Raw genomic sequence first — 115,343 nt, 5'->3', positions numbered from 1 at the left:
AATGAGACTGGCCTAATCATCGAAATCGAAGTGATACCCAATTTTGAACTAGAAACATTAATCTTATCCTACGGCGAGCAAACGAAAGTATTATCTCCAGAAAGCTTCAGAAACAAAATCAAGCACCGTGCGGATGCAATGATGAAGAATTATTTGGATACATCTAATTCATAAACAAACATTTCTAGTGTAGCGAATCTATCCTAGTTTGGATTATCATAGTGAATCAACTCTCGCTTTATAAGATAAAAGCAAGGTAATAACCTTGCTTTTAAAATAATGTAAGCTGACCGGGATAGGATCTACAATGTTGACTTACGTTCTCTAGACGGCCGTACCGTATTCTAGTATAAGATCTAACAAAAACAGGCCTATGGCCACTACATGTTGCACAATTTTTCATCGCGTAAAATTTTAGATTATTAAATAATCTTAATTCTCTAAATCTCCACGAGTCCTGTACGCTACTAAGATAAGTATTTTCTGAGCCTTTTAAAAATTACTTTAAAACTAAAACCGCTTTATATGTATCTACTAAGTGAAAAACGGACATATCTAATAGTGGCTCATACATAAAAGAGTTGACATGGATATTCTCAGGTGTCATTAAGTTTACTCTACCAATAATACCGAGGTTAGAACTATCTGGATATTTCTGCTGATATGCTGCTGTCAATTTTCTAGTTTGGTTATAATCAAGAATCTTTAAATCTAGATCAGGCAATTTGGATATCATGTATCGCTCAGCTCTAAGCCTAGACGCAATTGCCAAAATAATTTTATTCTCCAAATTTATTTGGTCAATACTACCCTCTTTAATAATACTATTAGCAACCTCAAATATAAAATCTTGGATTTTCGCACTTTCTTCAAAAGGGATCTCTGTCTCTGCGACTTTACTAAATCTATTCTTATATAGAGTTAGTAAGTCGCTTACTAAAATCTTATCGGAATTCTCTTTAAAATGCAGGCAACTAGTCAATTTATCATAATCATCACACTTATTCGAATCAGTATAATCGATTATATTTCTAACAAATGTAATTAAGCTGATAAACACCTTAGGATTGTCTATATTCTTGAGATAAGTCTTAAAAACATCATTCATATATAATCCATCTTTTAGAAATATATTCCTCTGATCGTCTCCAATTGCCATTGACGATTGCCTGTACAAATTTAGACGAGAGGATATTGTCCTATAAAAATCAAAGTTATGAGTAAGAATCAAAATCTTAAAAGTGTTTGACAAATGCAATTCATTAATGTATTCAATAATGGCATACTTGTTTTTGTAATCAAAAGAATCGGCCACATCGTCAAAAACTAAAAGTTGCTCAACAGCACTACTTTTCCTCGATTCTATTTCAAATAAAAATTGTAGAATGAAATACGCTCTCCGTTCCCCTCGGCTTAATATATTTAAAAGATCTTCTTTTCTTTTATTTACAGCTAATGGTTCGGTGCCATCCGAATAGAGGAAATCTAAACTTGCAGTTTGCTGTTTTAAAACTATATCATCATGATTCGTTAATACCACTTTAAAAGGAACATAGAAACGATTATTGAATTTATCGATAATTTGTGTCCATAACGCTGACTCCTTCTTAGCTTCCTCAACAATTTTCTCTAATTCAGACTTTTTAGATAAATAGAAATCGATTAAGCTCTTTGTTTCGGATTCTAACTCACTCAAAAAACTAACCCACACCTTTTCCTTGAAAGCGTCATAATCTTTTAATTCTACAAGCAATAAATTCTCTTTCTCGATGACTTTCTTGAAGGCTCTGAGCTCAACATTTGATGCTATAGCCTTATCGACTTTCTCGAAAGAAGCCTTTAATTTAACATCATTTACAATTCTTTCGATTTCCTGCTTAACGACGTCTTGCAACTGTTGGAAATTGAAAATTTCGGTATCATCCTCCAATACAAACTTATGCCCAGCATCAAAAAAAGAATTGTCCTCTATTGATTTTAACAATTCATTAGCTTGATAGGTTCCAAAGGACTTACCATCTGCTTCTTTGAAAAACTTAGAGTTTGCTAACAAGACCTTGTAATCTGACATATATTTGTCTAATACAGCAGTATTCTTATCCAAAAACTTTTTGACGTTTTCCTTTCTATCGAAAATATCATTATACCTGAAGTTATATTTACCAATTGTACTCGCGCCATTTCGAAATGCACGTTCTACTACATCAAAGAAAGTGTCTTTATGATTCTCTGAAAATGTTTCCATTATCTCCTTTTCACAATCGTAACTTTGAGACACAGCCTTTAGTTTTTTTATAAACTCTGTCTTTTGGAGCTCTAGTTCCGAATAAACAGTATCGTATTTTTGTTTAAGTTCTTTACTTGCAATAAATGAACTTATTTTACTGGATCCATCTATTCCGTCATTCTCAGCATTGATCACCAAAATACTTTCAGGTAAAATCTGCTCACCGTCAACCAATATATCATATCTAGATGTTCTAATTTCATACACTCTATCCCGAGGCATATTTTTTTTATCATCTTTAGCTATCGAGTCAAATGTTTTGGCAAAAGAAGTTTTCATTGTGCCATTTGGTGCATATATAAGGAAAGTGTTCGTCTGCTTATCTGCAAACTTAAATTCATGTTGGAATTTACCAATTCCAAAGCAGTACTCAAGATCTATTGAAAGTGTATTCATAGTTAGTTTTTATTTTTCCTCGTTATTACCTATCGTATTTAAATTTGACGTTTTTATTTATGTAACTATTCAACCCCTGTCCGGTGCTAGCTAACTTTTTCATAGCATCTACGTGGGTGCGACCTGCTTTTCTGTAGCTATAAGTATAAATTTTAGCAGTTCCTCTAAATTGAACACTGATAAATTCGGATCCAATCGCGTAAGCTAACACAGCAGAATCTCCTCCTAAGTTTCGATATCTTTCCATTTTTTATTTATTTAAACATCGTTAATAATTTTTTACTTATCCCAAAACCTCCACCTTACTCTTTCCGCTCTGCTGTTTACTCACCATAATCTGTACGGGAATCCGTTCCGTCATTTCCTGTACATGCGAAATGACCCCCACTTTGCGCCCCTGATTGTGCAGCCTTTCTAAGGCATCCATAGCGATATTGAGTGTCGTAGGGTCTAACGAACCAAAGCCTTCGTCGATAAATAAGGATTCTACTTTCATTCGGCTTGATGATAAAGAAGCGAGACCTAATGCCAAGGCAAGCGATACCAAAAATGATTCTCCACCTGAAAGCGAATAGACGGTACGTACTTCATCGCCCATATCCTGGTCGACGACCTGTAGACCAAGTGTTGTCGGAATACGTTCTATCTTGTATCGATTGGCCAATACTTGGAGGTGAATATTTGCATAGCCGAGCAAAACATCAAGCGTATATTCCTGCGCAATTTGCCGGAACTTCTTGCCATCGGCTGAACCTATGATTTCATTAAGCTTGCCCCAGCGTTCTGATATGATTGTCTGCGCAGCTATGCTTTTTAATAATTCGCCAATGCGTTCTTTATTGGATTTATCTTGCTGCAGTTTAAATCCAATTTCGCCCTTAGTCTGTTTCTTTTGCTCTGCATCTGTTCTTGTGGCGACGATCAATGCATTGAGTTCATCCAACGGTCGCTCGGATAAACTTTTTTGTCTATGCGTTGCCAGTTGATGCGTTCGTTCGTTGACGATGGATGTACCCTTCGTTACCTCCTCTTCTATTATCTGTAACGCAGTACGCTCGGTTTCGATCCAGTCGCTTGGTAATGAAAGTAGATCGTGGAGCGTATCCATAGTTAATGATAAGCTATGCTGTAGGTTATAACTATCAAGCCAGTTTTGCATTTTTTTAATCGCAACTGTGGTATCTGTTTCCAATACTTCTATTGCAGCAATTAATTCTTCCTGTTGTGTAAGGGCTTTAGTAATATCTATGCTTAATAGTTGTTGTACTTTTTTTAAGTCCTCGAGCTGCTGCTGAGCTGCTGTTATAGCTTGCTTTAATTGTACCTCGATATCCTCTGCGCTTTGGCCACGGAAAATAGCCTGGCGCTGGTTTTCTAACTCCTTATAGCTTTTATTCTGTAGGGTGTGCACCGCCTGTTTGTCGGAGCTTTCGCTTATCAGCTTTTTGGCCTGACTTTCCAGTTCATGGAGCGTTGCCGCCAGAATTCCGTGTTGGTGGTTGTTTTCTTCCAGCTTATCGGTATTCTCTTTCCATCTGGTCGCGAATGTATTGATGCGATCTAAGAATGGTGCTGGTGCACTCTTCCAATTCTCCATCCAATCCGGGGAATTGAAATAAGGACTAAGCAATTCTTCTACTTTTAGAATTGCGACGCGTGCATTTTCCCGTTGTATAGTTTGGTTCTGGTGCTGTTGGTGATAAAGGGCCAAGGCTGCCACCGTGTCTTTTAGTTGTCCGCTACAGCCATCGATAGACTCCTTCAAGTGGTCGAGTTCGGCTTTAATAGACTCCAACGCTATTTTTTGATTGTTATAAGACTGAATTTGCGTCTGTAAATTTCTTTGCGTTGTTTTAAGCGATTCGAGTTTTTCGTCGATCCATTGTGCTTTTATATCATTGCTTATATCCACACTTTCTTTTCCGACAGTGCTGCTTTCCCATTGTTGCACACTACCATGTAGTACGGACTTTTTCGTACTGATTTCCTCACTTTGCTCGTGAATGGTGAGCTGTAAGCTTTGACATTCCTGCTCCAATGCATTGTGTTGGCGATAACTATTAAGATAGGTTTGCTCATTTTCTAAATGAGTCGCTTCAAGCGTCGCTAATACATTGTTCAACTGCGGATTGTGCAGCGCGTAAGGATGATCCTCACTACCGCATACCGGACAGGGTTCATGGTCAACAAGTGTAGCTCTCAGCGCTTCTACATTTTCAGAAGCTGACAAACGTGCTTTGTGTAGCAGTTGTGCAGATGTCTCTTTCTGTATCTTTTCACTGGCGAGCTGTTGGCTAAGCGCTTGCATTCTTTCGGCCTTAGCCTTATAATCCGTCTGGTCTTTTAACTGCTTCTGCGTTAATCGCTCATAGCCTTCCATCTCGTGATAAAGCAACTGCCAGCGGGCCCGACCTTGTATAACCTCTTCTACAGCCCGATCGGTTTCTTCCTTTTCTTTACTAAGGGATTCGATAGCGACAAGCGATAATCCAATGGATTGCGCATCGTATGTCTTTTTGAGATCGTCCCATTCTTGCCTTTGCTTACCGAGTAAAGTTTCAAGCTCTCCCTTTTCCGTTTCCGCTTTAGTAATTTTTTGCTGTAATCCTGCAAGTTCGTTGACGGCGGACTGCAGCGCTTCCAAAAGCTTATGGGCATCCTGTAGCTTTGAGAGAATGATCTCTTTGTTTTCAGCAATGGGCCGGCGATCTATATTTTCTGCTTTCCATGCTTCAAGCTTCTCTATCTCAAGCAAAAGTTTAGTCAGGGCTGCTTGTTTATCCTCGACTACTTGTTGGTGTTGGCTGCTTTTCAACGAAGCTACATCTGCATCTTCTTTGGCTTTTACCAATTGATCTCTTTTTTCTAAAAGGAGGGTATCAAGTCGTCTAGCTTCGGCCAATAACGGAGCTGCATCATTAAACGCATTATTTTTTGCTTTTAGATCTGTTTCCAACGTTAGGAATTGGGCGTCTAATGCTAACTTTTGACCATCAAGCTGGGCTATGGATTCTTTTAGTGTCGTGAGAGTGGCTTTCTTATCTCCCTGCTGTTGTTGTGCATGTTTAAGGGCGTCTGACCAGCTTCTTGTTTTTTGGGCTTGCTCCGTATGAAATAGCTTTTGTTTCCGGTCGCTGGCATTCTCTTTTGCTTCTACAGCTTGCTGTAAAAGAATATGGGCGCTATGCTGTGCTGTGTGTAACTTCGCAAGCTCCTCATGCCAGTTGATTTCTGTTGTGAGGTCTTCTATTTCTTTTTCCTTTATCTTGATATCTGCCTCTAGCTGTAATCTTTCCTCATGCAGAGATTGGGTTTCTTCTTCGGTAAGAATTACGATGCCTTCTTTTCGGAAATTAAGGTCACGAAGTTGCTGCTCTTCAAGTTTATAGTTATCGTATATCCTTTTCGATATTTCGGAATAGATATGTGTACCGGTAAGTTTCTCGAGAAGGGACGATTTTTCATCCTTGCTCGCTTTCATGAAGGCGGTAAAATCGCCTTGCGCAAGTAATACAGAACGCGTAAACTGCTCAAAGTTTAAGCCTACCAAACGCTCTATTTCTTTATAGGTTTCTGCTTTCTTGCCCGGTATATCGATATGTGATGTGATGTTTTTTAATACGATCGAGTCGGCCTGCATGCTGCCTTCGGCTTTGTTTCTGGCACGACGTACACTCCATGTGCTACGGTATTGCTGCCCGTCGATGCCTACAAAATCTACTTCTGCAAATCCTTCGGCGGTGCCATCCCGCAAGATACCCCGCACATCGCCTTGGCCAATCTTGGTTCCCTGAACGTCATGAATTTCAATACCTACTTCTTTTGCCTGAAGATATCGAGGTGTTTTGCCATACAGTGCAAGACATAGTGCATCAAGGATAGTGGACTTGCCTGCTCCTGTCGATCCCGTAATGGCAAATATTCCGGCCGAGCACAAAGGTTCGGAAGTGAAATCTATTTCCGTCTGTCCTTCTAACGAGGCTAGGTTTTTAATTCGAATAGCTAATATCTTCATCTTATTCGGCGGCTTGGTTTACTTCCTGGGCTACTTGCTGAAATAGCTGCAAGATATCGGTAGGTACTTCGGTGCTATATCGGGATTGATAAACTTTAGCGAACACGTCTAAGGGTTGTAGTTCGTTGAGCTTATCGTGTGTAATAAACTCTGCTGCTTCACTTTTAGAGCTGGGGTATTTTACATCGATCTTAGCGAGTCTAACATTCTTACCTATCAAAGCTGTTTCTACTTTGTGTCGTAAATCTGGTTCGGGTCCATCGAGCAGTACGCGCACCTCGAGATAGGGAATTGTTTCTGCTACATTACCTTTTGCAGGCAATTGCTCTAACAACGTAAGGACTTCTGGCAACGGTTGGGCATTAAGTGGGATCCGTTGAAGCGGAACAAATACTGGAATTTCAATCGATCTGAGGTTACTGACCTCCGCATCCAATTCAAAGGTGATAACTTGATGCTTATAGTTTAACTCGGAGAATGACATAGGAAGCGGACTCCCGGAATAGCGGATATGCTCTTTCCCGCCTATGCGCTGCGCTTTGTGAATATGGCCCAACGCGACGTATTTTATTTCAGGATTAAATGCTTGTGCCGAGATACTCTCTACTCCTCCCATAATAAGACGCTCCGCTTTATCTAAATCGGTTACCTCGGCTTGTTGGGCATGCAAATGCCCCATAGCGATGATAGATTGCTTTTCTTGTTTATTCTGCTGGATGTATTCAAAGGCTTTGCTGTATAAGGCGGTTACTCCCTCTGTATAAGGATTTGTACAATCTGGAACTGATGGATAGTCGCCCATGCGTAAAAACGGAACTGCAAGACACCACACACGGACTGTTCCCGATGCATCGTGCAACGGTACGGCCATCTTTTTATAATCTATTTCTCCTTCTTCGTCCTTTTCTACCACGCCTATGATATGAACATTGGAGGATTCTAGAAGTGGCTTGGGTGCTTCTAAGCGGGAAGCTGAGTCGTGATTGCCTGCTGTGATAACAATTTGTACATCCGGGTTCGCCCTTGTGGCTTGGTTCAAAAATGTATAGAACATTTTTATCGATGCCGCCGCTGGGTTCGAAATATCGAAAACATCGCCACTGACCAGTAAGACATCAATTTGTTCTGTTTCTAGTGTCTGCACCAGCCAGTCTAAGAACTGTTGATGTTCGTAGGTACGGTCGTATTCGTGAAACAGTTGACCGATGTGCCAGTCTGCTGTATGAAGGATTTTAAGTACCATAGTTTATTATTTATAAAAAAAATAATGCATAAACCTTTTTACTGATAGCTTCTGCGTAGTGGCATTTCTAAATAAATTTTTTACCGTTAACATCTTATGTGTTTTAAAAATTATCTATTTTTTATAAACTTACGTGAGCTTCCTAAATTGATTTTATGTCCTATAAGAAACTGCATGACTAAATAGACGGAGATGATACCTCTCGATCGTTCACTCCTTCGTTTATAAAAGATTTTTTTACGAATATATGTCCGTTATTATCCAAAAAAATCTTAAACCGTTCAAAAGCATTTTGGTACCAGCATGTGATTTCCATAGAAGGGTCTTCTATATTAAGATATTCGGCAAGTTGTTGGGTTCGATGTATAGCAATTCCATTTATAGAGCTGACAAATTTGAATCCTAATTTTTCTGCATCAGAAAATGCTTGTTCATAACTGGAATCCCTAGAGATGAACAGGTGGACATTCAATAATTGAGTATCCAAATCAATGCTATACATAATCTCATTGTATATCTCGAGATTCAAAATATTTGTTATGCGGTATCCTATCCTATTATCCTTGTTGATACCAAACTTTGATTTGCTTGCATTATCTGTTCCTACTCTACCAAAACAGGCTTCAAAATCTTTTTTGCTATTGCTCAAATAGTGATCGAAAGTCTTTAACGTATCTTGTAGTACTTCTGCTGCTTTCAGTTTCTCCGCTGTAATTTGAAAATTATCGGCCATTTTTTGGGTTTTTAAAAATTCGTAATAATCTGTTAAATATGGTTTACCGTGATACTGGCTTAATAGCTTTGCAACGTGATGCCAAGTAAACTGAAAAAAGTCATGCTTGCTAATTTCTTTTTCTTCTCGGTACTTGGTACAATAGCGAAGCAGTGTTTTCTTCCCTTTAATATTATCCAATACTTCGCAATATCTATCCAGTTGTTCGTTGCCTTCTGAAGATTCTACCTTTATCTCGATAAAACAAAGTATATCTTCGCTTTCAAGCACCAGATCTATTTTACAATTAGGTCGTGATTCTAATGTATAATATTGTTGTGTTTTCGCTGAATATGTTCGATCTGGCAGTCCTGCCATTTGATAAAAGGACCGAGCAAAATCCGACTCGCACCGCAACAGGCCCGCTAGGATTTCTGTTGCGAAATCTTCTGATGCTCTTCTGCCTGTAGTATCCTTAGGTGAAATTTTAAAGAGGTTTATAAACATTATAAATGGTATTTATTTTTTTGAAATGAGTTGATCGCAACATGCTGTTCACACTCTTTTCGTTGTCAACTGATATAGCACTTTTGGGATTACGGTTAATAATCTGTCTCTAAGATAATTAATGCATCTCATATTTCAAAGCCAGGTGAATGCATCTTTTTACTTTTGTAGTGAATAAACTACATATAGCCACCCTCACGGAATGAAGCTTTTATTCACTGCTATCGTATGGCACAGCAGACTCCTACGCTATTGCCTAGCTGATTCCGTCTTATATACTTATCTCGGCCTACAGCCTTTGGATCGCCAAAAAGGTATCGTTCTAATGATTGTTTTTGCTTTCATAGTATATATCATCTTGTATTCGCTATCAAAGGTACTCTGCTAACGGATGCGGACAATACGGAAAACCGTAAAAGAAGTGGAATAGGGATATTAGAAAATGTAGTAACCAGAGGCGCAAACAGCGGCAGACGTATCCGCCGACATCTACAGTAAGTGGTGCAAAAATAATACATTGAGTTACTATAAATGAGTAGTATCTGGCGGTAGGCGCTGCTCCTGGCATAGGTAAAAAGGGAGAACCGCCTTGAGGTTGTTAAGTTTTGTTAAACCAGCTATGGGTTATAAATTTTGGCATTTTGTTTGCACCAATATTAGTATTCATAATTTAGGTTAATAATTGGTTAGTTAAAAATCCTGAAGCTCCCCGCTTCAGGATTTTTGTTTGATAAGAATCTCAGCCTGTAGCGAAACCGTCGACAATTTTAACCAAACCGTAGATTCTATTTTGTATTGCTGTATATTCAATAGATTTTTAGGGAAAACTTTAAAAAATGAAAAAATCCACAATACTTTATTTCCATTTAGCCTTCTGGTCCATTCTATTTTTTTCTTTCTTCGTATCTCAGTTTATTTTCAAACATTTGACAGTGCAGGAATACGGAAAGATTGCACGTTATGGTACGTATGTAATACCAATATCGTTCTACCTCGGATACTTGGTTGCCTTTCAGACCAGAAAAAGGAGAAAATTACTAATATCAATAGTAGCTGGACTGCTGGCTTTATTTGCAGTCATCTACATATTATCGCCAAAGACGGCTGCCCAGCTTTCTATATTTTTCACGACAATCCCTCTCTGGCTTACGATAGGATTTATTTTTAAGTTTTTTATTGACTGGTTTAAAAAGAAAGAGAAAATCAACCGGCTGGAAAAGGAAAGTCTACAAAGTAGGCTCGATTTACTAAAAAGCAATATAGCTCCTCATTTTATATTTAACACATTACATAACATTGATACGTTGATATTTACACACCAGAACAAGGCTTCAGAATCCATTATCAGATTAGCTGATATAATGCGTTACATGCTGAAGGATGCAAATGTAGATCGCACGGTACTCCAATCGGAAATCACAAACATTGAAAATTATATTGAACTGGAAAAGCTACGTTGGAAAGATCCACTTTTCTTAAATCTGGCAGTGAAAGGTGATTTTACAAAATTAGAGATTGCACCGATGCTATTAATACCTTTTGTAGAAAACGCTTTTAAACATTCTCTTGATTCTAACATGAAGGATGGTATTACGATCTCGATCGAAGCTCAAAACAGATCACTATCTTTCAGCTGCCAAAATTACTTTGACGGATCCTCAATAAGTACAGATGGATCGCACGGAATCGGTTTGGCAACAGTAAAAAAAAGATTAAATTTGATTTACCCGCATAGACATTCATTAAGAATAAGTGATTCCGATGGTCTTTATACTGTTAATTTAGAGATTACATTGGATGAAAATTAATTGTATTGCTATCGAAGATGAGCCTTTGGCTCTTCTAAAAATTACGGAATTTGTCAGAGATGTAAAATACCTGAATTTGGTACACGTTTTTGATAATGCTCTCGAGGCGCTATTGTATCTAAAGGATAATACGATCGACCTGGTATTTTTGGATATTCAGATGAAAGGTCTCTCTGGAATGGCTTTTCTCGAGGCCTTACAGTCGAAACCAAAAATCATAATTACCTCTGCGTACGACGAATATGCGCTTAAAGGATATGAGTTTGATATTACTGATTACCTATTGAAGCCGTTTACTTTTGAGCGGTTTTTGAAGTCTGTGGATAAGGCTTATAATACGTTATATAACCGTGAGAAAAACATAAGGACGGACTATATTTTCCTTAAAGTGGAAAATAGATTAGAAAAAGTAGAGCTTGAAAGTATATTGTTTATAAAAGGAATGAGTGATTATCTGCAATTTGTATGTGCTGAGAAAAGTATAATGACGCTTTTAACATTTAACGAAGCATTAGAGCTGCTTCCAGCCGAAAATTTTCAACGTACACATCTTTCCTATGTGGTCGCGACTTCTAAAATAGATAATATCGAGCGCAACCGTATCAGGATTGGTAAAGATACAATTCCCATCTCTGATAGTTACAAAGAGGCCTTTATGAAGCATCTCAAACAATATAAGCTATTATTGTAAGACCTGCTCTGGCCGGAACAGGGCATAGCGTATGGTGAAACGAATATTACGCATTAAATTTAGCATGAGAATCACTATCATTGTAGAAGTCAATTAATTGTGATCCATGAGAACGGTATTTATTTTATGCTTAACTTTTATTTATGCATTGGAGTCCTATGCTCAGTTTGAAGGAGAATTGTTGTATAAGTTTAATGTATCGAGCAAACTAATTGACTCTCTTAAAAGGGGTATGGCGGATAGTGAACTTAGGGAGGCTACAGAATATTTTGATTCGCTAAGGGTGTTTATTAAAGGGAATGACTACGCTGTTTGGAAGAACAATAAAACCGATGAGAAAAATATACTGATACAGCGAAATAATAGAATCTACACAATTGCTAAAGTTATATTATCTCGTAAAAAGGAGAGAATTCTACTTGCAACGGATTTGACAAACTCTGTATACAACAAAGACAATTTTACGGCGTACAATACAGATGCCATTACAATTTCAGATGTCGATTTCTTTTCAAAAAAATGTAAGCAGTATGTATTGAAAGATCCGGCAATTACAGAGACGTTTATAGTAGCCGACGAGCAAGACTACACAACCGATATCAATAAAAATTACCTCGTACCGCCTTACACTGGTCACAATTTAAATTCGCCACACTATACTCCTTTCAGAAACAGGATTATATACTATTATCAGCTCGACTTTAATGGATTCAGCTATTCCTTTACGTTAATAGACATAAAAGCTCAAAAGCTTCCTGAGAGCATTTTCATAATTCCACTAACGGATAAAAAAGGGATTATTAAAGAACCGTAAGCTTCTGTTTAATTTAGTAAAACTTAAGACCGTATACAAATCCATTTCTCCTCTAATAAAACTTCGTGAAACGAACTATTAGAAATCGTAAACGAAAGTTGACAAATAATTCCTATTTTAGTACTTCAAACTGATCTAAATTGACTTAAAATACATGATGCATATAACCTTTGCGAAATTCACCATGACTAAATCCAACGGACACATAGGGATAATGGTTTCAAACCAATGGGTGCAAATTTCCTGACAAATTAAAGCCGTATGAAAAAAAACACCTTGATAGTTATTGGAATTCCGGTATTATATGCGGTTGTTCTTCGGCTTTTTTTTGGCATCGACACATGGAACGAGCTGTTCTCGGTGATGTCAATCACGTTTTTATTTCTATTGCCGACAATCGTTGGTGCTTTGACGGTTTACCTGTCACCCCCCGAAAAAGCAAAAAACATAGCCTATAGAATATGTACTCCTTGGATACCTATCTTTCTTTTTTTAATCATCACGCTAGTTTTAAAGGTTGAAGGTTGGGCATGTTGGTTAATGATATTGCCTGCATTTTTAATAGCAGCTTCTATTGGAGGAGTGATTGGCGGCTACTTAAAGACAAATAGAACAAACAACAGGCTCAGCATCTCCCTTTTGGTACTTCTGCCCTTTTTCGCCGGTCCACTTGAAAGCCTGATTGAAAAAATCCCAGCAACTTATACGGCCTATACGCATATTGACATCGACGCACCAGCAGAAAAGATTTGGGACAATGTAACCCGTGTAAAGGAAATCCCCAGTGAACTGGATAAGGGATATTTGACTAATATACTGGGATTTCCTCGACCAGTTAGAGCAGAACTGGATTTTGAAGGTGTCGGAGCATATAGAGAAGCTGTTTTCACAAAAGGGCTTGTATTCCACGAAACAGTCATAGAATACATCGACAATGAAAAAATGGTCTTTACTATAAAAGCATATCCACACGAAATCCCGTCTACCACGTTAGATGAACACATCGTGATCGGCGGAGATTATTTTGATGTTCTAAATGGAACATATGAACTTGAAAAATTGGCAAATGGTCTCCACCGCTTACATTTATACAGCCATTTCAAAATGAATACTACTTTTAACTTCTATGCGGGTTGGTGGGGAAAATGGATTATGAAGGACATTCAGAACAACATTTTGCAAATTGAAAAAGAAAGGTCTGAAGAGTAATTCAATGAAAAAGTTAATCTTAAACAATCTAACCCTAGCCTGGGTATTAGCACGGGTAAATTAAACCCACCATCGAGCACATGTCGTCAAAAAAGCACCCCAAAGCAATGGTCTGTGTAAGACGACCTACCAAACCGACTAACCAGCAAAAAAGAAAATATGAAAAAAGTAATTGCAGCAATGAATATGACGCTTGACGGGTTTTGTGACCATACCTCAGGTGTTCCCGACGAAGAAGTACATCAACATTACGCTGATTTGTTGAGAAGCGCTGATACCGCTCTATATGGCAGGATAACCTACCAGCTTATGGAGTTTTGGCGAACCGTGCTGGAAAATCCTACAGGCGATAAAGCAATGGATGACTTTGCAGTCGCAATAGACAATACTCCGAAGATTGTTTTTTCCCGTACCTTGCAAAATGTAGATTGGAAAAGTGCAAAATTAGCTAGTCAAGACCTGGAGAAAGAAGTTTTGGAACTCAAACAACAATCGGGTGCACCAGTTTTTGTGTGCAGTCCGAGTTTGATTGTGGCTTTGACGAAACTTAATTTAATAGACGAATATCAACTTTGTATTCACCCTGTTATCGCAGGAAGCGGTTTGCCGTTATTTAAAAACATCAGCGAAAAAATTACGCTTAAACTCATAAAGACCAAAACGTTTAGCGGTGGTGCTGTTATCCTTTATTATGAACCAATAGCAGAAAAAACAACGAACGGCTAGCTAACACAGAAAAGTCAAAATCGTGGCAGAACGGTTTACCCTTAATTTAACTGATCTCAATATGAAACAGTCCTATCTACTGTAGGGTTTCCCGTGAAGCCCCCTCCTGTCCGATAAATATATTTGAAATAATTTCAAATTTACCAGATGTACTTAGCTCTTTCAGTTGTATTTATCGACAAACAACTTTATATTAGTGGAACAATTATTAACTATAAACCCGATGAATGAAACGACAACATATCATGAGAATATTCCGCAAGGATATGTAGAGGAGGTACACTATCCCGGACTACTTGAAAGAGTAAAAGCGATAGTAATCGATAACGTACTGGTGCTAGGATCTTTATTCCTTGTTTCGGCAATTATTTCTGCCTTTGGCGGTGCACCGGATAGTGTAAGGATAATCTGCCTGCTATTTATCTTCTTCTTGTACGACCCGCTGTTCACCAGCATTTTTGGCGGCACGGTTGGCCATATGATAATGGGATTGCGTGTAAAGAAAGAGCACGACGTAGGTAAAAACGTAATCTTTCCGCTTGCGATGGTACGCTTTATCGCGAAGGTGTTCTTGGGGGGTATTTCATTAATAACGGTATCTACCAATGCGCGAAAACGGGCTATCCATGATCAGATTGCGGGTACGATAGTGGTGTATGCTGGGCGTAAATAGATAGCAATTATGGAAATAACACTGTCAGAGTCAAGGAATATCACCGCACAAAACATCTTGCCTTTGTACCATTCTAATAAATGGAGTACCGCTAATAAGCCAAAGGACCTGTTGCTTGCACTTGTTAATTCGCATACACTGATTACAGCATGGAGTGGTGACACCTTGGTAGGACTTGGTATCAGAGATTATCGGTCTTGTGGAATACCCAAGCGATGTACATAAATGTTTGGGGATGAAATCTAATAAAAATAACTCATGAAATTCTACTACCTCAGCATTCTTTCTTACCTAATTTCCATAAATGTGTGCTTTGCACAATACGGTTTTTCTAATGGTATGCTACAGATAGGAACCGTCAATTCCCAAAATAGAATATTTAAAATTGTAAGCATGTCTTATGATGACCAATTCCCAACTACGAGAGGGAAGTCCATCGTTTACAAAAATGACAAAATATTATATGTGATACCGCGATCGTTTGACATCCTCCCGAACGAGCCAAATAGCTACTTAGCCATATCAAACGATGGATTGAGTGTCGTCTATCTCGTCACAAAAAGCTTTTTAGAGGATGATGAACACAAACATGTGACCCTCTACCATAAAGGGAAATTAAAAAAAGCATATACATTGGACGAATTTACCGGATGTAACTCGGCTATAACCGAATGCAATTTGTTCTATAGTAGTTATAATGAAACTATCAATCCTGTAAAAACAACGGAGGATGATAATCTATCAAAACAGACACGTGATGAAAATCACGTTGCCAAAGAAATATTATTGCGTAAACAACCTGTACTTATTAAAAACGATACGCTGTATTGCACGGATTCCCAAAAAAACACCACTGTATTAGATCTTAGAACAGGGCAAATTATCGGAAGAGCCCCTTTTTCTTCTTTTTATAATGCGCTAAAGGATCAACATACAGATAAGGCTGAAATCGTACGCTATGACAAAGCATATACCCAAATTAACGATTTTTTGAACCAGAGAACGAATAAAAAAGCATCTGAGGAAATAGCTGACCTATTGAACATGAGATATATTCATTTAGACTCTTCCAAAAGAAATCTATTTAAAGAGTATAGTGTAAGCGTAACGGGATTACTCGGTCAAGATGGCACATTTGAAATAGAGCAACTAACGGCGGAATCGCCTTTGAATAAAAATCTGATAGCAGATTATTTCGAATCGAACATATTCAAATCTGATTTCGTGAAAAAAGAAATCGGATTTGAATACTTCGAATACTTCTTTGGTACATATAGGAATGTCGATGAATCAATGGCAAAAAAAGAGCGTACCGCGGAAAGAATAGAACAAGAAAAAATAAAACAAGCTAACTTAATTGCTGATTCTATAGGTAATGTATATATTCCGAAAAATTTGAAAGAATGCTTCTCGCAGCTAAATATAATCTTAAAACCTGTTGATGTAGAAAAACTCAAATCGTCCGCAGGAATAAATTACCATATGGGATTAGGGATGTGGATCCGAAATAACTGGGGGCTCTGGGGAGCATCACGTCTTCAACAATATTTTATAAAGAGAGGATACAGTGATCCTGACAGCATATCTTCCGTTATCTTGGACAACTACATCAGTTGGCTCAACGGCGAAACTGATATTGCAGAGGCTTGGAAAAAAAACAATGTACCGAAAACATCAATCAGGAATTTACACGTGCCAATTATGAAAAAACGGTAACTTTTATTTCCGTCGATCTTGTTCTTAACGATATTCTTTTGAACAACAACGATAGGTTTCGCGCATATTCACTATATGCTATACTCGCCAACGTCGACAGTCATAGTTCCCGCTAATTATTCGGGTAAAATAGACTTGGTTTTAGCTGATATAAAGGAAAATATTTTGACAGTTGATACCAATGGAATTGGTTATATAAACCAATGGACATTCGATAAAACCTACACAAGGCCAATAGTTATAGATGGGAACGGTAATAACCTTGACAGTTTGCTAGTTGGTTTTAACCCAACTGCGTTCTATGGGGTTGGACAATCTTGCTGTATTGATAAAGAACAAGTCTATTCCAAAAGTTTTAAAATTGAAAGAAATAAAACAGAAGAGACATTTAAATACAGAAGTTTAACAGACCTTGTTGATAGAAGGATCACAAAGAAAATGAAGCCCGACAGATACACAATTATTCAGACAGAGACGACGGCAGAAAACTAATAGCTAATCTTAACCATAAATACAGTAAAACATATTTAGAACAAGCCCACGACGCTTCTTCTTCATACCGATTACAAATAGAGCCCCCCTTATGTCAATGTTTTTATTGTTTGGCCACATTCTCTCCTACTGAGATTGTAGAATGGATTGAAGAAAAGACCGGCGGAACCAAACTTTGATGAGCTTCAAAAGATTGGAAGCGTACCGGTGTCACCAAACTGTTGCTCTATTTCTTTTGCTTGGTGACAATGACTGAAAAATATTTCTATTTCTTGTGATTTTTGTTCATATTTTTCTACTAAAGACTCAGAAACAATTAATAGCTGAATGGTTGACATTATAAAACAACAAAAGGAGTTTACAAAAATCTTGGAAGAACACCTTGGGATACTATTAAAGATCTCGGCGGTTTATTCTAAAACTAGGCAGGATCGTGAAGACTTATTGGATGAGATGACGTATCAGCTATGGAAGTCATTTTCGACTTTTGAGGGACGGTCAGCACTGTCTACCTGGGTTTATCGCGTAGCACTCAATACAGCCCTTTCTAAATTGAAACAGGATAAACGACAGTCTTTGCTATTTTTTTGGGATAATAGTCCGAATTGGGATCAACATATTATTTCAGAAGATCCATCACTGTATGAAATGTATGACAAGCTTTATGAAACAATTGAAATGTTGAACGCATTTGACAAAGCAATCATTTTGCTGTACCTCGATCGTCATAGCCACGAGCAGATCGGTATCATTATGGGGATCAGTCAAAGCAATGTAGGCACGCGAATAGGACGGATAAAACATCAATTAAAAGATTTAGCAAGCAAATAAAAACATTGATTATGGAATTTTCAGAGTTAGAAAAAAATTGGCATATGTTTAGTAAACGTCTCGAAGAAAACACGAGGATCAATAAGAGAATATTGAACGAAATGATGACTCGCAAACCTAGGCATAGGATTAATCTGTTGCGCTGGGAATCGGGCATTCGTATGTTGCTGACTGTAGCATTGTGTGTTTTTCTTATAATACGTTTTGACACTACTATCTTGTCTTTACGTGGGGTGATGTTGGTATTTCTTGTTCTATTCGCTGGACTGGCTCATTACTTCGATACATTTCAGTTGTTTAAGCTATTGGGTAAGCTGGATTTTTCCAAGCCTGTGAAGCATATTAATATATTGTTTTTAGCCTATGAACAGAAGAAATTGTGGGTAAAGAAATTGACTACGATGTCCTATGTATTATTAATCCCTTTATTGGCCTATGTCCTTTTTACAAACGGGAACGCTTTATTGAAGGGTGGTATAGAATTTATACTTACGATTGTGATTGTCGCTGTAGGCGGTTTATTATTTTCGAGGTCCCGGCACAGGCTCATCCAAAGTCAAATAAGGAAATTAAGAGAGGAGATGGAGGAGTTAAATGAAAGCGAACGATCAGAATAGTCGCCGATTAAGTCATAAAAGTTTCGTCCATCTCATTAGTACTTGGGCATATAATAGAACGTCATTTTTTTGCGCCAAAAAACTTGACGTTAATAGACAATATGCGGACACAGACGGAAACAGCGACAGAAGGGATAGTATCTGGCAGTGGCCACTGCTGGCAGCATAGGTAAAAAAGAGAACCGTTTTTAGATTGTCACGTTTTTGTTAAACCAGCTATGGGTTATAAATTTTGGCATTTTGTTTGCTCCGATATTAGTATCATAATTTAGGTTAATAATTGGTTAGTTACAAAAATCCTGAAGCTCCCCGCTTCAGGATTTTTTGTTTGATAGGTGTTCGCAACTGTTGCTTTTTAAACGGCTGTTTGCTAACTTTATAGAACGAACCAAATTACTTAACATAGAAATGGATGATTTTTTGACTTTAAACCCACATTATCCATGAAACACAAAAACCAGCAACCAATATGATCTTAAAAAATGTTAACGAAATTCCCAGCACAGGTCGATTCCATATTTCAACCGGCATAACTGAAGATGATCTCATTAAAATTGTCCAAAATCCCAGAACAAAGTCAATTCAGTTTTCAGCACCTTTATCCGTCAATGAGATCGATCTGCTAGAAAAGGTAGTATATTCCAAAAGACCTGAAATTTCGCTTCGAATATTTGGCCATTATGGAAGCACCTGTGATCTTAACGTTATTGAACGTCTACCCTCTTTGCGAAGCTTTTCGGCTGATTGTCTAATTGATGCTCAAGGAATTGAGCTAGTTACACAGTTAGCTAACTTAGAACATTTGGGGGTGGGGATTTTTAATCTGAATAATTTTGACTTTTTGGATAGGATCAGCCCTAATCTTACAGAGCTTTATATCCACCAAACAAGGTCCAAAAAACCAAAAATCGATAGTATATCGAGGTTTTCGCAATTAGAATACCTGTTCTTGGAAGGCCAACAAAACGGAATTGAAGCACTTAGCTCTTTAAAAAGACTACAAAAGGTAGTGTTAAGATCCATTTCGACAAAAGATATCGACTACCTGAAATACCTGGAGAATCTGTGGTCCGTGGACGTTAAACTTGGTGGCATTCGGAATTTTGATGCATTAACCACTCTTCCGAATCTGAAATATTTGGAACTATGGCAAGTGAGAGATCTAGACGACTTATCGTTTATTTCCAAATTGCCTACATTGCAGAACCTGTTTCTTCAATCACTTAAACAGGTTAAAGCACTACCCAATTTTACGCACAACCAGTCTCTAAGAAGAGTATTCATGGAAAACTTAAAAGGACTCCAAGACTTATCTTCCCTAAGGAATGCTTCAGCGCTAGGGGAATTTATCTACATCTCAGCTCAAAACCAATTGCCTGAGAACATGTTGCCCGCACTTGAAAACCCAAATCTTAAGAAAATCTTATGTATGTTTGGAAGCAACAAAAAGAATCGCCATTTCAAAGAACTTGTGAAGCAATATAACAAAGAGGAATATCAGTATGAAGATTTCCAATATATCTAACGTATCATAACCCACTTTGACCGTTGTGAGTTTATTTTGTTGTATTTTTATGTTATACTTGGTATAACTTAAAGATATGAGATACTATAATAAAGTTCGACTAGATATCGGAATAGCCTTGATAGCGATGTTGACTTTCGGAGCTGATAGGAAGATAAAATTACTAATCAATTGAATATTATGAAACAATTAGCACTTACTATACTCGCCATTTTTTCATGCCTTTTAAATTATGCGCAGTCCCCTCCAGAAAGGGTTGCGGAAAAACTCGAAAAGAAACCCATTATATTTATTGATAGCATCCGCGTTGACATAGTGGAGATGCAAAAATACAATGCCGATCAAATAGCAGCAGTAACAGTATATAAAGACAGTGTTACATTAGGCATATTTGGAAACACTACTGATGGCGTAGTGTATATCGAAACCAAGGACTTTAGTAGGAAACGCTTCATTAATTATTTCAAGTCCAAATCGATCGAATTCAAACAGCTGTTGGAGTCCCTAGAAAACGACAACAGCTTTCAATACATCCTCAATGGAAAAGTATTAGCAGAGAATTATGAAGGAAATCTGGCTGCCATAGACGACAAAATTTTCAGATCGCTCACGATCATAGATAAAAAAGAACTGACTAGCAAATATGAAAACACAAGCAAAGATTTTGGGATATTAATCGCTTCTGATGTACCTGAAAATTTGTACGATGGAAAAAACAAATTTTAACGGGATGAACTTAAAAATGTGGGGAACTCTCTGCAAATGATATCCGAAGAACCAGATGACAAACACCGAAATATTGATAAATAGAATAGCTCAGGATCGAATTGAATTCCACGAAGGGTGTACTCTCCTATTAGATGATACGCAGTTCAATTTTGATGAACTGTTTGTTATACTAAGAAACTTCATCTTTAATTCCATTCCAGAAAAAACTAGCTACAGCACGAAAGCCTATCAAAACGCAATTCGAACAATTCCATTGAAACCAACTTTTACGCCGATTGTGATTTTAAATTCATATCCGACAAAAATAGCCTTCAATAAACTTAGTGAGCTCCCTGAGATCGAAAGAAAAAAGACCATAAAATCACTGCTGTGGATTTTCAAGATAACGGACACAGAAAGAAGAAGTACGGAATGCAAAAATGGACGCGGTCATGAATGGCATATAAATTAGAATACGAATCTTTATTTTGTTTATTGTCTTTTCTAACTCACTCTATTTCTTGACATTAATAATAATGTCGGGTAAATGCCGTGCACAAAAAGTTTTTAAAAAAACGTTATCCGCAGAATTTTCTTTAAAATTGGGGAGTTGAATTTTAAAGATGACAAAGCAACCAAAACTTGGCCAATATTTAGCTGAATTAAGAAAAAACAGTGGTATCACGCAGGAAGAAATTGCATCCCGATCTGGTGTCAACGTGCGGACTGTGCAACGAATCGAGACAGGAGATGTGACACCCCGAACCTTTACAGTAAAGGCTATTCTTGCTGCCCTAGGATATAAAGACGAAGAATACCCATCGTCAATTTTTCCTAAAACAAAAAGAGAAAACACTCGCGACATATTCAAATCAAAGTTACACCTGGTAATAAATTATATCTTAAGCAACATGAAAAAATTAAAAGATTTTTTAAGTAATTATTTTTTGGCAACGGGGATTGTGTGGTTTCTATGCGGTATTGGCATTATCTCTTTCAATTGGCATTTTGGTCCTCAAGAAATCTCAATAACACTCTTAGTCCCGCTTAGCTATGCGCTATTTCGTATTTTTGAGAAATAAAGATAAGTCTGTTTCGCATGGCCGACGACTTTGGTAGAAGGCAATACAATTCGTCGCAGCATATAGTGTCTAAGATGTTTGAAGATAATGTTTGCATAGAACCTAGCCCCATAATCGTAATGCTGCAACTTGTAAGGTTACTCATTTCAATCCAGCGCACTCCAGTCCATTGTGTCATGATCTTCATAGTAATTGGCAATGACGTCAATTGTATGCAGCTTCGGTTCATTTTTGAAGCCGAGTTTTTTTAGGTAGGCTAAATATTGAGGGTGATCCGTAAATCCTTTTTCAATTTTTAAAGACGGGGAAACAATCCACCAGGATTCTTTTACTTCAACGCCTAACATCAAAGTGTTGCCGGTATGAACTAAAATAAATCCATTATCAATATTAGCTTTTCTGATATTGGTAAACGAGAAGGTCCCACCGTCTAATGCCATCAAATTCATACCCCATCCATACTTTTCGTCGACTATCACAGCTTCATACGGTTTAATAAAAGGTATTCGGGCAGAATCCCACTCACCTTTCTCCGTATAAAACTCATCAACTTTGTGCTTGCCATCTTGCCTGCACCCTGATAATGATGCGAGAAGCAGAAGCAATCCAGAGACTCTTAAAAAATGTCCTATCATTTTGTTATCTTTTCGTTCCATCTTACTTCAACCTTCATTTACTCTGTTCCGTGCATTGCATTTGCGGAATCAAGCCCAAATGGATCTATATACAATAGCGGGTTGTTAACATAATATGTTCCATTTTACTATCTCCCCATCGTAGAGCCTTACACTGTAATCATAATGCTGCAGCTTCTAAAGTTACCCCTTTCAATCCAGAGCACTCCAGTTCATTGTGTCATGATCTTCATAGTAATTGGCAATGATATCCATTGTATGCAGCTTCGGTTCATTTTTGAAGCCGAGTTTTTTTAGGTAGGCTAAATATTGAGGGTGATCCGTAAATCCTTTTTCAAGTTTATTGGATGGGAAAATAATCCACCAGGATTCTTTTACTTCAACGCCTAACATCAAAGTTTTACCGGTATGAACCAAAATAAATCCATTATCCACTGTCGCTTCTTTAATATCAGCAAGCATTGAATCTCCACCATCTAATGCCTCCATATTCATACACCACCCGTACTTTTCGCCGACTATCACAGCTTCATACGGTTTAATAAAAGGTATCCGGGCAGAGTCCCACTCACCTTTTTCCGTATAAAACTCATCAACTTTGTGCTTGCCATCTTGCCTGCACCCTGATAATGATGCGAGAAGCAGAAGCAATCCAGAGACTCTTAAAAAATGTCCTATCATTTCGTTACATTTTGCTTAGTTATCTTATTTATGAAGTAAAGAGTATACCAGGCAGAACCAAGCTAGAATCCAAAAGAAGAAAAAACGTAAGAGCCCCATCTTGAATACCCCAAACTTTTAGAAATCCTATTTTGAACTAACACCAAAATTGGGAATAACAAATATAAAAAGACCCCAACTACTGGATTATACCCTCCAGGATAAGGCAACATAATCCTAAAAATATTGGCCATAAACATACAAAATGAAGTGTAGGATAAAAAAATCCCTACTAGGATTAATACAATATTTATTTTCTTTTTCATTTTTACTCTGTGCCAAAGTATCAATAAACCTAATTGGGTTGTTAAAGGTGTAATAATAAGGCGAAGAAGTTTCATACTTCTCTGCTTTAGGATCCACCACATTCCCCGGAATATGCACTAAGCAATGAAATCCCAGAAACCAGCCGTTCCGATAATCCGAGCGGCTGATTTTTTATGACGTGCTGAGATAAATATAACTGGCTCTAGACCCCCAACATCATCTTATAGAAATCGTAATACTTCTCGCCCCCTGCAATATCACCAAATTCTTCCGCCATCTGAATATTTAACTCGTCATTCTCAGACAGACCTGCTTCGAACACCCTCCTGAGTAGAAACACACCTATGTTGAGAATAGCGGCTAAAAAGCGTGCATCATTTTGCGCACAATTAAAAAGGATATCGTCAAATCCAGATTCCACCATAACTACGGCACCTGTAGTAATATCTATTGCCAGGTCATGTTCATCAGCCTTCCCAAAGAAAAGATAATCTTCCGTCTCTTCTATTTTTTCATCGAACGTAACCATGCCGATTTCAAGACTAGAACAGTCATAATTCTCTACTAGCTCCACAACCGGATGTGGTGACACACAATTACTTCCCGTTGGAGGGGCGTAATATGCTCTTTTAAAATCTTCTATAAATTGATCTGAAAGACCTCTCTTTTTTAGCGGCCCAGCGTCAATCTTAATTTTTTTCAGTCCTTCGACAAATTCGCTGGCTTTCATCGGTTATATCGTTGTTTTCAAACAATTATGGTCTATAATAATTACCGTCTCCTCTTTATTTTTAACCTAATCGAAGGGCATCTACGCTTGATATAAAGCTCAGTTATATCGCCCAGCAAGAAAACCTGAATATCTTCCACGGTATACACAGTAGGTATTTGTTCCGGGTTAAAATGTAACATGCAATAAATTCATAGAGAGTAATTTTAGATTAATTGCATAATAGCAATTCATCATAAGTGCATCAGGATATTAATCAACTTTCCAAACGGATCCCTTACGTAAAAACGCCGTACACCCCAAGATTCGTCGACAGGCCCATATTCCACGTGGTACCCATACTCTTTCATCCTAGCATAGGCTACTTCGACATCGTCCACTTCGATGGATACATCGGGTACGTCGGTTCCTGCTCCCCCTTCCATTGCGAACGCAATCTGCACGTGCATGTTTTCTGTATTACCATAGCTAGTTATCCAACCATAATCCATCAAGATATCCAGACCTAATACCTCCCCGTAAAACCGGTTCGCGGCATCGATTTGCTGTGTACTTACATTAGTGACTATTCTTTTGACCTTCATAAGGCTTCACGGATTCGTTATGCCAATGTACATATTTCCAGTTATACTTTCTGCTATGCTACAAAACTAATTGAGCTTGAATATCAAAAAGTCGTCGCCGAGACTTATCAAACAGGTATCATTTTCTTAGATGAGGAGGCTTACCTAGACCGTGATTTCAATACGTTCGATAACCTTGCAAACACGAAATAGCCAGATTGTTCTCCTACTTCGTCTTGAGTCCCGTAGGAACTCATCAGCCTGTGGAAGATGAAATATTGAAAAATACAAAGGATTTAAATATAAAAAAACACAATATTTTATAATAAATATCAAAGAAATCACTTTTTAAACAAAAAAAATTAATAAAATACATTTACCAATAATACTCTAATAACATATCTTAAAATTTAAGCTTATTTTTGATTATAAAATAACAACAAAAACATCTACCAGCCAATAAATATTGACTTGATAAGCACAAACTAACATTACATAGTGGATTTTCATAGGGGTACTTAAGTTTATTTATTATGACAATAATAAGAAAGGTAGTAGGAAACCTATTAATGGCTTTTACTCTTTTTCCAATATTGATATCAAAGAGACATTGGGAGAACGTTATTAATGGTATTTATAAAGTAGAGGATATGTATTTCGACTCTTTTTGGGAGTATGTGATATACATAACCTTTTACCCTCTTTTTCCAATTTTATTTTTGTTGCTGATATTGTGTCCTTTTCAACTGATTAAAGATTATTTTAACAGGAAGGGAAGGCCGTTGTCTCTCTGGGTAAAATGTCTTATATTCAGTGTGTTTATAATAATTGGTTATGCTTTATTGTCAAGGGGGTATTTGGGCTATACGATGATATCTCGTCCAATGGACTTTTGGGGGACGATCATTCTTGTGGGGATAATTTTTCCTGTTTTGCTTTATTTTATGGTAGATCGCTATGTAGAAAAGAAAAGAGTGGAATAACCTCAATATTTCCAAATAGGTAGGGTCACAGTCCATGCACTAGCAAAATTGTACGGAGGCTATCGGGGTTATCAAAGAACAGAACAATATGGAATTACAACAACAGAGAATTCTCAACTCGGAACGCCGTCGGGTTGTTCATTTACTAATTATAGTGGTTTTTGTATTAAGTACGACGAGCTGTTTGACCAGAAGGTATCAGCGAGGCAATTGCAAAGGGTATGAAATAACACACTATAACGTCAAACAAGGTACGGGGATTCATATCCACGGTAGAATAAGGGTGTGTAGCACCCGAAAAATAGTATCTTTTGCTACAATACGATTCGTGTCGGATAGTGGTGCAGTCTATGAAGCAACTGCCAATAGAAAGGGCTACTATGAGATTAACTTACCGGGTCCATATTTCGTAGGCAAGGTTGTAGCATTTGGTCGTAGCGCACGGTTTACAGTTGAGGATGCATTCTTTGGGCATACGAATGCGTGTGAGTTAAATATCAACCTCTATAATTTTAATACCAAATATAACGAAACAGAGCTTCTCAAGGATGACATCATATGGATACGTGATAATAGTAAGAAAGGAGATAAACATCCAAAGTAGTAGGTTGATAGATGGGTTGCTGCCTAAAAAATAGAATAATGTACATGAAGAAACTCTCAGGCATAAATGGTAAAATCAAAATGCAGAATAATTGGCACTAATAGATACATAGTCTTTGGGGACGCAGTGGATATACTGGAGCATGCTGACCCCCTGGTTTATTGTGAAAATCGTCCGCGCCCATTATTGCTTTTTAACAAGAATCTAATTACCTTAGATGTAAGGCGTCAAAACAAACTAACCATGAAATCAAACACTTATAATTATCTCGCAATAGTCTTATTACTAATCCTATCAGCTTCCTGTACGCATGCAATTAGTGAGCTCGAAGCGCGGAGGAAGAATGATAAAGGTCTGGTAGAATTTAACAACAGGAGATTAGATAACGCTATTGTTCTTTTCAAAGACGCAATGACCCATAAAGATATATCTGTTAATACCCTTGCGATGATATATCGAAACACGGCGCAGGTCTATATGGATATGGAATTACAGGACTCTGCAATCCACTATTCTACTCTAGCTGCTAATTGTTTCGAAAAAGACTCATACGAACACCTGGTGAGCATGGCGGATGTACAGCTGCTAAACGATGAAGTGCAGGTGGCAATTACAACGCTTGAAAGAGCGTACAAATTAAAGCCTACAGATATGCCCGTAAATAATAGCTTAGGCCTGATCTATCTGGGGCAATATGGATATGATTTTTTAGATCTGGAAAAAGCACTGCTGCACAACAAACAGGCTTTTGCAATGAACAGAGATGGTAATACCGAATACCTGCTTGCAAGAAACTATTACGAATTAGAGAGATTTCCGGAAGCGGAAAAGCATTTTAAAAATCTATCGAGGGAATATCCTGAAAACCTCGATCATACCGTTTTCTTAGGAATGATAAAATACAAATTGGGTGCGAATACAGAGGCTGAGGAACACTGGAACAACGTCTTAGCTATAAACCCCGACTATCAAGTTGTTATCGATTCATTTAAAGAAGAAATGGAAGCAGAGTTATAATGTAAACTATGGTTTATTATTCGAGACAAACTATCCCAAACCGTTGATATAAGCTATGACAACATTACCGGTTTGCTTATTGAATGTAATAGCAATTTATAATATGATCTTAGATTCATTCGTTCTGTTCTGGAGCATGTTGATTTTGGCCTTCTTGTTAATAATCATAGGGTTTATTTATCTTTCTTATTGGTTACCTAAACGGTTTGGTTACAAACGGACTGGTCTTTGGCTTGCAGTGACCTTGACTGCGTTTTTTATCTCTACGATAATCTACTTTATTTATGAAGACGAATTCTTTTCTAAAAATGATGCTAAGAAAAAGCTAAATGAACATCAAATTGAACTGAGGAATGATTTCACTATCATCTCTAACAGTTCGGGCGGTATAAGGGACTATATGCATCAATTCACGCTCGGCATATCTGACGAAGACAAAAACTTAATCATCGAAAAGATCACGAATGCGGATAATTTTCAGCCTGGATTGGAAGATAAGTATGTCTTATCGTCACGAGTAGACAGGTATAGTGAAGTCGACACCTTTTTCACGGCTAATTATAAAACTGCCAATGGCTTTGTTCACGAGCATTTCAGACCGCACAACATAGGAACCGCGCCTGATTTCACGGTCATAACGATTCTGGAAAGAGACAATAAGTTAATCTATGAGTATATAATCGATTGATATTCACCTATTATTCTTAAGATCTGGCATATCCCGCACTGATTTGCAAACACAGGTATTGCTTTTCATTGTTTGCTACGCTCCTATTCATGTTACCCTGTAGCAAAAAAGAAGAGCCTGCGACTGAACTTATTGATGAATATAGCTATGAAGTGGAATGCAACTACTGCGGGATAACATATACCGATATATCGAACTCCACAAACACAGTTAAAAACAACCGGGGTAAATGGAGCTACCGCTTGGAAGGGAAAATAATCTTCGAACTAAAACTATCGATAATAACAACGCTAAGCATACAACAAACGATACAGGCCTATGTGCTGAAAAACAAAGATGTGGTGTTTGGCAATATGGGGTACAACCATGCAACTATAACCAACAATACGCAAAAGGCTACGGGGACGGCCAATTACGGCTCGTACCAACCTCTAAGTTCGGGCAACGGTGAACGTATGGGTGGAAGCAGCAACGGCGGAAACACCCCGCCGACATCTACGGTATGTGGCGTAAAAATAATACATTGAGTTATTGTAAATGGGTAGTATCTGGTGGTCGGCACTGCTCCTGGCATAGGTAAAAAGGGAGAACCGTTTTGAGGTTGTTAAGTTTTGTTAAACCAGCTATGGGTTATAAATTTTGGTATTTTGTTTGTCACAATATTAGTATTCATAATTTAGGTTAATAATTGGTTAGTAAAAACTCCTGAAGCTCCCCGCTTTAGGAGTTTTTTGTTTGATACTGGAGCATGCTGACCCGCTAGTTTATTTTGAAAATCGTCCGCACCCATTATTGCTCTTTAACAAGAATCTAATTACCTTAGATGAAAGGTGATCGCCTGTAATACAGTTGTATCAATCCTGTTTCAAACGTTTTGACTTTGATAAAGTCAAGTGTTTGCTCGGGTCTGTCGTCTTTGAAAAGTCTTGTTCCACCACCTAATAAAACGGGTACTATTGAAATTATAAACTCGTCTATTAAATCGAACTTTAAGAGTTCATTTATTACCTCCGCTCCACCGTCGCAATAAATATTTTTACCTTTTTCAGATTTCAGTCGTTTCACCAATTCAGCAAAGTCTCCAGTATAGAAAGTCGCTCTACCTACTTGCGGCCTTTCCGTTCTTGTAAGGACATACACATCTCGTTGCCCGTTGTCGTAATGAGATGAACCGACATTTTTAAGCACACCAGGGAGAAAAAATTATGCGTCAACCTCAATCTTTCAGTCCTTCGACAAATTCAATTGCTTTCATTTACTATATACTTTAAGGGAAAAGACGGGGTTGATTATGGTAAATACGTCACGGACGTATGTGACGATTTTGGCAAAAAAACAAAAATTAATCTAAGAAGTAGAAAATGTATTAAACAAATAATACACCTATTTCTCTGTAAGCAGGCATAGAATATTTTTGTAGATTTTCCCTGTGAAAAATGGCTTGTTGTGGTGGCTCAACAACAAGCCATTTTTTGTTTATTGTTTAGAGGAGAAAGAAATCTTATTCATGATTATGTGTTGTCTAAGTTCTTGTGACGAGTTTTGGAATAAATTCCATTCATATTCGGTCAATGGAATAAAAAAACTCTCACCTGTTTCAATATCTAACATTACCGTATAATAGTTATCGGACGTGATTGTTACTTCACTTGTCGTTGCCCCTATATATGAGACGACTATTATATCCCCACTTGTCACGGGAGAAATTGTTGCATTTCCGTACATATCTGTAGTAGCACCTAGTGATGTGCCCTTTTTCTGCAGATTAGCGCCCGCTAAAGGTACACTATTATAATCCATAACGTGAAAATATACAGTTCTAGCTGTTTGTGCATTTGCAGCGAATTCCGCGAGGCCTACAAAGAAGGCAAATAATAATACGATTTTTTTCATGATTTCTATTTATATAAGTTATTTATTAAAACTACTAATAAAACTACTAAATTATTAGCAATTACAACTCATATTTTATTTATCGGTTAGTCACCATAATTTTTTACATAATGCCTTCTCTGGAGAAGCCATTAAAACGACCTGTCTCGGGGTAAGTTTTATACATTCAAGACCAAAAGAATTAAGTTTTTGTTAAACCAGCTATAGGCTATAAATTTTGGCATTTTGTTTGCCACGATAATAGTATTCATAATTTAGGTTAATAATTGGTTAGTTAAAAATCCTGAAGCTCCCCGCTTCAGGATTTTTGTTTGATAGGTGATGCAAGAATTGGAGTGGTGACGTCTTAGAAATAAGTAAAAAGATTACCTGACGTATTATATACTGGCACAAAAAAAGCGTCTTGAATTACCAAGACGCTCATTATATTTTTTATGAAATGTATATTACAATGCCTTTACCTGATCAATGCTAAGGCCTAATGCCTTTGCGATATCAGCACCAGGTACTCCCAATTTCTTGAATTCTAAAGCTGAATCTAGTTTCTCTGCCTCGGCTTTGGCACGTTCTACGGCTTTACCTTCGTTCTTAGCTTTTTCCAATAAATATTCCCGTGTTCCCATTGTAGTATTCCTCCCTAGTTTTTCTGAAGGTGTTTATTCTATATGGCCATCAAGAGCCCCTTTGGGGGTTTGATCTCTACTTCTTGTTCAAATATAATAAATTTGATATGTTCACCAAAACTGATAACTTTAATGAAACAGAAGCCTGAAAAAGTACGATAGATGATGTATAAGCTACATATCAATTTAGTCGCCCTCTTTACCGTTTGTGTATTAATACTAAATTCCTGCGCCTTATACCAGACGAAAACGCTTAAAGGAAGTAGTGGGGATATAGATTACGAAAACATTTATATCAGGACGTCCGCATATGAAGGGGTGATTTTTTCGGAACATTATCTGCACATGAAAAATGGGCTAAAAGAGAAGTTCACTCCAACCCTTTCGGATATCGAGCTAACCGAAGCACTCTTGAGAAACCAGCTAAAAGGAATCAATATAAAAAAGATCAACCAGGGCGGTTCTTGTCCGGTAATTGATAAAAAACTTAATAAATACAAAAGACAGTATTTTGGATATATTGACGCAAACGGAGATAAGATAATTTCTATTAATTGCTTGTGGGAGAAGAAAGGATTCCATGATTTCACTGATAAGATATTTCACAAAGCACCTGATGATACAACGTGGAAAACTGATGAAAAAAATGTTTTGGATGGCTGTAGTTATTATTGGACTATTAAGGTAAATCTTACTTCGAAAGCTTTATTTGATCTTTACGTAAACGGGCTTGGATAAGATCAACTATAATCTAGTCTCATCTTCTAACATTAAAACCCTGATAATGTACCTAAGATAAAACAACTTAGATTATTGTCTATTAATAAATATAAAGTATATTAGAGGTAGAGTTATATTATTAGAAAACCGATGTCTCAAATAATTATTAGTCTAATCGTCGCATCAGCTTTGCGGCTGGTACATAAAATATGAAAGCAAAAACTGACTCGACTTATCTTAAGAAATCTATCTTCACTTTTCGGTTATATGGAAGTTTTTTCCTTTTTTCGATACTAGTCAATACATTGACCAGAGATTTAAAACATAAATATCAAGTGCTTTTCGAGACAGTAGTGGCTATTCCACTCCTACTCGTATTTATATTGGCACCTATCGGTCTTTACTATGGCTGGAAAAGTTATCGCAATAAGGAGGAACCACGAAAAAAACGGACTATTTTTCTGATGGGACACATGATCTTTTGTTCACTGATCATCCTTTTCATTATCGTACTGATCAAGGATATATCTAACGCCGGTATAATTACTAAGTAGATGTCTTTATCTCAACTTTATACCAACCGGTGCGGTTGGGCAATCAGCAAAAAAGTCGCTAATGATAAAAATATTACAACTGAAACAATGAAAAACGACATTCCAAATAGTGTAGAGATTATTGATTCGCATTTAGATGATTTTTTTACCGATGAAGATGACATTGTTGTTTTTGATGAAGGAATTGATGATGTTACCGCACGCAGGTGAAACTTGGCTGGGGGTTGGACATACTTATGGCCATGAAGAAGACGAAGAACTTGCTCCAGGAATAGGCTTTAATTCTGTCATGCTGGCATCGTCAATGGAATTGTCGGACGATTTTACGCAAATAAGTCTTGAAAATAATGACGTGATCGACATGTATACATTGATTCCTCTCTATAAAGAAGAGCTTGAATTCAAGAAACGATATGGGGCAAATAAATTACTTGAAAAGCTTGATCGGTTTGGCATCGGAGAAATAGTTAAAGTAGGTCGAAAAAATGTTGGGAATATTTAAACATGCATTATGCTATTTGAGATACTAGAAGTAATTGCAGAGGTGATTTTTAGCGGCGATAGCTCGAAGGAGCTCGATAAGAATAAACGATTGGAAAACCGGGTGTGTAACTGGTTACTAGCGGTTAGCACTGTCGTGTCAACAATTATACTAATTTTATTTGGACGTAACACAGAAGGGGCTTCCATAGTATTGTACTTACTCATCACATTTCTACTCGGATTGATAGCCCTATTTGTATTAATTAAGCTAGAAATCATTAATGCGCTAACAATAATGAATTTCTTTAAGGTGGCGATAGCGGTCTCTTTGATACTGGGGACTATAATCTTGCTTCTATTTGCGCCTGAATAAGGGAAACAGAGAATCACATCATAAATCAAAACAACAATGAATCAACACGATACGATTCAACCTTATTCTCAAAGAGCAATTTCTATCGCTACATATCTTGGTGGACCTTTAGCAGCAGATATTTTAGCAAGACAAAATTTTATCAATTTAGGGGAAGAAGAATGACACGTCTAAAAAACAAAATGAAACTCTTAGACAGTATTCCGTGTTGCAAATAGAAATATTTGAATTAATCATAAAAGCTGTTTCCGACAACACCGATAAATATGACGTGCAGATAGAAAAATTAAACCAGCAAATTGAAGAACTAAAAAAAATTGTAAAAGAAACGAGTGCTAATAAACGTTTAGCGTAATTTAAATATGACTATGAGCAATACACCTCAAACCGAACTTATCACATTTATCAAAAGAATCCCCAGTGTGAAAGGAAATGTATCTAGCGGATACTACGACGAAGGATTCTGGTGGATAAAGTTCGCGATAGACATAGACGATCCTTATGCTTGGCATACAGTCCAAGAGTTAGCATGCGTGGTCAATTACTTGTCAATTGAGGATCGATTACCTACGCGCTTCTACCCGGTATCCCCCGCCCCTTATCTCAACGGTGGACCAAAGAACTTCTTGTCGTGGATTATCGAAAACACCGATCAGGAATTTACATCCGACAATATGAAAGAGTGGCTTGAAGGAAGGCTACCAAATCCGGTCGATGATCTAACACAATGGAAAGTTGATTAGTATGATATAGATAACCGCTAACTTATATAGTTAATGGTGCCAGTTGCATTTAGCGAAGTGCAATTCCAATGCAGTCTAAACAAAACTAGCAGATGACGTTTTATAATAATTGTTTTTTGGTTATATTTGTTTAACTATTTTTTCGAAGAAAGAGAGGAGTGTACTATAGACAGCTTATTATTATACAAGAAACTAAATTCGTTACCTGATTCTATGAAGGTAGAGGTAGCTGATTTTATCGAATTTTTAGAAAGTAAGGCCAAGAAGAAGAAATATAAGAACACGGAAGCTCTAAAACCACAATTTGGCAGTGCCAAAGGTTTTTTCACCATCAAAAAAGATTTTGACAAACCATTGGAAGACTTTAAAGAGCATATGTAATGGTGGGAAATCTGCTGGACACCCATGTTGGAAAGACCTGTCCCCTTAGCTGTATCAGTTACAGGTAGACCTTTTTATTCTAAAGCTATCGCGCACTTCTCTGCCTCGGCTTTAACCCACACTAAGTGCGTCCTTCTTCTTTTATTAAATCAGCGTATTCTTCTTGACATAGTCCTGAATTTACAAACCCTATTTCATCAAGGTGAAATCGTTTTCTAATAAAGTCTGTACATTGTTCAAGATTCTCAAAATTAATAGTCTCAAACCCCATATCTGGATCAACGTAAGAGAAGTCGTAAATGTCTGTATACTCTAGGTTGCCTTCGTCATAATGGTCGATAAGTTGCATCTCGACGCGACCGTCCTTCGTTTTCATTAAGGCCAGATAGCTAATTACTTCTTTATCTTCCATTATTCTTCCGAGAAAAACTTCAATAGTTTTCCCTAAATTTAGACATGTATTTGCTTCGTTTCTGTCAAGATATCTTCCCATGCATTTATTAAAAGGGTTTAACAAAAGATTTATATAAACGGCTCTAAACACTATACCATCCGTCCTGCTAAAAAGGTCAATCGAATAAATGTAACTTCAACGCCATCGTACAGGTAAATCTGTTCTTTAAGATCTTTTACCTCTATACCATCTACGAAAACTACAAATAAGCCGTCCCGGTGAGCCAATAGAGCAGTAGCGATAGCTACATCTGGATCTGCTGGTTGAACATTAGCAATATCTCCAAATGAAATTTTTCCTTTCTCTGACTGTTCTTGGATCTGTTGCGGATTAAGGAACGATAATAGTTCAGCCTCCCCGCGTATCTGATTATAACGCGCTACCTCGACAGCGACACAGCCTTCGATAAGGGCCTGCAACGTGGTGGGCACGAACGGCAGCTGATAAGGCGCCGCTATGATTTTTTTCTTTCCTAGCCGTTTTAACTGTAAGACCAATTCCATTATCGTATCGCTAATTATTTTCTATTTGAATGAATGCATATCCAATGAACATCGAATATGCTGGATTTTATTACATATTTATCTGTGCTAATATAGTCGGATCCTTGATCTGGTTGTCTTGGGCCAAATAACGCATTTTACTGATAATCTCCGCTGATTTGGGATCATTATCTACAAACGGTAAAAATACCCGGCCACGATGTTGGCTGTGTACCGGAATGATGGCGAGTTGTCTGCCATTTTTGCTTACCATTCCACTGCCCAAATGTATTGAGTAATCGGCTAACTTGCCGTTGATCAGAATATGGCGTTCTTTAATTTCAACATTGTCCAATCCGAACAGCTGAGCGCTTTCGCGAGCCAATGCTGCTCTCATCTGCATACTGCTGTGACTTGCTTCCGGATCTACCTCCCCAACGTGTGCCACGCTAACGACTAAGTCCATATCGCGCATCACCTCAGAAAAGATAACCGGATCGATAGCAGTAACAGGTAAGAGTGTCCTGTCCTTAAGTGAATAAAAACATATCAACTCTAAAGTGGGTGCTTCAACATCGGAAGGGGTATACCAATCGGCCATAGCAAACATGGTGACTAAATAACCTTGTTTATGAAATACCTTTTGAAGGCCTTCTTCATAACTCACCGTCCAGCCTCTACCACGTAATAAAGCAATTGTTTGCTGTGGCTGAATCTGATGACCTTGATAACGTGCAGAACGTATACTTTGCTCCAACTCGTCGGCAGTAGGCACGTATAGCTCCCGAAACACTTGTTTGAATGGTTGCTGAATAGCTTGTTCAAATAGATGGCGCTGATACAGATCCCATTGGATTGCTTGATAAAGGTGATAAGGGTGGGCAATGATGAGCTTAGTCGACTCTGCAACCGTAATGATTACTCCATCCCTACCAATCAACCCCTCTTCAGTCCAGAACCCTGATTCTTGTGAACTTGGAATATAGAGCACCAGTTTGCTTAACATAGCGCTAACAATGGGATGATCCATAATCTGCCGCAACTCGGAGACACTATACTCATCGCCTCTCAGCATGGAATTTTCGAGTGCGAGTTTTGTTCTGGAAAACTGTTTGGATAGATAGGATTTTCCTTCTTTTAAAACTGCTATATCTTTATTCTTTTTGTATTTGTCCGGAAGACTTTTTAAATTCTTACCATTTCTGCTGATCAATAATTCGGCTTTCCCTTCATGGTCTACCATCAGCTGCACCTCAAGATCGTCTACCTTAACAACCGCATCTCTTAGTATTTGCTGGGTGGCTTTACCTTCCATTGCCCATACAAACCGTATGCTATCTTCAAAACCGGCATTGCGGGCCAGGTTGTCCAAACCTATTTCTACAGCATTTTTCTCGCTTTCCTGCCGCTGGGCCCCAAACTGTTTGCTTTCTTTGAGAAATGTCTGCAGGATATGGTATCGCTTTAATAAATCGGCTTCGGGATTAGCCTTGGATATGGGGATAAGTCCCAGAGCCATCACATAATCTTTATCACGCTTTTCGGTTATCTTTTTAAGTGTTTCTGTAATCTTGGTTTCGCCTAATAAAACGGAGGAATAGATTTTTACGCGTCGGTAACCCATTCCGTCAGATAGATATTTGGCGGATTCATGGACGATCTTCCAATTGGATTTACCGAGATTAGCATATACGCGATGAAACCAGTCTATGTCAATGGCGCCTTTCTGAAAATCGTTTTTAGGCACATTGGAATAACGAGATATAATGGTTTCTTTCTCGGCATCCATATAATCGGTCGTGTGCGCCAAAAACCACCATACTGCTTCTTCCAAACTGGCAATACGCATATATTCTCCCAACCAATCTGCCCATTGCGTCGCATAACAGGAGACTTCAATCAGCCTCTTCTTATCGATCGTACTGTTCTTTAGCTCTCTTGCAAATTCGACATACTCCTCATTCGAGGATGCTCCGCTTTTCTTAAGTATATGACTGAAGGTGTATTTCTTAGCTACATTTGCTCCATAGCTATAGCCTCGGTCAAAGTTCTCCTTTGCCATTCGGTTAAGTACGTCAAAGAAATACTTCATTCCCTCGACTACTTGTATCTTCTCAATAAAAGGAGAAGCCTCTGTCGGAATATCGCCGCGTTCCAATTCGACCGCTAGCATATTTTTCTTTAATACCCCATTGATTTCGGGAATAGTGTAATGTTTTAATCGATGCGAATGATAGTTCTGCCCTCCATCTAACAAGAAGAATAAATCTTTGTTGATCAAGGATAGAAACAGCAGATCATCCTTGTTAAGCTGATGATGACTATAAAGGTTAAAGATGAGTTCAAAATCTGGAATTTCTATTTTGATTCTCTTTTCGACATCTAGCACATCGGCCAAATGGGGTAACACATCTTGAATGGTAGTAATGGACTGCCCTCGCGCTATTTGTTGTGCCACGATAAACATCTTTAATTGGTATAGTCTAAACAACTGCTCACGCGAATAGAAACTATAATCACTTTCGGATATCGTATAAAATAGCGTACCGATTAAATTTGTCCAATAAACATCTTGACTATAATAATATTGCTGTGGATTTTTGAAGTTTTGACTTTTTAATTGGTCGGGAAAATGATGAATCGCATCTTCTAAGACATCCAATTTATAGGCCGCCCAGGTTTGATGATCGGTAAAGACATCCATGAGGCTACCGAGTATTCTCATTACCTTCTCTGAATTGCTTTGATAATAATACTCAGCCTTGTCGAACTTGATACCGGGAAATACCGGAAGATAAATCTCCTTAAACTCCTTTAGACCAACGTGCTGATTGCCATCGTAGTAGTGTGCATATATATAAAGCATGGCAGCATGAATTTCGAAGTCATTCAGATCGGCCTGTTGATACCAGCTCTTCCATACCTCGGCTAAAGGTAGATTATCTAGTCTCTCTTCGTACGTCGCATGCTCATCCAACTGTTTTATCCCTTGGAGGGAATTTCCCAAAAGTGTCGTTTCGAGCGCTCCTTGATAGCCTTGAAAACTATACTCGTATTTCCCGTATTGTTCAAATAGATCGAACAGGTCGTTGATCGCCTTGGTGGTCTTGCTAATATTAATGATATCTTCAAAGAGAAAGCGCTGCTGCTTAAAGGACAATAGTTTTTTCTTTGGACGTAAAAATTGGCTTTCCGGAATTTTAAAGTCGGTCAAGTTCGAATAATCGATAGCTCCAAACCCATTTTTGATTCCATACTGCGGCCCTGCTGTTTCCTTATTTAACTTTTCTAAGAAAACTTCTTCGTTCCTACTGAGTTTTCTTAAGCGGTAAGCTTCACTTTGTTCGTTTACGAAGTGCTTCCATGTTTCTTTCTCCTGAAGTAAGGTAAACATTTCTAATGCTGCCAAGCGTTGATCTATGTTGGCAGAACTTATAAGACGTAAAAGCGACGTCCTCAGGATATCGTCAGACTGATTCAACAACAGTTGGATGCTGACCTTACGTTGATCTTTTCCTTTCCGAGCCAACATCGCTTCGAGTTGCGCAATATCGTCCGGAAAAAGATCCAAGGAACGCATGAGCGTCATGCCGGTAGCTGAAACGGTCGTGTTGCGATCGGAGATAGCCTGGCGGATTACCTTTCTTTGCCAAGAATTTTCTTCAAGTTCCAGCTTCTCTTTTTCTTGTTGGGCTTCATATCGTGATGACCAACTATAGGTATAGTGGTCTGGAAATATCTTGCGCATTAATTTTTCACGGGAACTGGAGGGGACGACGCTGAGGTCATTGGCTAATATGACAAACTGATGTGGCTGTGCATATGCAATGATGACATCGTAAAAATATTCTGGTTTGATTGTGTAATTTTTCCAAGAGAACCCTCTTTGCGAAAACGTCTTACCTGCGGTAGGTAGCTTTGATACAGACTGGATCATCTTGTCGAAAAGAATATCTGACAGTGTATGCGGGGGCAAATTTACCAACACCCAGTAATCTAGTTCTATATCCTCTCCAAAAATTTTCTCGGCATATGGAATTAAATCGGTGTCGGTCCGCTCGGTTTGATTTATAAAGAATAAGCTGACAAGCTTTTTAATCTGCTGTGTGCTTTGATCGAAAACCAACTGAAAGGCTAGGAGATTAGCAGCATCCACATCTTCAATAGCTTTGGCCCAAAGTGCCACGTACAACTCTAGCTGATCTTTACTGTTAATAGCATCATTGATTTGATTTGGGTGTTCTAAAAACCCTAAGGCCAATTCTAAAACACGTTTAATCGTATTCGTTTTGGGAGCGTCCCACCCAAAACCAAACCACGTATCTACGGCTCTAACGACAGCCGAAAAACGCATTAGATTATGACCCAAAATAACCTTTATGAAACGCTTTAATGCTTTGACGGAGGTAAAATCCAAAGTTTCTAAAATGGTTTGTCGTAGCCCCTCTTGCTGTTGCGCAGCCAGTAGTAGTTTTTCGACCAACAAATGGTTTGCGTCGTCATCAGTTAGTAAAAGCCCCCTTATCAATTCCTTGGACACCCCTCCTATCTCGTCCTCGCCTTGAATTATTTCTTCGAGTAATGGATAGTACTTCAAAGGGTCTTCTTGAAAAACAACAGCATAGAACAATCCATTACTCATCATACTTTGATAGACATCGTACCGGATCTGGTCTACAACATTCATCGAATTGAATCCTGAAGCGCCTGCATTGTAAATGGATTGTAACGTATCTAGTTTAGTTTTTGTATACGATAGAGAAGGATCGACACGGAATGGCCTCCGACTATATCCATTTTGATAGGGTAGACTATCCATAAAATCCCACATACGACCTACATATGGTCCTATTATCTCACCAAACAATAGATTGGCCAACTGAAGCCCTTCTTTGTTATTCCAAGGATTTAAAGTGGCATCGGTACCGAACTCTTTTTGGTATGCTTTGAAGCCTGCAGAGTAATCTGAATAATCCCTAACTAACTGATTGATTATAATCAATCCCAATACCTGATATGGTTTGGAAAATTTGTCGAATTGACTTTTTGTTATGGAAATTTTTTCGTGTTTTTGAATAAATTCTCTGGCTTTGTCGGAAGAAATCATAAAAGAAATTTAAAGCTTCATTAATCTAAGTGTGCTTAATACAATCTTTCTAAAAATAGCAAATTATTGTTAAGGAAAAAAGAGAATCTCGTTAAGTCTAGGATATTTTGGACGGAAGCTGATTACAACATTTTAAAACTAAACGAAAAAGAATATAACCCACATACGAACTTTTGATTATCGCTAGATTCGAAGGGTGCATCTTTGCTATCCTCGCTAAAAGTGATAACTTTAACGGAACAAAAGCCTGAAAAAATACGAGCTCGGTTACCCTATGAAAACAGAATTATCATTAAATATTGATCGCCCTTGTGGGGAGCACTGGTCGGGGATGCCGGAGGACACTAACGGCAGATATTGTGACCGTTGTGCAAAATCCATTATCGATATGGTAAATCTTTCGGATGAAGAGATCGTTGAGCTAATAGCACAAAATCCGTCGAAAATATGCGCTCGGCTATCCACGTATCAGATAAATAGACCGATCATCATAAAATCTAAAAAAAGGCTTCCATTTTATAAAATCGTATCGGGGTTATTTTTGATCAGCTCGGCAAGTAGTGCGTTTGCAACACAAAAACTTATGGCACCTAAAGAGCTGATGCATGACACGATCAATAGGAAGGATGATTCTATATCCATCACCAAATCATCGGAAAGTCAGGATAGCATGAGGAATATAATCCAAGGTATGGTAAGTGATGCGAGCGATAATAAAGGCTTAAGTAACGTACTTGTTCTGGTCCGCGGCACGAACATCGGGACTGTCACTGATGAAAATGGTGGTTTTAAATTCAACGCTCCTACCGACATGCCCATTAAGGATATAATTCTCGAAGTCAATCATCTCGGATATCTGAGTACGTCTGTACACGCATATAATAAATCGAAACGAACAGCGACCTGCGAAATATTCCTTACCCCAGATAACAATGCGTTAATTGGTGAAGTCTGTATCATTAAAAGGAAGAAATGGTGGCAGTTTTGGAGGTAAGACAATTGGTGCCATGCAATCGAGGAAGCCGACTGGGAAATGGAGAGCGTTATCGGAACAGATATATCTAAAATTAAAGAGAAAGGAATAGGATAATATAAACTAAATGGATAAGGAGACTGCAAAATACCTCGTCACGTATTTCTTTAGACTGTTACCGGATGAAGAAAAATTAGCATGGAAGCATCATTCTTCTATATTAAAGCTGGAAAGCAACGACAATCCGAAAGCGATGGAGGTATATAAAAGAAAGGGTTGGATAACGGATGAGAAAAAGATATTAGACTTATTGATAGAAGGATATGATAAATTTGAAGAACGTAACAGCCTATTTTCTTTATCGATAGTGTCCAAGTTGATCAGTCTGAAATGCAAAAATATGATGCAAACCAAATAGCATCAGTAACAATCGTTAAAGACAGTACTTATTTACATATATATGGGAATACCCCCGGTAGTGTATATATTGAAACCAAGAGCTTTAGTAGGAAACGCTTCATTAATTATTTCAGGTCGAAATCGATCGAATTCAAACAGCTGTTGGATTCACTGGAAAATGACAACAGCTTTCAATACATCCTCAACGGAAAAGTCTTAGCAAAGAATTATGAAGGGAATCTGGCTGCCATAGACGAAAAAATTTCAAATCGCTCATCATTATAAACAAAAAAAGAACTGACAATTAGATATAAAAACACGAATAAAGATTTTGGAATATTGATTGCGTCAGATATTCCTGAATATTTGTACGATGCAAAAAACAAATTTTAACCGAAACCAATGAACCCAATCTCACCGCATCGACATCTACAGTAAGTGGTGCAAAAATAATACATTGCGTTATTGTAAATGGGTAGTATATGGCGGTCGGCGCTGCTCCTGGCATAGGTAAAAGGGAGAACCATTTTGAGGTTGTTAAGTTTTGTTAAACCAGCTATGGGCTATAAAATTTGGTATTTTGTTTGCCCCGATATTAGTATTCATAATTTAGGTTAATAATTGGTTAGTTAAAAATCCTGAAGCTCCCCGCTTCAGGATTTTTGTTTGGTAGTTGATGGAAGAATTGGAGTGGTAACGTCTTAGTAAAAGATTACATGATGTATTATATACTGGCACAAAAAAAGCGTCTTGAATTACCAAGACGCTCATTATATTTTTTATGAAATGTATGTTACAATGCCTTTACCTGATCAATGCTAAGACCTAAAGACAAATAGTAAATGACAGTTGACAACCTCATTACATTCATTTATCCATGGCACTATACTGAATTATAATATTTTGTTTATTCTTTCAGACGAATGCGCTTACCATCCCAAGAATACTTCTGTCGATGTTTAGTCTCCGAATATTGCAACTCCTCCGCTTCATAATCGATGATCTCTCCCTGCACAATATCTTTAATGATTAGTCCAGGTTCTAAGTGATGCTCTATAGGAAACAGTATCTTCTCTTCATAATAGCTTACGCCGGCATCACTCACTGAACTTTTAGAAAACATATCGACAAAATTTTCACCGTTCCATCCAAGATAATAGTGTGTGGTAGGAATTCCACATGCCTCACCATAGAAACCAACTCGGTGAATATACTGTAGACCTTCCAAACCCATATCTGGCAAAAGTTTGCTTTCTGTATATGTTTGACCATTCCTATAGACAGGGTAATGACTTCTGCCCATTAACTTGTTATCTGGGGTCAAATACTTCACTTCGCAGATATACGCGTTCCCACTATATTCCGAAGGCTTCTCGTAGCGTAATAACCCGTGGATGAACTGGTTACCTTGATCGTCGACTTGACGTCCTAAAGCGAGCAACCCCAGCCAGATAAATCCTTTTTTTATGTGTCCATTTTTTTTATATTGAACCTCGTGCCAAGGGGCTTCATACCCTCGAATAGTACGTTCGTTATAGCCATCACTCGTTATGTGCAGTATGGTTCCGTGCGTTAATGAATCTAAAAGATTGCCATCCGTATCGGGATAGTCTCGAATATACGCGACATCTGCAAAAACATAAGCTGTATCTCCTTTCTGCTTGTTCCATAAGTTATATCCCTCATAGACCTGATAAGCGGCTGGTGTATCCAGTTGTGCATACGTCGCGAAAGACACCAGCATGGAGAATAGTAGGTAAAATCTCTTCATCGCTCAAAATAAATGAAAATATAAAAATAATGCAATAGCTAAAACCCTGTAATTCAACTGGAATGAGCTTATCACAATCTGTGATAAGCGATCCGGTTCCAGCTTGCCTTATTAATCAGTCTTGCCATGCAATCTATTTCTATAGAAAACACCCCAATTTGCGATTTCATCTATGATCGGTTCCATCGTTTTTCCATATTCCGTGACTTCGTATTCGACCGTTATTGGTTTTGTGTCGACGACGGTCCTTGTTACAAGCTGGTTCATTTCTAAATCTTGCAATTCTTTGGAAAGCATTTTGGCAGCAATACCATCAATCTCTCGTAAAAGATCCATAAATCGCATTTTCCCACCTTGCAAAAGCGTTCCGAGAATATGAATTTTCCATTTACCTGACAAGACTTGCATTGTGTCTGTTATTGCCGTTATTCTAACCTTACATTCTAAGGACTTCGTAACCGTTTTACTCTTTAACATGCTGGAGTTTTTTTCAAAAATAAACAAACGAAAATTACTTACCAATTGGAAACTAGTTTCCAATTGGTAAGTAATGCATTTTTTAAACCGACCTTATATTACCTTTGCAGCACTATTTAGACATTAATAACAGTTAAATAAAAAATGAGAAAATTATCAGCTTTAACAATCGTTGCCGCGTTAGCATTGGCGGCTTGTGGAGGTAATTCCAACACAGACAAAGTACAGACATCAACAGCGCAAGAGGTTGCGACGGAAAAAGGCACCGTATTCCAGCTTGATCGTGCGAACAGCTCTATAAAATGGAAAGCCTACCATAAAGGTGGTTTCGATCCTCGGTTTGGAACACTGGAGAGTGAAGGAATCCTGACACTGGAAAATGATGTGATTGCAAGTGGCAAATTCACCATCGACATGAATTCTTTGCGCACGGATGATGCTGCTGTAGATGTAGCGAAAACAGACGGAAAGACAGCTGCTGATTTAGATGGACACTTAAAAAACGAAGATTTTTTCGAAGTTGAAAAATATCCTACATCGAAATTGGAAATCACCTCTGTAAGATCTTTTGATCCTGCAAAAGATCAAAGTGTACTAGCGGATGCAACAAACGTTATTAGTGGTAATCTAACAATTAAGGAAAAAACGGTAAATATATCTTTCCCAGCGAAAGTATCCATCAATGAAAACGAAGTAATTGTACAATCGAAATTCACCATTAATAGACAGGATTGGGGCCTTACTTACGGAACGGATGGCGATCCTAAGGATTGGATGATTTCACAGGAGGTTGACTTGGAATTTGATATCACCGCAAAAAAATAAATATCGCTGTTCACTAGGTGGCTTCAATGCGAAATACCATCTACGTGAAAGCAGAGAGGCGGGCATCTTAACATTCCCGCCTCTTCGTTAGATTTTTGTACTTATACAGCGAAACTACGGTTTCAATATCACACTGCCTGTCGTTTTTCTGGATTCTATATCGGAATGAGCATGGGCTGCGTGGTGCAATGGATAAACAAGAGGGGCCTCCAAAATAATCTTGCCATTCATCAACAGATCAAATATCTCAGTTAATCCTTTACCGCTTTTGTCCTGGTATAAGGGGTAGTTATTCAGCGCATCAAACGCAAATTTGATATTTCTGCTGTCCATCAGCTCTTTATCAATCTCGGGCATCCCAGAAGACCATCCATACAAAACGGCGCTGCCACCATCTTTTAATAGAGACAGGGATTTTTCGAAAGTGGCTTTACCGATACCATCATAAAAAACATCTATACCTTTTCCATTGGTATAAGAATGAACAGCCGTTACCAAATCTTCTGAACTTAAATCAATCACCTGTGTAAAACCTCGTTTTACCACAATCTTCTTTTTCGCTTCACTTCCTACTGTTCCGATAACAGTTGCTCCCAGAGCTTTCGCCCACTGACTTAAAATACTGCCCACACCTCCGGTCACACCATGAATCAAAACCACTTCAGCAGGTTTTAATGCATGACTTTGTTTCAGCAACATATGAGCCGTAAGCCCTTTTATCATGACCGAAGCCGCTAAGTCAAATGGAATTTCACGAGGAAGCTTGAATATCTCATGTTGATCGATATTTCTGCTTTCGGTATAAGCACCAAATGTTTTATAATAGGCAACATGATCGCCCACTTTATAATCGACAACCTCAGGACCAATCTCTTTTACTATACCTGCAGCTTCAAATCCAATAATGACCGGGTAATTCTCTACGGGAAAAGAACCGTTTCTGTAGTAAATATCGAAAAAGTTTACGCCAATGAACTGCTGAACAATCTGTACTTCATTTATTTTGGGACGCAGTAAGTCTCCGTGTTGGTATTCCAATACTTCCGGTGCCCCAATTGTCTTTATTTGTACAAAACCTGTTGTTTTATGATCGTGTTCCATAATATTGTATTATAAATTTCTGACACAAAATTACCGCGTATCATACATATATGCAGTATCACTTTCATAGGGGGAAGCACTTCCCTCGAGGAAAGTTTTTGTAAATTTGGAGTATGGGAGAAAAACTGGTCAACGGAAAAATATCAAATGAATGTATGCAACATTTCAATTCTGTGAAGGATGCACTCTATGTTTTGGAGGGTAAATGGAGCGTATTACTGATAGCAGCCCTTGCCTCCGGTAAAAAACGCTATCTCGAATTGCAGCGCATGGTTGAAGGGATCGGCCCCAAAATGCTTTCTAAAGAATTGAGCAAGTTAGAATTGAATGGCTTGATCAGCAGAACGCAGCTCAACACCAAACCTATAACGGTTGAATATGAGTTGACTGAATATGGGAAGTCATTACAACCTCTTATAGACGCTATAGGAGAATGGGGAAAAGAACACCGTGAAAAAATCAGGAAAGAGATCTCGGCATCAAGAAAGTAGTGAAATTAAAGCCTGGGGAATGGGTGTGAATAAGTTGGCATCTGAGGAGTTTGTAGCTATTATTCCCGGTGCGAGTTCAACCGATCAGGTTAAAAGCAATGTAAAATCCTGGAAATCTGAAATATTGGTTGATTTTTGGAAAGAATTGAAATCAGCAGGTCTTATTTACGAAAAAGCCCAGCCGCCAGCATAACGATGGAGTATATTACGTTGAACGACGGAAATTCTTTGCCGCTTTTAGGATTCGAAACTTATAAAGCGAGTAAAGAAGAAGCAATCGAAAAGCTAATCCAAAATGCAAACATTACCTTGACAAACGGAAATGAATGGCTATGGAATTGCCCAGAATGCTCCCTGCTGGCGCCGGAACCGACCGAAGAGAGCTCTGCGTAGCAAATATTGTTGTTATGATATTTATTCTATTTCAAATTCCGCGAAAATTTCATATTCCCTTTTTGATCTTGAATAGTCACGCAGATGATAGCGCTTCAATACCCGGTACTTTCCTGACCGGTAGTTGTGCCTGTCCGGAAACAGCGCCACCAGGAAATCCCGCGCCGTGAACGGAAGTATACCGTAACCCAGATCTTCAAATCCTACATTTTCCGGAGGGGAAACCTTGTTCCATTTTCCTTGATCCTGAAATTCCACGGTATAATGGAGGCCTGTTGTTAAAGTATCAGATGTGTAGTTATACATCCTAACACGTAATGTGTCTTTTATTTCAGATGCTATCATTGAAGCACCCAAAACTGAAAGGCTTACTCTGGCCTCGGTTGAGGAATCTGCCTTCAAATCAATCGACGGTAGCGAGATATCCTGAAATCTCTTTCCTGAGATGAACATTGGAAGGGGATTTATTTTACTGCTATCCTTTGTATTACTTTCATCTGCCCTGGCAATCATCCCTAGGCTATCGTCCGCTGCCGTCTTTTTCACAGAGCTATCTGTCTGGATCAATGATATCGGTACGGACTTCTCGGATACTTTCCCGGTATCACTCCGCTGTTGGCAGCCATAAATAAGGATAATAAGCAGGCACAGGATCAATTTTGGGTGATTTTCCATGGAGTATGTGTTATGGCTTTGCCGTAGTTATAGTTGTTTTATTCTTTCCTTTTATGATAACCACCTTGTTCGTTAACCACCATTTGACACCCACTTTGTCATGTTGATGTTCAGGAATAAGCAGGTTGAAACTACTGGAAAGTGAATTGTCAAATCCCCTAAAAAAATATGGATATAAGTTTCCCCTTGCTCATCTTCAATAAGGTTAACATCTTCTGGCGGCCTAATTCTCTATTTAATTGCCAATGATTATGAAGCTTAAATGAAATTGGAAAAAATTACAACTCTACCACAACGATCTCTGGGAAAGTTTTTCCTTCATATTCAAAAACGCTAAAAGGATGGTCTACAATTCTGATGTCTGTTATCGAATAGTAATAGGGAGACGAGCAAGGATCATTAGTTTTGTTTTCTTTCTTGATGCTGGTATACGCTATTACAATAGACCCAAAATCATCCATTTGGATTTTGTACGAATGCTCACCTTCTGTCTCGGGAATGCCAACAAGTCTTACAATGCCGTTATTAGGTGTGGGTCTCCCCCCAGGGTTATAGATAAGCCCCGCACTTTTGTGGATTTCTCCCGTCACAGCATTAGTTACTTTAATACTCGACACATCTATGTCGTGAATTTTAAACAGGCTTTCCCCCGTTTCCTTATCGAGGAATATTACACCAATTTGGTTTGGCATTCCCTCACTCAGTAAGTTTGCGCAAGGGTCTTCCGTTCTTTGACAGCTTACAACCAAGACTGTTATAAAAAAAATTGCTCCATAGAGTTTATATAGTTGTTTTTGCATGATTATTTTATTATTAATTATCGTTATGTAATGATGATTCCCGAAATCTAGCCAAGTCTTCTTCTGTTGCAGGATATACGGCAGCTACTTCCAACTGATAAGCTCTTTTGGGTTATTTAATGGAATACGTTAGCCGATACTCCTTGATCGCAAGCGTGTCTCGTTCTGTCATTGTTTTGATAAACGATTCGTTAAATTCGTTGGATACGGTGCCGAAAGAAAGACCTTTGCGGTTACCGCTTTCATCATACCGGACCAATTTATAATAGAGCCGCGAGACTTCGAGTGCCTGCTCCCCGTTGCGCACGACGAGTTGGATGTTATAGCTGCCATCCGGATTGAGGTCGATACCGTATTTAAAGAGATTGGATTTAACGATGGGATCGTCCTCCACCTGATTGGTTGCGGACGATTTCAGCACCGTTGCATCGCCGGTTTCGGTTACGTCGGTGATTTTACTGAAAGCGGAGTATTTTATGATATCCTTACCTTCAAATATAAAATAGGAATCAGCGAACCAATCAGGATCTTGCTCCGTAAACTTAGACCAGTAGGAAATATACCCGGTATTGGTTTTTTCGGAATAAAGGCGATCCAGAAAACCCATAACGGTTTTTTCGTGATGATCGGGATTCAGTTCCGTTCCACCTACAAAAAAACGCATCTCTGAGACCGGCACGATGGCATCAAAAGTCGTCTGATACGGATATTTTGAAACTTCTGCTTCCTTGGTGCATGCGGAAAGAATGCTTAAGAGACTTAATAAAGGGAATAGCTTTTTCATTTTAATATTTAAGGATTGATCGTAAAATCAGCTTTTTCAAAAGCCTTATGTATGATGCTGTCCAATGCGTTTTTGATCCGTTCTTTGCCCTGTGGCTGGTTAATATCTAACCCGCAAAACGTACTTCCATTAGATTCGGCGTGAAGCGATAGGTAATAAAGACCACCTATCTGCAAGGCCAGTATGGCTCTAATATCAATGCCGTCACTCACGAAATAAGGGTCAACGTGCCGGAGCAACTGTTCTCCCATTTCTTCCCGGCTGTTTGACAGTTTTTTCAGTATTTCGTTTTTTTCGCCGATTTCCCAATGGATAATTTTCTGAAGGGCTTTATCCTTTAGCATCGCTTCAAATTGCCCCTGAAGCAGGGAGCTTACGTTGTCCGCATTGATTTCCTGCGGGTTTTGCACTAGGTTTTCGATGGCGGTTTTCGCCTTGGCGTTCCAATAATCTTTCTGGCGGACGTAGGTCTCTATCAGATCGTCCAGACTGCCGAAATAGTTGTATACCAGCTTCCTGTCCAGACCCGCCTCTTTACAGATAGCTGCTACGTTCAATCCTGCGTAACCACTTTTCTGGATCACCTTTCCCACCGCTTCGATCAGCCTTTGCATTGAGCGTGCCTTCTCCCGTAGGGGACCCGATGAAACCTTTCGGGTTCTTTCTTTCGTTTCTATTACTGTCGATTTTTTCATGGATACGTTGAAATAGCAGGACAAATCTAAACATTTTATCCCATATGTGTGATAAAATATTGTTTTAGCAAATGATATTGGATGTTTTTGCCAGATGAAAATGATTTTTTCATCCTTTCTTGTTGCAATTTTCGTGCTTGTCCTGCCAACAGCAGAAAGCAACAGGCACCGTGTAACCCCGCGGCCCCCAAAGGTACTGTACGTTGAGCGAGTCGGAGAGGTCGTCCCATCCGTAGCTCTTGCGGCGTTCTTCGTGGCGGTAGGTTCCGCCAACCACAACACCCAGCTCATGCCTCCCGAACACAAAGGGCCATCTTTGAAGTAGAGGGTGAATGGGAAGAGAAGTTTCAATTGCGAGATTCCATTGCTAAGGATAAAGGCAGGTTGATCATGGAGATTTTCCGAAACGGGATGTTGGTAGAATCGCTTGATTATAGGGATCTCAACAAGGAAGTGCATTTGTACCCATAGAATCTATCCGAAGCTGCTAGAAATCCTCCGCTCGCGCTGGAACCGACCGGAAGAAACTCTGCGGAGCAAATGTTGCCGGTGCCTCGATATAGAGGCCACGTCCACATCTACGGTAAGTGGTGCAAAAATAATACATTGAGTTATTGTAAATGGGTAGTATCTGGCGATCGACGCTGCTCCTAGCATAGGTAAAAAGGGAGAACCGTTTTGAGGTTGTTAAGTTTTTGTTAAACCAGCTATGGGTTATAATTTTGGCATTCTGTTTGAGTAAATATTAGTATTCATAATTTAGGTTAATAATTGGTTAGTTAAAAATCCTGAAGCTCCCCGCTTCAGGATTTTTTTGTGACACCCCCCTCCAGCTTGAGAAACAAACCCATTTCTTGTTTAGCTGAATTTCAATCTTTGAATAAGATCTAAAAAATATTTTTGACTCCAAATATCAAGCGCATCATCATTGGGTATAAACCTAACAACATCGTCTTTGATATGCTGCACACTAATTCCATTTATCTTTTGTGTAAGTAAATCAAGAACTTCAATTTCAGAAATATCATCTCTATTCCAGTCATTGGTATCTTTTGCACGAAGCAGAAAATGTTTTAAATCCAAAGCAATTCCTTTTTTAATGTACCATTCCAGATCAAACCAATCCCTTCCTTTCACACGGTTTTTCCATTTTCGAAATAATAGGGCATGCATTTTTCCAGCAAAAAGACTTTCTTTTGTAAATGTCTTCACATAAAAAGAGAATGGTTGAAGAAGCAATTTCTCCTCCGTTTCAAATCCGAGAGGTGGCTTTCTGTCGACTTCAATCTTTATTTTCATATTAGGCATCGTTCCAACTCCTAGCTGGGGTGCTATATCTTCCAGCACCAATTCTCTCCAAACGGTATCTGATTTTAAAAATGCAGATTCAACATTAGATTCTATCGATTTATTTTTCTCTTTAATATTTACAGTAATTCCTAAGGCAGCAAATTCTGACTTAATGGACTCGAAATAGGGTTCAAGTGAAAAATCAGCATTTGATTCTAATAACGAAAAATCCAGGTCTTCTGAAAACCGCTCTAACCCATAAAAAACACGAAGTGCAGTCCCTCCATAGAATGCAGCTTTTTCAAAAAAACCAGATCTATTTAACCCTGCTAATGCAATTTCTTGCATTATTTCTCTCATTGCATCAAAAGCTTCCTGATTACTTTGTGGATTGTATTCCTTTAACCAATCTTTTATCATAGTTCGCTAAGCGTCTTTGTTAACATTTTTAAACTAGAAGCTTTGGGAGCAGCTTCAATCCAACTATCGATACCATCAATATCCAAAGCTCTCAATCGATCAATATCAATACGAAGGTCGTCTATAAGAAACGATCGCACCTGAACAATGCTTCGCAGATGTACACCTGAAGTCATCACAATTTTGTCACACAGTGCCTTCTCTGGAGAAGCCATCAAAACGACCTGTCTTGGAGTAAGTTTTATACTTTCAAGGCCAAAAAAGTAATATGGAAGCGATGCTTGTCTATAGGTAAAACGTCCAACTTTCGTATTAACAGTTTTTGATGCCTTAACAGTAACAGAACTAATTTCATATACGCGTTCAGGAATCAATCCATGGTAAGATAAGGCGGTTTCTAACGAAACATAGCTCGGCCCCCATAAATGGTTTGCTATAAGAAATGCTTCTGGCTTTTTGGTTTTACTCTTCGGACCCGGCACATACAATCCTTTCTTTATAGTCGTCAGTAGACCTTCCTTTACCAATTCTCCTATCTTGTCATTAGGGCGTTTATAATCTTTTAATAATGATAAGATTATTTGTCTAGTAAGGGGCTCCTCAGCATAGTTTTCTACTAATTCACTAAAACTCATATGTAAAAATAATAATAAATAATCGGAAAATATCCGATTTTACTTAAAATATTTTACAAAATCATATTATTACTTCGTTACGTGGAGCAAATACATCCCATCGCCTTCTGCTTAGCTAAAAAAAAGGCCTTGGTTAGTGGCTTCCTAGATAGAATATATAATAAATGCTAACTATAACCAACGTTCTTAAGATCGGCGGAAGTACCGTACTGACATCTTCGGTATGTGGTGCAAAAAATAAAGCGGGCGGCTATTGTAAACGGGTAGTATCTGGCGGTGGTCGCTGCTGGCAGCATAGGTAAAAAGGGAAAACCGCCTTGAGGTTGTTAAGTTTTGTTAAACCAGTTATGGGTAATAAATATTGGCATTTTCTTTGTACCAATATTAGTATTCATAATTTAGGTTAATAATTGGTTAGTTAAAAATCCTGAAGCTCCCCGCTTCAGGATTTTTGTTTTGTAGCACCTCCCATATGGGGGAAAACCCATTTCTTGTTGAGCTGAATTCGAGTCTTAGTAAAATCTAAAAAATATTTTTGACTCCAAATGTCAAGTTTTAAGCACCAAAAACTTGACATTAATAAATAATATGTTTTAATGAACCTGTAGTTCGTCGGAAGATAGTTTCATTCTTTTATCAAAACCTGTATATCTGTATTTGTATATTTCCCATAGTGCCCTGCAAATCCAACCATCAATTTGAATGACATAAGCAGTAGTAATGTTTTTAGAGGTATAGGCATTTCTGGATAAAAGCTTGCCAGCAATATTACTAAAGCAAAAAAAAACACGCTTATTTGCAATTGAAAAACGGTTTTTCTGAAAACTACAGCTATACTTGCACCTGTCATTCCAACTGCCATAATCACTGCCGCCGGGATATAAAACTGATTGTAAACAAACATCAAAGCAAGTGTTTGCAGGGTGTGAAACCATACAAAAAAATGTGGCGACAAGCCAGCTTCTTTATAATAGCTTATAGTACTTTTTGTAAAATTACTGACGACACCGCCACCAATATCGACAGACAAAACCGCTATGACGATTATCTCCCATAGTGCAAGGTCTTTTGCATTAAGCATATTGAAAAACATTACTATGATTGCTAATAGATATGTTAATATCAAATCACTTTTATAGGCTTGTTTTCCGTGAAGTTTCCAAAGAGATTTCGGCACGTTGACCATTTTATTTTCTGTACCCACTGTTTCTGATTTAATTTCTGCAAAATGTTTTCTACCGACCTCCAGTAACATCAATGAATATTCCTGTGGAATAGGAGGATTGTTCGGAAGCCAACCAAAAAATGGCTTCTGCCACTTCGTTTGCCAATCCGCCTCTCTTCAGCGGAATGGTTTCTTTTATACGCTCAATCCTATTCGGTTCTCCGCCGGAAGCGTGGATGTCGGTATGAATAAATGCAGGACGAACGGCATTTACACGGATATTTTCGTCTGCCAGTTCCTTTGCTAACCCGATAGTCAGCGAATCAACAGCTCCTTTTGACGCAGCATAATCAATATACTCGAAGGGGGCTCCGGTTCTCGATGCGATGGATGAAACATTGACAATCGTTCCTCCGTTTCCTTCGTATTTAGGCGACATTCTTTTGATTGCTTCCCTGCAACATAGAAACGTACTCAATGTATTGGATTCAAATATTCGTTGTAATCTTTGGCGGGTAATATGTTCTAATCGGCATTGTTCTTCTAGTATTCCGGCATTGTTGACTAATGACGTTAAGTTACCAAACTCCGTATATACTTCTTCAAATAACCGGATTACATCTTCTTCATTGGAAACATCTGCCTGAAAGGCCTTTGCCAAACCTCCTTTTTGCATGATGGATTCTACTACTTTTTCTGCATCACCTTTAGTTTTGTTATAATTTACTGCTACCGAAAATCCTCTTTCAGCAGCAAGCAGAGCTGTAGCTGCTCCAATGCCACGACTTGCTCCTGTTATAAGCATTGTTTTCATATTGTAGCTTTTTTATTATTCACCAACTTTATATGGGCCAGATGATGGTTGCAATGCCAAGCGTACATTCCGATAGCTTCGTCCAGTATAAATTCCGTTCCGTGTTCGGGATGGGTATAGTTCCTTTTAAGCATTTCATCATCCATATTTTTCAAAATAACATACCACCTGTGATGTAATCCTCTTAAAATGGATAACGAAAATTCAACAGGTAAAGATTTACAGTCACTTAGTTCTGCCCACAAAGCTTCGTTATAAGGTTTGATAACCGGATTATTTTCTGTTATTGCAAGTTTGAAGCGCATAAATGCATTGATGTGACTATCAGCACAATGATGAACCACCTGTCTTACTGTCCAACCACCCTCTCTGTATGGCGTATCAAGAAGATGATCGGGCATTGGCTCTATTTCATCTCTTAATACTTCAGGAAATACTCCGATAATTTCTATCCATTTTGCTAATTCCTCTTTGGAAATAACCAACGGTTTTACAAAAAAACCGATTGGATATTTTAAATTTTGGTCTTTCATTTTATCTTCATTTGATTATAAATCATCTGTAAAATGTCTTCTATTTTTCTCGTGCGAAAACTTGCGGTTGTTGTAGTCTACAGATTTGTTTCGAGCTATGGACAAGGTTTGCCAATCTTCATTTTTCAGCATTTTGGCAATGAAAACCATTTGACCGATGTGGTAAGGATAATGAGCCAACTGCCTGTTGATGGCTTCGGTAACGGAATGTCCGTCATTTCGGATATATACGACACGCTCCAAATCTGTATCAGTAAGTTGCTCCAATGCTTTTAAAAGACATTCCCAGCCTTTATCCCATCTGTTCAGTAACTCTTCTTTGCTGTTGAACGGATTGGAAAATTCTGCTTCACGGTTTCTCCAGGGCTTCTCTCCATCAGCTGTCAGAAAGTCGGTGAATCTTGATAACATATTCCCCGCAATGTGATTGACCAGAATGGCAATACTATTGCTTTCTTCGTTGTACTGCCAGATTAATTGCTCTTCTGGCAACTGCTCCATTGCTTTTTCTCCAAGCATTTTGTAATACTTGAATTGCTTTATTACACTGTTTAAATAACTCTCCATATTGTTTTATGTTAAATGTTGGTACTACTCCTTTTTATAAGATAAAGCTTTGTAGCAACTGTTTGTTTCTTTCTGTATCCATCAATTTTAGATTTTTATGCATTTATTCTTTGAAACTGTATAATCGGAGTTCAACCTCCTTATTTCTATATCCTTTGTTGATGAAATAAATAGCCCCTAAAACGCACACGAAAGCCAAAATAGTGACACCTGTAACTACCTCATCTAAAAGAACGTAACCCAATACCAACGCTATAAAAGGATTGATATAAGCATATAGTGAAACAACGCCTATCGGAAGTTTCTCTAAGGCATAAACGTAGCAGGGGTAAGCCAATACAGAACCTATAACAACAAGGTACCCTAGCGCCCAAATACTTTTCGTATTTATTGTTTTGAGTTCTGCATAATCATCCATCAATAAACTCATTACAATCAAGATAATTCCTCCGAGAAACATTTGGAATGCGACATTTGTCATTACATTTCCTTTAGGAACTTTATGTTTAGTATAAACACTCCCTAAAGCCCAGGATAAGCACGCGCCGAATGCGACCAACATTCCGATAATATAATTGGGATTGGCAAAATCATTCAGGTTATCTTTAAAAATCAGAACGATACCCGTACTTCCTAATATCAGACCTGAAACAATATATTTATTAGGTTTTTTTTTATCAATACCTGTGAGATAGTTGATGGCAACAATATATACGGGCAAGATAGAAACAATCAATGCAGCCAATCCGCTCGGTATATATCTTTCACTCCAACCTACTACACCATTTCCGAAAGTAATCATTAAAATACCCAGAATAAATTGTGTGAAGAGCTGATTTCTGTTGATTTTTAGTTTTCCTGAAAATTTTAATACAATCAACAAAATACCACCTGCAAGCACTTGTCTAATTGCAGAAAAAAGAAATGGTGGAAAAGTTTCAACCCCGACCCTAAGAGCAAAATAGGTAGTACCCCATACGATACATACCACAAGAAGGGCTAAATAGGCGAAAATATTTTTTTCGGTTTGCATAATATGGCGGATAATAATTAATGATAAGCCTGATCGTCCAAAATTTCCAATACGGCATTCAGATGATGTGTATCGTGTTCGGCAACGAAATACATAAGGTCAATAATCCGCATTGGTTGATTTAATCTTGGATGATACAAGCTGTTTTGAAAATCCTTTTCACCGAAACTTTTTAAAATATGTATGGTATTTTGCCGTTCCTGCTGAAAATCGGACAATAGTTTTTCGATGGCATATTGATTGAAAGATGCTTTGTCGGTTGCAGTATTGTTTAGGTCGGCAGGAGACATTTCCGTTTTGTTTTCCTTTATTTCCAGAAACCTCTTTTGCCACAACGGTTCTAAAATCCACAAATGACCTGTATGCTCCTTTATTGACCATTTGTCGTCTGGTTTAAAATTCAGTTGCTCTTCGGATTTGCCTTTGTTTAGTTCTTGGAATTTTAGCATCCCCACCTCCATTCTTTCCAACAATTCCGAAAATTTCTCTATACCGAAGTTGAAGTTAAATTTTCGGTCAAACCATTTGGGCTTATCAGGCGTCAGTAACAGCTCCATTTTAGTATCGGCACGGCTGTATTCCTGTCTATCGAGAGACACGTCTTTAAATCCAAATTTGTGATAAATAGCTATTGCTGCTTTTAGTTGAGAATTTGTAAATAAGATGAGTTTATCTGCATCCAATTTTTTTGCTTCTTCAATAGCTGTTTTGCAAAGTGATTTTCCTGCACCTAAGCCCTGAAATCTTTCGTCAACAGCCATTTTAGCCATTTCGTAAACACCATTATTGACGAACACTAAAGCCACCGTTCCGATAATCTGATTTTTATGTTCGACAAAAAATATTTTTCCTCCTTTTTTCAGAATGGCATCTTCTGGATGCAAAAGCAAAGCTTCATCCATTGTCTCCATTTCAAAATATTTTTCTACCCAAGCCCTGTTTAGCTGCTCGAAGTACCTACGGTATTCAGGTGTATATTTTACTATTCTCATTTTCCAAAAATTTACAAATGTATTTCCATCACACTTTCAACTTTCTCATAATTGTATCACCATAATAAACCAATCGGTCTTTTTTTATGCAAAAAAATTATGCTTTTAAGCCGATAATCATTTTTTCTAAAAACTCCATTGCTACTCTTAATTCATTAGTTCTATTAGTAACTTTTGCTTGCATAAATGCTCCTTCAATCATCGAAATCATTACTACTGAAATTTCTGTCGGATCAGTATCTTTCTTTATTTCTTCTCTTGCAATACCACGCTTTATTTGGTTCTCTATAGACGTTTTCCAGAAATCAAGAGCTTTAACAGCGCGATCTCTCAATTGCGGATGCGTATCATCTGCTTCTGTGGATGTATTCAAAATGGGGCAACCCGCAAGTAAATAAGGGTACCTGAAATAATTCTTATAGGTGCTCGGGTACACCAATAATCTTTCAATGGAATTATCAGATGCCAATATTCGCACTTTCATATGTTCGTTTACTTTATTATGATTGTAGTCGAAGGCAGCCAAAGCAACTTCATCTTTATTCTCAAAATTACCGTAAATACAACCTTTTGAAAGACCCGTTGCACTTATCATATCATTCATTGAAGTGCCGGCATATCCTTTTGTATTGAATACAGGCGCGGTTTTCTCGATAATAAATTGCTTCGTGTTTTCTGACTTTGACATTTTCATAAAAGCATATTAATGCAATACAGTGTAAAGATAAATAAAAATAAACCAATCGGTCTTTTTTAATACAAAATAAATTAATTGATATACGTGTCCTCTGCATTATCCAATTCTTTGCTGATTGCTTTGGCATAACTCTACATATCCTGCTATTAAAACAAAAACCGCATAATATTAACCATAAGTTTACAGCAAATTGGAAATGACTATGTCTGATATAAACCTACCACGATTTTCAATAGTGTCTTTGGGTACCTCAACTACTTCATAGCCATAATGCAGATAGGTATGTTTCATTTTATCAAAAGTGTAAACAGCTTCCTCCCAGGTCTGCTTTCTCTCATTATCTAATTCATATATTTCTTCCCATGGCGGAAGGATGAAAACCTTTTGAGCATATGGATTTCCCTTCGTGCGTTTGTTAAGTTCTTCCGACACGGGTATGTTCTCCATTTCCATATAGCAGATGGTATCCAATATCCCTCGATCAAAGAATACGATATGGGAGGTCATCTCCCTGGCGACACGTTGATAACTTGCTAATGATGCATCGAACATCAATTGGGCATATAATGCTTTATTTTCCCAAGGTAGCCCATCACCCCCTATCTTCATCTGCTCCTTAATAATTCTTCTGGCGTCTTCAGGCACTGTTTTAAAACCCCTGCTGCTTAACTCATTCAAGAGCGTAGTTTTCCCAACTCCGAGACCTCCAGTAATGACATAGTAAGTTAATGCAGGATTTTCTAATTTTTTAGGTAATAATCTCATAGGTTTCGAGCAGTGATTTGTTTATAGCTTCCCACTCATCATCAATAATACTGTAAACATAGAACCCGTTACTCGGGCCGTACGACTGGATAGAATAATTCCTTAATAAGCCCTCATAACTAGCTCCCAGTTTTTTCAAACTTGACGCGGAGCGATGATTAGCTGCGTCTACCATGAATTGCACTCTTCTGATCTGTTTATCAAAACAGTATTTGAGCATTAGATGTTTAACAAAATAATTAATACCTGTTCCTTGCCACGCTTCCCCGAGCCAGGTCCAACCAATTTCAATTCTCTTTTGTAAAAAATCCACTGAACCATATTGGCTGATGCCCGCTACTTTATTAGAAAATTTATCGATTATTACTAAAGGGTAATTGCGCTCTTGATCTCTCCATGATAGACAGGTCTTAATATATTCCTTAACGTCATCTTTGGACTTAACCCGCCGGCCATACTCCCAAAGGCGATCAGAAAAGCTGATTTCCACCAAACTTGTTAAATCTTCAATTTTTAGCGGTCTCAACAGGACTCTGTTATTTTCAAGAATAATTTCAGATTTAAAGAATTGTTCATTCCCAAAATCTTCTTTTGTATCAATATCACTCATAAAAAAGTATAACTGTCACAATTATACGTATTTTTCTAAAAAGACAGTAACAGAAGGATGGTATAGGTGATCCAATACGAGTGTGTTTACATCACTAAGATGGTAACTTCCCAAAGACTTTTTTGATATCTTTTAATGATAGTTGCTGCGATGTCTTTGTAAGATAGGGCGATGACTTGTAACCGTGTATGATATGGAGATAGGGACTACTGAATTGCCATCGGTAATCCGAGCTGCCCCCATTTCGTACACCGTCCCTTTATTGAGCCAACTGACATATGATTCTATCTCATTCACAACATGTTGAGAAAAAGCATTGCTGTATAACATACATAATACCGGGGTCCATAGTAATAGAGCTAGTACTTTCATCGCTTCGCTAATTTGCCCCAAAATAGAGCTTTTTATTGAGATTAGCGAACCTACAGGTTGATTGTGAACTATTCGCCGCACGGCTTACCTCTATCCTGCGATCGTGGCTGGTAATATGGGTGAAGACCGAGCAGCCAGTTTAATTCGCGTAATATTATAACTATCTTTGAGTTATGAGAGAGAAAGAATTAAATGAAAGTTTTGGTACATTATCAGAAACCATAAACGGACTTGCCAAGTTAGGTTATACACATGACTTCAACATAAAAGAAGAGTGTATTGTATGCCACACAGCTAATATTACACTGTCTCCTGACGATTTTGAAATCGACCATGTTTATCGCTTTGAAGGTGACTCCGACCCTGAATATCAGTCTATACTTTATGCCATTTCATCTGTAAAGTTTAACATAAAAGGGACTTTAGTTAATGGTTACGGAATTTCATCAGACGAAACAACTACAAAATTAATAGAAAAGCTAGAGATACCTCATGTGCGAAACAGCATGGAAAATAAGCCAAATGATTCAACAGTAAACCCATCAGACGGTAGCATTTTAGACAATCCTCTAATGGAAATCGATCTGCAGGCGTTCATTAAGCAAGCTAAAAACGAAGCTACTTGGGCCGACAAGGGCCGACATTCGGCTATACTTTTTAAATCGGACACGATGAGAATTATGCTAATGGGACTGCACAAAAATGCTGAACTAAAACCGCATAAAGCGAACGGGGTAATAAGTGTTCAAGTTTTGGAGGGTGGTATAGAGTTCACGGCGGGGAATCAAAGTGTCCAACTGGGTAAAGGTCAAATGATAACATTACGAGATAACGTCATGCATAGCGTGAAGGCTGCGACAGACAGTTTCTTCCTTTTAACAGTTGTTGTCTAAGTCCTTTTACGATTATAATACACCAGATCTATAAAAACTCAGGCCCTTCGTGTACCACATTACTAATTCTACATAGGTGATGTACACCAAACTAGTGATTCAACATATAAAAATATTCGCGATTAAAATAGATTTTGGCCCCTGTACGATATGATATTTTATCCATCAAAATATCTACTATTCTATCTGAATGACTTCCTTTGTGCACCACAGGTGTGCTATATTTGCCGTCGACAGCTACAACTGATACGATATCGTCAACATAGGGGAAATCAGGAAGGACGAAAGAGTAATACAAATCTACCCCGGCCCGACCGCTATAGGGATATCTTGTGTGCCGATGATACAAGGTTTTTTTCTTCCTATCAGTTGGTACCTCTAAGTATATAGTCTGTGCGACAGGCCGTCCACTTAGTATACCTGGGCTCCACCTTCTTTCATCTTTGATAAATCCACTTAATAGCTTTCCAAATGCCGAAGTATCTTTTTTTATCAGACCTCCGTCTCTCCCCACATCGAAATGCACATAAGTACCCGGTTGCACCTGTTCATAAGAAAAGCTGCCTACCACGGTCATGGAATCTAAATATTCCACCCATCTATCCATAAACTGATCCATACCGCCCCTAGGCGCTAAACCAATCTCTACACTGGTATATATCTCGTTAATGGTATCGGACGTTAATTGAACAAAAATAGTATCTGTATAATTGTCAAATCTAATATATCCTACCAAGTGGAGACTATCTGAAACACAATGACGACAGGCCGTTGATAACAATGAATCTATCCTGTGTTGTCGTCTACTATCGATAGGTAGATCGGTGAAGGAAAAGATATATTTTGCCGCGGATTTGTCGAATTTTAAAACAAATGGTCTTCCCGTCCCTCGTGTAGCGAACCCTTTCATTTCTCTTTTCAATATGTCGGAGACACAGGTTTGACAAGTTTCTTGCGCTGCACTCCAAAAAGGAATGAGAACGAATAAAAGATATATTAGAGGCTTCACATCAGCAATTTACCTATTTTTTTTATCTTGTGCAGTGCAACCATCCATAATTTCAACAAATTGGCTTTATATCAAGACGAGACTATAATTTTGCGAACGGCAAAATGGATCTTCCATACTCTCCGTAATAAATAAAAACGGAAGTCGACATTGACCTCTGTTTATTTTTTCAGAGCTATTTTTGTTTATCGTTATTTACACTTTTCTATCCTAAGCGCAGGTTTTGTTTTGCATGCCTATCTTTTGGATATAACCTGTCTTTCGTACTGCTCAATATCAGCAATATAGTCCTTAGCAACGGGCACTTTTTTAACCAAACAAAAGTAATCGTACACTGCACCAAAAGGCATAGATTTTAAAATTTCAAGATATGCTAATCTTTGAAAGTTCTTTTTTTCCTTTTCTATAGTCTTTAGTTTTTCAGTGGGTTCCAGCATCGCATAAAGAAAAGCTAATTGAGACGCTCTTATACCCGTGACATAAGCTCCTATTCTATTAATACTTGCATCAAAATAATCAAGACTTATATGTGTTCTTTGAAGAAAACCATTCCTTATAATTTCTTGGGCAATAAGTATGATATCCTCATTAAATGTCGTAACATGGTCACTATCCCAACGTATAGATCGAGTTAGATGTACATTAATTTCTTTTAAAAATTGAAGTATTGATGAAATTTTATCACCTACCTGCTCTGTTGGATGAAAATGTCCGTTATCAATACACAATAATTTTTTATTTCCGATGGCGTATCCTAAATAAAACTCCGAAGAACCTACAGTCATAGCTTCTGCCCCTATACCAAACAACTTACTTTCTAATGAATCTTTTAGGTACTCTTGGGGGTATTCATCTTTAAAAATTTCATCTAATGATTTTCGGAGAATATCTCTGTGTCCATTTCGGTCAATCGGTATATCTTTTGCTCCATCTGGAATCCAAATATTGAGAATAGTGGGTGTCCCTAATTGTTTCCCCATCTCGGCGGCAATCTTTCTGCAACGCTTAATATGCGCTATCCAAAAATCACGAATCTCTTTATCTGTATTTGATAAAGTAAACCCACTATCAGCCAACGGATGAAAGAAGCAAGTTGGATTGAAATCGAGACCAATTTGTAACTTTTTAGCCCAATCTATCCACGATTGAAAATGCTCAATCTTTATTTCATTTCTATCAACCAGATCTTTTCCAAAATCTCCGTAGATTGCGTGTAAATTTACTCTATGCTTACCGGGAACTAAACTAAGAACCTTTTCCAAATCAGCTCGCACTTCACCTATATCTCTAGCTTTTCCTTTATAGTTTTCGGTAACTTGTATTCCTCCTGTTTTTGATGTTAGGGCACTGTTTTCAAAGCCCGATATATCATCCGATTGCCAGCAATGAATGCTTATCGGAAGTTCGGAAATTTTTTGAAGCACCTCATCAGTGTCCACACCAATTTCACTATAAGCTTTTTTGGCTTGATGATATGAAATATTAATATCTTCTACGTTCATAAATATTGGTAATTACATTTATCTGAAAAGGTTTATCAAATCGTGTTCAGCCACAACGGATTTTGTATCGGCAAGTTTCAAAAACTGTTCGTAATATTGTTCAAAATTCCTTTCGACAAAAGAAATATTTAACGCTTCCAATCTGTTTTTCAGAGCGGCTCTGCCACTACGTGAGGTCAAAATTAGGTCGGGAAGTTCAACACCAATCATGGCAGGATCGATTATTTCGTAATTAATCCTGTTTTTCAAAACCCCATCTTGATGAATACCGGACGAATGTGCAAAAGCATTTTTTCCGACAATTGCTTTATTAGCTTGAACAGGATTGGACATGGCTTTTTCAACCATTTTACTCAATTCTCCAATAAAAACAGGATTTATATCGGTAGAAATTGGTAGATCTTTAATCAGAAGTGTTATAATGATTTCCTCCAATGCGGTATTTCCTGCTCTTTCACCAACACCGTTTATTGTTCCCTCGGCTTGGTCTGCTCCTGCCAATAAACCAGCTATTGTATTTGCAGTCGCCATACCTAAGTCATTATGGCAATGTACCGAAATCTTGGCTTTATGAATATTTGGAACATGGTCAATAATAAATTTTATTTTTTCGTAATACTCGAAAGGTGTACAGAAACCATTTGTATCCGGTAGATTAACAACTTTTGCGCCAGCAACTATAACGGTCTCCACCATCTTGGCCAAAAAAATATTGTCCGCTCTTCCCGCATCTTCTGCAAAAAACTGTACTTCCTCAACTTTTTTGGAAGCATATTTAACCATATCATGAGCTACACGCAAAATTTCTTCTCTCGTCGTATTAAACTTATGTTTTATATGGATGTCTGAAGAACCTATGCCCAATTGAATACGGGATGATTTAGCTTGTTTAAGGGCCTCGGCAGCTGTATCTATATCAAGTTCACGTGCCCTCGCCAAAGCGCAAACCTTGGCATTTTTAATAATTCGGGAAACCTCTTGAACAGCTTTGAAATCTGCCGGAGAGCTTATCGGAAAACCTGCCTCAATAATATCTACTCCCATGAAATCAAGTTTTTCAGCAATGTTTAATTTCGAATCAAGCGTGAGTACACAACCAGGACCTTGCTCTCCGTCTCGCAATGTTGTGTCAAAAATATCTATCTTTCTTTTTTCCATAACTTTTCTTTAATCCAAAAATACGGCCTGTTTTTATTTTGTTATATTTGAAAATAAACGAATATTTATTGAATTATGCCAAAAGTTCAGATAGCAACCCTCCCCTGTATACAAGACATTAAAGATGGAGATATCGAAATAAGGCTTTTTGGTCAATTTAATACTGAAATACATTTTCACGAAAAAGTGCAGCTTGTCTCTCCCGAAATGGGAACCGTATATCTATACTCGGAAAAAGGCAATTTTTGCATTCCAGCGGGTCACTACGCCTATATATCTTCTTGTGTAAATCATAAACTTGTTTCGAGGTCTCACAACTTAAAGCTAAAGACGATATTTCTGGATATGTGTGATGATCGCTATATCTCTGATATGGGAGCGATAACAATTTTTCCTCCGTCGTCACTGCTTGACAACCTCTTAGCTTTTGGGGAACAATATTGGCTCGATAATAACAATTATGATTTGAAAGTATCCGGCTTATCGTACCTTAAAAAGGTTTTACCGTATATATTAACCAGCCCATTGAAATTATACACACAGCCACCTCAATCGGAAGCACTTTTAAGGGTTGCAGAGCATATTGCAAGTTCTTTAAATGAGAATATAACTATATCTTCCATATCAACTTTTATTAATATCCCCCAGCGTACTCTCTCACGATTATTTAAGAGTGAGACAGGAATGACTATATTCCAATTTATCAAGCTCAGTAGGATGCAAATGGCTTTAGAACTAATGGAAGACAAATCACTTAATATAAATGAAATTGTTTACCGTATTGGTTATGAAAGTACATCTACGTTTTCAAACCTTTTCAAGCAATTAATGGGTACAAGTCCTCAGAAGTATAGACAAGATTTCCTAACGAGACATGGGAAGAAATAGTAACAAACAAAATATACTTTTTATCAGAAATTAGCGTGCCATATTGGACGGAAATTTGACAAATCTGTACAGCGCAGCGACATGTATACGCGGAGGGCGATTTCTCCCCCTATCTATACAATTGTGCTCGCTGGCCTCCGGTATAGCACATCGTATTCACTAGCACTCACTTAGGAAATATATTCACTAAACTCTGACGCCAACCTTAAATAAGCAGCAGAGAAGTGAAGTACGAATGCAGCGAAAAACCGGCAGGCACTTTTATCGGATTTTTAAACAGTTCTAGTTATTTATTGTTATGCTAACAAGACTCAAAATCATTAGTAAATTAAAAATATAAAAAATGAGCCATAGTATTTTAAAAAAAGAACATCAACTAGGTCTTGGGGGCGTACCAATCGGTACAGCTTTCGAAAATATTACCGACGAACAGTCACAAAAAATTTTGCAGGAAGCCTGGGATTTGAACATCCGACATTACGATACTTCGCCATGGTACGGACTTACAAAAAGTGAAAGAAGATTTGGCGAATTTCTGAAAGACAAAAACCGTGAAGATTTTGTCTTTTCTACCAAGATCGGCCGTTTATTTACACCGGTTCACAAATCGGAAGTGCCGCCAACGATGTGGAAAAATCCCTTGGATTTCGACTTCAAACATATGTACACAGCCGATGCGGTAAAAAAATCTATTGAAGACAGCTTAGAGCGGACGGGGCTTGACTATATTGACATTGTTTATATCCATGATTTATCTGAAGATCAGGTGGGCGATCGCTATGATTACTATATGAAACAGGCCAAAGAAGGCGCCTTCAAAGTATTATCAAAACTACGCGATGAAGGCGTGATCAAAGCTTGGGGGATGGGTGTGAATAAGATTGAACCTATCCTGGATTGTATAGAAACTGCCGATCCGGACATCTGCCTGTCGGCTACACAATATTCGATTTTAGAACATGAAGATGCAGTGGATCGTTTGCTTCCTGCTGTTAAAAAAGCGGGGGTGAAACTGGTTTCGGGAGCGGGCTATAATTCTGGATTTATTGCGGGTAGAGGCCGCTACAATTACAAGAATATAATCCCAAAAGGAATGACAGAAAAACGTGATAAGATTGCACAAATCGCTAAGAAGTATGATATCGATATAATTACCGCAGCCATGCATTTTGTGTTGGCGGCTGACGAATTTGTAGCAATTATTCCAGGTGCAAGTTCAACCGATCAGGTACAAAGCAATGTAAAAGCGTGGAAATCTGAAATACCTACTAATTTCTGGAATGAGCTAAAATCAGAAGGCCTTATTTACGAAAAAGCACAGATTCCAGCATAACGATGGAACCTGTGGTGCTTTTGATGGCACGAAACTTATAAATACACTTTTAGGGTTTTACGTTTAATTTCTCGATTTTGAGTTTCCAATACAAGTAAACTGTTATAATATTTATTAAGGCGAGGATCCACAGGAGAGGGAAGGAATATGATGTTTTTCAAGAAATCATTAATTTCTGCCTCCTTCGGTAGCTCTACCCCACACACCTGTAGCTGCAGTTGTTTTTACATATTCTGAAAAGTCAGTGGCTTTTCTCCCCAATACTTTTTCAATATCAGAAGATACTGATGAATTTCTTCCGTCTAATACTTCTTCAAAAAGGTAATTAACTAACCATATAAAGTCTTCAGGTAACTTAAAATTTCTTAGATGCTGCACGTACGCTTCCAAAGTGAGGGGTTGAAATTCAATATTTTTGCCGCAGGCATCAGCTATTTCGGCAACGGCCTGGGGTATAGTCATAAGTCTGGGACCTGTCAATTCATAGATCTGACCATTGTGCTTATCGTCAATAATAGCTTGTACTACGACATCAGCTATGTCGTTAGCATCTGTAAAAGGTTCTAATGCTTCCGATCTGGGCAAGGCCACGTGTCCAGAGAGAATTGGGTCAAGAAATACACTTTCGCTAAAATTTTGATTGAACCAACTTGCTCTTACGATCGTCCATTTCTGGGCAGTTTCCATAACCACCTGTTCACATAGTTGGGCTTCTCTTTCACCCCTGCCAGATAGCAAAACCATTTTTCTTACGCCATTCTCAGTAGCAAGACGCGTAAATCTTTTAATGATATCTACTGCTGATGGTATAGCCAAGTCGGGCTGAAAGGTAATATAGACAGTTTCTACGTCTTTTACCACTTCAGACCAACTGTCTTGATTTTCCCAATCAAAAGCCGGCATTGCACTCCGTGAACCAATCCGGATATTGGTATATCCTAAGTTGCGCAATCTTTCCGCAACTCTACTTCCTGTTTTTCCTTTTCCGCCAAGGACTAAAATTTGACTTTGTTTCATGATAAATTCTTTTTATGAATTAATAATGATACAAAGGTGCGATGGCTGTTTATTTTAAATTTGTTTGAAAGGGATTAAGATTTGTTTGAAAGGAATTGTTGTTTGATTTCATTGGGTCTAACACCAAATTTGCTTTGAAATGCATTTGAAAATGAGCTCAAGCTATCGTACCCCACATGCCATGCCACATCTTGAACGCCTTCGCTACTCGTACTTAACATTTCGTATGCTTTATTTAAACGTTCTTCCTGCAAAAATTTAAAAACTGGAACGCCAAAAAGCTCTTTGAAGTTTTTCTTTAATTTATTGTTGTTCAGACCTATGAGTTTTGATAATTCACTTAATGACGGTGGGCTACATATGTTCTGCTCCATAATCTCTTTCGCCAAAAAGAGCTTGCTTTTATCGTCATTAGTTAGACGTTCATTCTTGTCAGTGCCGAGGAAAGCAAAAAAATGTGAAAGCAGTTCATTTACCTGACTTTTTAAGAACATCTGCCTGGTGATTCCTTTATATGGAGTCGACATAATTTTATAGACAGCTTTTTGCATATCAGGGGTCATGTAAAAGCTTGGCCCTTCTACAAAATCTTCTTTTGGATTAATTAATTCAGGCAAAAATTCGCTAAAAATCTCCTGCTCATCCATAGGCAATGTACTTAGATGTTTAAGTTTTGAAAAAACACTAATAGATTGAAGCGGTTTGTCTGGGCCTATTTTATGAGCGAATTCTACTTTATCATTTCCAAAAAAAGAAATGGCGGTTCCGGTTGTATTTTTCACTATTTTAATTTGATTTTGGTGTTTTATTTCCAGTTCTACATTGCCAGAACTATAAAAAGCAAAACCTACCGCATCTCCATCTATTGCACATCGCTGTACAATATCCTTCTGGGCATTAGATTGCTCTATTAAAACTATAAAGTTGTTTATTTCTACGATGTCGGTCGTCATTATCAATGTTTGTTATTAGTCCAATTGACTGCTAATGGTTTGGCTTAGTCAGCTTGTCACGAAACTCTTGTTACCGCAATCGTGCATCGCCAATCATTACTACAGCGAAATTACTTAATGGCCTCTTGTAAAAATAGTAAATTCTATATTATAGCAAGTTATATTTATTTTAAGAAGATCGTCCTGAAGAAGAGCATTTCTATTGGTGTATCATTTCCCAGTTATCCGCACCAGAAGAGACCGTTAATATTTTTTCACTATTCCAAACACCCTGATGTCGGTGACTGATAATATTTTGCCAACACCTGGTAGGATTCATATATGTTGTGCGAGGAAGAACAATCTATTTCTTGGTTATTCAATGTTTCGCTATCGGGATTGTCATTTGCATGTGATCGGATCACATATTTTTTTTCTAAACAGTGTATTGGTTTTAAATCGGCTAGATAAACCCGTTTTTCTGTTACATTATCTTTAGTTGCATTCGGTGTACCTGATTCGAAGCTCCATGCGACCCCTTTTTGAAAAACGAAATACAGGGAGTCATTTTGTACATAATAATGATCAGTCGCCTCGTAATGATCGTACTCATTGTACTTATGAGTAATCATTACTACATTGCCATTTTTTGAATAATAGGTTAGCTTGCCTTTCTTTTCACCGTGGCAATTGTAACTAAATGAGGTGGTATCTAAATTACCTTGGTCTACATGAAAATTGACTTCCTCGTACAGCCGTCTAATCTCGTCAACACTGCGCGGGGTATTGTTCGATAAGCCCCCCTCTTCTTCTAAATTTTCTTTTATAGGATCTGATTGGGAAGTGTCTGAACTGGACTCATCCTTACTTGCATGAGAGCTACAGGATAAAAAGACAAGTAACAATCCATACATGAACATGTTTTTCATAGCATCTGAATTTGATCTGTATTTATAAAACGTGCGAATGGAGGAGATTGTTTTTCGTCTATAAAATGGCCTATAAACGTGATACTTCATCAGAAGGAAAAGATAAAGCAAAAAAAGCTAACTTTGAATATTACAATTCACTTACATGCATCCACTATTCAATTATATTAATAGATACGCTTCATCTCTAATGTCCGAAAAAGAGTTTGAGGGTTTCCGAAGCCATTTTAGTGAGAAAAAGATAAAGAAAAAGCAATATCTACTACAGGAAGGAGAAATATGTAAATACTTCGCCTTTATCGTAAAAGGTGCCATGCGCAAATACTATATAGATGAAAAAGGTGTTGAGCACATCGTGAATTTATATATTGAAAATTGGTGGGCTGGCGACCGCGAGAGTTTTGTGATGTTTACGCCCAGTATATATCATATAGATGCGTGGGAAGATTGTGAGGTACTCCTCATTACAAGAGAAAGTATATTAGAATTGTGCCATCAATTTCCTGCTTTTAATGAGTTGTTATTGAAACTTGATGAAAGAAATAATATTGCTACACAAAGAAGAATAACCTCTTCGATCAGCTTTACTGCGGAAAAACGCTATGCAGATTTCGTTGACTGCCACCCATATTTTCTCCGTCGTTTTCCTCAACACATCATTGCCTCTTATCTTGGCATTACAAAAGACACGCTAAGTCGGGTGCGCAAAAAGGCACTTAAAAAATAAGCTATATCTCTACATTTTTTTTGCACTTTTATAGACATTTGTCTACGTTTTTTCTTTGGATTTAATGCAATTTTGATTTTGGTAATCAAATCTTAAAAAATGGAAAAATCTTCTAAAATCGTCCTTTAAGAGCTACTTTGCCCAGACGAAAGTATCGGAGTACATGACTTCGATGTCAGAAAATATTGCGAAATAAACCAGCAAAAAGGAAAAATATAAATTAAAATCACCATTTTTAATGAATGCGAATTAATTTAAGAAAAGAACGATTATGGAAACACATGAATATCCCAACAAAGAAATTACCATTCTTTGGAAACCAAAATTATGCATTCATGCAGCAGTTTGTGTAAATACTTTATCAAAAGTATATAATCCAAAAGAACGCCCTTGGATAAAAGCCGAGAATGCCACTGCACAGGAACTCATTGATCAGGTTGCAAAATGTCCATCCGGAGCATTGAGTATTAAAAGAAATACTTACCTAGAAGATTTGGATAATGGAAAACACTAAAGTAGTTTTTAAAGACGATAGTATCTATGGTGAAGTCCAACTGTTTTCAGATGATAAAAAAGCAGGAAAAATGGATATTTCCGTTGCTGATGGAAAACTTCGGGTTTATCATACCGAAGTTAACCCCGAACACGAAGGAAGAGGCTTTGCTAAATTATTGCTTCATCAATTAGTCAATTATGCAAAAGAAAACAATTTGAGAATCATACCGCTTTGCCCTTATGTTCTCGCACAATTCAAACGCCATCCCGAAGATTACGCAGACGTATGGTTTAAAACAAAGAGTTAATTAAAAAAGTCTATTATGCTTGATATCGTTATAGAAGCCCGCCGGGCTGAAATTTCCACAGGTTTTGCCGTTAAACGCATTCTCCCCTATCAGCTCCGCAGGATGGTCGGGCCATTTATTTTTATGGATCACGGTGGCCCTCTAAATGTCCCAGCAACCACAGCAAGTAACTTTGATGTGCTGCCTCATCCACATATCGGTCTTTCCACGGTCAGTTATTTATTTAGTGGGAATGTAACACACAGGGATAGTTTGGGAATAGAACAGGTGATAAAACCTGGCGAGGTCAATTGGATGACTGCCGGAAAAGGAATTACCCATAGTGAACGTTTCGAAGATCCGGCTATGCTGACCGGAGGCGAACTGGAGATGATACAGACATGGGTAGCTCTTCCAGAAAAAGACGAAGAAAGTGATCCGTCCTTTGACAACTATAAGCCTGACCAACTGCCCATTTTTACGGACACAGGTGTTTGGATGCGTTTGATTGCAGGAGAAGCGTATGGTTTGAAAAGTAATACGAAAACACATTCCCCTCTATTCTATGTACATGTCATGTTGGAGCAAGGTAGCCGTTTTGGCTTGCCTAATGGACATAGCGAAAGAGGTGTCTACATTGTTAGGGGCAGCGTTGAAGTAAATGGAGTCACTTATAAGGCGGGACAATTGATGGTGTTCACGAAAGGGGTTGATCCATTGATCATTGCCAAAGAAGCAACAACATTGATGATGCTCGGTGGTGAACACTTGGGAGAACGGTACATCTGGTGGAACTTTGTATCCAGCAGAAAAGATCGGATCGAACAGGCCAAAGAGGACTGGAAACAAGGGCGTATTGTTTTACCGCCAATGGATAATGAAGAATATGTACCCTTACCTGAAGGAAAAAGCAAACCGGCGGGAGGCCCTCCGCCTAATGCACTTTCTTGACATATGTAGTATACATGCGGAAGAAATATTAAAGTGTAAACGATGCGCCAGTACCCAAAGAAGGGATAAAGGCACTTATTAGAATAAAAAAATGGAAATAGGAATTGATAGTTTTGCATCCGCTATGTACGGAAGTAATACACTCAATAGTGTAGATGCTATGGAGCAGCTATTGGAAAGGATCGTTAAAGCTGACGAGGCAGGACTTGCTGTTTATGGTATTGGCGAGCACCATAAAAAGGAATTTCTGGACTCTGCGCCTGCCGTTATCCTTGCTGCTGCAGCAGCAAGGACAAAAAACATACGCTTGACAAGTGCCGTTACCGTGCTGAGTACGTCAGATCCGGTACGGGTTTACCAGAGCTTTGCTACCTTGGATCTGATATCCAAAGGCCGGGCGGAACTTGTTGTCGGTAGAGGGTCGGCAATTGAAGCTTATCCGCTGTTTGGATTTGATCTGAAGGATTATGATGCGCTGTTCAAAGAAAAATTGGAGCTTTTGTTAAAGGTCCGCGAACAGGAATTCGTTACCTGGTCTGGAAAATTTAGGCCAGCATTGGAAAATCAGCCGGTCTATCCTAGATCAAGTCAGGAGAAGCTTCCTGTTTGGCTTGGTGTAGGCGGAACTCCTGAATCATTTGTCAGGGCCGGCACCCTAGGGCTGCCGCTAATGGTTGCGGTTATTGGCGGAGAAACAGCGCGCTTTCGTCCACTGATCGATCTATACAGACAGGCAGGACATCGGGCTGGCTTTGCTCCAGAACAGTTAAAGGTAGGCTTACATTCACCGGGTTACGTAGCCATGAGCAATGAGGAAGCTATTGCCGATTATTATCCGGGTTATGCTGAACTCTGGACCAAATTGGGCAGAGAGCGCGGGTGGCCTCCGGTAACAAGGACCGGATTTAACGCATTAATAGCCTCTAATGGCGTACTAGTGGTGGGCGGCCCCGAACAGGTGGCAGCAAAATTATTAAAGCATAGCGAAGCATTAGGTGGTGTTGACCGCTTTACCTTTCAGATGGACAATGCAGGACTTAATCATGAACAGCTATTACGTTCTATAGAAATAATTGGCTCGAAGGTCATTCCTCTCGTCAATAAAAATCTTGGGTAGTTTATATCTGATCCTTTTCTACCAAGTTCGGAGAATAGGTAGTATGCAATGCGGATTGACCTATCCCCAATCCTGCGAAAATAAGGTAACTATTTTTAAGGATATTGGTATATAACTTGAAAAGAATTGATGATCGACCAGTAATTATACATGTATTTTATTGACCTTTTAAAGACAATTGAAGATAGATTTGAGCGCATAATATTTACTAAATTTGATAACAGGTATATTCATTTTTTAATATAATGAAGAAAATAGGTTTTTTATCATTTGGACATTGGGCCAATCATTCGGCATATAGCACACAGACGGCAAGCGATACCTTACTTCAATCTATTGATTTAGCTGTCGCAGCAGAAGAAATCGGAATCGATGGTGCATACTTCCGGGTGCATCATTTTGCCAATCAACTTGCGTCACCTTTCCCACTACTGGCCGCCATTGGAGCCAAGACCAGCCGGATTGAGATCGGAACTGGTGTGATAGATATGCGCTACGAAAATCCTTTGTATATGATCGAAGATGCTGGTGCAGCCGACCTCATCGCAGGAGGCCGACTACAGCTGGGCATCAGCAGAGGTTCGCCAGAGCAGGTAATCGACGGGTGGCGTTACTTTGGATATGAACCAACCGAAGGTGAGACGGATGCCGATATGGGACGGCGGAAGGGTTTGGAGTTTTTTGAAAAGCTGGCAGGTATCGGTTTTGCGCAACCCAATCCCAATCCTATGTTTCCAAATCCGCCGGGATTGCTACGATTGGAACCGCATCCTGCAGGTCTGCGTGACCGCATCTGGTGGGGAGCTGGTTCTAATGCAACCGCTGTATGGGCTGCAGAACACGGTATGAATCTGCAGAGTTCTACCTTAAAATTTGATGAAAGTGGTAAACCATTTCATATACAGCAGGCCGAACAGATCCGCCTCTATAAGGAGGCGTGGAAAAAGGCCGGCCATCAACGCGACCCACGGGTATCGGTAAGCCGTTCGATCTTTGCATTGGTCAACGATCAGGACAGGTACTACTTTGGTCAGGAAGCTAACCGAGTGGATAAAATCGGGATGATAGAACCCGACAAACGTGCTATTTTCGGTAGAAGCTATGCAGCGGCACCCGATCAGCTCATCAAGGAATTAGCGGAGGATGAAGCCATTCAAGAAGCAGACACTTTGCTGTTGACCATTCCCAACACATTGGGTGTGGATTATAACCTACATGTGCTTTCATCGATACTGAAATATGTGGCTCCCGAACTAGGCTGGCGATAAATTTTAGCCTATGTAAAAAGGTTAAACAATAGTTACGTTGCAAAGAGTGATTATTTATGCTGATAATGTCTTAATATCCCCTTATCAAACACGGTCCACACAGCAGAAGGTAACCTGGCAGACTTCAATGCCGCATTGGTCCACGTATTACAAGAATAAAACAAATGATATGCCCCCAACGCTTCATAAAAAGCGTCATCATTTCCATATTGGGCTTCCGTTTGGATATAAATAGGACGATCGTGATCAGCGTATTCTATTGTTGACAACACAAATTCAACTAAGAGCTGATATTGCTCTTCCGATACATGAAATTTTATACACTGATCATTCTCTACCAAGTTCGGATAATAGGTAGTATGCAATGCGGATTGACCTATTCCCAATCCTGCGATCAAGGCTGTTTTCAACGTTAGATCCTTCCATTCGGGTGTATTAAGGTAAAAACCCTTATCTCCCCAACCAATGGCAATCCAGCTTTTGGTACTATCTTGTGCTAGCGTATATTGATATGGAAAGATTGAATGCCAATCCATTTGTTCCGATTTGACCGGAAAGACCAGATCGGTATGTACACCATTGGTCAGTAAATAGAGCGTCAATGGTTGTTCCTCAACATAAGGATTTTGGTGATAAGCAGGTATTCTTGACAACAACCAGTCTGAAGCCAAATACAACATTGCAAAACTTATGACACCCAATATGGTATATAAAAATATCCAGATCATTTTCTTCCACCTCATATATATACTGTAAACATACCCAAGATAATTATTTTTACGGACATCGGTATTCACAAAAATTTTCATTAGATTCATTACCGTAAAATGATCAAAATTTTGAATATGGATACGCCTGTCACTGCACCACATTGGACATCGACCACCAAATTTGGCTTTCGATTTTCCTTTATTTTTATATTGATATTTATCTTCATAAAAAATAATGGCGCTTTTCCTCTGTTCCAATATATTAACAAGCCGTTCGTTTACTGCATGCAAAAGTTTACACCCTGGTTTGCGGAACATATCTTACATTACCAATATGACTATCGCATTTTCTCTAATGGAAGCGGCGACACATCATATGACTGGATATCTGTGCTCATTTTCTTTCTTGCCGCGTTGGGCGGGGCAGTCATCTGGACACTGATCGACACCAAAAGAGAAAATTACAGCAGGTGCTATTATTGGTTAACTGTGATAGTTAGGTACTACATCGCATTAATGCTGATTAACTATGGTGCAATAAAGCTTGTGCATGCACAAATGCCCCCGCCCGGCCTGACACGACTCATGCAACCTTTAGGCGAATTTTCACCAATGGGTCTGGCATGGACTTTCTTGGGTTTCTCAAAAGAATACAATATTTTTATGGGTATCGTTGAAATATTAGCGGGTTTACTTCTTTTTAGACGGACCGTGGTAATTGGTGCGCTGATAACGCTAGCTACTTCTGTTAATATTATGACCGTCAATTATTTTTTTGATGTTCCGGTAAAAATGCTTTCTACAGCGTTATTTCTTTTCTCGCTATTCTTGTTACTACCTTATTTAAAAATGCTTTACGGGTTGTTTTTTGAAGAAAAGTATGCGAAACTACCTGTGATTAAAAGACCCGCTTTTAACGCGGCGTGGAAACGCAAAAGTATAGTATTCTTCAAGATTGCGTTCTTAGGCATCTTTGCTTTTCAACAGTTCTCATCTCTATTAACCATACAGAAACAGATAAGCCTGTTTTTTAAAAAATCGCCACTGTATGGAATTTATCAAATTAATCACAGTGAAGGGGCACAAACTACTATTCCAAAAGATTGGCATACCATCATTTTTGAATATGGGGAATATGCGACTATTAGAGACCAATACTACCAACCTAAAAGGGAACAGGTTCTATTGGACACCTCAAATAGATCTATTACTTTAAATAGATATGTTTTTGATTATACAGTATTGGAGAATGGCGACATCAACCTAAGAAGAGAATTGGATGACAAAACTGAAGAAATCAAATTTGTTAAGCGTGATCCAAAAAAATTCGAGTTAAAGAAACGAGGCTTTAATTGGATACAAGAATACCCTCACAACCGATAAAGTGAACAATTAGATTTCTTCTTTCCATTCCCATTTAAAACGCATAGAAACAGCTAAGTGATCTGATAATGGTTTACCAGACGCATCAATAAACTTTTTATCTTCAATATTATATTCTTGCGCCGTAAATATAAGTCGTTTACTGCTGCGATAATAAATCTTGTCTATGCTTTCATTGGCATTGGTCAATTCTAACATGGGCAAAGGCATAAAATTATCATCGACGTCTGGATAATGTCCACGCTGCACTAAATCTATCCAACCATCATTAAGACTAGTTTTTTCCACAAACAAAGGTAAATTATCTAGCTTAAAAGCATAATGTGCATTGAAATCGCCAAATACGAACAGCGCTTGATCTGCTGAATGATCATAAATGTACTGCATGAGTTGATTTATATTTTTCTGACGTGCATAAGATGCTCGGGGAGCGTAATGAGAATTTGCATGTACATTATACATATCTACGTAAATATTTTTAGCTAGTTTTATCTTGGTATATGTAAACCCCTTAGTTGTAAGACAATCTGTACCTATACAATGCCGCCATGGAATACGTCTATATTCAAGTATGGGGTAATTGGATAGTGTATTCAGACCATCTCCGAAAGGTATCTTCCCTTTATGTATCGTTCTATATAAATGTGTGCTTTTTTCATATAGAAACTTGCTATAGTTAAAATCTTCTTGAACATGTACAATATCAAAATCAGAAATCAATTGTCCAATTCTAATCATGCTTTCACGTCTTGGCGTAATAGCACTGGATATTCGTTCAGGTAGTCCGGCGACATTGTACGTCAAAAGGGTGAATTCTCCTTGCAAAATGATATCCATGTCTATTTTTTCCAATACTCTTGACATCTTATATCTCCTGAATAGTGTCAGCATTAAAACCAGACCCATTATCAATCCCAGAATAATATAAAACAGTATTAAAAACATATAACGTAATAGGTATCTTCTCTTCTCAATTCCAAAAACTCCCAGAAAATCGGGCTTTTATGATCTTCTTAACGTTGGAACATAAATAGATTTTAGAGCGGCGATGGATCCAAAGAGTCAAACTTAGATAAAATGCTTTGCATTCACGAATACCAAATAGAAAAAATTAAACCTCGTAATTTGCATTTAGATGCAATTATAATTGGGTGGAATAAGATGAACAAATGAAAAGTAGGATCTACCGATTAACGTGATAATTTAAGGCAAGAGGTCGCGTATACCCTTTACGTCCTCTCTTGCCTTAAGAATGGTAAACCTTACCTATCCAAGAGTAATAGAGCAGATCAAAACTGCTTCAATTCTAGGTTAGGCTCTTTTCCCATTTCTATTTTCAAAACTCCCCCGTTTGCGACATCCTCAAATGGTATAGATACAGACTGCTGTGCTTTCCCATTTTTGTTGAGGGATTGGAGATACATATTTTCCGGACTGTTATTTTGTACTTCAATAACAAACTTGTCGCCTTTATGATATTTCCTGTTCAACTTCACCTCTATACGGTCAAATATAGGACTGCCGATCTGGAATTCGGGATCGATCTGTGTTAGGCCTTTTACGTCAAACAAACCCATACCGGCCATTACGTACCACGCCCCTAATTGCCCCTGATCTTCATCTTGGCCGTAGCCGTAACCATGAAGTCCGTCAACGCCGTAAAATTCATTACATATTGTGCGTACCCACTTTTGTGTCAAATGAGGCTTACCTGAGAAATTGAACAACCAGGAGACGTGTAAATTTGGCTGGTTGCCGTGATTATATAACGCATGTACGCCCGCAAATGCATCCACTGTTTTACCACCACCAAAGGTGTTTTTTTGCGAATGAATAAAAATGCTATCCAGGCGATCGTTAAACACACCTTGCCCCACTTTTTCAATCAGCTTATTCGGTTCGTGCGGTACATAAAACGTATATTGAATGGCATTGCCTTCCTGAAAACCTGCCCAAGCTGCCATAGGATCAAAATTGGTTAAGAAACTTCCATCGAGTGTTCGCGGACGGATCAGTTCGGTCTCGGAATCAAATAGATTTTCCCAATTTGACGCCATCTTAGACAAACGTTGATAATCGGCCTCCTTATTCAAATGCTTTGCAAATTGAGCCACAGCATAGCTGCTAAACGAATATTCCATGGTATGGGAGGCGCCAAATACCGATCCTTCATCCTGTTTGGTAATAAAATAGTCGTCACTTGGGATATATGGGCAATAACCCCGGTTGACGAAAGCACCCACATCCAGTTTACCCGCACCGGAAGGACGATTTTGACCATCGATCTCATTCTTTAGCGCTGCTTCATAACCAAGCTGGTAATCGAAATCACGGATCCCACAATTATATGCAGCCGCTATAGCCAAGCTAGTGAAATTGGTACCTACGCCTGAAACGTACTTACTGTTTGCGATTCCATCTCCTAGCCAGCCCGTCTCTTTATAAACCAATAGCTGGCTCTTTACCCAATCTGAATAATATTCAGGATAGGCTAATGCCCATAACTGCGTAAGGTTCCAGTATCCGCCCCAAATCGCATCGGTATTATAATAATTATAGGCAGGCTGTTGATTCTGATCCAATTTAAGATGACCTATGGTTCCGTCATTTTTGGGATATGCACCATTGACATCATTTGCTAATCCCCGTCCCAATAGGGCGTGATAAAGACCAGTATAAAACTTCACCTTATCTTCCTGCCGACCACCTTCTACTTTTATCCGTCCGAGCATGTCATTCCATCGGAGTGACGCGTTTTCTTTGGCCGTATCGAAATCTTGCTTGGTTGCCTCTGCCTCGTAGTTTAATTTAGCATTTTCAATTGAAGTGTAAGACTGTCCGATCTTCATCGTAATTTGTTCGTCAGCTACTGTGTTATATTTTACCGCTAGGCAGGCACCCGCTCCTTTTATTTCATTTTGTGACCGCATAACACCTCCTCGTAAAAACGTTTTAACTTCACGTGTCGGTTTACTTAGCTTCGCATAGAAATACATATGAACAGTGGCTTCAGGCTGATATTTTTTGACGTATTCAGGTTTTGTGATCACATATCCTTCGACAGTGGTATCGTCGACCATCTTGATATATGCATCTTCTACAGCGCCACTTTCTCCCAATTGGTTTCCGATATCGAATAAGACGTAGGACTCATCCGATTGCGGAAATGTGTATCGTTGGTAACCTACGCGATCTGTCGCAGTAAGCTCTACTTTGGTATTATATTTATCTAGCAAGACGCTATAAAATCCAGCAGTAGCATACTCATTTTCCTTTGTGTAAAGGGAGCGATATCCTTCATCAGGGTTTTCTAGCGTTCCTGGGATCGTTTTTAACTCCCCTACAATTGGCATCAACATTACTCCTCCGATCTGGAATTCATGAAAACAAGCAAATCCTTCTATAGAACTGTGATTATCTTCGTATCCAACAGCTTCCCATCCATTGGCATTTCCATAGGATCCATTCGTTGACGGCCCCAGTTTAGCCATTCCAAAGGGCATAGCAGCTGGTGTGTAGAAGAACCAGCGACTGTGTACCGATCCGATGTTGGGATTCACGTGGTCTGACAATTTTTCTACCGTTTCTCGGTTTCCTGCACAAGATGATACCAATATGTGGAAAACTGTCAGTAGTAAAAGTAGATTCGTTTTTTTCATCTGTATAAATTTATTTTCATTAGTGATGAAGCGATCAGATTTAGCCCTCCCTTTCCCGACTCCCGATAAATCGAGATAAGTTATGCAGTTGGGATAAATCATGATGGCTCCATTTTAAATATATTATTGAAGTTTGTTATTGATTGCATCTATTTTTTTTATGAGGGCAATGCGTCCATAAAGTTCGGCCATGCAGGACGTATCTAGTAGCCATTTCGGTTTTTTTATTTCATCTTTTCGACCCGTCCAATCGGCAAAAGGTAAACCTTCCTCGTCGCGTGCATGTTGCCATGCCCAATCCGCACGCTCGATTATCGCATTCACATACTTAGGATTTTGGTCGATTTCATACAACTCGTGATACCCTCTAAACAGCACTAAAGTGAACCAAGGTATATCATTGACATGCGGGACACCTTCCGCGGTATAACCGAAGTAGTATTTATAAGACCCCTCTGCCAACGCGCGTGCATCTTCCAGGTACTTAACATTGCTTGTAATCTTATAAAGCCGAACGGCCGATTGAATCATGGTGCCCGTGTTATAGGTGTAAGCATGTTCCTGCACCTGACTTGTTGTTTTATTTGGCGTTAGCAACGCATTCCATATGATATTTAGCGTGTCATCGCGAAGTGTAGCGAGCATCCAATTATACGATTTCATGGCATATTGGAGATATTTATCTTCGCCAGAAGCTTGATAAATCTTCAAGGCTAATACCGTGGCTTTGCCGTTGCTACAGGCTGGCTTTTGGTCGCGTACACCTTCCAGCCATGATACTCCCCCGCCAAAATCGTCTGTCCACCCGCTCTCGATGAACGTCATCACGTCTTTTGCTTTCGATAAATATGTCAAATCTGCTGTGATCGCATAAGCATCGATATAATCTATACCTACCAGGCCATTGTCGTCGTAATACCGATCCACAGTTTCAAACTTGGACGGGTAAGCCTGATACCCATACGGCGTGCGGGTCTTATCCAGGTATTGTTCCACCGCTATAACCATAGAGTCAAGATAAGACTTATAGGTGGCCGGTTCTAACTCCATGAGTACGTTGACCGAAGAGAACACCCCGCTCATAGGCCATAGGAAAGATACCTCTTTCGCTTTTTGCCCACCTTCCTGAAAATACGTCAGGTCCGGTTTGTAACTGTTTGGATAATACTCTGCGAATAGTCCGTGCTCGTGCACCCGATACTTGTCCCATACGAGCCGGAATGTATCTTCGGCACGTTGGAGATACCTCCTTTCTTGTTGTGCCTGCGTAGCGAGGGCTAGCATACAGAGCGCCAAAACCAATGACAATACTGCTTTCATATGCATCAATTTTTTGTCTCTCCACGATAGAGCGCTAATGCGCCGTATGATTCGACGACAGCACCCTGCATAAGCAAGGAGTAATATCTACCTTGATTTGCGCCGGTCCAGTCTTCATAAAAGAAACCAACATCCGTCCGGGCCTTTTTATATCCGTTGTTTATGAAATTATAATATGTATTAATATATGTTTTAGCTCGCTCGTCGTGTTCGGACAAATCAATGTACGCGCGTAGCAATTTGGTATTAAACCACGGATCGGTATCGGTGTAGGATAATATCCCGTTGCGGGTTTTAACGAAGTAATCGTATGCCCCCTGCGCTGTGGTCTTGGCTTCCTCCATATACTGGGCATTTCCTGTCACCTCCGCTAACCGTATCCCGTTTTGGACCATCACGGCCGCATTATACGTCCACAAGCGGGTATTTATCGTGCCGTTTGCGTTCTTGTCGTTCCAATAGCATTTGGTTGCCGGGTCATACAAGTTGGCGCGCAACCAGCTGTACAAATCTGTGGCAAGCTTTAAGATCTGCTGTTTTTCGGATGCTGGGCACACCTCGTAATACATAAGCAAAAAAAGTGCGGCGTACCCGTTTGAGCAGGTAGGCTTATTGGCTTCCGCAGATGACGGATTATATCGATAGTCTTCGTTCCACCACAGTGCACCACCTAACTTACTATCAATTCCATTTTTTAGGAACGGAACGATTCGGGCCGCACGTTCGATATAGGTAACATCTTGGGTAATGTGATAGGCCTCGAGTAAGTTAACCCCAATAATGGAATTATCATCATAAAAACGGGTTCCGCCGCCGGTAGCCCCATTGGTAGAAGATCCGTATCCACCTATATTGTTGCCGTGGGCAGTTTGGGTATAATATTTTTCAAAGCCTGCAACGATTTCGTTGTACCGCACATCATAACCCAATTGATGAAGTTGGGACGCGCCGCTTACCACCGCATCGTAAGGCCATAGAAAGGAATAGGTGGCGTCTCCGGATTGCATTGGATAATTCTCTTTGAACAAGTCTCCGGCCTTATAGTATTGATTGATGAGATCGAAAATTTCCTTTGCCCTTGCTGGAGAACTTACCGTTTCTACTGGTGATGTATCGGGTCCCTCGGGCTTGACATATGGCTCTGAACCATCATCACAAGCTATCATGACAAAGGTAGTTAGCAGTAAGTATAGTGTCTTTTTCATCTGTTTATAGATTTGTAATATTAGAAAATTCATGTACCATCAGGTTTTCTTTATTCGTGTTGACCGTAATGGTGGCTCTTTTCGAATTAAGGTCTCCTTTCATCTTCCAGAGGTGGTCCCACTGGCTCCAAGTAAATTCGCCGATTTCGTAGAAAGATAACGGTTCACCGCCGGTAGGCCGCTCGCTACTTACGCCATCCATTCTTCCCCAGCACTTGTCTGCACCGTTAACCGCTGCGATAAAATAGTATCTTTCCTCTATCCAACTTAACCATCCTGGAGGATTCGTTTCTGGTTTACTCGGATCAATAAATCGTATCGCACTGTTGGCGGCTACGAACTTGCCATCTCCTACATAGGCTAATTGTCCAATTACGTCATAAGTAGCTCCCCAAATACATCGTACATTTGATATAATTTCGGTCTTTACAGACAGTGTATTAAAATCTACGGTAATACGGTAGGGATTGGCATTGGGTGTTAAATTCATCACTCCTGCCCCCTCCTTTAACTTCGTACCGTCCAGGTAATAACCAAATTCTTCCTCTCCGATTTTTCCTTTTAGTTCCAGTTCTCCGCTTCCTGCTACTTTGGAATAGACAATATAGACGCCGTCCGCCGCTTTACGGAATAAAGAACCTTGCGTACCACTACTTTCATTACCAGCCCCATATAAATACAGGCTGTTTGGCATGTTGTCTATTCCTTCACCACGTGTCACTTCGATATCATTGTTCAGATCCATGTCTTTTACATCCCCCCCCTTCGAGGTAAGTACCGACCATGAGATTTTTCCAGTCTCCCCGGGTTTTATACCTGCTTTACGTGCAATCGCATTGAGCGCAGCGTGTGTAAGTGTTAACTTGGCTTGGGCACCGAAATCGCTCTTAATCCGTTCTACCGGCTCGGAGAGGTCTGTTGTGCCTTCTTTAGCGAAGATCACTTCGTATATCACATACGATCCGTCATTGGCGCCTCCGCCGCTCCAGGATAGTGCGATGTTATTGGGTGATGTTACATCTAATTCTACTTTCGCTGGCGACGACAATTCGGTTGGGACCGTAAAATCGGTAGAAAGTTGGTAGTCTTTTGTGCAGCCGTTCAATAGGAGTAAAACTGCTGCCATAATTGATAAGGATAGATAGTTCATGCTATTCAGTTTAAAGGTTACCATTGCGAATTTTGTGTCAGGTTACTATTTAAATCTCTTTCATTTTGTGGGATCGGCCATAAATAATGCTTTGTAGAGTCAAATTTACGATTCTCTATACGTACATAACCGTTGTCTGTACCTACCGCGTCGCCGGTATACAGCCCGTGACTCCACCCGTTAAGTACCTCTTCGGCTATGCGCCAACGGATAATATCCTTATGTCGTAATCCTTCGAGCGCCAGCTCGCTACGACGCTCACGGCGCACGATTTCTTTCAGGTCGCCTCCTGTAGGAAATTCCAGCGCCCTCGCTTCAGTAAATCCAGCTCGGCTACGGAGCGGTCGAATAGTACGGTTCCATTCTGTTGCATCCAGTTGACCTCGTTCGGCTAATGCTTCTGCATGCATCAATAGGATATCGGCATAACGCATTAATATAATATTGAGGCCCGACATGAGGTTGGAACGGTATGTATTGTCCCAATATTTTTTGATGTAATAGCCTGTGGCTGACGCGTCGGACGAGAATTCGAATCCATCAGGCGCTACTCCCTTCCTACTGTCTACGACATGATCCGAACCGTCGGCCAGTGTATACGAGTTACCAGTATATACGATGGTAGCCGCCAAACGTGGATCCCGATTGGAAAAAGGATGGCCCGGGTCGTAACTGGCTGTCGGCGCCTCTGCTATGGCGTAGCCATCCAGTGTAAGGTAGTCGTCTACCAATTCCTGAAGTGGAGACAGTTGAGAATAACCTCCCAATGAAGGGGGCAGAAAATGGTACTGTACCTGGTGTTCCCTATCGACGGGCTTATACTGCACATCTAATAGGACTTCGGAATTATTTTCATGTTGGATGTTGAACAGCTCTTCGTAATCACCATGTAGTGCAAATCCACCTTCTGTGATGATTTTATTCGTGATGGGTATCACTTCGTCAAACCGTGTCCCTCCTTCGAACATTAGCATACGCGCTTTTAGCCCCATAGCGGCCCAGTGGGTTATGCGTCCGATGTCTTGCGCGTCGTAAGAAGTTGGAAGATAATTATTGTCAATAATATCGGATAGCTCGCTCAGTAGGCTATTCACAACTTCCGATTTCGCCGTGCGTGCTATCGTTCGCGATTCGTCTATGGAAATTACTGTTGTAAAAAAAGGAATATCACCAAACTTAGAATAGAGCTCGAAGTAATGATAAGCCCTGATAAAGGTCGCCTCTCCCTTATAACGGTTACGCAATTCATCGCTTAATCCAGGTATACGGTCCAGATTATTGAGTAACTGATTACATTGATGGATACCGGCATAGCGGTAGTCCCATACTGTACGCACATAATTATCAGCTGTGGAGAACGTTCCGTTGCCTATGGCCTGATTATGAGAGTTAGATACTTTGGTATATGCATTGTCCGTCATTGCGTCGGAATACAAGACTTCGTCTGCATTGTTCATCCCTTGGTAGCATTTGTTAATCATGTAACTAGCGGACTCAGGTTTATTCCAATAATCCGTATCCGTTTCCCTATCGTGGGGAGTCAGGTCAAGATCGTGACATGATACAAAAAGCATGCAGGCTGTGACTGTTACTATGGTATATCGTAATAGATGCTTGTTCATAATAATACGTTTAAAAGTTAAGGTTTAACCCGACAGAAAAGGTTCGGTTTACCGGATAAATACGACCACCGCCATCGGAAGTCTCTGGATCCCAACCGCCCTTCATATCAGACAAGGTAAAAGCGTTCTGTATACTGGTATAGATGCGGAGGCGACTTAATGAAACCCTGTCGGTCCAATTCTCGGGAAAAGTGTATCCCAATTGAATGTTCTTCAGACGCAGATAAGCTGCATTCTCTATCCAAAAACTTGATTTCGCCGCATTGTTCGCCGATTCTGCACCCACCGTGAGCCGCGGATACCCTGCATCGGGATTGGTCGGTGTCCACCGATCGATATGAAAATCGAAAACCGGCCCTTCATTATTATTATGAAAAGCTTCTACAGACTCGCCCCTCAGCCATACCTTTCGTTGTCCAACCCCTTGCCAGAACATGGAGAAATCAACGCCTTTCCACGCAGCAGCATAATTAAAACCATACAACAAGCGGGGAAATCTATTGCCCAACACAAACCGGTCATCATCTTCCTTGATCAGGCCGTCTCCATTTTTATCTAGATACCGTAGATCGCCGCGTTTTGGTGTGATTCCGTCTAAGTAAGGCCCTTGTGCTACTTCGTCCTCTGTTTGAAAATATCCGTCCCAACGGTATGCATAATAGGAGTCTATCGGATAGCCTTCACGCACGACAGTATTCACGTCAAATCCGTTGATCCAATCTGTACCTTTGAGGTCGATCACTTTATTTTTACTATCTGATAAGTTTCCGGATACGGTATGGTCGACTCCTCCTGTTTTAAATTGATAGCGTGCGGCTATCTCCCAACCTTTATTCTGTACCTTACCGGCATTTTGTATGGGTGTGCCGCCGCCAAATAAGCCAGGGACAGGAATAGCGATCAGGATATCATACGTGTCATTTACGTAATACTCACCAGATACGGTTAATGCATTGTTTAGAAACCCTAAATCTGCACCGATATTGAACATCTGGGTGGTCTCCCATCTTAAATCCGGATTAACGGCATCAAACGATGCTACCGGGTACATGGTGTCGCCAAAATTATATCCTTGAGAAACATTGACCGTGGCCTGATACTGGTAATCCGCGATACGGTTATTGCCCACTAATCCCCATGATGATCTGATTTTAGCAGAAGGTATCATATTTTTTAGACGCTCGGGATAGAAATTTTCCTCGGAAACTCGCCATCCAGCAGACATTGAGGGAAACCAAGCAGATCGGTTGCCGGCTTTGAACTTGGAAGAAATATCATCACGAAGATTAAACTCAAAAAGGTATTTATCTGCGAAATTATAGTTCATGCGTAAAAATGCTGAATAAATAGACCACTCATTCTGCCACTCCTGATTACCGGTATTCGCCGTTTGTGCCCCGCCCATGATATCATAACCAGATTCGTCGAGAAGTCGGAACGTTTCAAAGCGGTTATCTGTTCCCCCCTCATAAGAATATCCAGCCATGGTATTAAATGTATGAACTCCCCAGGTCTTATCGTACGATAAGATAAGATTGGTGGTGATGTTTTGTATTCGCTGCGAACTATTGGTCATCCGGTTCTCCAAGTCTCCTGAGCCGGGTATTGCTTTTCGATTTTCTTTTAGCCGGTTGTAATATAGCTGTGTACCGACCATTCCCCGCAATTTTAATCCGTCTAAAATTTTATATTCTGCGTTCAGTATCCCGGATAGGTCATCGTTCGCGCTACTCCGTTGCCCTCCCTGTTCCAAACGGGCTAATGAATTCGAATTGCTACCGCCTGGATAGTTATAATCGCCGTTAGCGTTTTTTATCGGGTAGATCGACGGCATACGCGTAGCCTGTTCGATGAGCCATTCTGTCCAATACGCGTGATCTTTCAATGCGTTGCGGGAATATGCGGCTAGGACGTTTACCTTAAAACGATCGGAAACTTGCGTCTCCAGGTTCGTACGGAAATTAACGCGCTCAAGCCCGTAGTCTGGTCCCTTAAACATGCTCTCCTGATCTGTGAATGCCCCTGAGATCAGGTAAGTCGTCTTTTCACCTCCTCCTGAAATCGATAGGTTGTGTGTCTGCTGTGGCGCGCTGGCTCGATATATTTCTTTCATCCAGTTGGCGTCGGGTCCGTTTTCTCTGTAATCCCGTATCTGTTCAGAAGAGAATTGAATCGGACGTCCTGAGTTGAAAAGCGCTTCATTTCGAAGCTCGGCGTACACCCACGAATCAACAATCTGGGGTAAAAAAGTTGGCGTCTGCGCCGCAAGAATATAATCGTAAGATACCCGCGCGATGCCTTTGCTCCCCTTTTTGGTCGTGATAAGAATAACGCCGTTGGATGCACGCGATCCGTAGATCGCCGCCGAGGCGGCATCTTTTAACACGGAGATACTTTCTATATCCGTCATATTTACATTTTGGATATCACCCAATATACCATCGATGATGACCATGGGATCGTTGTTATTCAACGTATTTATACCCCGAATGTTAATGGATGGACGACTGCCTGGCTGCGAGTTACTCTGCTGAATGGTTAATCCAGGTGTAGTACCCTGCAAAGCCTCTACGACATTGATAACGGGTTTGCTTTCGAGTTCCTTCATATTAACAGACGAAATAGCGCCGGTTACATTCGTCTTCTTTTGGGTACCGTAACCGACCACCACAACTTCATCAAGTTCCTCGTTTCTCGAAACGATTATAATCTGCAAACTTGATCGTCCGGCAACCGAAACCTCTTGAGTAGCATATCCAATGTATGAAACGCTTAAGGTTGCATTGGGAGAAGATAAATTCAAGGTAAACCGACCTTCAGAATCAGTTAGTGTAGAATTCGTTTCCCCCACTTCTTTTACGGAAGCGCCGGAAATAGCGGTATTGGATGTATTAGTAATTATGCCCTGCACCAGTGTATTACCGCTTTGCGCGGATACTGAAAACATTGGTATGGCTAAAGAAACGAATAGAAGGTACCGGAGAAAGATAGTCTGCTTTTGGGCGAAGAAGCGAGAGGTCTGTCCTCGGCTCTGGATACTGGATAACTTATTTTTCATATCATCATAATTTAATATTTAGCGATTTATAATCTAATTGCCTAATGTGTGTAACGCATAGGCATAAGCACCTAGTGAAATGGCCGTGCTCGTTCCAAGGGAAGTTTTCATAATAAAGGTTCTTTTATGGGGATTGTAGTTTACTGTTTTATCGGTATTCGGAATCGGAATCTCCTTATGCTTATCTGCGACGGACGGGTTAAAGTTACCGTCGTCGTCTACCTCAATCACTTCCCTTTGCAGGCGAGAAAGCGTGTCTCCCGAAAAAGTCTTTAAAGAGGAGCTAAGTTCATTGATCAGCGCGGGCATAATGTATTTCGCCGCACCCATAATTCCTCCGCCGATAACCACAATTCCGTCGGCAAATGTCAGGAGATGGGCAATAGCATCTCCCGCGACCTCACCAAACTGGGCAAAACTTGCTCGAGCGGCGTTCCGATCGCCCTTTATCTCACCCTCTGCAATACGATATATGTCGCTAGGCGTTAACGTATCGTCCGTGACACCGGCAAGGTCACTGTATACTCGCATGATAGCACGTATGCTTACGCTCTCCTCCGCGATCTTATCGGGAAAAAGTTTGTTGCGGAACACCCACACATCACCTCCGCAATCGTTGTCACCCGTTAACAAAAAATTATTTATCACTACCCCAGATCCAAATCCTGTACCGAATGTGATCCCTATGAGGTTACGGTATTCTTTGCTATACCCCAGCATTTTTAAGCGGTTATTTAAGGTTGGCAAGGCACCGGCCAGGGCTTCGCCGTAAGCAAAAAGATTACCGTCATTATTGATAAAAACAGGTATCTGAAAATGTGCTTGTAAATAAGGGCCCAGAGGAATACCTCCTCGAAATGACGGAAAATTGGGTAGATCGCCAATAATCCCGTTGGTGTAATCAGCGGGACCAGGAAACGCAAAGCTAATAGCCACAGGTGCCATGGGCAACAAACTCGAAACATGCGTAAACCCATTTATTAACGCTTCCATACATTTTTTCAGATTATCGGGGTAAGTGGGTAAACAATATGGTTCTACTATTTCCTTATTGGCCTGAATAGCAGAAAACACCAGGTTTGTTCCTCCTGCATCCAATGTCAAAACAATGCGATTATCGTAGTCGTACATATCGTTATTTTGATTTGAATTTGAATGAAATAGAACCTATTAATAACATGCTGAGAAGGATGACAGACATACCGGCTGTGAAGCTCCACGCATCAGTGATCAATCCTTGTAATGGCAACACCAAGGCTCCACCAGATACGCCCATGATCATCAATGCCGATATTTCGTTGGCATGCTTCATATCGTGTTGCAACGCAAGGGAAAAGATAATTGAAAATACATTCGCGCAAGCAAGTCCGACTATCGCAACAGACAGCAACAAGCCCCATAACGACGAACTGACCATCATGCCTATAAAAGCTATAGCAGCCAACAATATTGTACCCTGCAGGAATTTTACGGCGGATAACTTGACCAACAGAAGCGCACCAATAAAGGTTCCGATGGTGCGCGCTGCAAAATAGAGGCTTGTGCCTAATGCAGCATCTTCGAGCGGCATAGCGACCCTGTCAATTAATAGCTGGGGTATACTCGTGTTCAATCCCACATCGATCCCTACAATCAACACAATAACAAGGATACAGTTGGTCAGGTATCTATCGTTCAACAAAGCAAATATCATTCGAAATGATGAGGACTTTTCAACAGCTCCGACTGGCTCGTTGGTGTGCAGTGCGTAGAGAATAATAATCGATAGGATGGTCGCTAGGCCATAAAACAGAAACGTAAAGCGCCAGTCGTCTAGTTGCGTGGCCGCAAAGCCCACTAGTATGGGGCCTAAAAACGAAGAAATCGCTTTGATAAATTGTCCCATGGTAAGTGTACTGGTCAGCTTTTCTTTCCGCACTACGGTTGCCACTAATGGATTCAATGAAACTTGTAAAACGGTATTTCCGATTCCTAATAAAGCGAAAGCGAATAATACCCCCAGGTAATTGTAGATCACAAAAGGAATACTCATTGCCAAAGCCGTGAGGATCAGTGAAACGGCTACCGTTTTTTTACGCCCAATTTTACTCATGAGTACCCCTGTTGGGACAGCACATAAGGCAAACCAGACAAATACCATCATAGGTATCAGACTGGCTGTAGTCTCCGACAATACAAAATCTTTCTTAACATAGTTTGTCGCTACCCCTACGATATCTACAAATCCCATGATAAAAAAATTGAGAAATATCGGTATCAGCACGAGGGGTGATTTATTTTCTTGGTTGCTTTGCATAGTGTATTGATCTTAATATTAGTTGATCAGATTCTTACTGATGCTTTAATGGTGATGCATTCTTTACCTTCTGAGAGACCGTGAGGTCGAATACAATATGCTTCGACGGCAGCCGGAATAATGAAGGTTTCAGCGTAGTGGATAATCATGGGTTCGAAAGCGTCGGTCGGACTTTCAACGATAATTTCTTCGCCATCTACCAAATTCAGCACATTGACACTTTCCTGCGTATAATGTATGACCGGAGAAGAGAAGGTATGCCGACGTGTTTCAATAAATTCACTGTTGTGCAAACCTGTTTTTTCTTCCACCCATCCGTGGCCTTGGGCAACGACTTCGACATTATTCACTAATTGGGCATTGGTGTATGTGGTATCGCAATCCCAGTTAAGTACTTGTTTACCTCTCTGCACGTTTATTGGTCGCGGTTTTCCGTCTAAACCAAGCCGCTGCCAGTCCCAAAGCTTAAACGTAAATAGATTCGGCGTGGAGCTGATCTCCAGTACCACGGCGTTCATCCCCGAACAATGTATTGTACCCGCCGGGATCAGAAAATGATCGTGTTTCTTCGTTGGAATTTTGTTCACATATTTATCCGCATCGAAAACAAGATCACCTTGCTCTGCCTTATCCAACTCATCCATCATGACATGTCGATCTACGCCAGTTTTCAATCCGATGTAGACATGTGCATTTTCTTTTGCTTCCATGATATAGTAGCTCTCATCCTGCGTATAATGTAGTCCGAAATTGTCCCGGGCATATTGGGTCGTCGGGTGCACCTGCAGGCTCAAGTTACCTCCATTCACCGTATCTAAAAAATCGAAACGGATTGGAAAATCCATTCCGAAACGCGCTTCTACGGGCTTTCCGAGCAATTCGCTGCTCTTGGTGTATACCAGGTTTACGGATGGCATCTCAAAGACAATATTGTTGACATCAAGGAGCAAACTATTCTCCTCGGGAACACAATCAAAACCCCAGCCGTAGTTAACCTTAGACGCGTCAAGTGCAAATTCGTCTTTCATCCACTGCCCACCCCATGGTGCAGGATCGAAGAAAGGCACCACACGGAAAGGTGAAGCAGCCGCTTTGTCCATTCCAGCATAGAATGTCTGCCTATCTATTAGCTTAGGTGAATCGTGAGCAACAGTGTCAAGCCAATAGTCTACGTTGTGATAAATTGCACGCTTATGCTTATCCAGCACGCGCCAATCATTAAACAATCCACGCTTATATTGAAAAGAAAAGGGTTCTCTACTATTGTCAATACCTAACGCTGTTGCTTCTTGCCTACGCATACGCTGCTGTATTTCCCAGCGCGGCATATCTGCATAAATTAAGGTATCAGCAACGGCCACCAACTGCGCGCCATGACCAAATATAATCACGCTGCCACTGGCTTCTCCAACCGACTTTTGCGCGGCCTTCAACTTGTCAAGGTCGAAATATTCGGATAGGGAAATATTGGAATTATATCCAAAAAGTACATCGTCGGTCATAAACCGAGCGGTTAATACTTCCACCTCCGACTCCGATATGAATAAATCTTTTGTGTGGATAAAGAGATCCGATTCAAGTTTCAAAAACTGATTTTGCAGTTCCTCATGGTCTATTCCGGTATAGCAGTCTATTGCCATCACGCATCTTCCAATGCTTCGCTTTCCCAAAAGAGAAATGATAGCGTTCCAACCTTCAATAGCAAAACCATTTAATCCGATAGCGGGCTTCTTCTTGTACGTACTTAACATGTTTATAATTGTATAATTGTTTAGTCATATAATTAGTATGTATATACATATGACAAAGCAAATATATTAGCATTTCATTAAAAAACAAACAAATCACATTATTTTTTTTTATTTTTGTTCACAAGACATGGAATTACAAATAGATCACCAAAGCTCCGTACCTTTTCACAAACAGGCAGAAGAGCTTATTAGGAAGCTCATAGATGAGCCTGAATATCGGGATGGACAGTATCTTCCGAAGGAAGTCGACTTGTCTGAACAATTGAAAATATCACGCAACACCTTACGGCAGGCCATTAGTACATTGGTAACTGAGGGATTGCTTGTTCGGAAAAAAGGCGTGGGGACACGTGTGCAGAAAAAAAAAATATTCAGTGGTGTCAGCAACTGGCTTAGTTTTTCCGAAGAAATGCGCATCCTCGGTATCGAAATCCATAATTTTGAACTTCAAATATTTAGGCATCAAGTGTCAGCAGAGGTTGCCGCATTTTTTGACATTGAGGTATCCACAAAAGTCATGAGATTGGAACGCCTGCGCGGAAAAAAAGACTCACCTTTTGTATATTTTATCTCTGAATTTAATCCCCAGATACCCATTTCAGCATCGGAAAACTTTAACCGTCCGCTTTATGAGATACTCGAAACGGACTACGGTATAGTGGCTTTCAACTCAAAGGAAGAGATAAGTGCCGCAGCTGCCGATGCATTTATAGCTTCAAAATTAGAGATAAAACAGGGTGAACCTATCCTTATCCGAAAAAGGTATGTTTACGACATCAATAATATCCCCATTGAATACAATGTCGGCTGTTATCGCGCAGATTCTTTTACCTATACCATAGAAAGTAAACGAAATATTTGATAAGCGAATTTTTCATCTGCTTTCGTCTTTTTAATTCTTTCTAAAAAAGTAAACTGTATGATCTACTGTCTTACTTTGCTCTCTGCTACGAGCAGGCGCAGGTCATCTGATGCAGGAAGTTCGAATACTTCAAGATCGAAATACTTTATCGCAGCAAACAGATGATCGAATATATCTGACATGGTATCCTCGAAAAAAGCCCATTCTGTACCTTTCGTGAACATATATAGTTCTAGAGGCAAGCCATGTTCATTGGGAGCCAACTGGCGAACCATAAGGGTTAGCCCTTGATGTATATCTGGATTTTTTTGCGCATAGGCCTTGATATATGCCCTAAAAAGTCCAACATTAGTCATTCGTCGGCCATTGACAAGCACGGTTTGGTCAATCTGATTTTGGGCATTGTATTCTGCTATTTCGTTTTCGCGCTGTGCTATATAGGGAGCTAAAAGCACAATCTTTTTAAGTTTCTCAATTTCCTCGGGGCGGAGATACCGGATGGTAGATATCTTGATTTGGATAGATCTTTTGATCCGTCTGCCACCACTTTCCTGCATGCCTCTATAATTCTTGAACGAATCGCTCAATAACGTGTATGTTGGAATAGTGACAATGGTTTTGTCCCAATTCTGCACCCTTACGTTGTTCAGGTTTATCTGTAGGATATCTCCATCAACACCATATTTTGGCATTTCTATCCAATCTCCTACACGTACTGAATCATTGGCTGAAACCTGTATACTGGCGACGAAACCGAGTATTGTGTCCTTAAATACTAACATCAAGACAGCGGAGGCGGCTCCGAGTGAAAGCAGAAAGGACCACGGAGAACTACCTGTAAGTACTGAAACGATAAGGGTTCCAACAACAAAAATCAGGAATATTTGTAGCACCTGAAGATAGCTATCAACAGGTTTGTCTACGAATCCTTTCGATGAACGCATTATATCTCGTCCTGTCTTTAAAAGACCATTCACAACACCATAGACCGCGAATATCATCAAAACACTCAATAGCTTAACGAGAACGGAAGTGAACGATGGAAATCCTATGAAAATATACGGCAAAGATTGCTGAGCAGCCACGACAAGGATGAGACGGCTTAAATGAACCTCCACTTTATTATCAAGCAGATAGTTATCCCAGTTCGTCCTCGTTCTTTGGATCAATCTAGTAACGATGGAGTTAAAGATGACCCGGATCAAATAATCGATAAGGGCCAACAAAATGAAAATAGAAATAAGAAGGCTGGCAGAAGTTAAAATGTGTGCGGCCTTTTCGCTAAGTCCGACTGCTTCTATAAGATTGAACGTCCATTGATAAATTGAACTTGTCGTTTGTTCACTGATTTTGATGATACTCGATTTTTCCATATGAACAAGCAAATATACAAAAAAACAACAACTGACCGGCTTCTAGAAAATGCCATTGGCTTGAAACGAAGCGAAACTTCCCAACTACTTTATTAAAGTTTAAACCGTAAAAAATCTCACTTTAATCATCAGATACACCAGGACATGCAAGACTCGCTAAATGGTTGTGAAAAACTAGGAAACGAAATAAAATGTATTATACAAAATGAACATATTTAACGCGTACAGATTTCAATAGTTCCTAAAAAAACAATACTTGTATAGTTATTCAAAAAATTACATTGAAAACATACCAATAACGATAAATTATCCCGAAAAGCTCCTGTACCATATTTACAACCTTATATAGGATATTAGCAAATGCTTTCTACTCCGAATTTTGTTATGTATTTTCAACTTAAATAAACCTATAAAGTAAAAGAACCTTCATATATCGAACAAAAATTCAATAGAAACTAACAAAATGGAAAGAATTGTAGCCCATTATTATATAGAAACTCCTTTAGCAATTGATCATGCTGCTGCTGTACTGGCAGGCGAGCAATCTTCGGGCACTTTTGTGAATATACCAGGTGAAACCGAGGAATTAAAACGTCGATTTGCCGCCAAAGTAGAAGCCATTGATCTACTGGAAACAGTTAATCAACCGGCGATACCGGGTATAGCCAGTAGTGGAAAGCTATATCAAAGAGCATATATCAAAGTTTCCTGGTCGGTAGAAAACTTTGGGTCAAACCTTCCTGTAATGATTTCTACTTTACAAGGGAATCTTTATGAACTCACTCAGTTTACAGGGTTAAAATTGATGGACATCGAACTACCACTATCACTGACCCAATATTTTAGGGGACCTCAATTCGGGATTGAGGGCACAAGAATACTTACGGAGGTATACCAAAGACCGCTGATCGGGACAATCATCAAACCCAGTATTGGACTTTCTCCAGCACAGACCGCCGATATCGTAAAAGTGCTTGTGGATGCTGGCATTGATTTCATCAAGGATGACGAGCTACTCTCCTCTTCGGCAAATTCCCCTTTTGCTGAAAGAGTAGATGCAGTCATGAAAATTATCAATGATCATGCACACAAAACAGGTAAAAAAGTAATGTATGCATTTAACATCAGTGACGAAATAGATAACATGCAACGGAACTATGATAAAATTGTTCAATCGGAAGGTACATGTGCTATGATCAGCATCAATAGTGTGGGTATATCGGCGGTAAAAAAGCTTTGTGACCTTGGTCAGCTCGCCATTCATGGCCATCGTAATGGCTGGGGTATGCTGAATCGACACCCCCTGCTTGGTATTGAATTCCCTGCATATCAAAAATTATGGAGACTGGCCGGCGTGGACCAGATTCACGTGAATGGGATCCAGAATAAATTCTGGGAATCGGATGATTCTGTGGTAAAATCTATTGAATCTTGCTTAACCAACATCGCGGGCACCCATACTATCTTACCAGTAGTATCATCCGGACAATGGGGAGGACAAGCGCCTGAAACCTATAAGCGAACAAAAACCACAGATTTACTCTATATGGCCGGAGGCGGTATCCTTGGTCATCCAGCGGGTGCAGCAGGAGGTGTAAAAGCATTAAAACAGGCATGGGATGCGGCGATAACGGGGTTATCTGTGGAAGAAGCAGCCCAACAATATCCGGAATTTGCACAATCGGTAGCTAAGTTTGGCAAGAAGGTGTGATGAAAAGCGAGAGATTATTTTTGGGATTTTATGGCGATGATTTTACAGGATCCACGGACGCACTTGATTTCTTATGCAAGGCAGGTATACGAACTATCTTATTTATTGACACACCGGATGAAGAACGGTTGAAAAAGTTTAAAGGTTTACAAGCGATAGGAATTGCAGGAATGAGTCGCAGCATGTCTACCGAGAAAATGGAAGAGGAACTTAGTAAATCCTTTGGTACACTTCAGAAAATTAATCCCTGCCATGTTCACTATAAAATATGTTCGACATTTGACTCTGCACCCCACATTGGAAGCATAGGAAAAGCAATAGATATCGGTATACCGATTTTTAGGAATAAACTCGTCCCTATGTTGGTGGCTGCTCCCGCATTGGGAAGATATTGTAGCTTTGGAAACCTCTTTGCCCGTATGGGTATTGGAAGCACAGGTAATATCTATCGTTTGGATAGACACCCTTCGATGCGCAATCATCCTATCACTCCGGCAGAGGAGAGTGATCTACGTTTGCATTTGTCCAAGCAAACTTCTACACCTGTTGCACTTATCGATGTACTTGATCTGGAAAAAGGGGAAGGGCATTGTCTGGAAAAACTGAACGGTCTGGAAGACGAGAACAAAATCGTTCTATTCGACACGATAAGTGAGTCACATCTTGCTTTGGTAGGAGGCTTAATCGAAAAAATGAGAGACCTGGATAAGTCGCTTTTTTCGGTCGGATCTTCGGGTATTGAAATGGCATTGGGTAATCATTTATTATCTCAAAAAGCTTTTCTAAAAGAGCAAAATTGGCCACAACCTGAGTCGGCTTCCCCTATTTTGGTTGTGTCAGGAAGCTGTTCTCCAGTAACGGCAGAACAGATAAATTATGCATTGGCACGCCGATTCATGGAGATTGAGTTAGATACCGATCTTTTGGTTTCATGCAGTGATCATGACGCGCTCATCGACCAGTATGTCCGACAGGCGATAAACCTGCTCAATCAAGGAGTAAATCTAATTATTCATACGAGTAAAGGTCCGGATGACAGCAGAAACCTTTCCTCCTCAGATCTTTTAAAATCTTCGAATAACGGTTCTGCTCGTTTATTTGGAACGGCCTTAGGGTCCATCGTAAACGGAATCTTAAGCCAAATAAAGTTAAAAAGAATCGTAATTGCGGGTGGTGATACTTCCGGCTTCGTCGCTAAAACGATGGGTATAGAAGCTCTGGAAATGCTATACCCTTTTGTTCCGGGATCTCCAATTTGTAAGGCCTACGCCACATCGGGATATCCAGCAGATGGCATTGAAATAAACTTTAAAGGGGGGCAGGTCGGAACAAACGATTACTTCGTTAAAGTATTAATGTAAACTAAAAATAACGTTAAAAAATGAAAAACAAAACAGTAGGATTGGTACATACATCGGCAACACTAGTGCCTGTATTCTATCAACTTTGTCAACAGTATCTGCCTGAAATCAATATATTCAACATGGTAGATGACAGTCTGATCAAGGACGTTATAGCTAAAGGAGAGCTCACTCCAGCGACAGCAAGAAGGGTAGTTACGCAAATAAATGCTGCTGAACAAGCTGGCGCTGATTATATTTTGGTCACTTGCTCTTCTATTGGAAAAGCAGTAGAAACCGCTGCAACGTTGAGTACCGTACCAGTGATCCGAGTAGATTTGGCCATGGCCGACGAAGCGGTAAAAATGGGTAAAAAAATAGGTGTGATCGCCACATTACCAACTACACTGGAACCGACAGCTGATCTCGTTTCTAGAAGAGCTGAAGTAGCAAAAAAAGAAATTTCGTTGATAACGAGATTGTGTGAGGGTGCTTTTGACGCGCTGATGGATGGAAAGGCTAAAAAACACGATGAGATGGTAGCCAAGGCCCTTAAGGAGCTTAGCGATGAAGTAGATGTGATCTTACTTGCCCAGGCATCAATGGCAAGAGTGGTAGACAGTCTAGCGGAGCAAGACAAAAAGGTGCCCATACTGTCTAGCCCATCAATTGCTATAAAGCATTTGGCAGCTATATTGGGTAAAACATAGATGTAGGCGATAACCTAATCCCCTTTTACATGAATACGATCCGAAAAGCAGCTTTATACTTGGCTGCAATATCCTTTATGATATTGCTTGCCGCTATACTTATAACGCACCAACAATTGTGGCAGTCCATGGCCGTGACCTTTTGCATCGCAGCAAGTATCGGGCTTGGTGCCATACCCTTTCTTCGTGGTTATCAATATACAGCATGGATTATATCTGCAGTAGTATGTGGACTTATTTACCCGGAGCAACTGTTACATATCGGCCCTATCGACATGCGAAATAAATGGATCATTTTGCTTGTGGTTCAACTCGTCATGTTTGGCATGGGGATGAAGATGAGCATTAAAGATTACACCGGTATCGCCAAATCTCGAAAAGGAGTAATGATAGGCTTACTGAGTCATTTCACAATAATGCCCCTGATGGGTTTATTCTTGACTAAAGTCTTTCATTTTGATTCTGAAATAGCTGCAGGCATCATCCTGATAGGATGCTGTTCCAGCGGTCTGGCTTCAAATGTAATGACATATATTGCAAAAGGAAATTTAGTCCTTTCCGTAACCGTTACTGCAATAACTACCATCGCTGCCCCCATCATGACTCCTTTCTTAATGAAGCTATTAGCGGGTACATTAATAGAAGTCAAATTTATTCAAATGATGATGGAAATCATCAAAATAGTGATTGTGCCATTGAGTGCTGCATTGATCCATGATTTTCTCAAAACAGCTTCATCACGGGAGACCAAGTGGATAAAAATCAGCGCAGGTACTGCACTTTCTTGGCTTCTGATCTGCCTTTCTATATGGGATAATCTGCTTTCTTCGTACGTTTCTTTACCTCTTTTAGATGCAATTGAAATCTTCAATTTTTTCGCAGGCGCTATCGTAGTAGGTGTGGTTTACCATGTTCTTACGAAAAGAAGACCGGCGATTGATGACTTCATGCCCTATCTTTCAATGGCGGGTATCGTATATTTTACCACCGTTACCACGGCAGCTGGAAGAGATCATCTTTTACAGGTCGGGTTTCTCTTATTCTTAGCTGCGGTAATAAACAATGGTGCGGGCTATTTGTTTGGCTATACATTCAGCCGGCTGATGGGATTGAGCAAAGCCGATTCCCGTACACTAGCTTTCGAGGTAGGATTACAAAATGGTGGTATGGCTAGTGGCTTAGCCGGTGCAATGGGAAAGTTGGGGACAATTGGTCTTGCCGCGACGATCTTCAGCCCTTGGATGAATATTTCGGGTTCTATCTTAGCAAACTACTGGCGAAAAAAAGAAGAGAAGAAAGCGAAAACAAACCACAAAACCTAAATGTCTAATATCATAGCGACATAGGCATAGCGTAATTTTAGTCAAAAGGCCTGCAACGATGTACAGGCCTTTTCTAATGTATGTTTTAATTAGGATTTTTTATTTCGTCTAAATGTTCCACATCCTTCAAATCAAAAGGAGTTTCTTGATAAACAAAATAATTCAGCCAATTATTAAAAAGTAAATTCGCATGCCCCGTCCAACGTACTAACGGAGAATTGTCGGGATTGTTGTCTGCATAATAATTATGCGGAACGTTGACAGCTAATCCCCTTTCTAAGTCCCTAACATACTCTTCATGCAGTGTAAGCGGTGCATATTCAGAATGCCCGGTAAGATAAAACTCTCGCCCACCTCTAGAAGATACAATAGCAACACCCGCATCTTGCGATTCAGAAAGAATTGAGACTCCCTCTTTATTTTCCAAATCCTTCTTTAAAATGGTAGTATGTCTACTATGTGGTATAAAAAACTCGTCATCAAAACCTCTAAATAACGGATCTTTTTTTTCTGTGACGGTGTGCTTGAAGACGCCAAATAGCTTTTGCTCCAGCGGTGTTTTGTCGACTCCATAGAAACGATAAAGCGCAGCTTGGGAGGCCCAACAGATGTACAATGTAGAAGTGACATGCTTTCTAGCCCAATCGAAGATCATGGTAATTTCATCCCAATAGGTCACCTCCTCAAATTTTAACATTTCTACCGGCGCCCCTGTGATAATCATACCATCGTAAAAATTCTCTTTAATGTCACTGAATCCTTTATAGAACAATTCCAGATGTTCTTCTGGGGTGTTTTTAGGCGTATGCGTATCCAATCTTAAAAACTCTACTTCTACCTGTAACGGATTGTTAGAAAGCAATCGTACAAAATCGGTCTCGGTAGATATTTTAATGGGCATCAAATTAAGGATCAGCACACGCATCGGACGAATATCCTGTGCATTGGCCCTCAGATCACTCATCACAAATATATTTTCCTTCTTTAGAAGCTCTATTGCTGGCAGATTATTTGGTATCTTGACTGGCATATCGTATGTTGTTGTGCTTATTTCACCACAAAAATATGAAGAATAAACGCCTTATAAAAATGATCTTCAAATAAAAAGTTGAACTAGGTTACTTATTCTACTTATAAATTGTTATTTCGAATACGGACGATTTAACTGTTATGCGCATAAACTGACGAATAATTGGCGCTGCAATCTATATAATTAAAAATTTATATAGAAGCAAATTTGCCGAAGTTTGATATTTTAATTTTTTTCTAATACCTTTAGCTAACTAATATATAAATCAAATAAAAAATGAACAAAGCAGATTTAATAAAACATGTCGCTTCGGAAAGTGGTATTTCCCAAGCACAGGCGGAAAAAGCGATCAACAGTTTTACTTCTGGGATTCAACAATCACTGACTAAAGGAGAAACTGTAACATTAATTGGATTTGGATCGTTCTCTGTGAGCGAACGAGCAGCACGTAACGGACGCAATCCGCAGACCGGTGCAGTTTTAAAAATTCCGGCAAAAAAGTTACCTAAATTCTCAGCAGGAAAGGCCCTTAAAGAAGCGGTAGCAGGTCCTGTAAAAAAATCAAAGAAAAAGTAAATTACATGAGTTTTCTCTAAATTTTGGCACGAATATTGCAAAATAATTAGTTCATAATTTAGGTTAATAATTGGTTTAATCCTCTGACATCGCCCGGTGTTGGAGGATTTGTTTTACAGCAATCAACCCCTAATGAGAAAATATATTTTTATTCTATTGGTTATTAACTATTGTACATCTTGCACTTCCCCAAATGGAGAACAACTATCAAGAACAGAGAAACGGGATCATATTTTAAAAAATATTGTACCTCCTACTATTTCGCAAAATGCAATGCTTCTAACAGACTTCGGTGCAATTGGCGATTCGTTAACAGATTGTAAGCCGGCCTTTGATGAAGCAATAAAAATATGTAAAGAACAGAAGGGCGGAAAAATTATGGTTCCGGAGGGCATTTATCTTATAAATGGTCCGATACATTTAGCTAGTAATGTGTGCATTGAATTACAAAAAGGATCGAAATTAGTTTTTGGATCCGCTCCATCCGACTATCTTCCAGTGGTACTTACAAGTTGGGAAGGAACTTTTCTATACAACTACAGTCCATTTGTTTATGGCTATCAATTGGAAAATATCGCAATAATAGGTGAAGGCACTATCGACGGTAATGCGCGCGATTCGTTTAGCAAATGGGCTGAGCACCAAAAAGAAAGTCAGCTCCTAAGCCGACAGATGAACCACGAGGACATCCCTTTGCCAGAGCGAATATTCGGATCAGGACATTTTCTACGTCCGCATCTTATTCAATTCTTCGAATGTAAAAATATTTTAATAGAAGGTATTACCATTAAAAACTCTCCTTTTTGGTGTGTTCACTTGTTGAAATCTGAAAATATTACCGCCCGAAAAGTTAAATTTGACGCCTTCAATAGAAATAACGATGGCTTCGACCCAGAATATTCCAAAAATATATTGATAGAAGATATAGATTTCAACAACGCCGACGATAATGTTGCGATTAAGGCAGGACGTGATCATGAAGGAAGGAAAACAGGGGTTTCGTCAGAAAACATCATTATACGCAACTGCAGATTTAAAGGTTTACATGGCGTGGTTATTGGCAGTGAGATGTCAGCAGGCGTACAAAATGTATTCGTTGAAAATTGCACATACAGTGGTTATTGCAAAAGAGGTATTTACCTAAAATCAAACCCCGACCGTGGTGGTTTCATCCGTGATATTTATGTGAACAACGTGGAATTCGGAGAGGTGGAAGATTTTTTCTATATCACAGCGTATTACCACGGCGAAGGGAAGGGATTTGAAACCGATATCCGCAATATTTTTGTAGATAATGTAAAATGTAGAAAAGCGACGAATGCGGGTTTAGTTATCCAAGGTTATCCCTCAAAAAAAGTCTCGGACGTATATTTCTCAAATGTTCATATAGATTCTTGTGCCACAGCCCTGAGTTTTACAAATACGGAAAACATCGTGTTTGATGATATCGTTATCGGACAAGAAGTGAAAATACCATCACATGCAAAATAATAAATAGTGTAACATCGTATATTTTTAAATTGAATATACGATGCTATATCAATTACAAAACGACCTTAATTTCCCGCTGTCGCAACTTTGACTGGACAGATGTTCCTCCATACAAGAGCGTGTATTCACCCGGTTTTGTCACCAAATCATCCATCGATTCATCGTAGTAGGTAAACGATTCAGGCCGCAACACAAGGTTGACCAACTGTGTCTGACCAGCTTTTATGAGTACCCGGGAAAAAGCACACAAAGATTTTACAGGAGCAGTTGGATCATTGTTACGTCTAACATACACTTGCACCACCTCCTCTCCATCAATGTTCGATATATTGGTTACCGGAATAGTTAGGTTTAGATCCGACTTAGCGTCAATCGATGCCCTTTGCAGTTGGACCTCACCATATTTAAAACTGGAATAGCTTAAGCCGTAGCCAAATGCATACAAGGGACTCTCCTTCATATATCGATATGTGCGGCCCTGCATATCGTAATTCTCAAAACCTTGTCTTGACGTGTCTCCCGTCTGCGTAAGCGCATTATCCAATTGAGCCAGCGTTTTATAAAATGTAACCGGTAATCTTCCTGCGGGATTATAATCCCCAAACAACACATCAGCGACAGCAGTACCCGCTTTCTCCCCGCCATACCAAGCGCAGAGCAATGCATCGTAGTTGCGCTCATCCTGCTCTAGTGCCAACGCACTGCCCGTGCAAAGCACAAAAGTCACGGGCTTTCCCGTCTTACGAAGTGCTGTCAATAGATTGCGCTGTACGGTAGGCAGATCAATCGAAACCTTATCACCTCCTCTAAATCCCTCGGCACTTACAAACATCTCCTCCCCTTCCAATTGCGGAGATAAGCCACCCACATAGATTATTGCATCGACATCTTTTAGTCGATTGGTCAAATCAGTAAAATCCGCTTTCTCTTTTTTATACGCCGAAAGACCGATGATATTGATGTTTCCTTTTTGTCGATGTTCCATCACCAAGGGATATTGTTTACCCTTTTCTACATGAATGATATATTCCTCACCTTGTAAAGCGACACGTCCCTTACGATTAGCCACCTCCTTACCTCCCACAGTTAGTACATATCCATCGTACGCGTTTGCATTAAGCACCACTTCGCCCGTATAGGGTGCCACAAAAACACCGGAAATGCGTGTAGACGTATTCTCCATATTAACACCTTGCGCTAATGCTGTACCTCCCCGGTTACTGTATTCTATACCTAAGCTATTTGTGACTGTCTTTACAGGTGCACCTTCGAATAAACTGTTATTGTAAAATTCAACCGTTAAGCCTTTCGGACCGCCTTTCTTCGTTAAGAAAGAACCATAGAGTGACGTTCTAACCCAGGGATCAACCAAATCACTACCTTTTTCATAAATAACTTCCGTATTGGGTACTTTCTTTCGGATACCATCTAATATCGTAACTGTAGAAGTTGGCGTACCATTGTAGTTTCCCCTGAGCATAATGCTATCAGCTGCATTGGCCCCCACTACAGCAATTTTCTTGATATTTTTACGCAATGGCAGGGTGTTATTTTCGTTTTTCAACAGAGTTATTGATTTTCGGGCAACATCCAGTGCTTGCTGCTGATGTTCCTTTGAGGCGACTATATCATAGGAAAGACTGCTCCATGGTACTCTATCCAATGGATCAAGCATACCTAACTCGAACCAACCCCGCAAAACGCGTCTCAGTGAGACATCGATTTGCGCCTCAGTGATCAGTCCATCTCCCACCGATTTTAACAAATTCTCATAGGAGCTCCCACATTCCAAATCGGTCGTTTTCAGCACCGCATCCGCCACCGCGGCTTCGGGCGTATCGTGCGACTCGTGGTGTCCTTTTTCATAAAAGTCATTTATGGCCCAGCAGTCCGATACAACCACCCCTTTAAATCCCCAGCGATTGCGAAGAATATCCATCATCAGGATATCGCTACCACAGCATGGCTTACCGTCGTACGCATTGTAGGCGCACATCACTTCTTGAACATTCCCTTCTTGTACCAATGCTTTAAAAGCCGGAAGATAAGTTTCCCACAGATCTTTTTTGGATACGACCGCATTATAAGAATGTCTGTTCCATTCTGGACCACTATGCACAGCAAAGTGCTTCGCACAGGCATGTGTTTTGAAGTAATTGGGATCATCGCCCTGCAGCCCCTCTACAGCGGCCAACCCTAATCTGGTAGTCAAATATGGATCCTCGCCATACGTTTCCTGACCTCTTCCCCATCTAGGGTCGCGGAAGATATTGATATTGGGCGTCCAAAAAGACAGTCCATAATAACGTCCACGTTCTCCGGAACGTACAGCTTCATTATATTTTGCCCTAGCTTCATCAGCGATAATTTCAAACGTCTTTAGATGGTTATCTTCATCCCACGTCGCCGCCATTCCTATTGCTTGTGGGAAGACCGTTGCTTTCCCAGCACGCGCGACGCCATGCAGCGCTTCGTTCCACCAATCGTAAGCCGGAATATCCAATCGAGGAATGGCTTTGGAACTATTCATCATGAGCCCTACCTTCTCTTCCAATGTCAATAAACTTATCAAATTATCGATCCGCTCTTCAATGGGAAGGTCCGGGTTGCGAAATGGATGACTCTCTTTTTTTTGCAGGCTTTGCCACGAGCTAAAAGCTATCAATATAAGTAACAATAATACCGTCGCATTAACTTTCTTTTTCATGAGATTGAGATTTTATTGCTTATTCTGATGCGAACTGAACGCTATATGTTTTCAAAATACCATTGTAATCAAATTCGACAATAGCTGTTCCGTCCATAGACTGAGCTTGTTTAACCGCTACTTTTATAGCGGGATTATTGGTGGAAGCAGATACAACCGGTAGGTCTTCGGTGCTAGTAGACAGTTTATATATTGTTTCGTACCGGTCATAACCTATAATACCATTTTCGTTGGTAGATCGAACTGGAACGGTTGGTAAATGCACCGCCTTTCCGTTAACGGCAATATGTACTGTAGGTACAATCGGACGTAGTATTTTCTTATGCTTAGCACTGAATCCAAGACCAATGAAATCAAAAAGTTTTTCCGATTCCGCTCCTTCCGCTACCAGATAAATCGCGTGCTTCTTATCCAGCTGATCGACAAACCTAGCAACATCAATCGTAAACTGAGTGGTCTCCATCTCCGCATTTTCGGGAATGCTAATTTCACCGATCTTTGTTCCTTTCCACGTCTCATTATCCCATGGACCGTCTAACCACACGTTAACCTTGAAAGCCTTTTTTGTTTTTGGGGTAAGAAATAAATTAAACACGGTATTATTTCCCTTTTTTGTTCCTTCGAAAGCCTTTAATCCCAATTTATCCTGCTTAAGTCCACCGAAACCAAAATATTTAAATCCAACAATATGTCCATTTTTAACATCATTAATAGGCATATGGTTGTCCCAAATATCCCAAGAATCCTGTTGAATACTGATATCGGATAAGTAGCTAGCGTATCCTGCGGAGTAATATTGGTACGGATCTAAACCAAACACATGAAAGCCCTCGGACGTAACCTCCGCTCCTGTATATTCCCTGTCTTGGTTATCTTTGGCTGTCCAGATCTCATTCTCTGCGTAAGGATCGTATGCCCGAATTGAAACGCTTCCGCCTTCTTTCACCAGTTTCTCGTCCCATTCTACCTTCACTGGCGCAACCACAGCTTGACGCGCAAAACCAAACCCGCGTGGTGGTCTATGGTAAAACACATACCACTGTCCATTGATCAATTCGAGACTTCCATGGGTATTATGTCCTGCGTAACTCGTCTGTATCGCTGTTCCATATTGATTCAATACCGGCGCACGCGAATCCACTAATACACCTCCACTTTTCCAAGGGCCTAGCGGAGAATCTCCTATAAGATAACGCAATGTAGAATTGGAACTACCTACTCCATATTCAGGCCCTGAATAACCACTATATACAGAGATATACTTATTCCCAATTTTACGGATCGATGAAGCTTCGAAAAAATTGAAAGATCCAAGGTCCTCATCTGGCAGAATATTCGGATATGCTGTTCCTTCTGGGTCCCGAAGAACGCCATATCTTGAACTTGCCGGTATAAATCGATCTATTATCTTTTTTCCTGGTCGAAGCGAATACATTGTATTTTGATCTAATTCAGCTGCTAATGACCGTTGAAATCCCCAATATGCGTATGCCCTAAATCCAATTTCATAATCTGGATCCTGAGGATCCGTAACGTATTCGACAAAAACCGCCGGATCAAAACCCAAAATACTTCCCGGCACTGTACGTCTACCATCTTCCGTCATATTGATCGGGACAAAGGGGCCGTCCGGACGGCTAGCTTTTGCTACCATCGCTTCTCTATTCGATCCTCTGCTATGCGGATATAGGTAGTATTCCTTTACTCCGTTCTTTCTTTTAACCTCGACAAGATCCGGGGCATACATCACATCCCACTGTCCATCAATTTCATAAGTAAAAATAGCTCCTTCATCGCGCCAGCTGGATAAATCATCTACTGGTGCCGACCACATTCTAATGTCTGGTCCACAATAACTCGTATATCTCAAATCGTGCGAACCTATAATGTAGGCACGATATTCCCCTGGAGAATCTGGATCTTCAAAAACACGGGGTTCTCCATCCGGCAAATGCTCCCAAAGAGGCAGGTATGGATTTCCGGCGGAGGTATGTGTAAATTTCTTCTGCGGCATTTTTCCACTAATTGGGCCTTGCTGTCCCTGTACTGCAGTAGCCAAAAAACAGAACAGAGCTACAACTAATAAAAGTGTTTGCTGCTTATCAAAGACAAATTTGAATCTCTTCATAGATGATAGGTTTTATAATTTAATTTTTTGTTAAATAAAGTCGTTAGTCATACGGTAAGCATCTTACCAGTTATCTGTTCTAAAAGGCGACGCGAGCAAGCCTTCCTTGTTTATCAAGTTTGCATCCTCTGGATTGTCACTCCACCCATATCGTACCGCAACCGGCTTAACCAGAGGATGGCTTACCACCACAGTGTTACCTTTAATCACCGCATCAGCCCAGACAAACTTTTTATCTTCACCGGCAATGGCAAAATGTCTCAAGGGGGCACCTCCTTTACTCCTTAATCCCCCGCCTACCTCCGTAAAGCTTAAAATGATTTTATTCCCCTCCATCTCCATGTTTTTGTATCGAGGACCGTCGCTTACGATGTGTTCGCCGTATGCAACTTTGCGGGCACCTAAAAATAATCGCTTAGCGATATCTTTTTTATTTAGCGGATGGATATCATTCCATTCCCCCACGTCATAGGTCACCGCTAATGCGGTATGTGCTACCTCTTGAGCAATTTTGAATTGTGCTTCCCGCACACCGGCCCAGCCCGATTCTGAGGGCAGATCTTGCTTAGCCATATAGTTTGGCAATTGCACCAAAAGGAAAGGAAGATTGGGCTGATGCAACAAGGTTCTCCAGCTGTTAATCAGCGTCTTCAAATAAGCCCTGTATCGTTGAGGTTGGCCTGTATTGGACTCTCCTTGATACCAGATCACGCCCTTTACCCCGTAATCACGAAGAGGATAGATCATCCCATTATAAAGTCCAGATCCTGCGGATTTCACCCGTTGCAATCGTTCGCTAAGTCTTTTCGCTTTCGCGAGGTCTATTCCAACCTTATATTTCCATTCCCCCGTAAGATCCACTTCGACGTCATCTGCCTTTACCCGATATATTTTATCTTCGACAAAACTTCCATTGCCCGAGTTCGCTCTTAATCTTACTGTCACATTATTCTTTCCGGCGCGTAGTACACCGGCAGGTATATGATATTTACGCGGCGGATACATATACGAAGTAGCGCCTACGAAATGTCCGTTAATAAAAACGGAGTCACTATCCACCATAGTTCCCATGTACAGTTTGGCATGCCTTCCTTCCATCCGGGCTGGCATCTCAAACTCTTTTCTAAAGTATACGACACCTCTTACCTCGATCCCCTGCCTGCGCCAATCGCCGGGTACATTTGCGGTACACCAGTCCGCATCATTCCATTCCCGCTTAATCCAGTTTTCTGCCCCCTTATCGCTTTGTATTAAACGTAAGCTATCTAACGCCACCTGATCCACCAAGAGCTGGGGAAATTCTTTAAGGTGCTCCTGACTAATCCAACTTTCAATGGCAGAACCGCCAAGACTAGAGACCAGCATCCCGACCGGGACTCCATTGTGGAGATACGACTCCTGCGCGTAGAAATAAGCCAAGGCCGTCCAATTCATCACATCAGAAGCTATCCCCGAACGCCATACACCACCCCTTGGAATATCCTCCTTTATGGCTTCGACTGTATTCTGCGTAGGAACCTTAAAATAACGGATCATATGGTTATTGGACACATCAATCTCAGGAAATTGTTCAACGAGTCGTTCAATGGGAGTTTCCATATTAGACTGGCCCGAACAGAGCCACACATCCCCAATTAAAACATCTCGGATAGCCAGTTCATTAATTTCCATCACGTAGGGACCGCCCGCCTTTTTTGGGGGTAATGTAACCATCCATTTTCCATCCGACCCAGCTTCTGTATAATAATATTTTCCCTGAAAACGTACGGTCACTTTTTCATCTACATTCGCCCAACCCCATATTTTAAGTTCAATATCCCGTTGCAACACCATACGGTCACCGATCAACGCAGGAAGTCGCACAGCCGCCACGGCCGATTGCGTAACTAATAGTAACACAAGGACTAATTTATTCATCATCTTTATCTAGTACCAAATTTGCAACAATCAAAATACATGATATTTGACAGTGCTTTTCACTTTCCACAAAAGACAGGAGCTGAAGTATTGTTATCATGGTCAAATCCTATTTTTCTTGAAAGCTCCAGTAATCAAAATTAAAAAGCTCTCGCCCAGCGGTAATATTCTGGCCCTGAAATACGAAGTACACGTCATGGACACCTGAAACAGCTGTCGATATGGGCACATTCAATGTTTTCCAGACACCCCATCCACCCGTGCGAGGAATATCGATAGATGCTAACTTTACTCCCGCCACACTATCTAAACGCACCTCCAATATTCCACCATCCAATCCGGCAGCTATCGAAGCAGCAAAAACCTTGGCTCCCCGATTTCCGAAATCCACAGCTCGCGTTTTTATATGCCCTCCAGATCGGATCTCCGATACATACACTCCAGTCTGCTCACTTTCTGCTGTACTACATTTTTCTGACCAAGCAATGTTCTCCGCTTCATTTCTTACGTACGGGTTTACAGTAGCCACAGGATTTACACCCTGTCGGCTTATTGCTATAACAGGGATACGTCCATCCTTTTCGTAAGCAAACTCCTCAATAGCGCTGGATCTGCCGTAGCTTCCTCCCCCGGGTAACAGTCCAGTATGGTAAAAGAGATACGATTTACCTTTAAAATCGATCACACCTCCATGATTAGTAAAACTATTTGTGGGTTGCTCTGACATAATTTTCCCTTGATATTTCCATGGTCCGATTGGGGTATCGCTTGTCGCATAAGACAAACATTCCCCTCCTTTCGTCATACCTGCATACATCAAATAGTAGGTTCCATTGCGCTTATAAAACCACGGGCCTTCCACAAAAACATCGTTGTACTCTTCTCTTTTTTGCAGTACTTCATCACTTCTCCCTGGTCGTCGCAGCCCTCCAAACGACTCCACCGTCTGTGGGATCTCCACAATATCCCCTGTATAAGAAATCATATCGGTATTAAGCTTCACGTAATAGAGATGGGCATTACCCCAATAGAGATAGGCTTGACCATCGTCATCTACATAGGCCGTGGGATCAATGTTTGACCAATTTCCGGTTGTAATTAAAGATTTACCAAGCGCATCCTTGAACGGCCCTGTGGGACTGTCTGCTACAGCGACACCAATGGCCATATCATTATTCACCGTCTGTGCGCAGATATACCAGTAGAACTTACCATCCCGCTCCACACATTGTGCCGCCCAAGCACGATCACGTGCCCAGCTAAAAGATTCTAAAGAAATGGGAGAACCATGGTCCGTCCAGTTCACCATATCACTTGATGAGTATACTCTCCATTTGGTCATATAATAAAAATCGTATCCAGGAATATCGTCACCTGCATACATGTAGACTCTATCCTTGTATACCATTGGCGCTGGATCCGGTGTGAAATGGGTTTGTATCACTGGGTTTTGGGCAAATATTTCGCTTTCAAAAAATAACAATGCGCACAAGGTTATTAAATAGGGCATGTGAAGCTTCATATACATAATTTTTAGGGTGTAATATTAAAATAATCAAAATCAACATACCCGCCTGCCTGCCTTGTAGCATAATTAAAAAGACCAAAGCGATAGCCCATAAAGTGCGGGATAGTATAGGCCATTTTCAGCTGGGTGCCTATAGGTATCCAATTTATCCCATCCAAGCTGTATGAAAAATTAGCGACATCCTTCTTATTCGTAAAATCGCAGTGTGCCTTTAAGAATACTTTATCCTGCTTTAAGGAAATCGCAGCCACCTCTTCAGGCGTACCTGTAGTTGCGTTCACCATCACCAACGATCGCTTATCACCTTCTGCGCGCACCCCAAGCAAACCATAGTTTTTTTGCAAGAGCGATAAGCCCGCAAAATCGCCATCTTTCATTTTGGACACATCAATTGCGGTAGAACCCACGCATGTTGGGCCTATTGTTCGTTGCGTTAGCGTGTTTCTTGCTTGTAAGAAATCTCTATCTAAGCGCCCAGTTTTTAAGCGTAAATACCCAGGCCGCTCACTCACAGACCAAAGTCTGTCGTCTGGGTTATGGTTCCACTGCCAAACTAGCGGCAAAATGGGATCACCTTCTTTTCGGGAAAAATCGTCCGAATTGACGAGATGCGGAATTAACCCCTTACTAGCTGGGAGATCCAATTCGGAAGGCACTTTACCATCAACGCCAAGTACCGGCCAGCCGTCCACCCATTGCACAGGCACGAGAAACGGAATACGTCCCACAGCACCGTAATCCTGAAAAAGATAGGCATACCACTCCCCATTTGGTCTATCAATCAATCCCCCCTGCGCCACGCCTTTATCCTGCAACACGACACGTCCTTCGTAAGGTCCATCAATTTTATCCGCACGATGCACGATTACGGTACGCATGCCACCAGGAGGCCAAGAAATATTAAAAAGATAATATTTTCCATTTACCTTAAACAACTGTGAACCTTCCGCTGGTAGGCCACCACGTATGCCCTCGGGTGTACTAGGTAGCGTTGCATTTTCGATTAATACACGTTGTGTCTCAGGCTTCACGTTCGATAGATCAGGCAATAGCTCCACGATGTTTACTTTACCCCCACCCCAGATCATATATACTTTATCTCCCTCGAAGAACAAGGTATGATCATGCATTGCCGGCTTAAACTCCTTTGACTCCCACGGACCATTTTCGATATCCTTGGTCGAATAAATGTAGGTTTTGCCTGTGGTTTGGGCAAAGGTGCTTACGTAGTAGGTACCGTTATGGTATCGGATACTACTAGCCCAGGAACCCCTGCCATAAGTACTTTTGTCGTTATCCAGGTTTAGTTCGTCCATATCCGCCAAGGCGGTATGTCCGTAACCAATAAGTTCCCAGTTGACCAAATCATTAGATTTCATCAAAGGCAGTCCCGGATTCATATGCATCGTCGTACTACTCATATAGTACGTATCCCCCACACGTATCATCGACATATCCGGCACGTCGGAAAAGATAATAGGGTTTTGGGGTTTCTGAGCCAAAGCCATGCCGCTCATCGAAAGGAAAAGCCCCACCACATAACTGCAAACAGTATTTTTCTTCATCAGTATATAATTAATTATGCGTGTATGGATTTCATGATATACACAAGATCATTACACGTTCTTCATTTCAATCGGTGTGTGGTATATTCGTCTTGGTTCATTCGTTATCCAAAATTGGTAATTGTACATATTTTAATATCAAAGAGCATATGGCACACACAACATCACCTCTTTTTAACAGAAAAATTATACGTTTTGCCGCGAATTGTTGGCAGGTCATACTCGTAGATCCTCCTCAATTTATTACCCTTCAATGAAGCCTCCGGTGAAATCAGTGCCTTTACAGCAGCGATTGGATTAAGTAATACATTTGGGTTTTCTCCAGTAGCTTCCTTCAAACCTTTTCCGCTCAGCGGTACATAACTACGTAATCTTAAATTCCCGCCAATAGAAGACAGCACCTTAATACCTTCAGCCTCGCCATCCACCCAGTTCATCTCTATTTCAAACCCTCCTCGTGCTTTGATACCCGACACAAAGCCCGTATGCCACACATCTGGCATTGCGGGCAAAAGATGAACCGCACCATCATGGCTTTGAAGCAGCATTTCCGCAACCCCCGCTGTTAAGCCAAAGTTTCCGTCGATCTGAAAAGGAGGGTGAGCGGTGAACATATTTGGATACGTACGTCCATCTCTGTTCTCTCTATCCGCTATGGTCAACATATTGTTCACAATTTTGTAGGCATGATTTCCGTCCAATAGCCTTGCCCACAGATTAACTTTCCAACCGATAGACCATCCTGTCGCCATGTCACCACGATAGGTCAATGAATTTCGGGACGCTTCAAAGAGCTCCGGAGTGGTGTATGGCGATATTTGATTGCCTGGATATAGGCCGTACAGATGAGAAACATGCCGATGTTCATTTTTTGGATCGTCAAGATCCTCCAACCACTCCTGCAGTTGCGTATATTTTCCGATGTGCATCGGTGGTATACGCTTCACCATCTCCTGCAGGTTATCCCTATAAACAGTATCTTCTCCCAATATCTCATTAGCCAACGCGGTACGTGTCAGCATATCAAACACTAACTGGTTATCCATGGTCACCCCTGCGGACATCGGCCCATGTTCTGGTGAAATAGACGGTGATAATACCATCCATTCCTTATCTTCATGCTTTGGATGTGGAATTAAGGTCGTCAGCAAAAAGTCAGATGCTCCCTTCATGATTGGATACACTTGGCGCAGAAACTCTGTGTTACCCGTATACAAATAATGTTCCCAGAGGTGTTGCGCTAGCCAGATTCCGCCCATAGGCCACATACCAGCTGCCGCAAAATCGATCGGACTGGTTATCCGCCAAATATCCGTATTATGATGTGCTACCCATCCCTCAGATCCGTACAAGGCTTTGGCGGTCTCTTGTCCACTTTCCCCTAGATCTTTTATCATTTGAAATAACGGTTGATGGGTCTCCGAGAGGTTAGTAACTTCCGCTGGCCAGTAGTTCATTTCAGTATTAATGTTGATGGTGTACTTACTGTCCCATGCAGGCTGCATCGCGTTGTTCCAGATACCCTGTAACGTAGCAGGCCGCCCTCCCGGTTGCGACGAGCAGATCAACAAATAACGTCCAAATTGCGTTAACAATGTAATTAGGGCAGGGTCTTGAGTTGTTTTAAAGTTTTTGATGCGCTCTACTGTACTCTCGTCTTTTACTCCCCCCCGGCTTCCCAAATCCAACTTAAAGCGACCAAATTGTTTAGCATATAACGCAACATGTTGGCTTAGCGCCTTCTCAAAGCCTTTTTTTCTAGCTGTACCCAGCTTAACGGATGCCTTCGCGGCTTGGTCAGCACCTATCGATTTATAGTCAATAAAATTAGTCCCTATTGAAATGTAAAGGGTTGCGGAAGTTGCACCGGACACCTTCAATTTGTCATTCGCCACCTCAATTTTACCGTCCCTGCTCTTGACCGACGTATGGGTCTGATATACAATTTTTCCGTCGACACCTTCATGATCCGAGCCTCGTCCTTCCAATACCAGTGAATTACCGTTTCTAAACACAGTATGTTTGGAGCTATTACTGTATTCGGCTTCGAAGGTTAACCCCCCTTTTTTACTGGATGCTAAGTGCATAATAATGACATCGTCGGCAAAAGAAGAAATAATCTCGCGCGTATACCGGATGCCGTCCACCGTGTAACTAATTTTTGCGATGGCCCTGTCCAAGTCAAGTTCGCGGTAATAATGCTGATAATGCGCATGTCCTGGAAAATTCAAAACTAGACTACCTGCCGTCTGAAAAGGCATACCGTGCGTTTTGGTGAAGAACGAAGCATTGACCAACTCATCCGCTTCATGTGTGTTTCCATCAAAAATAAGCTGCTGCACAACAGGCAAAGCCTCTGCACCTTTTTTATTATCGTTACGATACGGCCCCCCTCCCCATATCGTTTCTTCATTAAGTTGTAGCATTTCCCGCTCCGGAATACCGTAGACCATTGCCCCCAATCGTCCATTGCCCACTGGTAGTGCCTGCTCCCAGACCTTTGCGTTAGCGGGTTTATCATACCAGAGTTTCAATGCTGTTGGTTTCTGCCCATATAAGGCAAGGGTTAGAAACAAGGTACAAACAATTAACAATGCAAGAACGCGTATTTTTTGATATGCCATATTTATCTGTAATTTCTGCTACTTATCATGGTATTCCAAAAGCGACTTATAATCGACATCCTTAAAAAGCAACTGAGATACCACATATAAATCATTTTTCCACACTTTAAAATCATGCCCCCCAGGTTCCACATAAAATACATGTGGCACGTTATGCTTTTTGAAATATTCATGTGTTCTCTTGCTATTGCCGATCAAACCATCCTGATCTCCGCAAGAGACCCATAGCAATTTCAATTTTTCTTTCGCTTCTTCTGGATTAGGAAGTAATTGTTCCGGCATTCGCGTGTTTGGAGCAGAAGAGAATCCGCCCACCCACGAAAAGGTATTCATATTACCTAAGCCGAAATTTAGCGCCTGACCACCGCCCATGGATAATCCAAACAACGCCCTATGGTCTTTCTCTTTTTTAACGGGATATTTTTTCTCAACAAAAGGAATCAGATCAAT

At 39.8% G+C, this 115,343-nt stretch carries 112 protein-coding genes (2 of these 112 running past the window's edge); 52 read left to right on the top strand and 60 right to left on the bottom strand.

Annotated features, from left to right (window positions below; genetic code table 11):
- Positions 1 to 174, top strand: the end of a protein-coding gene (locus FAZ19_RS07175; RefSeq protein ID WP_136820040.1) for a helix-turn-helix transcriptional regulator. Its footprint begins 849 nt before the window's first position; 174 of the gene's 1,023 nt are visible here — the last part of the coding sequence; its start codon lies off the left edge, out of view; its stop codon occupies positions 172 to 174.
- A gap of 325 nt (positions 175 to 499) precedes the next feature.
- Here FAZ19_RS07175 and FAZ19_RS07170 read toward each other — a convergent pair whose 3' ends face one another.
- The 5 genes from FAZ19_RS07170 to FAZ19_RS07150 all read right to left on the bottom strand — a co-directional run bounded on the left by FAZ19_RS07170 (position 500) and on the right by FAZ19_RS07150 (position 9,160).
- On the bottom strand, positions 500 to 2,683 hold the full coding sequence (locus FAZ19_RS07170; RefSeq protein ID WP_136820039.1) for a hypothetical protein: 2,184 nt from the start codon (positions 2,681 to 2,683) through the stop codon (positions 500 to 502).
- A gap of 25 nt (positions 2,684 to 2,708) precedes the next feature.
- Entirely contained in the window at positions 2,709 to 2,930 is a 222-nt protein-coding gene (locus tag FAZ19_RS07165; protein ID WP_136820038.1) for a hypothetical protein, read from the bottom strand.
- 36 nt (positions 2,931 to 2,966) lie between these two features.
- On the bottom strand, positions 2,967 to 6,698 hold the full coding sequence (locus FAZ19_RS07160) for an AAA family ATPase (RefSeq protein ID WP_136820037.1): 3,732 nt from the start codon (positions 6,696 to 6,698) through the stop codon (positions 2,967 to 2,969).
- 1 nt (position 6,699) lies between these two features.
- Complete coding sequence (locus FAZ19_RS07155; RefSeq protein WP_136820036.1) at positions 6,700 to 7,941, bottom strand: exonuclease SbcCD subunit D; 1,242 nt, start codon at positions 7,939 to 7,941, stop codon at positions 6,700 to 6,702.
- A 178-nt stretch (positions 7,942 to 8,119) separates the two neighbouring features.
- Entirely contained in the window at positions 8,120 to 9,160 is a 1,041-nt protein-coding gene (locus tag FAZ19_RS07150; protein WP_136820035.1) for a PD-(D/E)XK nuclease family protein, read from the bottom strand.
- Positions 9,161 to 9,996: 836 nt separating this feature from the next.
- On the opposite strand from FAZ19_RS07150, the gene FAZ19_RS07145 reads away from it, so the two are divergent.
- The 15 genes from FAZ19_RS07145 to FAZ19_RS07075 all read left to right on the top strand — a co-directional run bounded on the left by FAZ19_RS07145 (position 9,997) and on the right by FAZ19_RS07075 (position 22,052).
- Complete coding sequence (locus tag FAZ19_RS07145; protein ID WP_136820034.1) at positions 9,997 to 10,968, top strand: sensor histidine kinase; 972 nt, start codon at positions 9,997 to 9,999, stop codon at positions 10,966 to 10,968.
- Positions 10,958 to 11,659 carry a LytR/AlgR family response regulator transcription factor gene (locus tag FAZ19_RS07140; RefSeq protein ID WP_136820033.1) on the top strand — a complete coding sequence of 234 codons (702 nt, stop codon included), beginning with the start codon at positions 10,958 to 10,960 and terminating at the stop codon, positions 11,657 to 11,659. Before FAZ19_RS07145 ends, FAZ19_RS07140 begins: the two co-directional genes overlap by 11 nt.
- A 106-nt stretch (positions 11,660 to 11,765) precedes the next feature.
- Entirely contained in the window at positions 11,766 to 12,473 is a 708-nt protein-coding gene (locus tag FAZ19_RS07135) for a hypothetical protein (protein ID WP_136820032.1), read from the top strand.
- A gap of 261 nt (positions 12,474 to 12,734) precedes the next feature.
- Complete coding sequence (locus tag FAZ19_RS07130; protein ID WP_136820031.1) at positions 12,735 to 13,682, top strand: SRPBCC family protein; 948 nt, start codon at positions 12,735 to 12,737, stop codon at positions 13,680 to 13,682.
- 159 nt (positions 13,683 to 13,841) lie between these two features.
- Entirely contained in the window at positions 13,842 to 14,408 is a 567-nt protein-coding gene (locus FAZ19_RS07125) for a dihydrofolate reductase family protein (RefSeq protein WP_136820030.1), read from the top strand.
- 223 nt (positions 14,409 to 14,631) lie between these two features.
- A complete protein-coding gene (locus tag FAZ19_RS07120; protein WP_136820029.1) occupies positions 14,632 to 15,081 on the top strand; it encodes an RDD family protein in 450 nt (149 codons plus the stop codon).
- A gap of 9 nt (positions 15,082 to 15,090) precedes the next feature.
- Positions 15,091 to 15,306, top strand: coding sequence for a hypothetical protein (locus FAZ19_RS07115; protein WP_136820028.1), 216 nt, complete (start codon positions 15,091 to 15,093; stop codon positions 15,304 to 15,306).
- Between the two features lie 33 nt (positions 15,307 to 15,339).
- Entirely contained in the window at positions 15,340 to 16,797 is a 1,458-nt protein-coding gene (locus tag FAZ19_RS07110) for a DUF6794 domain-containing protein (RefSeq protein ID WP_136820027.1), read from the top strand.
- 75 nt (positions 16,798 to 16,872) lie between these two features.
- Positions 16,873 to 17,289 carry a hypothetical protein gene (locus tag FAZ19_RS07105; protein WP_136820026.1) on the top strand — a complete coding sequence of 139 codons (417 nt, stop codon included), beginning with the start codon at positions 16,873 to 16,875 and terminating at the stop codon, positions 17,287 to 17,289.
- Between the two features lie 327 nt (positions 17,290 to 17,616).
- Positions 17,617 to 18,120 (top strand): RNA polymerase sigma factor, encoded by a 504-nt coding sequence (locus tag FAZ19_RS07100; RefSeq protein WP_136820025.1) that lies wholly within the window; start codon positions 17,617 to 17,619, stop codon positions 18,118 to 18,120.
- 11 nt (positions 18,121 to 18,131) lie between these two features.
- The gene (locus tag FAZ19_RS07095) at positions 18,132 to 18,737 is read left to right on the top strand and encodes a hypothetical protein (RefSeq protein ID WP_188876096.1); all 606 of its coding nucleotides are present in this window, start codon (positions 18,132 to 18,134) and stop codon (positions 18,735 to 18,737) included.
- A gap of 469 nt (positions 18,738 to 19,206) precedes the next feature.
- Positions 19,207 to 20,262, top strand: coding sequence for a leucine-rich repeat domain-containing protein (locus tag FAZ19_RS07090; RefSeq protein WP_136820023.1), 1,056 nt, complete (start codon positions 19,207 to 19,209; stop codon positions 20,260 to 20,262).
- A gap of 180 nt (positions 20,263 to 20,442) precedes the next feature.
- Entirely contained in the window at positions 20,443 to 20,988 is a 546-nt protein-coding gene (locus FAZ19_RS07085; RefSeq protein ID WP_136820022.1) for a hypothetical protein, read from the top strand.
- Positions 20,989 to 21,043: 55 nt separating this feature from the next.
- Positions 21,044 to 21,442, top strand: coding sequence for a DUF5958 family protein (locus FAZ19_RS07080; RefSeq protein WP_136820021.1), 399 nt, complete (start codon positions 21,044 to 21,046; stop codon positions 21,440 to 21,442).
- Between the two features lie 151 nt (positions 21,443 to 21,593).
- Positions 21,594 to 22,052 carry a helix-turn-helix domain-containing protein gene (locus FAZ19_RS07075; RefSeq protein WP_136820020.1) on the top strand — a complete coding sequence of 153 codons (459 nt, stop codon included), beginning with the start codon at positions 21,594 to 21,596 and terminating at the stop codon, positions 22,050 to 22,052.
- A 146-nt stretch (positions 22,053 to 22,198) separates the two neighbouring features.
- On the opposite strand, the gene FAZ19_RS07070 is transcribed toward FAZ19_RS07075, so the two are convergent.
- From FAZ19_RS07070 to FAZ19_RS07055, 4 genes are all read right to left on the bottom strand, one after another.
- Positions 22,199 to 22,708: a hypothetical protein gene (locus FAZ19_RS07070; protein ID WP_136820019.1), complete on the bottom strand. Its 510-nt coding sequence runs from the start codon at positions 22,706 to 22,708 to the stop codon at positions 22,199 to 22,201.
- A gap of 171 nt (positions 22,709 to 22,879) precedes the next feature.
- Positions 22,880 to 23,368, bottom strand: coding sequence for a hypothetical protein (locus FAZ19_RS07065; RefSeq protein WP_136820018.1), 489 nt, complete (start codon positions 23,366 to 23,368; stop codon positions 22,880 to 22,882).
- A gap of 508 nt (positions 23,369 to 23,876) precedes the next feature.
- Complete coding sequence (locus FAZ19_RS07060) at positions 23,877 to 24,404, bottom strand: hypothetical protein (protein WP_136820017.1); 528 nt, start codon at positions 24,402 to 24,404, stop codon at positions 23,877 to 23,879.
- 233 nt (positions 24,405 to 24,637) lie between these two features.
- Positions 24,638 to 24,988 (bottom strand): VOC family protein, encoded by a 351-nt coding sequence (locus tag FAZ19_RS07055; protein ID WP_136820016.1) that lies wholly within the window; start codon positions 24,986 to 24,988, stop codon positions 24,638 to 24,640.
- Between the two features lie 1,050 nt (positions 24,989 to 26,038).
- On the opposite strand from FAZ19_RS07055, the gene FAZ19_RS07050 reads away from it, so the two are divergent.
- The 4 genes from FAZ19_RS07050 to FAZ19_RS07035 all read left to right on the top strand — a co-directional run bounded on the left by FAZ19_RS07050 (position 26,039) and on the right by FAZ19_RS07035 (position 28,786).
- Positions 26,039 to 26,554 (top strand): hypothetical protein, encoded by a 516-nt coding sequence (locus FAZ19_RS07050; protein ID WP_136820015.1) that lies wholly within the window; start codon positions 26,039 to 26,041, stop codon positions 26,552 to 26,554.
- Positions 26,555 to 26,797: 243 nt separating this feature from the next.
- Positions 26,798 to 27,571, top strand: a complete 774-nt coding sequence (locus FAZ19_RS07045) for a tetratricopeptide repeat protein (RefSeq protein ID WP_136820014.1) — start codon at positions 26,798 to 26,800, stop codon at positions 27,569 to 27,571.
- Between the two features lie 55 nt (positions 27,572 to 27,626).
- Entirely contained in the window at positions 27,627 to 28,259 is a 633-nt protein-coding gene (locus FAZ19_RS07040) for a hypothetical protein (RefSeq protein ID WP_188876097.1), read from the top strand.
- A gap of 89 nt (positions 28,260 to 28,348) precedes the next feature.
- Positions 28,349 to 28,786 carry a hypothetical protein gene (locus tag FAZ19_RS07035; protein ID WP_136820012.1) on the top strand — a complete coding sequence of 146 codons (438 nt, stop codon included), beginning with the start codon at positions 28,349 to 28,351 and terminating at the stop codon, positions 28,784 to 28,786.
- A gap of 292 nt (positions 28,787 to 29,078) precedes the next feature.
- Here FAZ19_RS07035 and FAZ19_RS07030 read toward each other — a convergent pair whose 3' ends face one another.
- The 3 genes from FAZ19_RS07030 to FAZ19_RS23830 all read right to left on the bottom strand — a co-directional run bounded on the left by FAZ19_RS07030 (position 29,079) and on the right by FAZ19_RS23830 (position 30,775).
- Complete coding sequence (locus tag FAZ19_RS07030) at positions 29,079 to 29,447, bottom strand: dihydrofolate reductase family protein (protein WP_136820011.1); 369 nt, start codon at positions 29,445 to 29,447, stop codon at positions 29,079 to 29,081.
- A gap of 288 nt (positions 29,448 to 29,735) precedes the next feature.
- The gene (locus FAZ19_RS07025) at positions 29,736 to 30,152 is read right to left on the bottom strand and encodes a carboxypeptidase-like regulatory domain-containing protein (RefSeq protein ID WP_136820010.1); all 417 of its coding nucleotides are present in this window, start codon (positions 30,150 to 30,152) and stop codon (positions 29,736 to 29,738) included.
- 446 nt (positions 30,153 to 30,598) lie between these two features.
- Complete coding sequence (locus FAZ19_RS23830) at positions 30,599 to 30,775, bottom strand: hypothetical protein (RefSeq protein ID WP_169305594.1); 177 nt, start codon at positions 30,773 to 30,775, stop codon at positions 30,599 to 30,601.
- A gap of 162 nt (positions 30,776 to 30,937) precedes the next feature.
- Here FAZ19_RS23830 and FAZ19_RS07020 point away from each other — a divergent pair, with 162 nt between their 5' ends.
- From FAZ19_RS07020 to vapB, 8 genes are all read left to right on the top strand, one after another.
- Positions 30,938 to 31,513 (top strand): hypothetical protein, encoded by a 576-nt coding sequence (locus FAZ19_RS07020; protein WP_136820009.1) that lies wholly within the window; start codon positions 30,938 to 30,940, stop codon positions 31,511 to 31,513.
- Between the two features lie 191 nt (positions 31,514 to 31,704).
- Positions 31,705 to 32,049 carry a hypothetical protein gene (locus FAZ19_RS07015; RefSeq protein WP_136820008.1) on the top strand — a complete coding sequence of 115 codons (345 nt, stop codon included), beginning with the start codon at positions 31,705 to 31,707 and terminating at the stop codon, positions 32,047 to 32,049.
- The gene (locus FAZ19_RS23825) at positions 32,050 to 32,259 is read left to right on the top strand and encodes a hypothetical protein (protein WP_169305593.1); all 210 of its coding nucleotides are present in this window, start codon (positions 32,050 to 32,052) and stop codon (positions 32,257 to 32,259) included.
- Positions 32,201 to 32,551, top strand: coding sequence for a suppressor of fused domain protein (locus FAZ19_RS07010; RefSeq protein WP_169305592.1), 351 nt, complete (start codon positions 32,201 to 32,203; stop codon positions 32,549 to 32,551). Before FAZ19_RS23825 ends, FAZ19_RS07010 begins: the two co-directional genes overlap by 59 nt.
- Positions 32,552 to 32,560: 9 nt before the next feature.
- Positions 32,561 to 32,905, top strand: coding sequence for a hypothetical protein (locus FAZ19_RS07005; RefSeq protein ID WP_136820006.1), 345 nt, complete (start codon positions 32,561 to 32,563; stop codon positions 32,903 to 32,905).
- A gap of 36 nt (positions 32,906 to 32,941) precedes the next feature.
- Positions 32,942 to 33,070, top strand: a complete 129-nt coding sequence (locus FAZ19_RS24310; RefSeq protein WP_262709334.1) for a hypothetical protein — start codon at positions 32,942 to 32,944, stop codon at positions 33,068 to 33,070.
- A gap of 203 nt (positions 33,071 to 33,273) precedes the next feature.
- Positions 33,274 to 33,648: a hypothetical protein gene (locus FAZ19_RS07000; RefSeq protein WP_136820005.1), complete on the top strand. Its 375-nt coding sequence runs from the start codon at positions 33,274 to 33,276 to the stop codon at positions 33,646 to 33,648.
- 126 nt (positions 33,649 to 33,774) lie between these two features.
- On the top strand, positions 33,775 to 34,029 hold the full coding sequence (vapB, locus tag FAZ19_RS06995) for a type II toxin-antitoxin system VapB family antitoxin (protein WP_262709333.1): 255 nt from the start codon (positions 33,775 to 33,777) through the stop codon (positions 34,027 to 34,029).
- A 121-nt stretch (positions 34,030 to 34,150) separates the two neighbouring features.
- On the opposite strand, the gene FAZ19_RS06990 is transcribed toward vapB, so the two are convergent.
- From FAZ19_RS06990 to FAZ19_RS06980, 3 genes are all read right to left on the bottom strand, one after another.
- A complete protein-coding gene (locus tag FAZ19_RS06990; RefSeq protein WP_136820004.1) occupies positions 34,151 to 34,522 on the bottom strand; it encodes a hypothetical protein in 372 nt (123 codons plus the stop codon).
- 50 nt (positions 34,523 to 34,572) lie between these two features.
- Positions 34,573 to 34,986, bottom strand: a complete 414-nt coding sequence (locus FAZ19_RS06985; RefSeq protein WP_211245455.1) for a hypothetical protein — start codon at positions 34,984 to 34,986, stop codon at positions 34,573 to 34,575.
- A gap of 70 nt (positions 34,987 to 35,056) precedes the next feature.
- Complete coding sequence (locus tag FAZ19_RS06980; protein WP_136820003.1) at positions 35,057 to 40,072, bottom strand: DUF4132 domain-containing protein; 5,016 nt, start codon at positions 40,070 to 40,072, stop codon at positions 35,057 to 35,059.
- Positions 40,073 to 40,346: 274 nt separating this feature from the next.
- Between FAZ19_RS06980 and FAZ19_RS06975 the strand changes: the two genes are divergently transcribed.
- The 3 genes from FAZ19_RS06975 to FAZ19_RS06965 all read left to right on the top strand — a co-directional run bounded on the left by FAZ19_RS06975 (position 40,347) and on the right by FAZ19_RS06965 (position 41,729).
- Positions 40,347 to 41,066 carry a carboxypeptidase-like regulatory domain-containing protein gene (locus FAZ19_RS06975; RefSeq protein ID WP_136820002.1) on the top strand — a complete coding sequence of 240 codons (720 nt, stop codon included), beginning with the start codon at positions 40,347 to 40,349 and terminating at the stop codon, positions 41,064 to 41,066.
- A 106-nt stretch (positions 41,067 to 41,172) separates the two neighbouring features.
- On the top strand, positions 41,173 to 41,463 hold the full coding sequence (locus FAZ19_RS06970) for a hypothetical protein (RefSeq protein ID WP_211245454.1): 291 nt from the start codon (positions 41,173 to 41,175) through the stop codon (positions 41,461 to 41,463).
- Positions 41,436 to 41,729, top strand: a complete 294-nt coding sequence (locus FAZ19_RS06965) for a hypothetical protein (protein WP_136820001.1) — start codon at positions 41,436 to 41,438, stop codon at positions 41,727 to 41,729. The genes FAZ19_RS06970 and FAZ19_RS06965 overlap by 28 nt, the downstream gene beginning before the upstream one ends.
- A 622-nt stretch (positions 41,730 to 42,351) precedes the next feature.
- Here the strand turns inward: FAZ19_RS06965 and FAZ19_RS06960 are convergent.
- Complete coding sequence (locus FAZ19_RS06960) at positions 42,352 to 43,215, bottom strand: hypothetical protein (protein WP_136820000.1); 864 nt, start codon at positions 43,213 to 43,215, stop codon at positions 42,352 to 42,354.
- 111 nt (positions 43,216 to 43,326) lie between these two features.
- Positions 43,327 to 43,692: a winged helix-turn-helix transcriptional regulator gene (locus tag FAZ19_RS06955; RefSeq protein ID WP_136819999.1), complete on the bottom strand. Its 366-nt coding sequence runs from the start codon at positions 43,690 to 43,692 to the stop codon at positions 43,327 to 43,329.
- Between the two features lie 144 nt (positions 43,693 to 43,836).
- On the opposite strand from FAZ19_RS06955, the gene FAZ19_RS06950 reads away from it, so the two are divergent.
- Positions 43,837 to 44,517, top strand: coding sequence for a YceI family protein (locus FAZ19_RS06950; protein ID WP_136819998.1), 681 nt, complete (start codon positions 43,837 to 43,839; stop codon positions 44,515 to 44,517).
- Positions 44,518 to 44,631: 114 nt separating this feature from the next.
- Here FAZ19_RS06950 and FAZ19_RS06945 read toward each other — a convergent pair whose 3' ends face one another.
- Positions 44,632 to 45,618, bottom strand: coding sequence for a quinone oxidoreductase family protein (locus FAZ19_RS06945; protein WP_136819997.1), 987 nt, complete (start codon positions 45,616 to 45,618; stop codon positions 44,632 to 44,634).
- 113 nt (positions 45,619 to 45,731) lie between these two features.
- Between FAZ19_RS06945 and FAZ19_RS06940 the strand changes: the two genes are divergently transcribed.
- From FAZ19_RS06940 to FAZ19_RS06930, 3 genes are read left to right on the top strand one after another with little or no spacing between them, the layout of a single operon-like run.
- Positions 45,732 to 46,109 (top strand): winged helix-turn-helix transcriptional regulator, encoded by a 378-nt coding sequence (locus tag FAZ19_RS06940; protein WP_136819996.1) that lies wholly within the window; start codon positions 45,732 to 45,734, stop codon positions 46,107 to 46,109.
- 19 nt (positions 46,110 to 46,128) lie between these two features.
- Positions 46,129 to 46,302: a hypothetical protein gene (locus FAZ19_RS06935; protein WP_169305591.1), complete on the top strand. Its 174-nt coding sequence runs from the start codon at positions 46,129 to 46,131 to the stop codon at positions 46,300 to 46,302.
- Positions 46,303 to 46,304: 2 nt separating this feature from the next.
- Positions 46,305 to 46,502: a hypothetical protein gene (locus FAZ19_RS06930; RefSeq protein WP_136819994.1), complete on the top strand. Its 198-nt coding sequence runs from the start codon at positions 46,305 to 46,307 to the stop codon at positions 46,500 to 46,502.
- A 21-nt stretch (positions 46,503 to 46,523) separates the two neighbouring features.
- On the opposite strand, the gene FAZ19_RS06925 is transcribed toward FAZ19_RS06930, so the two are convergent.
- The 16 genes from FAZ19_RS06925 to FAZ19_RS06850 form a co-directional block, all read right to left on the bottom strand.
- Complete coding sequence (locus tag FAZ19_RS06925) at positions 46,524 to 47,177, bottom strand: immunoglobulin-like domain-containing protein (protein WP_136819993.1); 654 nt, start codon at positions 47,175 to 47,177, stop codon at positions 46,524 to 46,526.
- Between the two features lie 278 nt (positions 47,178 to 47,455).
- A complete protein-coding gene (locus FAZ19_RS06920; protein WP_136819992.1) occupies positions 47,456 to 47,977 on the bottom strand; it encodes a hypothetical protein in 522 nt (173 codons plus the stop codon).
- A gap of 112 nt (positions 47,978 to 48,089) precedes the next feature.
- Entirely contained in the window at positions 48,090 to 48,761 is a 672-nt protein-coding gene (locus FAZ19_RS06915; RefSeq protein WP_136819991.1) for a hypothetical protein, read from the bottom strand.
- 8 nt (positions 48,762 to 48,769) lie between these two features.
- Entirely contained in the window at positions 48,770 to 49,915 is a 1,146-nt protein-coding gene (locus tag FAZ19_RS24090) for a TetR/AcrR family transcriptional regulator (RefSeq protein ID WP_211245453.1), read from the bottom strand.
- A gap of 399 nt (positions 49,916 to 50,314) precedes the next feature.
- Entirely contained in the window at positions 50,315 to 51,166 is an 852-nt protein-coding gene (locus tag FAZ19_RS06905; protein ID WP_136819990.1) for a nucleotidyl transferase AbiEii/AbiGii toxin family protein, read from the bottom strand.
- Complete coding sequence (locus tag FAZ19_RS06900) at positions 51,163 to 51,801, bottom strand: type IV toxin-antitoxin system AbiEi family antitoxin domain-containing protein (protein ID WP_136819989.1); 639 nt, start codon at positions 51,799 to 51,801, stop codon at positions 51,163 to 51,165. The genes FAZ19_RS06905 and FAZ19_RS06900 overlap by 4 nt, the downstream gene beginning before the upstream one ends.
- Before the next feature lie 625 nt (positions 51,802 to 52,426).
- Entirely contained in the window at positions 52,427 to 53,005 is a 579-nt protein-coding gene (locus FAZ19_RS06895; protein ID WP_211245452.1) for a hypothetical protein, read from the bottom strand.
- Positions 53,006 to 53,036: 31 nt separating this feature from the next.
- Positions 53,037 to 53,780, bottom strand: coding sequence for an SDR family oxidoreductase (locus FAZ19_RS06890; protein WP_136819987.1), 744 nt, complete (start codon positions 53,778 to 53,780; stop codon positions 53,037 to 53,039).
- A complete protein-coding gene (locus FAZ19_RS06885) occupies positions 53,777 to 54,313 on the bottom strand; it encodes a YfiT family bacillithiol transferase (protein ID WP_136819986.1) in 537 nt (178 codons plus the stop codon). Before FAZ19_RS06885 ends, FAZ19_RS06890 begins: the two co-directional genes overlap by 4 nt.
- A 15-nt stretch (positions 54,314 to 54,328) precedes the next feature.
- Positions 54,329 to 54,880, bottom strand: a complete 552-nt coding sequence (locus FAZ19_RS06880; protein WP_136819985.1) for a DUF1572 domain-containing protein — start codon at positions 54,878 to 54,880, stop codon at positions 54,329 to 54,331.
- 103 nt (positions 54,881 to 54,983) lie between these two features.
- Entirely contained in the window at positions 54,984 to 55,913 is a 930-nt protein-coding gene (locus FAZ19_RS06875) for a DMT family transporter (protein ID WP_136819984.1), read from the bottom strand.
- Positions 55,914 to 55,930: 17 nt separating this feature from the next.
- Positions 55,931 to 56,905, bottom strand: a complete 975-nt coding sequence (locus FAZ19_RS23815; RefSeq protein WP_169305589.1) for a GNAT family N-acetyltransferase — start codon at positions 56,903 to 56,905, stop codon at positions 55,931 to 55,933.
- 97 nt (positions 56,906 to 57,002) lie between these two features.
- Positions 57,003 to 57,599 (bottom strand): TetR/AcrR family transcriptional regulator, encoded by a 597-nt coding sequence (locus FAZ19_RS06865; protein WP_211245451.1) that lies wholly within the window; start codon positions 57,597 to 57,599, stop codon positions 57,003 to 57,005.
- A 183-nt stretch (positions 57,600 to 57,782) separates the two neighbouring features.
- A complete protein-coding gene (locus FAZ19_RS06860; RefSeq protein ID WP_136819983.1) occupies positions 57,783 to 58,367 on the bottom strand; it encodes an AAA family ATPase in 585 nt (194 codons plus the stop codon).
- Positions 58,351 to 58,977, bottom strand: coding sequence for a GNAT family N-acetyltransferase (locus FAZ19_RS06855; protein ID WP_136819982.1), 627 nt, complete (start codon positions 58,975 to 58,977; stop codon positions 58,351 to 58,353). The genes FAZ19_RS06860 and FAZ19_RS06855 overlap by 17 nt, the downstream gene beginning before the upstream one ends.
- 132 nt (positions 58,978 to 59,109) lie before the next feature.
- A complete protein-coding gene (locus FAZ19_RS06850) occupies positions 59,110 to 59,349 on the bottom strand; it encodes a hypothetical protein (RefSeq protein WP_136819981.1) in 240 nt (79 codons plus the stop codon).
- Between the two features lie 173 nt (positions 59,350 to 59,522).
- Here FAZ19_RS06850 and FAZ19_RS24085 point away from each other — a divergent pair, with 173 nt between their 5' ends.
- Positions 59,523 to 60,242, top strand: a complete 720-nt coding sequence (locus tag FAZ19_RS24085) for a cupin domain-containing protein (RefSeq protein WP_188876099.1) — start codon at positions 59,523 to 59,525, stop codon at positions 60,240 to 60,242.
- Positions 60,243 to 60,333: 91 nt separating this feature from the next.
- Here FAZ19_RS24085 and FAZ19_RS06840 read toward each other — a convergent pair whose 3' ends face one another.
- The 3 genes from FAZ19_RS06840 to FAZ19_RS06830 form a co-directional block, all read right to left on the bottom strand.
- A complete protein-coding gene (locus FAZ19_RS06840) occupies positions 60,334 to 61,152 on the bottom strand; it encodes a hypothetical protein (protein ID WP_136819980.1) in 819 nt (272 codons plus the stop codon).
- A gap of 335 nt (positions 61,153 to 61,487) precedes the next feature.
- Complete coding sequence (locus tag FAZ19_RS06835; protein WP_136819979.1) at positions 61,488 to 62,753, bottom strand: L-rhamnose isomerase; 1,266 nt, start codon at positions 62,751 to 62,753, stop codon at positions 61,488 to 61,490.
- An 18-nt stretch (positions 62,754 to 62,771) separates the two neighbouring features.
- A complete protein-coding gene (locus tag FAZ19_RS06830; RefSeq protein WP_136819978.1) occupies positions 62,772 to 63,911 on the bottom strand; it encodes a 2-isopropylmalate synthase in 1,140 nt (379 codons plus the stop codon).
- Positions 63,912 to 63,986: 75 nt separating this feature from the next.
- Between FAZ19_RS06830 and FAZ19_RS06825 the strand changes: the two genes are divergently transcribed.
- Positions 63,987 to 64,799, top strand: coding sequence for an AraC family transcriptional regulator (locus FAZ19_RS06825; RefSeq protein ID WP_136819977.1), 813 nt, complete (start codon positions 63,987 to 63,989; stop codon positions 64,797 to 64,799).
- A 343-nt stretch (positions 64,800 to 65,142) separates the two neighbouring features.
- Entirely contained in the window at positions 65,143 to 66,132 is a 990-nt protein-coding gene (locus tag FAZ19_RS06820) for an aldo/keto reductase (protein ID WP_136819976.1), read from the top strand.
- 168 nt (positions 66,133 to 66,300) lie between these two features.
- On the opposite strand, the gene FAZ19_RS06815 is transcribed toward FAZ19_RS06820, so the two are convergent.
- The 3 genes from FAZ19_RS06815 to FAZ19_RS06805 form a co-directional block, all read right to left on the bottom strand.
- Positions 66,301 to 67,149 carry an NmrA family NAD(P)-binding protein gene (locus FAZ19_RS06815; protein WP_136819975.1) on the bottom strand — a complete coding sequence of 283 codons (849 nt, stop codon included), beginning with the start codon at positions 67,147 to 67,149 and terminating at the stop codon, positions 66,301 to 66,303.
- A gap of 74 nt (positions 67,150 to 67,223) precedes the next feature.
- Positions 67,224 to 68,102: a helix-turn-helix domain-containing protein gene (locus tag FAZ19_RS06810; RefSeq protein ID WP_136819974.1), complete on the bottom strand. Its 879-nt coding sequence runs from the start codon at positions 68,100 to 68,102 to the stop codon at positions 67,224 to 67,226.
- A 257-nt stretch (positions 68,103 to 68,359) separates the two neighbouring features.
- A complete protein-coding gene (locus FAZ19_RS06805) occupies positions 68,360 to 69,010 on the bottom strand; it encodes a hypothetical protein (protein WP_136819973.1) in 651 nt (216 codons plus the stop codon).
- A gap of 145 nt (positions 69,011 to 69,155) precedes the next feature.
- Between FAZ19_RS06805 and FAZ19_RS06800 the strand changes: the two genes are divergently transcribed.
- The 6 genes from FAZ19_RS06800 (at position 69,156) to FAZ19_RS06775 (ending at position 73,855) form a co-directional block, all read left to right on the top strand.
- Positions 69,156 to 69,737 (top strand): Crp/Fnr family transcriptional regulator, encoded by a 582-nt coding sequence (locus FAZ19_RS06800; protein ID WP_136819972.1) that lies wholly within the window; start codon positions 69,156 to 69,158, stop codon positions 69,735 to 69,737.
- A 271-nt stretch (positions 69,738 to 70,008) separates the two neighbouring features.
- Positions 70,009 to 70,251: a (4Fe-4S)-binding protein gene (locus FAZ19_RS06795; RefSeq protein ID WP_136819971.1), complete on the top strand. Its 243-nt coding sequence runs from the start codon at positions 70,009 to 70,011 to the stop codon at positions 70,249 to 70,251.
- Positions 70,238 to 70,540: a GNAT family N-acetyltransferase gene (locus FAZ19_RS06790; RefSeq protein WP_136819970.1), complete on the top strand. Its 303-nt coding sequence runs from the start codon at positions 70,238 to 70,240 to the stop codon at positions 70,538 to 70,540. Before FAZ19_RS06795 ends, FAZ19_RS06790 begins: the two co-directional genes overlap by 14 nt.
- A gap of 15 nt (positions 70,541 to 70,555) precedes the next feature.
- Complete coding sequence (locus FAZ19_RS06785) at positions 70,556 to 71,470, top strand: pirin family protein (protein WP_136819969.1); 915 nt, start codon at positions 70,556 to 70,558, stop codon at positions 71,468 to 71,470.
- A gap of 91 nt (positions 71,471 to 71,561) precedes the next feature.
- Positions 71,562 to 72,587: an Atu2307/SP_0267 family LLM class monooxygenase gene (locus FAZ19_RS06780; protein ID WP_136819968.1), complete on the top strand. Its 1,026-nt coding sequence runs from the start codon at positions 71,562 to 71,564 to the stop codon at positions 72,585 to 72,587.
- A gap of 245 nt (positions 72,588 to 72,832) precedes the next feature.
- A complete protein-coding gene (locus tag FAZ19_RS06775; RefSeq protein WP_136819967.1) occupies positions 72,833 to 73,855 on the top strand; it encodes an LLM class flavin-dependent oxidoreductase in 1,023 nt (340 codons plus the stop codon).
- 50 nt (positions 73,856 to 73,905) lie between these two features.
- Here FAZ19_RS06775 and FAZ19_RS06770 read toward each other — a convergent pair whose 3' ends face one another.
- On the bottom strand, positions 73,906 to 74,598 hold the full coding sequence (locus FAZ19_RS06770; RefSeq protein ID WP_229707409.1) for a TIGR02117 family protein: 693 nt from the start codon (positions 74,596 to 74,598) through the stop codon (positions 73,906 to 73,908).
- A 252-nt stretch (positions 74,599 to 74,850) separates the two neighbouring features.
- Here FAZ19_RS06770 and FAZ19_RS06765 point away from each other — a divergent pair, with 252 nt between their 5' ends.
- Positions 74,851 to 75,948 (top strand): DoxX family protein, encoded by a 1,098-nt coding sequence (locus FAZ19_RS06765; protein WP_136819966.1) that lies wholly within the window; start codon positions 74,851 to 74,853, stop codon positions 75,946 to 75,948.
- A 9-nt stretch (positions 75,949 to 75,957) separates the two neighbouring features.
- On the opposite strand, the gene FAZ19_RS06760 is transcribed toward FAZ19_RS06765, so the two are convergent.
- The 10 genes from FAZ19_RS06760 to FAZ19_RS06715 form a co-directional block, all read right to left on the bottom strand.
- The gene (locus FAZ19_RS06760; protein WP_169305588.1) at positions 75,958 to 76,812 is read right to left on the bottom strand and encodes an endonuclease/exonuclease/phosphatase family protein; all 855 of its coding nucleotides are present in this window, start codon (positions 76,810 to 76,812) and stop codon (positions 75,958 to 75,960) included.
- A gap of 425 nt (positions 76,813 to 77,237) precedes the next feature.
- Complete coding sequence (locus FAZ19_RS06755) at positions 77,238 to 79,607, bottom strand: GH92 family glycosyl hydrolase (protein WP_136819964.1); 2,370 nt, start codon at positions 79,605 to 79,607, stop codon at positions 77,238 to 77,240.
- Positions 79,608 to 79,730: 123 nt separating this feature from the next.
- Positions 79,731 to 80,927 (bottom strand): glycoside hydrolase family 76 protein, encoded by a 1,197-nt coding sequence (locus FAZ19_RS06750; protein ID WP_136819963.1) that lies wholly within the window; start codon positions 80,925 to 80,927, stop codon positions 79,731 to 79,733.
- Between the two features lie 5 nt (positions 80,928 to 80,932).
- Positions 80,933 to 82,132 carry a glycoside hydrolase family 76 protein gene (locus FAZ19_RS06745; RefSeq protein WP_136819962.1) on the bottom strand — a complete coding sequence of 400 codons (1,200 nt, stop codon included), beginning with the start codon at positions 82,130 to 82,132 and terminating at the stop codon, positions 80,933 to 80,935.
- Between the two features lie 4 nt (positions 82,133 to 82,136).
- Entirely contained in the window at positions 82,137 to 83,282 is a 1,146-nt protein-coding gene (locus FAZ19_RS06740) for a SusE domain-containing protein (protein ID WP_136819961.1), read from the bottom strand.
- Positions 83,283 to 83,299: 17 nt separating this feature from the next.
- On the bottom strand, positions 83,300 to 84,904 hold the full coding sequence (locus FAZ19_RS06735; protein WP_211245450.1) for a RagB/SusD family nutrient uptake outer membrane protein: 1,605 nt from the start codon (positions 84,902 to 84,904) through the stop codon (positions 83,300 to 83,302).
- Between the two features lie 10 nt (positions 84,905 to 84,914).
- On the bottom strand, positions 84,915 to 87,962 hold the full coding sequence (locus FAZ19_RS06730) for a SusC/RagA family TonB-linked outer membrane protein (RefSeq protein ID WP_136819960.1): 3,048 nt from the start codon (positions 87,960 to 87,962) through the stop codon (positions 84,915 to 84,917).
- 33 nt (positions 87,963 to 87,995) lie between these two features.
- Positions 87,996 to 89,093 carry an ROK family protein gene (locus tag FAZ19_RS06725; protein WP_136819959.1) on the bottom strand — a complete coding sequence of 366 codons (1,098 nt, stop codon included), beginning with the start codon at positions 89,091 to 89,093 and terminating at the stop codon, positions 87,996 to 87,998.
- 4 nt (positions 89,094 to 89,097) lie between these two features.
- A complete protein-coding gene (locus tag FAZ19_RS06720; protein ID WP_136819958.1) occupies positions 89,098 to 90,258 on the bottom strand; it encodes an MFS transporter in 1,161 nt (386 codons plus the stop codon).
- Between the two features lie 26 nt (positions 90,259 to 90,284).
- Positions 90,285 to 92,009 carry a class I mannose-6-phosphate isomerase gene (locus FAZ19_RS06715; RefSeq protein WP_136819957.1) on the bottom strand — a complete coding sequence of 575 codons (1,725 nt, stop codon included), beginning with the start codon at positions 92,007 to 92,009 and terminating at the stop codon, positions 90,285 to 90,287.
- 127 nt (positions 92,010 to 92,136) lie between these two features.
- On the opposite strand from FAZ19_RS06715, the gene FAZ19_RS06710 reads away from it, so the two are divergent.
- Positions 92,137 to 92,871: a GntR family transcriptional regulator gene (locus FAZ19_RS06710; RefSeq protein ID WP_136819956.1), complete on the top strand. Its 735-nt coding sequence runs from the start codon at positions 92,137 to 92,139 to the stop codon at positions 92,869 to 92,871.
- Positions 92,872 to 92,933: 62 nt separating this feature from the next.
- Here FAZ19_RS06710 and FAZ19_RS06705 read toward each other — a convergent pair whose 3' ends face one another.
- Positions 92,934 to 94,244: a mechanosensitive ion channel family protein gene (locus FAZ19_RS06705; protein ID WP_136819955.1), complete on the bottom strand. Its 1,311-nt coding sequence runs from the start codon at positions 94,242 to 94,244 to the stop codon at positions 92,934 to 92,936.
- A 463-nt stretch (positions 94,245 to 94,707) separates the two neighbouring features.
- Between FAZ19_RS06705 and FAZ19_RS06700 the strand changes: the two genes are divergently transcribed.
- The 4 genes from FAZ19_RS06700 to FAZ19_RS06685 are packed head-to-tail and all read left to right on the top strand — an operon-like array spanning position 94,708 to position 99,327.
- Complete coding sequence (locus tag FAZ19_RS06700; protein ID WP_136819954.1) at positions 94,708 to 95,955, top strand: ribulose-bisphosphate carboxylase large subunit family protein; 1,248 nt, start codon at positions 94,708 to 94,710, stop codon at positions 95,953 to 95,955.
- The gene (locus tag FAZ19_RS06695; protein WP_136819953.1) at positions 95,955 to 97,316 is read left to right on the top strand and encodes a four-carbon acid sugar kinase family protein; all 1,362 of its coding nucleotides are present in this window, start codon (positions 95,955 to 95,957) and stop codon (positions 97,314 to 97,316) included. Before FAZ19_RS06700 ends, FAZ19_RS06695 begins: the two co-directional genes overlap by 1 nt.
- 20 nt (positions 97,317 to 97,336) lie before the next feature.
- Complete coding sequence (locus FAZ19_RS06690; RefSeq protein WP_136819952.1) at positions 97,337 to 98,005, top strand: aspartate/glutamate racemase family protein; 669 nt, start codon at positions 97,337 to 97,339, stop codon at positions 98,003 to 98,005.
- A gap of 29 nt (positions 98,006 to 98,034) precedes the next feature.
- A complete protein-coding gene (locus FAZ19_RS06685) occupies positions 98,035 to 99,327 on the top strand; it encodes a bile acid:sodium symporter family protein (RefSeq protein ID WP_136819951.1) in 1,293 nt (430 codons plus the stop codon).
- 85 nt (positions 99,328 to 99,412) lie between these two features.
- Here FAZ19_RS06685 and metA read toward each other — a convergent pair whose 3' ends face one another.
- The gene (metA, locus tag FAZ19_RS06680) at positions 99,413 to 100,357 is read right to left on the bottom strand and encodes a homoserine O-acetyltransferase MetA (protein WP_136819950.1); all 945 of its coding nucleotides are present in this window, start codon (positions 100,355 to 100,357) and stop codon (positions 99,413 to 99,415) included.
- Positions 100,358 to 100,633: 276 nt separating this feature from the next.
- Here metA and FAZ19_RS06675 point away from each other — a divergent pair, with 276 nt between their 5' ends.
- Together FAZ19_RS06675 and FAZ19_RS06670 are read left to right on the top strand one after the other, a co-directional pair.
- Positions 100,634 to 100,933 (top strand): HU family DNA-binding protein, encoded by a 300-nt coding sequence (locus tag FAZ19_RS06675; RefSeq protein ID WP_136819949.1) that lies wholly within the window; start codon positions 100,634 to 100,636, stop codon positions 100,931 to 100,933.
- A 132-nt stretch (positions 100,934 to 101,065) separates the two neighbouring features.
- Positions 101,066 to 102,424, top strand: a complete 1,359-nt coding sequence (locus FAZ19_RS06670) for a glycoside hydrolase family 28 protein (RefSeq protein WP_136819948.1) — start codon at positions 101,066 to 101,068, stop codon at positions 102,422 to 102,424.
- 52 nt (positions 102,425 to 102,476) lie between these two features.
- On the opposite strand, the gene FAZ19_RS06665 is transcribed toward FAZ19_RS06670, so the two are convergent.
- From FAZ19_RS06665 to FAZ19_RS06635, 7 genes are all read right to left on the bottom strand, one after another.
- Entirely contained in the window at positions 102,477 to 105,131 is a 2,655-nt protein-coding gene (locus FAZ19_RS06665; RefSeq protein WP_136819947.1) for a beta-glucosidase, read from the bottom strand.
- A gap of 19 nt (positions 105,132 to 105,150) precedes the next feature.
- Positions 105,151 to 107,259 (bottom strand): hypothetical protein, encoded by a 2,109-nt coding sequence (locus FAZ19_RS06660; RefSeq protein ID WP_136819946.1) that lies wholly within the window; start codon positions 107,257 to 107,259, stop codon positions 105,151 to 105,153.
- Positions 107,260 to 107,322: 63 nt separating this feature from the next.
- Entirely contained in the window at positions 107,323 to 109,179 is a 1,857-nt protein-coding gene (locus FAZ19_RS06655; protein ID WP_136819945.1) for a sialate O-acetylesterase, read from the bottom strand.
- A 106-nt stretch (positions 109,180 to 109,285) separates the two neighbouring features.
- Positions 109,286 to 110,698 carry a glycoside hydrolase family 43 protein gene (locus FAZ19_RS06650; RefSeq protein ID WP_229707411.1) on the bottom strand — a complete coding sequence of 471 codons (1,413 nt, stop codon included), beginning with the start codon at positions 110,696 to 110,698 and terminating at the stop codon, positions 109,286 to 109,288.
- Between the two features lie 11 nt (positions 110,699 to 110,709).
- Positions 110,710 to 112,269: a glycoside hydrolase family 43 protein gene (locus FAZ19_RS06645; RefSeq protein ID WP_136819944.1), complete on the bottom strand. Its 1,560-nt coding sequence runs from the start codon at positions 112,267 to 112,269 to the stop codon at positions 110,710 to 110,712.
- Between the two features lie 164 nt (positions 112,270 to 112,433).
- The gene (locus tag FAZ19_RS06640; protein WP_136819943.1) at positions 112,434 to 114,893 is read right to left on the bottom strand and encodes a glycoside hydrolase family 95 protein; all 2,460 of its coding nucleotides are present in this window, start codon (positions 114,891 to 114,893) and stop codon (positions 112,434 to 112,436) included.
- Positions 114,894 to 114,911: 18 nt separating this feature from the next.
- Positions 114,912 to 115,343 carry the end of an alpha/beta hydrolase gene (locus FAZ19_RS06635; protein ID WP_136819942.1) on the bottom strand. It continues 432 nt past the right edge of the window, so 432 of the gene's 864 nt are visible here — the last part of the coding sequence; its start codon lies off the right edge, out of view; its stop codon occupies positions 114,912 to 114,914.

Origin of the sequence: Sphingobacterium alkalisoli (genome assembly GCF_005049105.1) — a bacterium.
GTDB lineage: Bacteria > Bacteroidota > Bacteroidia > Sphingobacteriales > Sphingobacteriaceae > Sphingobacterium > Sphingobacterium alkalisoli.
This window is presented reverse-complemented; position numbering and strand designations above follow the sequence as displayed.

Bases quoted from the DNA above. Each gene is read 5' to 3' on its own strand.
- FAZ19_RS06685 (WP_136819951.1), top strand. From the start codon at position 98,035: ATGAATACGATCCGAAAAGCAGCTTTATACTTGGCTGCAATATCCTTT.
- FAZ19_RS23825 (WP_169305593.1), top strand. From the start codon at position 32,050: ATGTCTTTATCTCAACTTTATACCAACCGGTGCGGTTGGGCAATCAGC.
- FAZ19_RS06990 (WP_136820004.1), bottom strand. From the start codon at position 34,522: ATGGGAAGATATCTTGACAGAAACGAAGCAAATACATGTCTAAATTTA.
- FAZ19_RS06825 (WP_136819977.1), top strand. From the start codon at position 63,987: ATGCCAAAAGTTCAGATAGCAACCCTCCCCTGTATACAAGACATTAAA.
- FAZ19_RS06705 (WP_136819955.1), bottom strand. From the start codon at position 94,244: ATGGAAAAATCGAGTATCATCAAAATCAGTGAACAAACGACAAGTTCA.
- FAZ19_RS06815 (WP_136819975.1), bottom strand. From the start codon at position 67,149: ATGAAACAAAGTCAAATTTTAGTCCTTGGCGGAAAAGGAAAAACAGGA.
- FAZ19_RS06985 (WP_211245455.1), bottom strand. From the start codon at position 34,986: ATGGAATTGGTCTTACAGTTAAAACGGCTAGGAAAGAAAAAAATCATA.
- FAZ19_RS07085 (WP_136820022.1), top strand. From the start codon at position 20,443: ATGAAACAATTAGCACTTACTATACTCGCCATTTTTTCATGCCTTTTA.
- FAZ19_RS07145 (WP_136820034.1), top strand. From the start codon at position 9,997: ATGAAAAAATCCACAATACTTTATTTCCATTTAGCCTTCTGGTCCATT.
- FAZ19_RS06660 (WP_136819946.1), bottom strand. From the start codon at position 107,259: ATGAAGAGATTCAAATTTGTCTTTGATAAGCAGCAAACACTTTTATTA.
- FAZ19_RS07125 (WP_136820030.1), top strand. From the start codon at position 13,842: ATGAAAAAAGTAATTGCAGCAATGAATATGACGCTTGACGGGTTTTGT.
- FAZ19_RS06645 (WP_136819944.1), bottom strand. From the start codon at position 112,269: ATGAAGAAAAATACTGTTTGCAGTTATGTGGTGGGGCTTTTCCTTTCG.
- FAZ19_RS06850 (WP_136819981.1), bottom strand. From the start codon at position 59,349: ATGAAAGTACTAGCTCTATTACTATGGACCCCGGTATTATGTATGTTA.
- FAZ19_RS06655 (WP_136819945.1), bottom strand. From the start codon at position 109,179: ATGATGAATAAATTAGTCCTTGTGTTACTATTAGTTACGCAATCGGCC.
- FAZ19_RS06810 (WP_136819974.1), bottom strand. From the start codon at position 68,102: ATGACGACCGACATCGTAGAAATAAACAACTTTATAGTTTTAATAGAG.
- FAZ19_RS06790 (WP_136819970.1), top strand. From the start codon at position 70,238: ATGGAAAACACTAAAGTAGTTTTTAAAGACGATAGTATCTATGGTGAA.
- FAZ19_RS07055 (WP_136820016.1), bottom strand. From the start codon at position 24,988: ATGAAGGTCAAAAGAATAGTCACTAATGTAAGTACACAGCAAATCGAT.
- FAZ19_RS07065 (WP_136820018.1), bottom strand. From the start codon at position 23,368: ATGATAGGACATTTTTTAAGAGTCTCTGGATTGCTTCTGCTTCTCGCA.
- FAZ19_RS07100 (WP_136820025.1), top strand. From the start codon at position 17,617: ATGGTTGACATTATAAAACAACAAAAGGAGTTTACAAAAATCTTGGAA.
- FAZ19_RS06640 (WP_136819943.1), bottom strand. From the start codon at position 114,893: ATGGCATATCAAAAAATACGCGTTCTTGCATTGTTAATTGTTTGTACC.
- FAZ19_RS06915 (WP_136819991.1), bottom strand. From the start codon at position 48,761: ATGAAAAAGCTATTCCCTTTATTAAGTCTCTTAAGCATTCTTTCCGCA.
- FAZ19_RS06735 (WP_211245450.1), bottom strand. From the start codon at position 84,904: ATGAACAAGCATCTATTACGATATACCATAGTAACAGTCACAGCCTGC.
- FAZ19_RS07005 (WP_136820006.1), top strand. From the start codon at position 32,561: ATGCTATTTGAGATACTAGAAGTAATTGCAGAGGTGATTTTTAGCGGC.
- FAZ19_RS07150 (WP_136820035.1), bottom strand. From the start codon at position 9,160: ATGTTTATAAACCTCTTTAAAATTTCACCTAAGGATACTACAGGCAGA.
- FAZ19_RS06950 (WP_136819998.1), top strand. From the start codon at position 43,837: ATGAGAAAATTATCAGCTTTAACAATCGTTGCCGCGTTAGCATTGGCG.
- FAZ19_RS06820 (WP_136819976.1), top strand. From the start codon at position 65,143: ATGAGCCATAGTATTTTAAAAAAAGAACATCAACTAGGTCTTGGGGGC.
- FAZ19_RS06890 (WP_136819987.1), bottom strand. From the start codon at position 53,780: ATGAAAACAATGCTTATAACAGGAGCAAGTCGTGGCATTGGAGCAGCT.
- FAZ19_RS06785 (WP_136819969.1), top strand. From the start codon at position 70,556: ATGCTTGATATCGTTATAGAAGCCCGCCGGGCTGAAATTTCCACAGGT.
- FAZ19_RS07070 (WP_136820019.1), bottom strand. From the start codon at position 22,708: ATGGAACGAAAAGATAACAAAATGATAGGACATTTTTTAAGAGTCTCT.
- FAZ19_RS06740 (WP_136819961.1), bottom strand. From the start codon at position 83,282: ATGAACTATCTATCCTTATCAATTATGGCAGCAGTTTTACTCCTATTG.
- FAZ19_RS23815 (WP_169305589.1), bottom strand. From the start codon at position 56,905: ATGAGAATAGTAAAATATACACCTGAATACCGTAGGTACTTCGAGCAG.
- FAZ19_RS06675 (WP_136819949.1), top strand. From the start codon at position 100,634: ATGAACAAAGCAGATTTAATAAAACATGTCGCTTCGGAAAGTGGTATT.
- FAZ19_RS07105 (WP_136820026.1), top strand. From the start codon at position 16,873: ATGCTATACTCGCCAACGTCGACAGTCATAGTTCCCGCTAATTATTCG.
- FAZ19_RS07170 (WP_136820039.1), bottom strand. From the start codon at position 2,683: ATGAATACACTTTCAATAGATCTTGAGTACTGCTTTGGAATTGGTAAA.
- FAZ19_RS06775 (WP_136819967.1), top strand. From the start codon at position 72,833: ATGAAGAAAATAGGTTTTTTATCATTTGGACATTGGGCCAATCATTCG.
- FAZ19_RS06765 (WP_136819966.1), top strand. From the start codon at position 74,851: ATGCAAAAGTTTACACCCTGGTTTGCGGAACATATCTTACATTACCAA.
- FAZ19_RS06835 (WP_136819979.1), bottom strand. From the start codon at position 62,753: ATGAACGTAGAAGATATTAATATTTCATATCATCAAGCCAAAAAAGCT.
- FAZ19_RS06720 (WP_136819958.1), bottom strand. From the start codon at position 90,258: ATGCAAAGCAACCAAGAAAATAAATCACCCCTCGTGCTGATACCGATA.
- FAZ19_RS06760 (WP_169305588.1), bottom strand. From the start codon at position 76,812: ATGTCAAGAGTATTGGAAAAAATAGACATGGATATCATTTTGCAAGGA.
- FAZ19_RS07165 (WP_136820038.1), bottom strand. From the start codon at position 2,930: ATGGAAAGATATCGAAACTTAGGAGGAGATTCTGCTGTGTTAGCTTAC.
- FAZ19_RS07000 (WP_136820005.1), top strand. From the start codon at position 33,274: ATGAGCAATACACCTCAAACCGAACTTATCACATTTATCAAAAGAATC.
- FAZ19_RS06665 (WP_136819947.1), bottom strand. From the start codon at position 105,131: ATGAAAAAGAAAGTTAATGCGACGGTATTATTGTTACTTATATTGATA.
- FAZ19_RS06930 (WP_136819994.1), top strand. From the start codon at position 46,305: ATGGAGTATATTACGTTGAACGACGGAAATTCTTTGCCGCTTTTAGGA.
- FAZ19_RS06755 (WP_136819964.1), bottom strand. From the start codon at position 79,607: ATGAAAAAAACGAATCTACTTTTACTACTGACAGTTTTCCACATATTG.
- FAZ19_RS24085 (WP_188876099.1), top strand. From the start codon at position 59,523: ATGAGAGAGAAAGAATTAAATGAAAGTTTTGGTACATTATCAGAAACC.
- FAZ19_RS06805 (WP_136819973.1), bottom strand. From the start codon at position 69,010: ATGAAAAACATGTTCATGTATGGATTGTTACTTGTCTTTTTATCCTGT.
- FAZ19_RS06650 (WP_229707411.1), bottom strand. From the start codon at position 110,698: ATGAAGCTTCACATGCCCTATTTAATAACCTTGTGCGCATTGTTATTT.
- FAZ19_RS07075 (WP_136820020.1), top strand. From the start codon at position 21,594: ATGACAAAGCAACCAAAACTTGGCCAATATTTAGCTGAATTAAGAAAA.
- FAZ19_RS06830 (WP_136819978.1), bottom strand. From the start codon at position 63,911: ATGGAAAAAAGAAAGATAGATATTTTTGACACAACATTGCGAGACGGA.
- FAZ19_RS07015 (WP_136820008.1), top strand. From the start codon at position 31,705: ATGAAAGCAAAAACTGACTCGACTTATCTTAAGAAATCTATCTTCACT.
- FAZ19_RS07035 (WP_136820012.1), top strand. From the start codon at position 28,349: ATGTTACCCTGTAGCAAAAAAGAAGAGCCTGCGACTGAACTTATTGAT.
- FAZ19_RS07060 (WP_136820017.1), bottom strand. From the start codon at position 24,404: ATGAAAGCCAGCGAATTTGTCGAAGGACTGAAAAAAATTAAGATTGAC.
- FAZ19_RS06945 (WP_136819997.1), bottom strand. From the start codon at position 45,618: ATGGAACACGATCATAAAACAACAGGTTTTGTACAAATAAAGACAATT.
- FAZ19_RS07090 (WP_136820023.1), top strand. From the start codon at position 19,207: ATGATCTTAAAAAATGTTAACGAAATTCCCAGCACAGGTCGATTCCAT.
- FAZ19_RS06955 (WP_136819999.1), bottom strand. From the start codon at position 43,692: ATGTTAAAGAGTAAAACGGTTACGAAGTCCTTAGAATGTAAGGTTAGA.
- FAZ19_RS07110 (WP_136820027.1), top strand. From the start codon at position 15,340: ATGAAATTCTACTACCTCAGCATTCTTTCTTACCTAATTTCCATAAAT.
- FAZ19_RS06960 (WP_136820000.1), bottom strand. From the start codon at position 43,215: ATGAAGAGATTTTACCTACTATTCTCCATGCTGGTGTCTTTCGCGACG.
- FAZ19_RS06925 (WP_136819993.1), bottom strand. From the start codon at position 47,177: ATGGAAAATCACCCAAAATTGATCCTGTGCCTGCTTATTATCCTTATT.
- FAZ19_RS06710 (WP_136819956.1), top strand. From the start codon at position 92,137: ATGGAATTACAAATAGATCACCAAAGCTCCGTACCTTTTCACAAACAG.
- FAZ19_RS23830 (WP_169305594.1), bottom strand. From the start codon at position 30,775: ATGGGAACACGGGAATATTTATTGGAAAAAGCTAAGAACGAAGGTAAA.
- FAZ19_RS06715 (WP_136819957.1), bottom strand. From the start codon at position 92,009: ATGTTAAGTACGTACAAGAAGAAGCCCGCTATCGGATTAAATGGTTTT.
- FAZ19_RS06880 (WP_136819985.1), bottom strand. From the start codon at position 54,880: ATGGAGAGTTATTTAAACAGTGTAATAAAGCAATTCAAGTATTACAAA.
- FAZ19_RS06875 (WP_136819984.1), bottom strand. From the start codon at position 55,913: ATGCAAACCGAAAAAAATATTTTCGCCTATTTAGCCCTTCTTGTGGTA.
- FAZ19_RS07130 (WP_136820031.1), top strand. From the start codon at position 12,735: ATGAAAAAAAACACCTTGATAGTTATTGGAATTCCGGTATTATATGCG.
- FAZ19_RS06975 (WP_136820002.1), top strand. From the start codon at position 40,347: ATGAAAACAGAATTATCATTAAATATTGATCGCCCTTGTGGGGAGCAC.
- FAZ19_RS06865 (WP_211245451.1), bottom strand. From the start codon at position 57,599: ATGAAAATGTCAAAGTCAGAAAACACGAAGCAATTTATTATCGAGAAA.
- FAZ19_RS06725 (WP_136819959.1), bottom strand. From the start codon at position 89,093: ATGTACGACTACGATAATCGCATTGTTTTGACATTGGATGCAGGAGGA.
- FAZ19_RS06965 (WP_136820001.1), top strand. From the start codon at position 41,436: ATGCAAAAATATGATGCAAACCAAATAGCATCAGTAACAATCGTTAAA.
- FAZ19_RS07045 (WP_136820014.1), top strand. From the start codon at position 26,798: ATGAAATCAAACACTTATAATTATCTCGCAATAGTCTTATTACTAATC.
- FAZ19_RS06770 (WP_229707409.1), bottom strand. From the start codon at position 74,598: ATGAGGTGGAAGAAAATGATCTGGATATTTTTATATACCATATTGGGT.
- FAZ19_RS06940 (WP_136819996.1), top strand. From the start codon at position 45,732: ATGGGAGAAAAACTGGTCAACGGAAAAATATCAAATGAATGTATGCAA.
- FAZ19_RS06935 (WP_169305591.1), top strand. From the start codon at position 46,129: ATGGGTGTGAATAAGTTGGCATCTGAGGAGTTTGTAGCTATTATTCCC.
- metA (WP_136819950.1), bottom strand. From the start codon at position 100,357: ATGCCAGTCAAGATACCAAATAATCTGCCAGCAATAGAGCTTCTAAAG.
- FAZ19_RS07160 (WP_136820037.1), bottom strand. From the start codon at position 6,698: ATGAAGATATTAGCTATTCGAATTAAAAACCTAGCCTCGTTAGAAGGA.
- FAZ19_RS06795 (WP_136819971.1), top strand. From the start codon at position 70,009: ATGGAAACACATGAATATCCCAACAAAGAAATTACCATTCTTTGGAAA.
- FAZ19_RS06730 (WP_136819960.1), bottom strand. From the start codon at position 87,962: ATGAAAAATAAGTTATCCAGTATCCAGAGCCGAGGACAGACCTCTCGC.
- FAZ19_RS06700 (WP_136819954.1), top strand. From the start codon at position 94,708: ATGGAAAGAATTGTAGCCCATTATTATATAGAAACTCCTTTAGCAATT.
- FAZ19_RS07115 (WP_136820028.1), top strand. From the start codon at position 15,091: ATGGAAATAACACTGTCAGAGTCAAGGAATATCACCGCACAAAACATC.
- FAZ19_RS06690 (WP_136819952.1), top strand. From the start codon at position 97,337: ATGAAAAACAAAACAGTAGGATTGGTACATACATCGGCAACACTAGTG.
- FAZ19_RS07080 (WP_136820021.1), top strand. From the start codon at position 21,044: ATGACAAACACCGAAATATTGATAAATAGAATAGCTCAGGATCGAATT.
- FAZ19_RS07040 (WP_188876097.1), top strand. From the start codon at position 27,627: ATGACAACATTACCGGTTTGCTTATTGAATGTAATAGCAATTTATAAT.
- FAZ19_RS06920 (WP_136819992.1), bottom strand. From the start codon at position 47,977: ATGCAAAAACAACTATATAAACTCTATGGAGCAATTTTTTTTATAACA.
- FAZ19_RS06695 (WP_136819953.1), top strand. From the start codon at position 95,955: ATGAAAAGCGAGAGATTATTTTTGGGATTTTATGGCGATGATTTTACA.
- FAZ19_RS06745 (WP_136819962.1), bottom strand. From the start codon at position 82,132: ATGAAAAAGACACTATACTTACTGCTAACTACCTTTGTCATGATAGCT.
- FAZ19_RS07140 (WP_136820033.1), top strand. From the start codon at position 10,958: ATGAAAATTAATTGTATTGCTATCGAAGATGAGCCTTTGGCTCTTCTA.
- FAZ19_RS07095 (WP_188876096.1), top strand. From the start codon at position 18,132: ATGGAATTTTCAGAGTTAGAAAAAAATTGGCATATGTTTAGTAAACGT.
- FAZ19_RS07120 (WP_136820029.1), top strand. From the start codon at position 14,632: ATGAATGAAACGACAACATATCATGAGAATATTCCGCAAGGATATGTA.
- FAZ19_RS06970 (WP_211245454.1), top strand. From the start codon at position 41,173: ATGGATAAGGAGACTGCAAAATACCTCGTCACGTATTTCTTTAGACTG.
- FAZ19_RS07135 (WP_136820032.1), top strand. From the start codon at position 11,766: ATGAGAACGGTATTTATTTTATGCTTAACTTTTATTTATGCATTGGAG.
- FAZ19_RS06780 (WP_136819968.1), top strand. From the start codon at position 71,562: ATGGAAATAGGAATTGATAGTTTTGCATCCGCTATGTACGGAAGTAAT.
- FAZ19_RS07155 (WP_136820036.1), bottom strand. From the start codon at position 7,941: ATGGTACTTAAAATCCTTCATACAGCAGACTGGCACATCGGTCAACTG.
- FAZ19_RS07050 (WP_136820015.1), top strand. From the start codon at position 26,039: ATGGAATTACAACAACAGAGAATTCTCAACTCGGAACGCCGTCGGGTT.
- FAZ19_RS24090 (WP_211245453.1), bottom strand. From the start codon at position 49,915: ATGCACTTCCTTGTTGAGATCCCTATAATCAAGCGATTCTACCAACAT.
- FAZ19_RS07020 (WP_136820009.1), top strand. From the start codon at position 30,938: ATGATGTATAAGCTACATATCAATTTAGTCGCCCTCTTTACCGTTTGT.
- FAZ19_RS06860 (WP_136819983.1), bottom strand. From the start codon at position 58,367: ATGAGATTATTACCTAAAAAATTAGAAAATCCTGCATTAACTTACTAT.
- FAZ19_RS06670 (WP_136819948.1), top strand. From the start codon at position 101,066: ATGAGAAAATATATTTTTATTCTATTGGTTATTAACTATTGTACATCT.
- FAZ19_RS07010 (WP_169305592.1), top strand. From the start codon at position 32,201: ATGAAGATGACATTGTTGTTTTTGATGAAGGAATTGATGATGTTACCG.
- FAZ19_RS06900 (WP_136819989.1), bottom strand. From the start codon at position 51,801: ATGAGTTTTAGTGAATTAGTAGAAAACTATGCTGAGGAGCCCCTTACT.
- FAZ19_RS06905 (WP_136819990.1), bottom strand. From the start codon at position 51,166: ATGATAAAAGATTGGTTAAAGGAATACAATCCACAAAGTAATCAGGAA.
- FAZ19_RS06750 (WP_136819963.1), bottom strand. From the start codon at position 80,927: ATGAAAGCAGTATTGTCATTGGTTTTGGCGCTCTGTATGCTAGCCCTC.
- FAZ19_RS06800 (WP_136819972.1), top strand. From the start codon at position 69,156: ATGCATCCACTATTCAATTATATTAATAGATACGCTTCATCTCTAATG.
- FAZ19_RS24310 (WP_262709334.1), top strand. From the start codon at position 32,942: ATGAATCAACACGATACGATTCAACCTTATTCTCAAAGAGCAATTTCT.
- FAZ19_RS06885 (WP_136819986.1), bottom strand. From the start codon at position 54,313: ATGAAAGACCAAAATTTAAAATATCCAATCGGTTTTTTTGTAAAACCG.
- FAZ19_RS06855 (WP_136819982.1), bottom strand. From the start codon at position 58,977: ATGAGTGATATTGATACAAAAGAAGATTTTGGGAATGAACAATTCTTT.
- FAZ19_RS07025 (WP_136820010.1), bottom strand. From the start codon at position 30,152: ATGAAAAAAATCGTATTATTATTTGCCTTCTTTGTAGGCCTCGCGGAA.
- FAZ19_RS06840 (WP_136819980.1), bottom strand. From the start codon at position 61,152: ATGAAAGGGTTCGCTACACGAGGGACGGGAAGACCATTTGTTTTAAAA.
- FAZ19_RS06980 (WP_136820003.1), bottom strand. From the start codon at position 40,072: ATGATTTCTTCCGACAAAGCCAGAGAATTTATTCAAAAACACGAAAAA.